This window comes from Rhodococcus sp. GXMU-t2271 (assembly GCF_041414735.1).
Taxonomy (GTDB): Bacteria; Actinomycetota; Actinomycetes; order Mycobacteriales; family Mycobacteriaceae; genus Rhodococcus; species Rhodococcus indonesiensis.
The window spans coordinates 56828-169597 of the sequence record NZ_JAUIZP010000016.1 but is presented as its reverse complement, the minus strand read 5'-3'; the positions used below and the strand labels follow the sequence as shown (position 1 = coordinate 169597).

The following is a 112770-nucleotide window of genomic DNA, read 5'->3' as shown; positions in this document are numbered from 1 at the left end:
GCAGATCACTCCCTACCCGCCGGGCATTCCCGCGGTCGTGCCGGGGGAGCGCCTCGACGACGCCGTCGTCGACTACCTGCGCAGCGGCGTGAACGCCGGGATGACGATTCCCGACGCGACCGACACCTCGCTCGAACAGTTCCGGGTGGTCGCCGAGAACTGACCGCCGCGCCACTACTGACCCGGCACCGCGGTGTCCTCGTGGGCGTGGATCGGGCCCGCGGTGCGGGCGAGGTGCTCGCCCCGGCCGCCCCACTTCAGCGCGATGATCTCCGCCGCGATCGACACCGCGGTCTCCTCCGGTGTGCGCGCCCCGAGATCCAGCCCGATGGGAGAGCACAGCCGCGCGAGCTCGTCGTCCGTCATCCCCGCTTCACGCAGGCGCGCCGACCGGTCCTCGTGCGTGCGCCGCGAGCCCATCGCGCCCACGTAGGCCAGGTCGAGCCGCAACGCGACCTCGAGCAGCGGCACGTCGAACTTCGGGTCGTGGGTGAGCACCGTGACCACGGTGCGCGAGTCCACGCGCCCCGCGGCCGCCTCGGCGGCGAGGTAGCGGTGCGGCCAGTCCACGACCACCTCGTCGGCGGCGGGGAACCGGGCGGCGGTGGTGAACACGCCCCGGGCGTCGCACACCGTCACGCGGTAGCCGAGGAACGAGCCGAGCTGCGCCATGGCGGCCGCGAAATCGATGGCGCCGAACACCAGCAACCGCGGCGGCGGCTGGAAGGAGTGGACGAACACCGACATGCCCTCGCCCCGGCGCTGCCCGTCGGGCCCGTAGTGCAGCGTCGCGGTCCGGCCCGCGGCGAGCAGACCCCGCGCGTCGTCGGCGACGGCGTCGTCCGCCCGCGCCGACCCCAGCGACCCGCGCGCGCGATCCGGCCACACCGCCAGGCGACGCCCCACCCATGCCGGATCGGGATGTTCGGTGACGGTGGCGACCGCGACGGCCTCCTCGGCCCGCATCGACGCGACGACTTCACCCAGCTCGGGAAACGCGGCGGCATCCACCCGTTCGACGAACACGTCGATGATGCCGCCGCACGTGAGGCCGACGGCGAACGCGTCGTCGTCGGACACGCCGTACCGCTGCAACACGGGCACACCGTCGTCGAGCACCTGCTGCCCGAGCTCGTACACGGCGCCTTCCACGCAACCGCCGGAGACGCTGCCGGTCACCGTGCCGTCCCCGGCGACGAGCATCGCGGCGCCCGGTGCGCGGGGCGCGGACCGGAACGTCGAGACCACGGTTCCGAGGGCGACGGTGTCACCGGCCCGGTAGCGACGTTCGAGTTCGTCGAGAACTTCACGCACGGTGGACCTCCTCGAGCAGTTCCTGCAGCGTCGCGAGGCTGTGCCCCGCGAGCAGACGGTCGAGATGCGGCAGGGCGGCCGCGATGCCGGACTGCACGGGCTCGTACCCGGCTGCCCCGGCGTGCGGATTGACCCACAGGACGGCGTGGGCGAGCCGGCGCAACTGGGCGAGCTGCTCGGCGAGCAGGGCCGGATCGCCGCGTTCCCACCCGTCCGAGAAGATCACCACGACGGCGCCGCGCGCGAGGCCGCGCCGGCCCCACCGGTCCAGGAAGGCCCGCAGGGTCTCGCCGAGCCGGGTGCCGCCCGCCCAGTCGGGGACCGCCCGGCCCGCCGCGGCGAGGGCGCGTTCCGGGTCGCGGGCCCGCAGCGCGCGCGAGAGCCGCGTGAGGCGGGTGCCGAGGGAGAACACCTCGGTGTGGGTGGGATCGGCGCGGGTCACCACGTGCGCGAACCGCAGCAGCGCATCCGCGTACGGGCTCATCGAGCCGGAGACGTCGAGCAGCAGCACCACCCGGCGCGCCCGGGTCGCCCTGCCGTGCCGGCTCGGCCGGACGGGTTCGCCTCCGGCCGCGAGCATCCGGCGCACCGTGCGGTGCGGGTCGATGCGGCCCCGGCGCGACGGGCGCAGCCGCATCGCCGGACGGGTGGGCGGCCGCGGATGCAGCGTCGCGATCAGCTCCGCCAAATGTGCCCGCTCGGCGTCGGTCAGTTCCGCGATGTCGCGCCGGCGGAGCACGTCGGTGTCGTCCGCCGCGACCCGCAGTTCGGGGCCGCCGCCGGCGGTCTCGTCGCCTCCCGAGGGCGTGAGGCCCGCGATGCGGGCCCGGCGCGGAGTGCGGGTGCGCGGCGACGTCACGTCGGGTGCCGTTCCGCCGAACCAGCTCTCGAACGCGAGGTCGTAGCGGGGGATGTCGTCGGGATCGTGGCACAGGGTGGCGCGCCCGGCCCAGTACACCTGACGGCGGTCGCCGAGGTCGATCTCGCGCAGGGCGCGCAGGTAGGCCACGGTGGCGTCCGAGGCGACGGACAGGCCGGCCGCGGCGAGGGCGCGGGTGAAGCCGGTGAGTCCGACGAGGGAACCCCCGGCGTCGGTGGTCGTCGTCATCGCGGCTGTCACCCCGTCAGGAGCCGGTCGAGCCCGGTGCGGACCACCCGGTCGAGGTCCTCCCGGTACTTCAGGACGGCACCGAGGGTCGCGGCTGCGGTCGTCGCGTCGAGCACGTCGCGGTCGAGTTCCCGCAGCGCTCGTGCCCAGTCCAGCGACTCCGCGACCCCGGGCGGTTTGAGCAGGTCCATCCCGCGCATGGCCTGCACGGCGTGGGCGACCTGCGCCGCGAGGTGTTCGTCGATGCCCGGGATGCGGCGGCGCAGGATCTCCACTTCCCGCGCGAGGTCGGGGTGTTCGAGCCAGTGGTACAGGCAGCGGCGTTTGAGGGCGTCGTGCACCTCGCGGGTGCGGTTCGAGGTGAGCACCACCAGCGGCGGCGTCTGCGCCCGCACCTGTCCGAGTTCGGGGATGGTGACGGCGTTCTCGTCGAGCACCTGCAGCAGGAAGGCTTCGAATTCGTCGTCGGCCCGGTCGATCTCGTCGACGAGCAGCACGCACGGCGCGTCGGTGAGCGCCTGCAGCAGGGGCCGCGCGAGCAGGAACCGCTCGGTGTACAGCGAGCGCTCCGCCTCCTCGGCCTCGAGACGGCCGCCGCTCGCGGCCTCGAGGGTGCGCAGGTGCAGCAGCTGCCGGGGAAAGTCCCAGTCGTAGAGGGCCTGGGACGCGTCGATGCCCTCGTGGCACTGCAACCGGATCAGCGGCAGGCCCAGCGCGTCGGCGAGGGCGACGGCCAGCGACGTCTTGCCGGTGCCGGGTTCCCCCTCGCAGAACAGCGGGCGGCCCATGCGCAGCGCCAGGAACGCCACCGTCGCGAGCCCGTCGTCGGCGAGGTACCCGGTCGTGTCCAGTGCCCGCGTCAGCTCCGCCGGTGAGCCGATCGCCGCCGTTGCCGTCATGGTGCGAGCCTATGGCAGCGCCGCTGCCGAGGTGCGTTTTCCGATCCCCGGGCACCGCGGGTGGGGACCGAGCGGCTCGGCAGCTCGGCGGTCAGGCGACGGCCACGACCTCGAGGCGCGGGGTGTCGTCCGTGCGGTGCCGGGCCAGGTCCGCGGCGCCGACGATCCCGGCGTCGGGGCCGAGTTCGGCCAGGCGCACCGGCGCGGCCGGGCGGTGCCCGCGTCCGGTCAGCCGCTGGGCGAACGTGGCGACGGCGGGGCCGCGCAGCAGCTCCCCGGCCTCGCACACTCCGCCGCCGAGGACGAAGACTTCCGGGTCGAGGAACGCCGCGAGGTCGGCCATGCCGTGCCCGAGCCACGTGCCGATCGTGCGGAAGCACTCGAGCGCGGCGGCGTCGCCCTCGCGGGCGGCGGTGGTGACGTGGTGCCCGGTGATCTGCTCGGCGCGCCCGCCGGCCAGCTCGAGCAGCCGGCCGGCGAGCGCGGGCGAGACGCTCGCGATCTCCTGGGCCTCCCGCACCAGGGCCCGCCCGCTGGCGTACCGCTCCCAGCAGCCGTGGTTCCCGCACCCGCAGCGCCGCCCGTGCGGTTCGACGTTGAGGTGGCCGAGTTCCGCGGCGAGCCCGGAGGATCCGCGGTGCAGGGCGCCGTCGATGATCAGCCCGCCGCCGATGCCCGTGCCGACGGTGAGCACGATCGCGGTGCGGGTGCCGCGGCCCGCGCCGAAGCGCGCCTCGCCCCAGGCGGCGGCGTTGGCGTCGTTCTCGACGACGGTCGGCAGCCCGCACGCGGCCTCGACGGCCGCCCCGAGCGGTTCGCCGCGCCACGCGAGGTTGGGGGCGAACAGTACGGTACGACGATCGGAGGCGACGAACCCGGCGGCGCCGATCCCCACCGCGCACACGTCGTGCGCGGCGCGGAGTTCGCGGACGACGTCGGCGACGACGTCCTCGGTGCGGGCGGGGTCGTCCGACGGCGTGGCGCGGCGGAGCCGGGCGTGCAGGGTGCCGTGTTCGTCGACCACGCCGGCGGCAACCTTGGTGCCGCCCACGTCGATTCCGATGGTCAGTGCCATGTCTGTTCTCTCCCTGACTTCAGTTGCCGGACGGGTTCAGGCGGCGTCCATGTCCTCAAGCTCGCGGCCCTTGGTCTCTTTCACCCAGCGCAGGACGAACAGCAGCGACAGCACCGCGCACACGGCGTAGAAGCCGTACGACATGCCCAGCGACAGTTCCTTCATGGCGGGGAAGGAGACGGTGATGACCCAGTTGGCCGCCCACTGCGCGCCGGCGGCGAGCGACAGTGCCGCCGCGCGGATCCGGTTGGGGAAGGCCTCGCCGAGCAGGACCCACACGACCGGTCCCCACGACATGCCGAAGGCGACGACGAACAGGTTCGCGGCGATCAGCGCGATCGGTCCCTGCAGTCCGGTCAGGTGCGGGGTGGTCACACCGTCGACGACGGTGGTCGAGGCGGTGGCGAAGACGACGGCCATCGTGGCGAGGGTGACGGCCATGCCCGCCGAGCCGATGATCAGGAGGGGCCGGCGTCCGACGCGGTCGACGAATGCGATGGCCACGAGGGTGGTGGCGATGTTGACGACCGAGGTGACGACGGTGATGACGAGGGAGCTGCTCTCGTCGAATCCCACTGCCTGCCAGAGGATGCTGGAGTAGTAGAAGATCACGTTGATACCGACGAACTGCTGGAACACCGACAGTCCGATGCCGATCCACACGATGGGCAGCAGGCCCAGCGCGGGTCCTCGCAGGTCGCGCAGCGACGGGGTGTGCTCGTGGCCGAGGGTGGCGCGGATCGATTCGATGCGCAGGTCGATTCCCTGCTCGCCGAGCAGCATGCCGAGGATGCCGCGGGCCTCGCCGATGCGGCCCTTCGCGACGAGATAGCGCGGCGACTCCGGGATGGTGAGGGTCAGGAATCCGTACACGAGGGCGGGGACGGCCATGGACAGGAACATCCAGCGCCACGCCTCGAGCCCGAACCACAGTTCCTCGCGGGAGCCGCCGGCGAGAGCGGCGAGTGCATAGTCGACGAGCAGGGCGGCGAAGATACCGACGACGATCGCGAGTTGCTGCAGCGATCCGAGGCGGCCACGTACCCGGGCGGGGGAGATCTCGGCGATGTAGGCGGGGGCGATGACGGAGGCGAGTCCGACGCCGACGCCGCCGACGATCCGGAACAGGACGAGAGTTTCGACGTTGAAGGCGAATCCGGTGCCGAACGCGCTGACCAGGAACATCGCGGCGGCGACCTGCATCGTGGTGAGGCGGCCGTAGCGGTCCGCGATGCGGCCGGCGAGGACGGCGCCGCCGGCCGCGCCGAGCAGGGCCGAGGCGACGGCGAAACCGAGGACGGCGGACGAGACGGCGAACCGGGATTCGATGGCCGAGACGGCGCCGTTGATGACGGCGCTGTCGAAGCCGAACAACAGACCGCCGAGCGCGGCGATGACGGCGATGCGGACCGGCACCGCGGCGCCGGCGGTGTCCGGCCCGGTGTCGGGGACGGTCGGGAGCGCGACGTGGTTGCTCATGGGACTCCTCGTAGGCGGCGGGAACCGGCCGCGGCGGTCCCGTTCCGGGAGGCGAGTGGCGGCGGTCACGCGAACTGTGTGCTGGACCACAGTAAGGCGAAGACGGCTCTGTCGTCAAGAAATGAACGAACAAATCCTTGTCGATGATCTTCTATGTTCGAATTTGAACTTAAGTAGTGACCTGGAGCGAGAAGAAATTGTCGGAGTCGATCATCAGTGCGGGTTGGCCGCCCGCAGGCCCAGGGCGACCGCCCCAAGCACCTGGGCGCGGGCCCCCAGGGCCGCGGTGCGCACCTGCACGGTGCGCGCGGCGCTGGGCACCGCATACCGCTCGATCGCGCGGCGCAGCGGCTCGAGCAGCAACTCTCCCGCCAGGGCGAGTTCGCCGCCGATCAGGATCAGCTGCGGATTGAGCAGGTTGCACAGGCCCGCCGCCGCGACCCCGACGTGACGGCCGGTGTCCGCGAGCACCCGGGCGCACCCGGCGTCGCCGGCCTCGGCGAGTGCCACCACGTCCGCGATCGTCAGGCCGGGTCCCCGGCTCGGCTCGAGCAGCCCGATCACCACATGCGAGGCCACCATCGTCTCGAGGCAGCCGCGGTTGCCGCACCGGCACACCTGGCCGAACTCGTCGAGGGAGGTGTGGCCGATCTCCCCGGCCGTGCCGGCGCGGCCACGGTAGAGCCGCCCGTCCAGGACCAGGCCGGCGCCGACGCCGTCGGACAGCTTGATGTAGGCCAGGTCGTCCATGCCGCGCCCGGCACCCCAGATGTGTTCGGCCAGTGCGCCGAGATTGGCGTCGTTGTCGACATGGACGGGAAGCGCGAGCCGCTCGGCGGCGAGGGCTTCCGGGTCGACGCCGACCCAGCCCGGCAGGATGGACGGCCCGCCGATACGGTGCGTGGCGGACTCGACCGGAGCGGGCAGGCCCATGCCGACGGCCGCCACGGCGTCGCGACCACACCCGAGTTCGACGAGAGCGTCGTCGAGAAGTGCTCCGGCTCTTTCTATTCCGTCCTCGGCGCGGTGCCCGGTTGCCAGCTCGACCCGCTTCTCGGCGAGGATCTCGTGTGACAGGTCTGCGACGGCGACGGTGAGATGCCGGTGCCCGAAGTCGATTCCGACGGCCAGGCCCGCCGACCGGGTGAGCTTGACTGCCCGGCCCCGCTGGCCCGGACGCTCCGCCGCGGCCACCTCCACCAGCCCGCCGGTGGTCAGTTCCCGAACCAGATTCGACACCGTCGCCGGGGCCAGACCGGTGCGCCGGGCGATCTCCGCCTGGGTTAGCTCCCCGCCCGACTGCAGAACCCGAACCACCCGTTGCTGATTGGCCGAACGCAGCGACGACTGCGAGCCGGGATGTTCGGTGTCCTCACGCATCCGCTCAGGGTACCGGCCCGCGACCGTCCGTTCGTTCCGGACGGCCGGGACCATCCGCGACCTGCGCGGTCGTCCGCACGCGTCGCGACGGTCGCGTACGACGATCGAGCCTGCGGATGCGGCGACGTCGAGGACTCGCCCCCGCCGCATCCGAGCGAGGCGGAGGCGAGTCCGGTCCGCCTACGCCTCGGCCTGGCGCAGTCTCGCGGTCACCTGCGCGAGGCGGGTGATCCGGGCCCAGTCCCGGGTCTGCACCGCATCGGCGGGGGTGAGCCACGAGCCCCCCACACAACCCACATTGGGCAGTGCGAGGTAGTCGGGGGCCGTCGCGACCGAGATTCCGCCGGTGGGGCAGAACCGGGCCGCAGGCACGGGGGAATGGACGGACGCGAGGAACCGGGTGCCGCCCGCGGCCTCCGCGGGGAAGAACTTCATCTCGCGGTAGCCGCGTTCGAGGAGCACCAGCACCTCCGAGACGGTCGCCGCTCCCGGCAGGTGCGGCAGTCCGGTGTCGGTCATGGCCTTCAGCAGCGACTCCGTCGCGCCCGGTGACACCAGGAAGCGCGCACCGGCCGCCGCTGCCTGCGCGGCCTGTCCGGGTTCGACGATCGTGCCGGCACCGACGGTGATGTCGGGGACCTCGTCGGCGATCCGCTCGATCGCCTCGAGGGCGCATGGGGTGCGCAGGGTCAGCTCGATCATCGGCACGCCACCGTCGGCGAGGGCACGGGCGATCGGGACTGCGTCCGCGGCATCGTCGATCACGACGACGGGCACGACAGGGGTCACGTCCAGCAGGCTCATCGGGGACTCCTTCACACGAATTCGGGTCGAAAGACGCTGGCGCCGTGGGTGGCCGGGCCCACGGTGGCCCGCAGGCCCGCGAACAGCTCCCGGCCCGTGCCGGTCCAGGCGTCGTCGGTGGGGGCGTGGCCGGTCGCCACGCGATCGGCGAGTGTGGCGTCGGACAGGTGCACGCGCAGCGAGCCGGCGACGGCGTCGACGGTGATCAGGTCGTCGTCGCGGACGCGGGCGAGCGGACCCCCGGCCGCGGCCTCGGGCGTGACGTGGATGGCGGCGGGCACCTTGCCGGACGCACCCGACATCCGGCCGTCGGTCACCAGCGCGACCCGGCGCCCGCGGTCCTGCAGCACCCCCAGCGCGGGGGTGAGCTTGTGCAACTCGGGCATCCCGTTCGCGCGCGGGCCCTGGTAGCGCAGCACGGCCACGACGTCGCGGTCGAGTTCGCCGGCTTCGAACGCCGTGAGGAAGTCCGCCTGGTCGTCGAACACCCGGGCCGGGGCGGTGACGACGTGGTGCTCGGGGGCGACCGCGGACACCTTGAGCACGGCCTCGCCGAGGTTGCCGTCGAGCACCTTGAGCCCGCCGTCGACGGCGAACGGCTCCGCGACGTCGCGCAGCACGGTGCGGTCCAGGCTCGCGGACGGCCCGGCCGCCCACCGCAGCTTTCCGTCCCGCAGCCGCGGCTCCTGCGTGTACCGGTGCAGACCGGGCCCGGCGACGGTGGTGACGTCGTCGTGCAGCAGGCCTGCCGAGAGCAGCTCCGAGACCACGACACCGAGCCCGCCGGCGGCGTGGAAGTGGTTCACGTCGGCCGCACCGTTGGGGTAGATCCGGGCGAGCAGCGGCACGACGGCCGACAGGTCCGCCAGGTCGCGCCACGTGAGGGTGATGCCGGCGGCCCGGGCGATCGCCACCAGGTGCATCGTGTGGTTGGTGGATCCGCCGGTCGCGAGCAGCGCGACGCAGCCGTTGACGACGGCCCGCTCGTCGACGACCTCACCGACCGGGGTGAAGTCGGAGCCGAGGGCGGTCAGGCCGGTGACGCGGCGCGCGGCCTCGGCGGTGAGCGCGTCCCGCAGTTCGGTGCCGGGGTTGACGAAGCTCGCGCCCGGCAGGTGCAGGCCCATCACCTCCATCAGCAGCTGATTGGAGTTGGCGGTGCCGAAGAACGTGCAGGTGCCGGCGCCGTGGTAGGACGCGGCCTCGGCCTCGAGCAGGTCTTCACGTCCGGCGCGGCCCTCCGCGTAGAGTTGCCGCACCCGGGCCTTCTCGCCGTTGGGCAGCCCCGACGTCATCGGCCCGGCCGGGACGAACACCGTAGGCAGGTGCCCGAAGCCGAGCGCGCCGATCAGCATGCCGGGGACGATCTTGTCGCAGACCCCGAGCATGAGGGCGCCGTCGAACATGTCGTGCGACAACGCGATTGCGGTGGACATCGCGATGACGTCGCGGCTGAACAGCGACAGCTGCATGCCGTCGCGGCCCTGGGTGATGCCGTCGCACATGGCCGGGACGCCTCCGGCGAACTGCGCGATGCCCCCGGCCTCGAGGACCGCGGCCTTCAGCCGTGCCGGGTAGTCCTCGAAAGGCCGATGCGCGGAGAGCATGTCGTTGTAGGAGGAGACGATCGCGATGTTCGGTTTCACCAGCCCGCGCAGCGCGGACTTGTCGGCAGGTTCGGCGGCGGCGAATCCGTGGGCCAGGTTGGCGCACGCGAGACGTCCGCGGGCCGGTCCCTTGTCGGCGGCGGCGCGCAGCCGCTCGAGGTAGGCGGCACGCTCGGCCCGGCTGCGCCGGACGATGCGGTCGGTGACCCGGTCCAGAACGGGATGGCTCATACGGAAGTTCCTTCGTACCAGGCGCGTCCGTCGCGCTCGATGAGGGTGGTCGCGTCGGTGGGGCCGGACGTCCCCGCCGGGTAGCGGCGCGGCATCCGGCCGGTGCGGTCCCAGGTCTGCAGGATCGGTTCGACCCACGCCCATGCGGTCTCGACCTCGTCGCGCCGCATGAACAGGGTCGGGTCGCCCCGCACCACGTCCATCAGCAGCCGCTCGTACGCGTCGGGGGAGGGCCGGTCGAACGCGTCGACGTAGTTCAGATCCAGGGACACCGGGCGCAGGCGGATCCCGCCGGGTCCGGGTTCCTTGGCGGTCATGTGCAGGCAGATGCCCTCGTCGGGCTGCAGCCGGATCACCAGGCGATTGGGTTCGGTGGCGCCTTCGGCGCGGGGGAACATCGGGTGCGGAACGTCCTTGAACTGCACCACGATCTCGGAGCTGCGCTTCTCGAGGCGCTTACCGGTGCGAAGGTAGAACGGCACGCCGGCCCAGCGCCAGTTGCGCACCTCCGCGCGCACCGCGACGAAGGTCTCGGTGCGGCTGTCCGGGTTCTCCACCTCGTCGCGATACCCGGGCACGGCACCGCCGTCGACGAGTCCCGGGCCGTACTGGCCGGTCACCGTGCATCTTTCGACGTCGTCGGCCGTCATCGGCCGCAGTGCCTGCAGCACCTTCAGTTTCTCGTCGCGCACCGTTTCGCGGTCGACGATCGTCGGCGGTTCCATCGCCACCAGGCACAACACCTGCAGCAGGTGGTTCTGCAGCATGTCGCGCAGCGCCCCGGAGGTGTCGTAGTAGCCGCCGCGGGTGCCCACGCCGAGGGATTCGGAGACGGTGATCTGGACGTGGTCGATCCACGTCGAGTTCCACAGCGGCTCCAGCAGGGTGTTGGCGAACCGGGTGACCAGCAGGTTCTGGACGCTCTCCTTGCCGAGGTAGTGGTCGATGCGGAAGATCTGCGACTCGTCGAACACCTCGCCGACCGCGTCGTTGATCGCGCGGGCGGAGGCGAGGTCGCGGCCGATGGGCTTCTCGAGCACCACCCGCGAGGTCGGTTCGACGAGACCGTGCCGGGCGAGGTGATGGGAGATCGGCCCGAACAGCGAAGGGGCGCAGGCGAGGTAGAACACGCGCACGGAGTCCGGGGTCAGGACGTCGTGCAGGGCGGACCAGTCGTCCCCGCCTGCGAAGTCGAGGCTCACGTAGTCGAGGCGGTCCAGGAACCGGGTGAGAGTGCCGGCGTCCAGCAGGGGAGCGGGCACGAAGCGCGCGAGCTCGCCGCGAATCTTGTCGCGGTAGCCGTCGGTGTCGAGGCCGGCGCGTGCGGCGCCGACGATCCGGCTGCCGGGTGGCAGCTGGCCGTCCCGATCGCGCAGGTAGAGGGCGGGCAGGAGCTTACGGACGGCGAGATCGCCGGTGCCGCCGAAGACGACGACGGTACAGGGGGCGGCGGGTGACATGGCTTGTCCTCCCGAATGAGGGGGTGAGGGCTGTCACTCGCAACCGTAGAGCATCTTCCGCACTGAAACAACAAACTTACGCATTTCTAAGAACAAAGTGCGCTGGGGTGTGGCGTCCTGCCGCAGCGCCGGGCGCTCTCGAGTGCGTTTCCTTGGTTCAATGGCGGTATGAGCCGATCCTCCAGCGCGCCCGCCACAGCGGGCAAGGTCTTCGCCCTCGTCCGTGCCGGCGCCGCGACCACCCGAAGCGAGATCGGGCACCACACCGGGCTCTCCCGCACCGCCGTCGCGGCCCGGGTCGCGGCGCTCCAGGACCTCGGCCTCGTCGTCGAAACGGAGGAGGGGCCCTCGACCGGGGGGCGCCCGCCCCTCACCCTCACCTTCGGGGCGGGGGCGGGCATCGTGCTCGTCGTCGCGATCGGCCGCAGTCGCACCCAGCTCGCCGTCTGCGATCTCGCCGGGGAACTGCTCCGTACCGAGGACCTCGAGCAGGAGATCGGGGCGAGCCCGGGTGAGCTGATGCCGAAGGTGGCCGCGCACCTCGCCGACCTGCGCGACGCGCTCGGTCCCGGCGCCCCCCGCACCGTCGGCATCGGGGTGAGCCTGCCGGGCACCGTGGACACGGTCCGCGGCTGCAGCCTGGATTCGCCGATGATGGCCGGCTGGGACGGTGTCGAGTTGCAGCCGTTCCTGGCGGACTTCGGCGGCGCACCGGTCTTCGTCGACAACGACGCGAACGTCATGGTGCTCGCCGAAAGACTGGGCGAACGAAGGCAGTTCGACGACATGCTCCTCATCAAGGCCTCCACGGGTCTCGGGGCGGGCATCGTGTCGGGCGGGGTGCTGCAGCGCGGCGCGGTGGGCGCGGCCGGCGAGATCGGGCACACCAAGACCGCTGCGGCGCAGGGCGTCCTGTGCCGCTGCGGCGACGTCGGCTGCGTCGAGGCGATCGCCGGGGGCTGGGCGCTGGTCCGTGACCTGCAGGAGCAGGGCCGGGACGTGACCCACATCCGCGACGTCGTGGCCCTCGCCGTCGGCGGAGATGCGGAGGCGCGCCGCATGATTCGCGACAGCGGCCGGCGGATCGGCGAGGTCATCGCCGGCGCCGTCAACCTCCTCGACCCGGCGGTGCTCGTCGTCGGCGGCGACATGGCCGAGGCCTACGACGTGTTCGTCGCCGGACTGCGCGAGACCCTCTATCGCGATGCGGTGTCCGTCGCCACCCGTGCCCTGCAGATCCTGCCGTGGTCGCACGGCGATCGCTCCGGGATGATCGGCTGTGCCTCCATGGCGCTGGACCAGGTACTCAGCGTGCGCGCCGTGGACCGGATGGTGGCCGAGCGGGGCCGGTGACCCGGTTACTCCGCCGGCTGGCGGCGGATGAAGTCGGCCATACCCGGGACGGTGAAGGCGATGCGACCGTGCTCCGGCGCCCAGATCAGGCCCTTGCGGATGGCCGAGCAGCCGTAGATCTGCCGCTTGCTGCGGGCAACGAGGAGTTCGAATACCCGATCTGCTCGTCACGGTCCTCGGGCGTTCTCGGACGCAGGCCGGAGCCGGGTTCGAACGGATTGAGCTCGAGGTCCACGAACCGGGTGCAGAGACGTATCGCGACTTATCGGAGTTTCGCCATAGTCGACCATAACCTGCCATAACTCGTCTTGCCCCGCGCCGCGGATCGCCCGGTGCTGTCGGTGGCATGCTCGGAATGAGTGACTGTGGGCCCCGGGTCTCGCAAGCCGGACACGGCGCGCACCGCACCTGCATCGAGAAGCGGATACGGATCGGTGGTCGGGCCGCCTGGCCCGGTGGCGCCCCGGATGAAAGTCCATACATCCGGTGTCGGAGACGCGTCGAGCAATCTGTGCAAAACCGCTCCGGCGCAGTTGCTTCGACGAGGAAGCAGGCACTCGCCGCGAATCGGGTGCTCCAGCGCCACCGTCGGATGATCTTGTTTCCGATGGCGTGCGAAAGCGGACGGCTCGGTAGTGTCCATGATTCAAGGGGCCAACGGTAGGTGGTGACCTGTTTGGCAGACCGACCGTATGCGTTCATCCTGCGTCGGACTCGCCAAGCGCTTGCTGCACTGTTGCCGAAGTTGCAGGATCGTGGCGGGGTCCATCGAGCGTGTCACGGGGGTATCCAGTAGGTGCAGGAGCCTGCGGTAGTACTCGGTGAGGTCGAGACCGAACGTCGGAAGGACGTGCTCGTCGCCGCCACCGTAGGGTGCCCACTCGACGGCGAAGTCGAGAAGCTCGGCCTGGTAGGGCATCATGGCGATATCCGTTCTGCTGTTCCTGGGATGGGGACGTGTGGGGAGCCGGTGCGTGCACCACCGAGCCGATGCCGGCGGTGACGACCAAGGCGATGGCAGCGAGCGAAGAGATGGTGAGGGTCTGTCCGAGCATGAACGTTCCGACGGCCGCTGCTGCCACCGGTTCGAGCGCGATGAGCACCGCGAACGTTCCCGCGGCCACGTGGCGTAGTGCGTACATCTCCAGCGAATAGGGAATGACCGAGGAGAGCACGGCCACGAGCACCCCGGTCACCCACACCCCGGCCTCGATGCCGCCTCCGACGGCGCTGACGCCGAACGGAAGTGTGACCACGGCGGCGACCGCGCTCGCTCCGGCAAGCCCCTCGCTGCTCGAGACGGTGGCAGCAACCTTCGAGCCGGACATGATGTAGCCCGCCCACGCGGCCCCCGAACCCAGCGCCCAGAGCACGGCAGCGACGTCCACCGCACCGGTGTGATGGTGAGCGGTCAGTAGTCCGATGCCGCCGACCGCGAGCACCACCCACAGGCGGTCACGCCATCGGCGTGCCAGTACCGCAGCGAGGGTGAGCGGCCCGAGGAACTGCAACGCCACCGCCGTGGCGAGGGGAAGGGCCGATATGGCTTGGTAGAAGGAGAAGTTCAACAGCCCTAGGGACACACCGAGGGCGAGAACACCGAGTCGCTGTCGGGCCGTCCATGTCCACGGTCGAGGCCGGACCACGACCAGCAGGATCACCGCGGCCGACGTCAAGCGCAGCATGCACGCTGCGGCCGGCCCGACCTGGGTGAACAGCGTGGTGGCTACGGCGGCGCCGATCTGGATCGAGATGATCGACCCCAGCACCGCACCGGCGGCGGCAGAGGGGCGGCGGTGTTCAGCCACCGCGGGCACCGCCGGTCACAGCAGGTTCTCCACGAACTGGGCGACCCCGTTGCCGAACGACCAGTCCTCCCTGGTGTTCTCGACCACCGAAATGATCAGGTCCGTCGGTGCCAATCCGGTCTCGGTCTGCAGCCGCTCGGCAAGGGCGCGGTACATTGTCTGCTTCTGGTCTCGGGTGCGGCCTTGCTGCACCACCTGCACAATCAGAATGTCGCCGGTGCGATCGAACCCGAGCCCGGTGTCCTCGGCGACGATGAGACCCGGCTTGTGCTCGGAGATCAGCTGGTACCGGTCACGCGGCGGGGCGGCGAAGTGCTCGAGCATGACGTCCTGGACAACGTCTGCGAGGCGCCGCAGTTGCTCCGGTGTGCGCCTGTTTTCGATGACATGGAGATGGACGAGAGGCATGGGCTTCCTTGCTCGGGTGTGGGTGGTCGCGACCGGCGGGTGGTGGTGCTAATTGTTTTCGGGGAAGCCGAGGTTGAGGCCGCCGTGGCTGGGGTCGAGCCACCGGCTGGTGATGGCCTTGGGGCGGGTGAAGAACTGCACTCCTTCGGTACCGTGCGCGTGGGTGTCCCCGAACAGCGAGTTCTTCCATCCGCCGAAGCTGTAGTAGGCCATGGGCACCGGGATGGGGACATTGATGCCGACCATGCCCACTTCGACTTCGTTCTGGAACCGGCGGGCTGCGCCGCCGTCGTTGGTGAAGATCGCGGTGCCGTTGCCGTAGGGGTTGGAGTTGATCAGCTCCAGCGCCTCGTCGTAGCTGTCGACTCGGATCACCGACAGCACGGGGCCGAAGATCTCGTCGGTGTACACGCTCATCTCGGTGCTTACTTGGTCGAGCAGCGTGGGGCCGAGCCAGAATCCGTCGGTGCCGCCGTTCGGTGTGACGGTGCGGCCGTCGACGACGACGGTCGCACCCGCGGCCTGGCCGGCGTCGACGTAGGAGGCGACCTTGTCGCGGTGCGCCTTGGTCACCAGTGGGCCCATGTCGCTGTCGCGCGTGCCGTCGCCGGTCACGAGTGTGGTGGTCCGCTCGGCGATCTTGGTGACCAGTTCGTCGGCGATGTCACCGACCGCGACGACCACGGAGATGGCCATGCACCGTTCTCCGGCGGAGCCGAAACCCGCATTGACCATGGCGTCGGCGGCCAGGTCGAGGTCGGCGTCGGGCAGGACCACGGCGTGGTTCTTCGCTCCGCCGAGCGCCTGGACGCGCTTGCCGTGTGCGGTGCCGGTGGCGTACACATACTGGGCGATCGGCGTGGAGCCGACGAACGAGATGCCCTTGATCGCCGGATGGGTCAGCAGTTCGTCGACGGCGATCTTGTCGCCCTGCAGGACGTTGAACACCCCCGCAGGCAGCCCGGCTTCGGCCCACAGATCGGCGAGCCATCCGGCGGCGGTGGGGTCCTTCTCCGACGGCTTGAGCACCACGGTGTTGCCCGCGGCGATCGCGATCGGGAAGAACCACATGGGCACCATCGCGGGAAAGTTGAACGGGGAGATGATAGCGACCGGCCCGAGCGGTTGGCGGAGGGAGAAGGCATCGACGTTGGTGGAGGCATTCTCGGTGAATCCGCCCTTGAGCAGGTGCGCGATACCGCAGGCGAACTCGACGACCTCCTGACCGCGAGTGACCTCTCCGAGGGCGTCGGAGAGCACCTTGCCGTGCTCGGCGGTGATGATCTGTGCCAGCTCACCCTTGCGGGCGTTGAGTAGTTCGCGAAACCGGAACAGGATCTGGGTCCGCTTGGTCAAGGAGGTGTCACGCCACGCGGGGAAGGCGGCGGTGGCGGCATCGATCACCGCACGGGCGTCTTCGACGTCGGCGAGCGCGAGCTGACCGGTGACTTCACCGGTGGCGGGGTTGGTCACCGGGGCGGTGCGGGTGCTGGTCCCGGGAAAAGTCTTGTTGTTGACCCAGTGGGCGATGGTCGCAGCCATGGGGAGTCCTTTCATCGGATCGTAAGTCGGGACAAATCAGAGGATCAGGGCAATCAGAAGATGGCGTAGGCCTTGCGGACGGTTTCGGTGACGTCCCAGCGCCCCGACCACCCCGGAGGAAGCACCACGAAGTCACCTGCGGTGATCTCGACTTTCGTGCCGGTCGCCTCGTCGGTCAGAGTCGCGCGCCCGGAGATGATGTAGCAGCTTTCGGTGTCGGGCCGGTCGATCACCGGCCAGCCACCGGGGCGGCATTCCCAGATCCCGATCTGCGCGTCGGTGCCGCCGTCGAGGGGCAGTGTGCTCAGCTGGGGGTCGCCGCTGTCGGCACCCGGACGCTGACCGGCCGGGGTCAACTCGCCGGTGACGCGGCTGCTCGGAACGTGGATCAGTGAGGACATGTCGCTTCTTCCTGGTCGAATGGCGGGGCGGTCAGTGGGCGCCGGTGAGTTTTTCCAGCAGCGCCGAGACCTTGGACGGTCTGCCGGTGATGCGTTCTTCGAGATCTGCGGTGGCGGCGGCGCGCAAACCGGCGTTGACGCCGAACCAGCGCAGCGGTTCGACTTCCCACTTGGGGGAGGTGTGGTTGACCACCGGGAGGGCATTGAGGTCGTCGGGTGCATCGAGGATGAGGTTGCGCAGGATCCGGCCGGCGAGGTTGCTGGTCGCAACGCCGTCGCCGACGTACGGGCCGGCCCAGGCGAGTTTGTCGGCGGGGCGGTAGCCCACCGAGGGGAACCAGTCCCGCGGCACGCCGAGCGGGCCACCCCAGCGGTGGGTGATGGGCACATCGCGCAGCGCTGGGAAGAACTCGTGCATCGTCGCGACGATCTTCTCGTGGATCTTCGGGTCGACGTCGAACGACGAGTCGACCTTGGAACCGAAGTGATACGGCGCGCCACGGCCCCCGAACACCAGCCGTCCGTCACTGGTGGGGTGGGCGTAGATCCGCAGGTTGCGCATGTCGTTGAACGCTGTGCGGCTGTCGAGGTGCAGTGAGGCGCGCAGCTCGTCGGGCAGCGGAGCGGTCGCCACTACGAGCGAGTACAGCGGCGCGACATTGCGGCGGTAGGCGGCGAACTCGGGGGTGAAGGCCTCGGTGGCGCGTACCACCACCGAGGCGGTGACCGTGCCGTGCGCGGTCCGCACCACCCCGGTGCCGATCTCGTCGACCGCGGTGTTCTCGTAGATGACCCCGCCGTGCTCTTCGACCCAGGCCGCCAAGCCGACCACCAGCTTGTCCGGTTGCAACAGGGCACAGTGCTCGGTGAAGATCGCCCCCCGCACCCCGTCGGCGTTGATCTTTGCGCACGCTTCGTCGGCGTCCAGAAACCGCCACTGGCCGTGGACCCCGAACTTCTCGGCACCGTCGACGGTGGCGCGGGCCCGGGCGAGTTGCGCCTCGCTGCGGGCGAGGGAGACAAAGCCGTCCCGGGCGTAGTCGCAGTCGATCCCTTCCGCCTCGACCACGTGCCCAATCTCGGTGACGGTGTCGTTCATGGCCGTCTGGAGGTCGAGGGCGGCGCGGTGGGAGTAGAGCTGTTCGACACGGGCGAGAGAGACCGGGAAGATCGACGACGCCCACCCCCCGTTGCGGCCGGACGCCCCGAATCCGGCGTACTCCCGTTCGAGCAGAACAACTTTGAGCGACGGATCGGCCTGCAGCAGGTAGTAGGCCGTCCACAGTCCGGTGAAACCGGCGCCGACGATGGCCACATCGGCAGTGAGGTTGCCCGGCAGGGCAGGACGGCGGGAGTCGTGGCGGCGGTCCTCCTGCCACAGGGGTGTACCCTCTGCGACACCTGCCGCCTCGTGCCCCGCTCGGGGACTACTGAGCACCATCTACATGCCTCCAGCTCGCTGATTTGTGGGTTGCTTCGAGTCTGGAGGCGGCGTGTGTTCCGGGACATACGCCGGACTCACAGAGATCCCCCACAGGGCTGTACATTTGTATGAGAGAGTGAGTCGTCGTGATTTCTGTCGATCAACTGGTGGCCGTCCCTTCCCTAGGGTTGAAGTACCTGGCCGGTGCCCATGGCGGTGGCCGGTTGGTGACCTGGGCCCACGCGTGCGACCTGCCCGATCCGTGGCTGTGGTTCGAGGCCGGGGATCTGGTCATGACCACAGGGGCCGGGCTTCCCGAAGACGAACGCGAGCAGGCACGCTGGATGGAGCAGCTGATCGACAGTCAGGTCAGCGCCTTGGTCGTGGCACCGCGGCCGGACGCGCCGGACATCACGCCCGCGCTGCTCGAGGTCGCCGAGCGTCGCGGGTTTCCGGTGCTCTCCGCCGGCTTCGATCTGCAGTTCGTCTGCTTGGCCCGGACGGTGATCGAAAGCGCCGTCGAGTCCGAGCGGCAACGCCTGGCCACCATCACGCGCCTGTACGACGTGTACTGGCAGGCCCTGCACGCCCGGGGCACATTCGCCGACCGGATTTCTACACTGGAAGGCACCACCGGCTGGGCCCTGCAAGTGCGGGATCAGGCCACCGGTGAGGTGCTGGTCAGCGGGCGGCTCGCCCGACACCGTCAGGCGACATCCCTTACGGCAGAGGGCGAAGCGGTTGAAATACCCATACCCGGAACCCGGGAGATCGTGCTGTCTGCCGCGGCCGGCAAATCCCCGGTCAACGACAGACCTCTGTTGCAGCACCTCGGCGGTCTGATCGCCCTCGAACTCGAACATGAGGCTGCTCAGAAGGACCGGCTCCGGGCCTCCGGAGCTGACCTATTGCTCGGGTTGCTCGACGAAACCGTCACCGTCGCCGCGGTGTGGCCCGAACTTCGGCATCGGGGAATGACGGGAGCTGTCGTCGTGGCGTGCTGGAGCACCCCGGATGCCAGCCCGCTGCGGCACGAGTCGATCCACCGGGACGTGAGTCTGCAGCAGTACGCACCACTGCTGGTGGCTCGCCCCGCAATGCTGATCGGGATCGTGCCGTGCGACCTCGACCTCCTGGCCGCGATCGGCACGAAGCTGGCGCAGCGCTGCGCGGTGGGCATCAGCGACAAGCTGAGCGCCAATTCGAGCGTGGTCGAGGCCGCCCGGCAAGCGCAGCTGGCGGTAGCGCGAGCCCACGAGCAGCATCGCACGGTGCAGGTCTACGGTGAGGACACCGACGACGGCGGGTTCCTGCCTCGCAGCGTGGAAGAAACCCGCCGTTTCGTGCGTGCGACGCTCGGACCGCTCCTCGCACACGACAAGCACAACGACAGTGACCTGGTGAATTCGGTTCGGGTGTTTCTCCGCCACGACGGCGCCTGGCAGCGTAGTGCCGACGAACTCAGCATCCACCGGCAGACGCTGGTGTACCGGCTGCGCCGGGTCGAACAACTCACCGGCCTGAAACCGACATCGACCGAAGGGTCGGCGATGCTGTGGCTAGCGCTCACCGCCGCCGAGCGGGCCAGCCTGGACCTCGATGAGCTGATCGACTGACCCGCGCGTGTAGGGGGTGGGCGCATCCGCCCACCCCCTACACGCGCGTTTCCTCGGCCGTGTATCAGGAGTTGAGGGTCTGAACCGGCATGCCGGCTCCAGCCTCGGTGTCCGGCAGCGACTCGGACCGCATTCCCGGCTTCCGTGTCTTCTTCCGGATCAGGTAGATCACAGTCAGCGCAACCCACACGGCAATGCCCTGCACAAGCTCGATCCGGTTGGCGTCGCGCAGCCCCATGCTCACCAGCACCGCCACGATCGCAACGGTGACCAGGATCGGCAGTACCGGGTACAGCCACATCCGGAACTGCAGGACGGTCGGTTCCTCCCTCTCCCAGCGCCGCCGCAACCGAAGCTCGGAAATGCAGATCATTAAGTACACGAACAAGAACACCGCTCCCGAGGCGTTGATCAGGAACAGGAACACCGTGTCCGGAAACAGTGCCGCGAGCACCACACAGCCGTAGCCGACAACCGTGCACGACAAGATGCCCTTGACCGGAACACCGCGCTTGTTGGTCGTGGTCATCCACGCCGGGGCGTCGCCACGCCCACCCATGACGAACAGCAACCGCGACGAGGTATACAACCCGGAGTTGAGGACCGAAAGCACCGCCACCAAGATCACCAGATTGAGCAGATCGGCCGCCCCGGGAATGCCGATCCGATCCAAGGCTGCGACGAACGGCGACTCGCCGGGCACGATCGAATCCCACGGCACGATTACCACGATGAGGAAGGTCGAGGTCACGAAGAAGGCGAGGATGCGGAAGACGACTGAGTTGACCGCTTTGCGGATCGCTCGGGCAGGTTCGGCTGACTCGGCGGCTGCGATGGTGACGACCTCGACACCGGTCATCGAGAAGATCACCACCACCACGCCGACGAACAACGTGGCCAGCCCACTCGGTAGCAACCCGCCATGCTCGGTGAAATTGGAGAAGTCCACGCTCGCTCCGGGCCACAATCCGAGTACGAACAACGTCGCCACCGTGATGAACGCAATGATGGCGACGACCTTGATTCCGGCGAACCAGTACTCCGCCTCACCGAATGCCCCCACCGAAAGCAGGTTGACGGCCGTCATGACGATCATCAGCGCGAGAGCGATCACCCACACTGGGATCGACGGGATCCACTTGTTGATCATCTGGCCGCCGACCACTGCTTCGAAGCCGACCACGATGACCCAGAAGTACCAGTACAGCCAGCCCGTGGAGAAGCCGGCCCACTCGCCCCAGGCCATCCGCGCATAGTCGGTGAACGACCCGGAACAGGGTTTGGCAGCGGCCATTTCACCGAGCATCCGCATGACGAGCAGAACGATCAGGCCAGTCAGCCCGTAGGTGACAAACGCGAGTGGCCCGGCCTGGCTGATGATCGCGCTCGAGCCGACGAACAACCCGGCACCGATGACACCGCCGAGGGACAGCATCGTCAGGTGCCGTTGTTTCAGTCCCGGTTTGAGTTGGTTTGCGCTTGGAACCGCGCCCATCGCATTTCCCTTCAGCAGGCGCCCGCATCCAGCTCAGACCACGGGCAGGTCGAATTTGTGACTGCAATCACTGTGCTGCGGTGGGCGCGGCACCACTATGCGCAGCTGTGACAACCTGCACCCCAGTCCTCATACAGATTTATGAACCTCTGGCTCATGCCGACCCGCAGTCCGGGGCGACCGGACGGAGAGCGGACCACCTCGGTGCCCGACGGATCGATGCTTATCCATCCCGCCGGAACTCACGAGCGTTGCTTCTCCCCAGGGCTCCCCGATCGGCGTCGACAGCGACAGCGACTGCGCCTCACCTCACTCGGAGCGAGCTCAGGAGGCCGCTACCCTCGGAAACTCACAGCCCGGCGACCCCGTTGCCGATCAGGATCAGGCCGAGGATCAGAAGAACCGCCGCCATGATCACCGTGTGTTGGCGGGTCATCCACTCGTCGGTGACCGCGAGCGCCCGGTCGGCACGGTCGGCGAACACGCCGCGCACCACGGGCGGGGCAGCCACCCCCAGACTGGCTACGACCGCGAAGACGATCAGCGCCACGATCTGTTCGGGAACGCGCGCAGTCGCGTCCGCGATCACCACCGCGCCGGCTGCGACCAGGGCGAGGTTCTTCGGATTCGCCGCCGCAAACAGGAACCCGAGAGCCAGAGCCCGTCGAGCGGTCATGGTCTGCGCGGCCGCCATCCATCCGGGCACGGTGGATTCCTCTCCCGGCTGCGGCCGCGAGTACCACTTCCGGACGGCCAGGAAGACCAGCACGACTCCCAGCACGAGTTTCGCAGCAGCGGCCCACCAGGTGGGCTCGTCGGACAGCATGATCACATCCGCCACCGCGACGACCACGGCGCCCACCACGAGCAGACCCGCGAACCAGCCGCCGACGAAGGCATAGGAGACGCGCAGCGGCCGCTTGGTGACCAAGAGCACCGACAGCATCACTATCGGCATCGCCGCCAGCAGCAGGCCGACCGCAATCGGCAGGGACTGCCCGATCGCACCTGCCATGAGCCACCCCTCGGATCGCCGATCATCGATCTCCGACGAAGAGTAGTCGCATCCCCGTCCGGTGGAGACGGACAAGGTCGCGCGGTCTCCTCCGGGCCGACACCCAGTCCTCCGCGACGCGGATCTTGTCCCCCTGTCTCTGCCACCCCGCCCGTCCCAGGCGTCCGAATCACCCGTTGGGGAACATGAAGCACACATACGGTCCGGTACACCCCGGTCGTGCCACCGACGGGACGTGCACGCTCGGCACCGCACACCGAACGGCCGGTGTCACGCAGGCCGGGTCGCGTCGCGGCGCCGGGCATCGAGCGGAACCACCGTGCCTCGGCAGGTGATCGGCTCATCCGCAGGCCGGGCCAGGGCGACGCGCAGCCGAGACAGTGCGCGGTGCTGTCCGAGCCGGACCGCGCCGGGCGTGATGTGCAGGACGGCGGCGGTTTCCGCCGTCGACATGCCGTGGACGACCCGCAGATGCAGGATGTCGCGTTGCCTGTCGGTCAGGACGTCCAGCAGCGCATCGATGCGACGCCGCTCGTAGTGGCGCCGTGCGTGGGTTTCGGGAGCCTCCGGTCCCCACGGTACGTCGGGAACGTCTCCGACCGGTGCTGCGTTCCGTGGATCCGACCGCACGGCATCAGGATTCCCGGGGTCGAGCGCAGCGGTGCGCTGCTCGATCCAGGGCCGCATCGTGTCCGCACTCGATCGTAGGGAGTCGGACGGAAGCCCGTCGTTCACAGGAGCTGTCATCGAGTCGTGCCTTTCCTTGCTGTGACATGACGCATCGCGTCCGTCCACGCACCCACACAACCGGACGTTCGCCCGGCGCCCATGGGAGTGCGCCGTGGATCTGCTGGGAACTGCGTCTGCGGCGAACCCGGCAGGCGTCGGAGACACCGGTCACCGGGGTGTCGATGTCACTGCGGTACCGGAGATCCGCCGCCGAGCCCGCAGGGGACCGTTTCGTCCTGTGTCAGCACGTCGAACACTCGGCTCTTCGCATTGTCGCGGGTGGTGACGACGACCTGGTCCCACGGGCTCCCGGCCGTGGCGTCGTCCTCGTCGGTGAGGTGCGATCGCAGAACGGTCCATCGATGCCAGTGCCGCGCGAACGACGACTCGTTCACAACGCGCCCGCGAGCGTGCTGCCCGGCTTGCGCGACATCGCGGGGTACGTCGAGGAAGACGAGCACCGGCGTCCAGCCTCGCCGCCGCGCCAGGCGAGCCGTCCAGTCGCGTCGGCGGCTGCGTGTGGCGGTGTCGTGAACGGCCACAGGCCCTTCGCTCCTGTGCGGTCCGGCCAGGAGAGTGCGCATCACGTCGAGGGTGTGCATGAGATGGACGAGTGGCCGATACCGGCGATACGGCAGGGCCGGCGGAAGCGCGGCGGCGAGGCCTTCGGCACGGCGTTCCGGATCGAGAACGGTCAGACCCGGGATGTCGTGCTCGATCCGGCGAAGCAGGGTGCTCTTACCCGCTCCGGGAATGCCACCGACCATCAGGAAGACGGCACCGGTGTCGCGCCCGGACGGATGTGCCAGGCGGGAGACCGTCGGAGCTGAAGCGGCTATGACGATTCCTTTCCCCGCGAACAGGTTCGCGATCGATTCTGCCGTCTCCAGAATGCCGGCACGGACTGGGTCACCGCTGAGACCTTCCTGAGGTCCGGCTGTGAAACCGGGCCGCACCGCGCGGCCCGCCTCTCATGCCTCGGCCGGTCCCCTGTCAGGCAGCTCAGCAGTCACGCAGCTCAGCAGTCACGCAGCTCAACTGTCACGCAGCTCCGCGAGCGCAGCGGTGCGCTGCTCGATCCAGGACCGCATCGAGTCCGCACTCGATCGGAGCGAATCGGCCGGGAGCCCGTCGCTCACCGGAACGGTCGCGACGAGGGTGTCGAGCATCTCGAGGGCGCGTCCGCTGCCGTACATCTGGTCGTACAGTTCCCGGTAGGCGTCCTCGTAGACGCCGGTGAAGGCATCGGATCCGAGAAACCGTGTCTTCAGCGCATTGCCGGACTGCATCCGGCCATCTCCCGGGGGCGCGGCTGCGTCCGAGGGCATCGCGCGCGGCTGAGCCACCGCGCCGACGCCGGCGGGTGGGGTACCGCGGCCGTCCTGCCCGGCGCCGCCCCTCGCTTCGGGGCCCATCGAGACGGTGTCGTGCGGGCCGGTCGTGGCGTCACCTTGCATGGCAAGGTTCAGGTCCCACGACACGACGGAGAGCCTGCCCGTCCCGAGGTCGTACCAGAGGTAGTAGTTCTGGCCCGGCCCGCTCATGTCGTCGCCGTTGACGAGCAGATTCTGTGTGGCGACGTACCGCGCGAACGAGTCCACGTCCACCCACTCCGACAAGTGTGCGTCGAACTCCTCGTCGCCCGCCGAATCCAGCCACTCCAGGAAGCGGACGATCGGCTGCAGGTTCCCCGTCCCGACCGCGTTGATCTGCTCGAACTGGTCGGCGTAGTCCGACTGGTCGTCGCCGACATACTCGAACCGCGACGACGCATCCGCCTTGTACAGATAGCCTTCGGAGTCGAACAGGGAGTTCGCATAGGTGTCGTCGGGATGTTCGAGCAGCAGGCGCGTGGTGGTGGCGCTGCCGTTGACCGAATAGACCGTGTACGCGTAACGCTGTGTCGGCTGCTCGGTCTCCGCGGTCAGCGACAAGGCCATCGCCTCGTTGAGCACGGGCGAACCGGGGCGCACCGAGATCTCGGTCATGCCCTGGTAGGCGCGGCCGTCGGCGTTCTCGTCGAAGCTGACGAGCAGCGGCAGCGACGTCGGATCGTCCGCGGTCCCCTGCGACATGCCGCCCGTGGCCGGCGGCTCGAATCCTTCGGGCAGCTCCAGCCCCGCCGGTGGTGCGACGCCCTGACCGCCGACGCGAGTATCGGTGCCGCGCAATCCCATCAGGGTGGAGTTGCCCTTCAATCGCACCGAGACGTCGGTGATCAGCGTGCCGTCGAGGGTGACGTCGGCGGTGACCCACTTCTTCTCGCCGGTGCTCTGGAAGGCGGTGATCATCTCGTCGTACTCCGCGTCGGTGATCTCGACCGAGAGTTCGTGCGGGACAGAGGCGTCGAACAGGTCCACCGTGCCGGTGATGTTGTCGGTGATCTCCGAGGCGATGATCGTCGGGTCGCCGGTGAGGTACGGCCGGATGCCGGTCGCCCCGAACACGGTCGCCAGGATCGTCACGAACGCGACGAACACCGCCAGAAGTTTCCAGTGCTGTCGTAACGACACCGGGATCCGGTGCCGGAGCCGTCGTCGCGGTGGCGGCTGTCCGCCGGTCGGCGTCCCGCCCATCAGATGTCCGTCTGGTCGTAGCCGGTCAGGACCGTCACCCGCTGACCGGTGTTGACCGCGCTCAGGGCCGAGATCAGCTCGTTCGGCTTCGCGTCCTTCTTCAGCTGCGCGGTGTAGTACAACTCGGTCAGCGCCCCGGAGCGGACGGATTCGGTGGAGACCAGCTCGAACTCGGTGCAGTACCGGACGAGCTCGTCTTCGACCATCGCGCTGTACTGCTGCTCCGGCGGTACCTGCACCTTGACGACCTGGCGCCGGACGTCGAGCTCGAACCAGTTGAACTTGCTCATGATCAGCAGCACCAGGCAGATCGCGATCGTCGCGGCGATCGCCAGCAGGTAGAAGCGGGTGCCGGTGGTCATGCCGACGGCCATCACCAGGAAGATGAAGCCCACATCGCGAGTCTCCTTGATGGCGTTGCGGAACCGAACCACCGACAGGGCGCCGACGAGTGTGAACGCGCGGGCGATGTTGGAGCCGACGACCAGCATGATCAGCGCGATCACCATGCCGACCAGTACCAGGGTCTGCACGTAGGACTGGCTGTAGGAGACGTTCTTGTGGGTGTGCCGGTAGACCCAGCCGATGATCGAGGCGAGGACGAACGACAGTGACAGCGACACGATGATGTCGAACGTGGTGAACGTCCCGCTGAGGTCTTGCAGGTCGAAATTCATGAGAGTCCTGGTTCGGTGTAGGGACGGGAACAGGGCGGCAGGTCAGGGCACCGTCGTCGTGGTTTCGAGGAGGCCGGTCGGCACACGGCCGTCGAAGCCTTGCGGCAGAACGAGTTCGGGAGCGCCGAACCGTGAGCGGGGCGCGAGACCGAACGCCTCGACGGACTGGCAGTACTTCGAGACGCGGACGACCGACATGTCCATGCGGGCAGTGAGATCGGTCGCCCAGTACGGAACGCGTTCGTTGGCCTTGAGTTCGACGATCGCGAGTTTCGGCGGCACGACGAACCGGTTCTGCGCTCCCGACGCGAAGCCGAAATCGCGGTCGCGGCCGTGCACCTTGTGGTCGATCGTCACTCGGAGGCCGAGGTCGGCCTCGCGGCCGACGAACGCCTCCCGCAGATATCCCGTGGTCACGATCGGTCGCAGGTCGAGATTGCCGATCAACGTCGTCACCTCGTGGACGAATGGACGCTGCGGGGGATCACAGCCGACCTCCTGCCGTCCGTCGAGCCAGCGCTGCGCCGTCCCGTACGGCATCGCGATGCGCCGCTTCTGGGTGACCCGGTTGACGCGCTGCTTGATCTCGATGTGCACCGGCGTGTCGTGGGTGCATTCGGAAGGGTTGCCGTACAGACGCATCCGCAGTTTTCGCCGGAATCTCAGGCCCTCGATCTTCTCCCAGTAGAACCGCAGGTCCGGCGTGTCGTAGTAGAGCGAGGTGACCGGGTACCCGCCGTGGGGAGAATACGGATCGGTGTCCATCCGTGCCGTGAGTTCCCGGCGCAGGTCGGGAACCTTCAGTTCGTCGACGAAGTACTTGATCTCGTAGCGGTTGAAGGCATGCAGGCTACCGGCGGTCTGCCGGTAGCCCGTCGGTGCGGTGGGAACGGCGTCAGTCGGGGGCATGTCCTGCGGGGTGGACGTGCGGAATCGGTCGAACATTCCCATGGAACCCGGCCTCTCGTCGAAGAACTGCGCTGCGGTGAACGCGATGCGAACGAGACCAGTACAGCCGGTGACTCTCGAGGGATCTTGGGACGTTCCTGGCAGTCTGCTGGCAACGTGCCGGGATCGGGACTCGTACCCGCGACACGAATCGACGAACGCACCGACGACCGCTGTCGCGTACGGCTGCGAAGTGCGCGGCCGTGCGGCACCGACGAAGGCCGTCCCGCGCGTCGTCAGGTTCCGGCGGGCCGGATCCCCAGGACGCGGTGCCACCAGCGTCGACGCGGCGGCTCGGCGGTGTACTCACGCAGCGCTGCGGCCGCCGCCGCAGCCCGCTCGGCCCGTTGCGACCGCAGCTCCGCCCGATCTGTGGCCCACTGCCGGACCACCTCCTCCGGGTCGACCCGGTGGATGGGAACCAGGGGACCGCTCGGTGCGCGCAGGCAGTCCACGATTCGCCGGTTCAGCTCCCGGACGATCTGCCGCACCGCCGGCTCGGTGGGCACGTCGCGCACGGTGTCGCGCAGCCGCTCGACCTCCCTGCGCAGCTGCAGCGGGGGTGGCAGCAGGGCCTCGGTCGACAGTCCTTCCCGGCGCAGGTAGTCCTTGACCCACCACAGCTCGTCGTCGCTGCGGTGCGGAATCGGCTTGCCCGCTCCGCGCAGGTTGTCGAAGTCGCCCCGCTCCTGCGCGACGCGGATCTGGCGTTCGATCCACGACTCGAAGGTGATGTCCGGCCGCTTGCGCTCGGTCATGGAGGCGATTGTCCTCCGCGAGGCGCCGGGTTTCACGCTCGGCGGGTCACCGGGACCGTTGCGGACACGCCGATCGGGTCGGGGACAGAGAGCGTCGAGAGCAGGCGCCAGCGGCCGCACGCGCAGCGCTGGTATCGCACGATGCCTTCGCTCGTCGGGTGGCGGGAGACCTCGGTCCAGTGGTGGCTGTGGGATGTCTGCATGCCACCCAGCGTGATGTAATGACATTGTGCATCTCAACCCTTACGGCGAGTACGCCGTGCGCCTCGCCGCGGATCTGGTGAACGACCCACCCGCGACCGTCGACGCGCTGGTGCGCCGCTGCCTCGAAGCGGGCCTGGTGATCGACTTTTCCGTCGGTGCCGGCGACCTGCGCGACGTCGAGGCGATGCTCGTGCGATGGTGTGGCGTCGTCGACGCGACCGGTGACGCCGAGCGTGCTGCGCTCGTCAACGAGATGCTGGCCGCCGCTTCGGCGTATCCGCGTATGACGAATCACGCGGGCGACGGTTGGCACCTGCACTACCGGGACGATCAGCATTCGCTCGCCGGGGTGCTCGAGGCGCTGATCTCTGTCGGTACGGCTCTGCACCTGGTGGGCCGGGGCATGCACCGACTCGGCCGCTGCGCCCTCGACGAGTGCGACGACGTCTACGCGGACACCTCCCGGAACGGGCGGCAGCGGTACTGTTCGCCGCGGTGCGCGAACCGCGACGCCGTGCGCCGGCACCGCGCCGTGCGCGCCGTCTGACCCGCGCCGTGCGCGCCGTCTGAACCGCGCCGTGCGCGCCGTCTGAACCGCGCCGTGCGCGCCGTCTGACCCGCGCCGTGCGCGCCGGGTGAGCCGGGCTCAGCGCGGCGCGGTGCCGACGACGACGGTCGCGAAGTCGTCGTCGCTGTGTACCACCTGAGGGGCCAGCCCGCTGCGGTCGAAGCACGCGGCGATCCCGTCGGCCTGCTGCTCGCTCGACTCGACCAGCAGATGCCCGCCCGGTGCGAGCCATCGCCCGGCCGCGGCCGCCACCCTGCGCAGCACGTCGAGTCCGTCGGCGCCCCCGTCGAGTGCGATGCGGGCTTCGTGCTCCCGGGCGTCGGCGGGCAGTAGCGCCAGGTCCGACGTCGGGACGTACGGCACGTTCGCGAGCAGAAGGTGGACGCGCCCGCGCAGCCCCGCGGGCAGCGGGCCGTAGAGGTCGCCCTCGTACACGTGACCGCCGAGCGCGGCGAGATTGCGGCGCGCGCACTGCACCGCCGCCGGATCGAGATCCGCCGCATGCAGTTCCACCTCGGCGACGGCCGCCGTCACGGCGGCGCCGAGCGCCCCGGACCCGCAGCACAGGTCGACGACGACGGCGCCGGGCACGGCGAGCGCGACGGCGCGGTCGACGAGGAACTCGCTGCGCCGGCGCGGGACGAAGACCCCGGGGGCCACGTGGATGCGCAGGCCGCGGAACTCGGTCCAGCCGAGAACGTGTTCGAGCGGTTCGCCGGCCGCACGCCGGCGAACCGAGTCGGCGAGGTCGCCGGGCGTCCGGGCGGCGTCGATCAGCAGCCGGGCCTCGTCCTCCGCGAACACGCACCCCGCGCGTCGCAGGGTGGCGGCGACGGCGGTGACGTCCGGCGGGGGCGGCATGCGGTGGTGCCCGGCGTCGGGTCTCAGTCGGCGAGATCCTTGTATTCGGGATGCTTGTCGATGAAGCCGTCGACGAACGGGCAGATCGCCACGACGCGCTTCCCGCGGGCGCGGACGTCGTCGAGCGCGAATCGCACGAGTGTGCTCGACAGGCCCCGGCCCGAGTAGGCGTTGTCGACCTCGGTGTGGTCGAACACGAGCTGGACGTCGCCGTCGGGGTGGTACTGGGTGTAGCCGACGACGTTGTCGCCGTCGCGCAGTTCGTAACGCTGTTGCTGCGGATTGTGGACGGCAACGACGGACGGTTCGCTCATGGCATTCCTCCGGCTGTTCAGGTGTTCTCGAGCAGGTGCGTGCGCATCGCGGTGTACGTGTCCCCGAAGCGGGTCACGTCCTGGGGACCGAGCAGGTCGAACACGTAGGAGCGTACGGCCTCGACGTGCCCGGGACTGGCCTGGGCCAGCTTCGTGGCGCCGGCGTCGGTGAGTTCGGCCAGCGTGCCGCGCTTGTCCTCGTCGCATTCGACGCGCCGGACCCAGCCGGCGTCGACGAGGCGGCTGATCGCGCGGGTGACGCCGCTGCGGGTCGTCACGACGGCGTCGGCGAGCGCGCGCATGCGCAGCCGCCGGCCGGGGGCCTCCGAAAGCGCGACCAGCAGTTCGTAGTCGGTGAGGGACATGCCGGAGTCCCGGGTGAGCTGCCGGTCCAGGGCATTCATCAGCAGACGGGTGCTGTCGAGGTAGGCGCGCCAGGTGCGCTGCTCGTCGTCGCTGAGCCACCGGGTCTTCGTCATCAGTCGAGGATAACCGGATGGTTGCTCAGGAAATCAGTTCGGCGTCACTCCTGCGGGGGACGGACCGGGTGCCGGCTGACGATGGAGACCCGGTTGAACGTGTTCATCGCCACGGCCACCCACGCGATCGCGGAGAGCTGGTCCTCGGTGAGGCGGGCGCGGGCGAAGGCGTAGTCCCGGTCCTGGGTACGACTGTCGGGCAGCTCGGTGATCGATTCGGCGAGGGTGAGGGCGGCCTGCTCCTGCTCGTTGAACAGGTCGGTGTCCCGCCAGGCCCGCAACACCGCCAGCCGCTGAGTGGTCTCGCCCTCGCGCAGGGCGTCCCGGACGTGCACGTCCAGGCAGTAGGCGCAGCCGTTGATCTGGGAGACGCGGATGTTCACCAGCTCCACGAGCCGACGCCCGAGTCCGGCGTCGGCCGTGGCCTGGCGTATCGCTTGGGCGACCGCGATCTGCGCCCGGTACACCGGGCGGGACTGCTTGTCGATCGCGACGCGCTTGTCGCTCACTCCGGCGGTGAGACGTGCACAGAGATGTAGAGGGGTTCGCCGAGCTGCTCGAGCAGGCCCAACTGGGTTTCCAGGTAGTCGATGTGCTCTTCCTCGTTCGCGAGGATCTCCTCGAAGATGCGGGCCGAGGTGATGTCGTGGACCGAACGCATGTACTCGGCGCCCTTGCGGAGCCGGTCGCGGGCCTCGATCTCGACCTGCAGGTCGGCCTCGAACATCTCCTTGACCGTCTCGCCGAGCCGCAGCGTGCCCAGGCGCTGGTAGTTGGGCAGGCCCTCGAGGAACAGGATCCGGTCGGTGAGGGTTTCGGCGTGCCGCATCTCCTCGAAGGATTCGGCGCGGGTGTGCGCGGCGAGCTTCGTCCAACCGTTGTTGTCCTGCATCTTCGAGTGCAGGAAGTACTGGTTGATCGCCGTGAGCTCGGCGGTGAGCTGCTCGTTGAGGTACTCGATGACCTTCTTGTCGCCCTTCATGGCGCCTCCCGGGGACCGAACGCGGATCGACCGCCGGGTATTGGGTCTAGACGGCGGTCTCGAGTTCGATCCTCTCATCCCGGTCGCGGGATGCGCGAACGATCGCCGAGATATTCCGGACGCAGCGTCCGCAGTCGGTGCCCGCGCGGCAGGCCGCCCCGATCTCGCGTGTGCAGCGCGCGCCGGCAGCGATGTGGGCCTCGATGTGCCGGTGCGAGAGAGCGTGGCAGCTGCAGACGATCATCGAGGCCCTCCTGGACGTACTACTTAGGTTCACCAAACCTTACCTCACTGAGGTGTGGCTTACCTGTGATGGTAGTCACAGTCCGGCGGTGGGCGCCCCGGGCAAGTGCCCAGTCCCGACCCAGGGCGCCCGGGCTCAGTGCTGCTGGGACTGCAGCTGCGACGCCACCACCTGGTTGATCCGCTGCAGACCACCGGGGGTCAGACCGGGCAGCTGCCCTTCGATCGTCCGGACGACCGCGCTGTCGTCGATCACCTTCTCGCTGGACTGGATGAGCACGGTCCCGGCGCCCGTGAAGTCGAACTGCCGTTCCTCCCCGGACTGCACGCCGAACATGCGCGCCCCGGCGGCCACGAAGCCGTTGACCCAGGCCTCGTCGTAGTGATGGCTCGGTGACGGGCAGTCGGCCCAGCCGACGAGCGCCTCGGGGTCGACCCGCAGGGGCGGCTCGGCGAACATCACCGGCCCGTTCGACGAGGCGAGGAACTTACCCGTCCCGATCAGGGTGAGAAAGCCCGGCACGATCGACTGGTTCAGCGACAATCCCGGCTCGAACGCGAGCAGGTTCGCGGCCCGGATGGTCAGATTCCCGTCGTCGAGGTCGTAGGAGTTGATGTCGTAGCCCCGGTCGCCGAGGATCAGCTTCCCGTACCCCTCGGCGACGACGTAGTCACCCATGTACAGCGGCGCCGAGAACTGATGCGCGACCATCTGCAGCAGCTGCCCCTGCAGTCCGTGCGTGAGCGAGGTGAACTGCACCTGCCCGTAGTAGGCGATCATCGCGCCCTTGGACAGGAACCACGGGCTCTGCAGGTCGATGCAGAAGGCGTAGTGATTGCCGGGCAGGTTGTCGCTGCCGACGAGATGAGAGGGATTGAGGACGACGCTCACAGTTTCTCCTCGGACGCTTGCACGTAGACGATGCCCTGACCGGTGCATTCGAGCTGAAGACCCTCGCCGCCGCTGCGGCCGGCGTTGCGCCAGCTCATGGCGGACTTCAGTTCCGTCCGCACCGGTCCGGACGCGGCGATGAACGACTGCGGGTCGACGACGACCGGGGCCGGACCGCCCACCTGCAGTTCGAGGAAGCCGCCGTGCCCGAGCAGCACCGCGGTGCCGCGCCCCGACAGCTGGGTGGTGAACATGCCGCTGCCGGTCACCATGCCCGTCGCGGCGTTGCGCAGCGCGCCGAGGAAACCGCCGCCCCCGCCGCCACCGCCCGCCGGCGGCGCCGACATCGACACCACCGAACTCTGCAGGCTCGCGGTGTAGCCGAGCAGCCGCGACGCCTCCACCCGCAGCTCACCGCCGGCGGACAGGTCCACCACGTGCACCTCGAGGCCGCGGAAGCCGTAGTGGACGACGCCGTTGCCCTGCGCGAGCATCGTGCGTTCGTGCTCGCCTTGCATCATCCGTCCCGCCATTCCGGCGATCCCGCCCATGCCCGGCATCCCGCCGGCGCCGGGCACCTGATGCGGAGCGAACTGCACCATGCCCGTATAGAACAGCATCGCCCCGCGGCGGGCGACGACCGGACCGGACTGGTTCAGATCGACCTTGACGACCTTGCCGTTGATCTTCGAGAACATGCTCTCCCTCACCGCTCCGCCGGCTGGATGGACACGACGCCCATGCCGTCCCACCGCAGCGAGAACGCCTCGCCGCTGCCCTGCCCGACGAACGTGCGCCACGAGACGTCGGTGACGAACGACTGGCTCAGCTGTCCCTTCGCGCACACGAACGCGTCCGGGTCGACGACGAGCGGATATTGCGGGGAGACCTCGAGGTGGATCAGTGGACCGCCGGCCGAGAGCAGCGCCACCTGCCCGCTGCCGGTTACCGTCGTGGTGAACAGGCCCTGGCCGCTCATGTTGCCGCGCACCCCGGCGAACGTGACGTTCGTGCCGAGGTTTCCGTTCAGGGCGAGCAGTTGCTCCGATTCGACCTGCAGTGTCTCGTTGTTCAACTCGAGCACCGTGACGTCCTGCCCCTGGTGGGCGAGATAGACCACGCCGTTGCCGCTGCACTCCATCAGCGACAGACCCTCCCCGGTGGCCCGCTGGCGCAGTCCGGCCAGCACGCCCTCGCCCCCGCCGAACCCGGCCGACTTGAACTGCACCTGGCCCTCGTACGCCACCATCGACCCCGACAGTGCCCGGACACTGGTGTTGTTCAGGTGCGCCTCTATGACCCGTTTCGATTTCTCGACCAGTCGCATGCGGGAAGACGATAGACGCTCGGCCGCCGGTTCGCCCTTCCGGCTCGGCGCCCGGTGGCGCGGACACTCCACAATGTATGCGTGCCCGATGCTCCCGACCGGTCCCTGCTCGGCCGTGCCTTCGCAGTGCTGGGCGCGTTCACCGCCGAGCGGCCGCGCCTGACCCAGTCGGAACTGAGCCGCCGGACCGGACTGCCCCTGCCGACGGTGTTCCGGTTGTGCGGTCAGCTCGTCGACGCCGGAGCGCTCGAGCGCCGGGCGGACGGCAGCTACCAGATCGGGGTGCGGGTGTGGGAACTCGGTGCCCTCGCGCCGCGGGCTCACGGTCTGCGCCAGGTGGCGATGCCCTATCTCGAGGACCTGTTCGACGCGACGCGGGAGAACGTGCAACTCGTCGTCCGCGAGGGGCTCGAGGCCCTGTACGTGGAGCGGCTCTCGGCGCGCGGTGCCGTGCCCGTCGTCGGCCGGGCCGGTGGCCGGCTGCCCCTGCACGCGTCGAGCGGTGGGTTGGTGCTGCTCGCCCACGGCGGGCCGGAGCTGCTGCAGGAGGTGCTCGATGCCGGACTCGAACGGTTCACCCCCGCCACGATCGTCGACGAGTCCCGGCTGCGGCGGGTGCTCGACGACATCCGTCGGACCGGTGTCGTGATCGCCCGTGAGTACCTGAACGTCGGCACGATGGCGATGGCGGCGCCCATCCGGGAACGCTCGGGCCGGGTCGTCGCCGCGGTGTCGGTGGTGGTGTCGGTCGAGGCGGATGCCGCGCCGCTGATCCCGGCGATGCGGGCCGCCGCCAGCGGCATCTCCCGCAGGCTGACCTGAAAGCCGTCTTTCGGTGAGTGAAAGCGGGGGGTGACGACGTGGTCCTTCCTCCCGGACAGTGAGGGGCATCACCGATCGTCCCCGTTTCCGAGGAGTCTTCCCATGAGCGAGTCCCGCACCCAGGTCGCGATCGTCGGCGCCGGCCCTGCCGGCCTGATGCTGTCGCACCTGCTGCATCTGCGCGGCATCGAGTCCGTCGTGCTCGAGGCGCGCTCCCGGGAGGACATCGAGGCCACCATCCGTGCGGGCGTGCTCGAGCAGAACACCGTCGACCTGATGGTCGAAACCGGGGTCGGCGACCGGCTGAAGGCCGAGGGGTACGAGCACCACGGCGTGGAGTTCCGTTTCGGCGGCCGAGGGCACCGCATCGCGTTCGACGAACTCGTCGGCCGTGCGGTCACCGTCTACCCGCAGCACGAGGTCAACAAGGACCTCATCGCGCGCCGCCTCGCCGACGGTGGCGACATCCGCTTCGGGGTCACCGACGTGCAGGTCCACGATCACCTCACCGATCGGCCCTACCTCACCTACACCGACCCGCAGGGCAACTCGCAGCGTCTCGATGCCCGGCTCGTCGCCGGATGCGACGGCTCGCGCACCAGCACCCGCGGTCTCATCCCCGAGCCGCAGATCCGCACCGACCACTTCCGTCAGTACCCGTTCGCGTGGCTCGGCATCCTCGCCGAGGCGCCGCGCTCCTCCGAGGAGCTGATCTACGCGCGGCACGAGCGTGGCTTCGCGCTCGTCTCGACCCGGACCGCCGACGTGCAGCGGCACTACCTGCAGGTCGATCCGGACGACGACATCGCGAACTGGTCCGACGACCGCATCTGGGGCGAACTGCACGCCCGGGTCGACGGGGAGGGTGCCGAGATCAAGGACGGCCGGATCTTCGAGAAGTCGATCCTGCAGTTCCGCAGCTTCGTGTGCGAACCCATGCAGCACGGCAACCTGTTCCTCGCCGGCGACGCCGCGCACACCGTCCCGCCCACCGGCGCCAAGGGCCTCAACCTCGCAGTCGCCGACGTCTTCGTGCTCGCCCGGTCGATGGACGAGTACCTCGCCCGCGGCGACCGCGCCCGGCTCGACGGCTACACCGAAGAGGTCCTCCCGCGCGTGTGGCGGGCCCAGCACTTCTCGTGGTGGATGTCGTCGATGCTGCACACCCACCCGGGCAACAGCCCGTTCGACAACAAGCGGCAGGACGCCGAGCTCGACGCGGTCACCCGCTCCGTCGCAGGACGCACCCTGATCGCCGAGCAGTACACCGGCTGGCCGCTGGTCTGAGACGCGGGAGTTCGCTGCGCGGTCCGCTCGGCGTCGGCCGACCGGTCGCGCCGAGCGGGCCGTGACTGCGGCATCGGCCGAGTAGCCCCGACGACAAGCTCCCGCTGGACGCGGCATCCGTCAGTACGACGCGCGGCCGCCACTCGCGTCGTACACGGCGCCGGTCGAGAAGCTCAGCGCGTCCGAGGACAGCCAGGCGACGAGTTCGGCGATCTCGTCGGGCCGGCCCATCCGGGCCATCGGCGTCAGGCTCTGCGACCGGGCCAGGATCGCCGGATCCGTTCCGGCGTTCATCGGGCTCTCCACCGCCGCGGGCGCAACCACGTTGGCAAGCACCCCGGTGGTCGCGATCTCCTTGCCGAGCGACTTCGTCAGCGCGATCACCGCGGCCTTGGACGCGGAGTAGGCGCTCTGGTTCGGGTTGCCGTCCTTGGCGGCGATGCTCGCCAGGTTCACCACCCGGCCCCAGCCGGCGTCGATCATGGCGGGCACGAAGGCGCGGCACATGAGGAACGTACCGTCGACGTTGATGCGGAACGTCCGCTGCCAGTCCGTCAGGGCGGTGTCGACGAGCGGGGCCGACGGACCCACCACGCCGGCGCTGTTGACGAGGATGTCGACCCGTCCCAGGCGTGCGCGCAGCCGGTCGACGGCCTGGGGATCGGTGACGTCGACGTGCTCGTCGGCACCGTCCGCGACGTCGGCGGTGACGACCCGGATGCGTTCGGCGGACAGCCGCCTCGCGCAGGCCGCACCGATTCCGCTCGCCCCGCCGGTGACGAGCGCGGTCGCGCCCGAGGGATAGGTCACCATGCGCTCGCTCCTCGCGGGTGTGCCGGTAGTAGTCTGAATCCATGTGCGAAATCGAAACAATCGACGACGCACCATGTATGGATCTGGATATACGGCTGTAGGCGCAGCCGTCAAGTCCCCGGAGGGATCGAGATGGAGATCCGCTGGCTTCAGGCCTTCGTCGCCGTCGCTGAGGAACTGCACTTCGGGCGGGCGGCCGCCCGCTTGCAGATGGCGCAGTCGCCGCTGAGCCAGACGGTGCGCAAGCTCGAGAAGGACCTCGGTGTGCCGTTGTTCGAACGCAATACGCGCAGCGTCGCTCTCGCGGCCGGGGGGCATGCCTTCCTGCCCCACGCCTACCACATTCTCGAAAGCGTCGAGACGGCACGACAGGCCACGCGCGCGTCCGCCGGCGGAGTGTACGGCCGCATCAAGATCGGGTTCACCGGTGTGCTGAACCATATTTCGCTCCCCCCGTTGACGCGGGCGCTGCGGCAGCGGTACCCGGACATCGAACTCGATCTCGTCGGCCGCATCATGACCCGTGAGGCTGTCACCCAACTGGAAAGCGGCGCATTGGATCTCGCGTTCGTCGGGCTGCCGGTCCAGTCCACGGCGGTGGCCACCCGGCTGATCCGCCGCGAGTCGTTCGGCGCCGTGCTGCCCTCCGACCACCCGCTCGCCGGGGAGGCGGAGATCGACCTGCACGACCTCGCGGACGACGGCTTCATCACCACGCCGTTGTCGGCGGGGTCGGCCCTGCAGGAGAGCGCCATGCGGGCCTGCCTCGACGCCGGATTCCGCCCGCGCGTGGTCCAGGAGATCACCGACCCGTACATGATCCTGGTGCTCGTCTCGGCCGGTGTGGGAGTGGCGCTGATGACGTCGAGCATCGCGACGATCACGCCGCCGGGCACGGTCTTCGTCCCTCTCGCCGACGAATCCGTCTACATGCACCACGGGATCGGCTGGTCACCGCGCCGCGTGTCCCCGGCGCTCGAAGTCGCCTTGCGGGTTGCCGAGGAGATCCTTCCCACCCCCGATTGAGACGACAATCGTCTTTATCTGAGACTTTTTCAGTGTTGGACGCTGCATAGTGCGGCGTGTCAGGCTCGTTCCGTTCCGGCGACTGTGAGGGCCATCACCGAAGGCCGACTCGGCGTCCGTCGGATCCTGGGACGAAAGGAACGCCATGGCGAACACACACGCTGCCGGCCCCGACGGACGACCGAACGAGAACGCCCGCCGGGCGGCCATCTCCGGTTTCCTGGGCAGCACCCTGGAGTACTACGACTTCTTCATCTACGGCTCTGCCGCAGCGCTCGTCTTCGGGAAGATCTTCTTCCCCGGCGACGGAGCGACGTCGACGCTGCTGTCGATCGGCACCCTCGGCGTCGCCTACATCGCCCGCCCGCTCGGCGCGGTGCTGTGGGGGCACTGGGGCGACAAGTTCGGCCGGCGCAACGCCCTGCTGGCCTGCCTGCTGCTGATGGGCATCGCCACGTTCGTGATCGGCTGCCTGCCCACCTACGAACAGATCGGCATCGCCGCACCGGTGATCTTGGTGCTGCTGCGCCTGCTGCAGGGCCTGTCGGCCGGCGGTGAATCCCCGGGCTCGTCGTCCCTGACACTCGAGCACGCCCCGGCGAACCGGCGCTCGTTCTTCACGTCGTTCACCATGAGTGGCATCATGTTCGGCATCGTCATCTCGAGCCTCGTGTTCATCCCGGTGGCGTCGCTTCCCGACGAGGCGCTCTACTCGTGGGGCTGGCGGGTGCCGTTCTGGCTCAGCATCGTCGTCACGGTGGTCGCGGTGTGGCTGCGCCGCAAGCTCGACGAACCCGAGGTGTTCGAGGAGCTCCAGGAGAACGGCGACACCGCCGCCCTCCCCGTCGTCGAGATGTTCCGGTCGCACTGGCGCACCGTCGTGCGGATCAGCCTCAGCGCCACGTTCGCCATGATCAACACGATCGTCAACGTCTTCGCGCTCGCCTACGCCGTGCAGGTCGAAGGCTTCGAGCGCTCCACGATGCTGTGGGCGATCGCCACCGCCAACTTCGTGGCGGTGCTCAGCCAGCCCGTCGCCGGGCTGCTCGCCGACCGGATCGGCCGCAAGCCGGTGTTCGTGTTCGGTGCCCTCGGCTCCGGCGCGATGGTGTTCGTCTTCTTCCACGCCATCGGAACCGGAAGCGCGCCATTGGTGTTCGCCTCGGGAATCGTCCTGATCGGTTTCTTCTACGCCATGCCGAACGGTGTCTACCCGGCCTACTTCCCGGAGCAGTTCCCGGCGCGGGTGCGCTACACCGGCATGGCCGTGAGCCTCATGCTGGGTCTGCTCGTCGCCGGATTCACCCCCGCCGTCGCGCAGCTGCTCTCGGCGGGCGACACCAGCAACTGGACCCCGGTCGCCTGGATGTGCCTGGGCTTCGCGGTGCTGTCGTCGATCGCCGCCCTCACCGGGCCGGAGACCTACCGCACCCGCACCGAGGACCTGGGCGAGCCTCGCCCGGCGTCAGTGGCGCGACCGGCGCAGGAACTCGTCCGCAGCGACGTCTGACCGGCCACCGAGCCCCGGCGCCCGAGGCGCCGGGGCCACGGCCCGTCCCATCCCGTAGGAGTAACCGTGACCCCGTCCACCGCCCGCCACCGCATCCGGCTCGTGGGGGCAGGCATCGCCTCGTCCCTGTCGCCGGCCCTCCACGCGCGCGAGGCCGCCGCACTCGGCCTGACCGACTACCGCTACGAACTGCTCGACCTCGAGGCGGAGAACGTACCCGCCGAACGCACCGGGGACCTGGTGCGCTCCGCCGTCGCCGACGGCTGCACCGGGCTGAACATCACCCACCCGTGCAAGCAGGTCGTCCTGCCGGTCCTCGACGATCTGTCCGACAACGCCCGTCTGCTCGGCGCGGTCAACACCGTCGTCGTCCGGAACGGGCGCCTGATCGGCCACAACACGGACCACAGTGGATTCCTCACGGCGCTGCGGCGCGGGTTGCCGGCCGCCGCGCTGGATGCGGTCGTGCTGGTCGGTGCGGGCGGCGCCGGCTCGGCCGTGGCGTACGCGCTCGCCGCCGCGGGTGTCGCGGACCTGCGGATCGCCGACGTCGACACCGTTCGCGCCGCGGACGTCTGCGCACGACTGTCGGCCGCCTTCCCCTCGACACGGGCCACGGCTCTGCCGGTGGAGGCGATCCCGGCCGCCCTGCGCACGTGCACCGGGGTGGTCAACGCCTCGCCGATCGGCATGGTCGGCCACTCGGGAACGCCGTTCGACGTCGCTGCCCTGCACCCCCGGCTGTGGGTCGCGGACATCGTCTACCGGCCGATCCGAACCGAACTGATCTCCGCCGCCGCGGTTCTCGGCTGTGACGTGCTCGACGGCGGACAGATGCTCGTCGCCCAGGCCGCCGACACGTTCGCGTTGCTCACCGGCATCGACCCCGACGCGGACCGCATGCGACGTCACCTCGACGAGCTGCTGTCGAACCAGGTCCTCGCCACGCACCAGGAGGCACGATGACCACCACCCCCGCGTTCGCGCGGCCCCTGGACATGGGTCCCGTCCGGTTGCGCAACCGCTTCGTGTCGGCGCCGATGGAACGCAACTACTGCGAACCCGACGGCTCGATGACCGACGCCTACATCGCCTATCTCGAACGACGTGCCGCCGGCGGTGCCGCGCTCGTCTTCACCGAGGCGAGCTATGTGCGGGCCGACGGCAAGGGCCGCATCCGGCAGATGGGGGTCGACGTCGACGACCGCATCCCCGGCATCGCCCGGCTCGCCGAGGCGGTGCACGCGCACGGCGCGCTGCTCGGGGTCGAGCTCAACCACGGTGGCCGCACCGCGCAGGGAGCGGTCAGCGGGTTCGTCCCGGTGGCCCCCACCCCGATCCCGTGCGCGGTGGTCGGCGGCGAGATGCCCGAGCAACTCGACGGCGACGACATCGAGCACATCGTCGAGTGTTTCGGTGAGGCCGCCGCGCGCTGCGCGGAGGCCGGCGTCGATGTGATCTCCCTGCACGGCGGCCACGGCTATCTCATCCACCAATTCCTCTCGCCCGCATACAACCACCGCGACGACGAGTGGGCCGACCCGGCACTGTTCCTCAACCGGGTCATCGATGCGGTCCGCGCCATGGCACCGGGTATCGCTCTGGGACTGCGCTTCTCGGCGTTCGAGGCGGTCGACGGCGGGCTCGATGCGCAGACGACCCGCGAGCGTATCGACGCGGTCGACACGCACCGCCTGGACTTCCTCGACGTCTCGGCGGGCAACTACGAGTCGGGGCAGTGGATCATCCAGCCGGGGGAATGGCAGCGCGGTCTGCTCGCCCCCTACGCCGAACCGTATGCCCGCGACTTCGCCATCCCGGTGGGCGTCGCCGGCCGGATCAACACCCCCGAGACGGCGGAACACATCATCGCCTCCGGCCGCGCCGATTTCGTGAGCCTGGCCCGGACGCTGCACGCCGACCCGGACTTCCCGAACCGGGCGCTGGACGGAGGCCGCTACCGGCCCTGCATCGCCTGCAACTTCTGCATCGACAACCTTGCCGCAGGGCCGATTCCGTGTTCGGTCAACCCCTGGGTCGGCCGCGAGCTCGAGCAGCCGACGAAACCGGCCGAGACCCCGGTGCGGGTCGCCGTCGTGGGCGGCGGCCCGGCCGGTACGGCGGCAGCGCGCGAGCTCGCCCTGGCGGGCCACAGCGTCGACCTCTACGACGAGCGCGACACCCTGGGCGGCGACTTCGCGCTGGCCTCCCGGCTGCACGAGTACCCGGAGTACCACCGGATCGTCGACTGGTACCGCGACGAACTGGCCGACCTCGATGTCACCTGCCACACCGGCACTCGGGTCGACGCCGCGACCCTGGCGCCGCTCGGCTTCGACGCGGTGGTGCTCGCCACCGGCGGACGCGGGCCCGCGATCGACATCCCCGGCGCCCACACCCGGTCGATCCGCGACGTGCGGGAGTTTCTCGCCTCCGGAGACCCTGCGCCCGAGGCGATCACGATCTTCGGTGCCGACCGGGAGGCCGCGGCCGTGGCCGACGATCTGCTCCGGCGCGGGACGACGGTCGTGCTGATCGGCCCCCAGGAGACGATCGCGCACGACGTCGGCCGCCGGGCGAAGATCGTCCTGTTGCCCCGGCTCGCGGCGAGCGAACGCCTCACCACACACCTGTCGTCGATCGTCACCCGGATCGAACCCGAGCACGTGGTCGTCTCGACGAACGGGCGCGAACGCACCGTCGCCGCACCCGGTGAGCTGCTCGTCTCGCACGGCATCGAGCCGCGCACCGACCTGCTGGCCGATCTGCGCCGGCTCGAGCCCCGCCTCGGCGTGCACTGCGTCGGCGACGCGAGCGGCGACGGCGGATCGATCCAGGCCGCGCTCGTCACCGCCGCCGACGTCGCCGTCCGGATCACCGAGGCCGCCGATTCGCGCGGGGGAGCCGACGCATGAGCGCGGAGACCACCGCACCCGCGCCCGATTCCGTCCGCACCGCACTGCCGCGCCTGGGCCTGGGCACCTGGCCGCTCGTCGGGCCCGACGCCACCCGCGCCGTGCTCACCGGCATCGAGGCCGGCTACCGGCTGATCGACACGGCCGCGATCTACGGGAACGAGGACGCCGTCGGTGCCGCCCTCGCCACCTGCGGCGTGCCCCGCGAGGACCTGTTCGTCACCACGAAACTCCGCGGCAGCGACCATGTGTCCGGGGACGTCCGCGGCGCCGTGGAGCGCAGCCTCGAGCGCCTGGGCCTCGAGCGGCTCGACCTGTTCCTGATCCACTGGCCGCTGCCGCGGTTCGACCGGTATGCCGCGGCGTTCGAGGCCATGCTCGAGTGCCGCGACGCCGGGCTCGTGCGCTACGTGGGGGTGTCCAACTTCCTCGGTCACCACCTGCGCAGGGTGGTGGCCGAGACCGGGGAGGCGCCCGCCGTCAACCAGATCCAGATGGACCCGTCGCTGGTCCGGCTGCCCGTCCGCCGCGCGAACGACGAACTCGGCGTGTTCACGCAGTCGTGGAGCCCGCTCGGCCGCGGCGAGGTGCTCGCGGCCCCCGCCGTCGCCTCGATCGCGGACCGCATCGGCTGCACCCGTGCGCAGGTCGTGCTGGCCTGGCACCTCGCGCAGGGCGTCGTGCCGGTCGCGCGGTCGGCGAATCCGACGCGTCAGGCCGAGAATCTGGGCGCCGTCGACGTGGCACTCACGGCAGCGGACGTCGCCGCGCTGAACCGGCTGGACCGCGGCGAAGCCGCAGCCCGGGACGTCGAACGAGAGGAGCACTTCTGATGGCCCTCCGCGCAGGCATCGTCGGATGCGGAAAGATCGCGGGCAACCACGCGCACGCGCTGCAGCAGGTGCCCGGCGTCGAGGTCGTCGCGTGCTGCGATCCCGACCTGGAGCGCGCCCGCGCCTTCGCCGCCCGGCACGGTATCGCTCACGCCGTCGGATCGGTGGACGAGCTGTTCGGGCTCGGCCTCGACGCCTGCACCGTGTGCACCCCGCACCCCGTGCACGAACAGATCGTCGTCGCCGCGGCCGAGGCCGGGATCCACGTGCTGTGCGAGAAGCCGATCGCGGTGGACGTGGCCGCGGCCGACCGGATGATCGCGGCCGCCGACCGCGCGGGCATCACCTTCGGGGTGTTGTTCCAGCGCCGATTCTGGCCCGCGGCCCGCCGCATCAAGGCGGCGATCGAGGACGGCCGTCTCGGCGTGCCCGTTCTCGGGGAGGTGTCGGTGCTCCTGCACCGCCCGTCCCGCTACTACTCGGCCGACGCGTGGCGCGGGCGGTGGGACACCGACGGCGGCGGCGTCCTGATGACGCAGGCCGTCCATCAGATCGACATGCTTCAGTGGTTCATGGGCGAACCGGTCCGCGTCGGCGGGTTCGTCGGCACCCGCTTCCACGGCGAGCACATCGAAACCGAGGACACGGCCTCGGCCGTCGTCTCGTTCGCCTCCGGCGGCACCGCGACGATCACCGCCACCACCGGCGCCGGCCACAACCTCGGCAACCGCGTCACGGTGATCGGCGCAACCGGGGCGATCGCGAGCGTCCTCGAGTTCCCGGAGGGGCGGGAGGGCGTCAACGAGCTGTGGACCGTGCCGGGCGAGGTGGAGCTGAGGTCTCCGTATTCGCCGGCTGTCGACGCCAACCTCGACGTCCGCGACATCAACGCCGGGCTCACCGACTTCCACACCCTGCAGGTCCAGGACTTCGCCGAGGCGGTGCTGACCGGGCGCCGGCCCGCGGTGACCGGCCGCGACGCCCGCGCCTCACTGGCCGTCGTCGCCGCGATCTACGAATCCTCCCGCACCGGCAGAGTCGTCGAACTCGCGCCCGCACCCACCCCCGTCCCGTCCGGCAAGGAGCCCCGATGAACCCCGCCACAGTGTCCGAATCCCTCACCTACGACGTCGTCGTCGTCGGATCCGGTGCCGGCGGGCTGTCCGCGGCCGTGGCCGCCGCCCACGGGGGCGCCTCCGTGCTCGTCGTCGAGAAGGCGGACGTGTGCGGCGGCGCCACCGCCTGGTCGGGTGGATGGATGTGGACACCGCGGAACCTGTTCGCCCACGCCGACGGTGTGCACGAGGACCGCGCGCAGCCGCGCCGCTACCTCGAACACCGGCTCGGGGACGAGTTCGATGCCGCCAAGGTGGATGCCTTCCTCGACGGCGCCCCCGAGATGGTCGAATTCTTCGAACGTCACACGGCGCTGCAGTTCGTCCCCGGTGCCGCCATCGCCGACATCCACGGTGACACGCCCGGCGCGGGCACGGGACACCGATCCGTCGCGCCGAAGCCGGTGAGCCTGCGCCGCCTCGGATCCGACGTCGCCGCGCTGCTGCGACGGCAGCTGTACGAGACCTCGTTCCTCGGCATGGGCATCATGGCCGGCCCGGACCTGCAGGCCTTCCTGCACTCGACCCGCTCCGGCCGCGCGTTCGTGCACTGTGCACGACGGGTCTCGACCCACATGCTCGACCTCGCCACCGAGCGCCGCGGCCAGCAACTGGTCAACGGCACCGCACTCGTGGGCCGGCTGCTGCGCTCCGCCCTCGACGCCGGCGTCGACATCCGGGTCGCCACCGCCGCCACCGCACTCGTCACCGACCCGTCCGGGCGCGTCACCGGAGTCCGGATCGACGGTCCCGGCGGTGCGCGTACCGTGTCCGCCCGCCGCGGTGTCGTCCTCGCCACCGGCGGGTTCACCCACGACATCGACCGGCGACGAGAGCTGTTCCCGCGGACTCCGACCGGACGCGAACACTGGACGCTCACCCCGCCGACGACGACCGGCGACGGCATCTCACTGGGCGAATCCGTCGGCGGCCGCCTCGACCGCTCCCTCGCGTCACCGGTGGCGTACTGTCCCGTCTCCTTGGTCCGCTACCGCAACGGCAAGCAGGGGGTGTTCCCGCACATCCTGGACCGCGGAAAGCCCGGCGTCATCGGGGTGCTCGCCGACGGGCGCCGCTTCGTCAACGAGGCGCTCGGCTACCACGACTACACCCTGGCCATGATCGAACAGGTGCCGGACGGCGAGGAGGTGTGCTCCTGGCTGATCGCCGACCAGCAGTACCTGCGGTACTTCCCGCTCGGCATGGCCAAGCCCTTCCCGATCCCCACCTGGCCCTACCTGCGATCCGGATACCTCTCGAAGGGGCGCACGATCCGCGACCTCGCGGAGAAGATCGGCGTCGACCCGGACGGGCTCGAGAAGACCGTCACCGCGTTCAACGAGAGCGCCCGAGTCGGGGAGGATCCCGAATTCGGCCGTGGCACCACACCGTTCAACGTCAAGTCCGGCGACGCGGACAACCCGTGGCCGAACCCGTCCCTCGCCCCGCTCGAACGCGGTCCCTTCTACGCCGTCAAGGTCGTCCCGGGCAGTTTCGGCACGTTCGCCGGCCTGGTCACCGACTCGTCGTCGCGGGTGCTGAACGGCGACGACCGGCCGATCGACGGGCTGTTCGCGGTCGGTGTCGACCAGTCCAGCGTGATGGGCGGCCACTACCCCTCCGGCGGAATCAATCTGGGCCCGGCAATGACCTTCGGGTACCTGACCGGACGCCGACTCGCCTCGACCACAGGAGCCACCCGATGAGCACCCCGCTCGGCCTCGCCGCCCTCACCGTCCTCGACACACCGCCGCTGCAGCACGTCGACCTCGCCGAGCGGCACGGCTTCGACACGATCGGACTGCGTCTGCTGCCCGCAGCGCCCGGCACCACCGCCTATCCACTGCACGAGGACGACGCCGCGCTGTCCGCACTCGTCCGGCGGCTGAACGATTCTCCGGTCGAGGTGTTCGATCTCGAGATCATCCGGATCGGACCGGATTTCGACGCGACGGCGTACGTGCCGCTGCTCGAGGCCGGGGCCCGGCTCGGGGCGAAGGCGGTGCTCGTCGGCGGCGACGACCGCGACCGTAGCCGTCTCACCGACTCGTACGCGCGGCTGGCGGAACTGTGCGCCTCCTACGGCATCGTCGCGAGCCTCGAATTCATGCCGTGGACCGCGGTTCCCGACGCGAAGACCGCGGTGGAGATCGTCGGGCAGGCCGACGGCCCGGCCCGCAGCGTCCTCGTCGACGCGCTGCACGTCGCGCGTTCGGCCACGTCCCTCGAGGACCTGGCCGCGATTCCGCGCGAGTGGCTGCACTATGCCCAGATGTGCGACGGCTCGGTTCCCGCCCCGCGTGACCACGCGGAGCTGATCCGGCACGCCCGCGAGGAACGCCTGGTGCCGGGGTCGGGGGGCATCGACCTGCCGGCGATCTGGTCCGCCCTCCCGGCGGGGCTGCCGGTGAGCATCGAGTTGCCGAACGAGCCGTTGCGCCGAGCGGTCGGCACGGACGTCTGGCTCGAGCAACTGATCACGGCGGCCAGGGCCGTACTGGGCCGGGTCCCGGCCGCCGCGACCGTCGAGTAGCTGAGCCGCACAGCAGAATTCGCTCGGTACATCGGAATCCGCCCACGCCGTGACGTGGGCGGATTCCGGTTCACCGCACGGATCCTGTGTGCGTGGGGTCAGAGACCGAGGTCCTTGGCGATGATCGTCTTCATGACCTCGCTGGTGCCGCCGTAGATGCGGCTGACGCGGGTGTCCGCGTAGAGCCGCGCGATCGGGTATTCGAGGACGTAGCCGTATCCGCCGTGCAGCTGCAGGCACTTGTCGATGATGCGGCCCGCGGCTTCGGTGCTGAACAGTTTGGCACGTGCCGCATCCGGCACGGTGAGCTCTCCGCGGTCGTGCAGCTCGAGGGCGTTGTCGACCATCAACTGCACGGCCTGCAACTCGGTGGAGCATTCGGCGAGCACGAACTTGGTGTTCTGGAACGCGGCGACCGGCTTGCCGAACACCTTGCGGTCCTTGGTGTATGCGAGTGCGTGCTGCAGGGCGGCGGCCGCGGTGGCGGATGCGCCGAATGCGATCGTCAGACGTTCCTGCGCGAGGTTGTGCGTCAGGTAGGAAAAGCCCTTGCCCTCCTCACCGAGCAGATCCTGCACCGGCACCCGGACGTCGGTGAACGACAGTTCCGCGGTGTCGGAGGTCTTGAGGCCGATCTTCTCGATCTTGCGGCCGACGGCGAACCCCTCGGTGGTGGTGTCGACGACGAGGATCGACAGCCCGGCCCGCCGGTTCTCCGGGTCGAACGGGGCCGTGCGGCACACCGTGAGGACGCGGTCGGCGAGCACACCGCCGGTGATGAACGTCTTCGCGCCGTTGACGACGTAGTGGCTGCCGTCCTCCGACAGCTTCGCCGTCGTCGAGATGTTCGCGAGGTCCGATCCCGTGCCGGGTTCGGTCATGGCGATCGCGAACATCAGATCGCCGGAACAGAATCCGGGCAGCCAGCGCTGCTTCTGCTCGTCCGTGCCGTACTCCATCAGGTACGGCAGGATCAGATTCGTGTGCACGGAGTAGGAGCCGAACGACGCGCCGGCTGCAGCGACCTCCTCGGCGACGACCGCGTTGAACTTGATCGACGACTCGCCACCACCGCCGTACTCCTCGGGTGCCTGGATACCGAGGATGCCGAGTTCGCCGAGGCGACGGTAGAAGTCACGCGGGGGATGGCCGTCGGCCTCCCACTCGTGTTGGACGGGGGCGACTTCCTTCGCGATGAAGTCGCGGACGGTCTTGCGGAACGCTTCGTGGTCTTCGTCGAACACCGTACGCTGCACGGTCGGTCTCCTCGGGTCTCGGATGAATCAGGACTACAGCTGAATCGGGACTACAACGCGTATTCGCGCAGCACGCCCTTGCTGATGATCGTCTTCTGGATCTCGCTGGTGCCCTCGCCGATGAGCAGGAACGGTGCCTCGCGCATGAGCCGTTCGATCTCGTACTCCTTGGAGTAGCCGTAGCCGCCGTGGATGCGGAAGCTGGCCTGGGTGACCTCCGAGCAGTACTCGCTGGTGAGATATTTCGCCATGCCCGCGGCGACGTCGTTGCGCTCGCCGGAGTCCTTGAGCCGCGCGGCGTTGACCATCATCAGGTGGGCGGCCTCGACCTTGGTGGCCATCTCGGCGAGGGAGAACGAGATCGCCTGGTGCGCGGCGATGGGCTTGCCGAACGTGGTGCGCTGCTGGGCGTAGCGGGCGGCGAGCTCGAACGCGCGGATCGCGACGCCGCAGGCGCGGGCGGAGACGTTGACGCGGCCGACCTCGACGCCGTCCATCATCTGGTAGAACCCCTTACCCGGGGCGCCGCCGAGGACGTCGGTGGCCTTCGCACGGTAGTTGTCGAAGATCAGCTCGGTGGTGTCGATCCCCTTGTAGCCCATCTTGTCGATCTTGCCCGGGATCGTGACGCCGGGGACGACCTCGCCGAAGCCGGCGGGCTTCTCGACGAGGAAGGTGGTGAGATTCTCGTGCGGCTTGGCGGCGCCTTCCTCGGTGCGCACCAGGGCGGCAACGAGGGTGGAGCTGCCGCCGTTGGTCAGCCACATCTTCTGGCCGTTGATCACGTAGTCGCCGTCGGCGTCGCGCTTGGCCTTGGTGCGGATCGCGGCGACGTCCGAGCCCAGTTCGGGTTCGGACATCGAGAACGCGCCGCGGGTCTCGCCGGTGGCCATCTTCGGCAGGTAGTAGTTCTTCTGCTCGACGGTGCCGTGCTGACGCAGCATGTAGGCGACGATGAAATGGGTGTTGATCACCCCGGACACGCTCATCCAGCCGCGGGCGAGTTCCTCGACGCACAGCGCGTAGGTGAGCAGGGATTCGCCGAGTCCGCCGTACTCCTCGGGGATCATCAGCCCGAACAGGCCCATCTCCCGCATCGCATCGACGATGTCCTGCGGGTAGGTGTCCGAGTGTTCGAGTTCCTGGGCGTTCGGGATGATCTCGCGGTCGACGAACTGCCGGACGGTGGCGAGGATCTCGGTCTGGAACTCGGTCAGGCCGAGGGTCTGGGCGAGGCGGGTCATACGGCGAGGTCCTTCTCGAGGGCGGGGAGGGTTCCGGCGGGCACCCGGATGGTCCCGTCGGTGGCGAGGCGATCGATCTCCTGGGGCGTCAGACCCAGGTGCTCGGCGAGAACGGCGGCGGTGTCGTCGCCGTTGGCGGGCGCCGGACGGGGCGCGGGGTGGTGGCCGTCGAACGACATCGGCAGGCTGGGGGCCAGGTGCCCGCCGACACGGGGCTGGTCGACGTACTGGAACATCGGGTTGGCGGTCACGCGAGGGTCTTTCGCGATCTCGGCGAAGGTGCGGTACCGCTCGTGCAGGATCGAGGTGCCCGCGAGGGCGGCCTCGACCTCGGCCGCGGTGTGCTCGCGGAACCACACGGCGAACAGCGCGTCGAGCACCTCGCGGTGCCGGTAGCGGTCGCCCTCGTCGCGGAAGTCGGCGCCCAGGGCGGATTCGAGCGCACCCACGGCGACGGTCGTGCCGGTCAGCTCGGTCAGGTCCCGGAAGTGTCGCGGGGTCAGCGCGACGACCATGAAGGCCACGCCGTCGCAGGTGGTGAAGTCGCGCCCGTAGGTGCCGTAGACCGAGTTGCCGATCCGGTCGCGCTCGGGCCCGCCGAGCTGGGCCTCGGCGAGATAGCCGAGGTTGCCGGCGGTGGCGAGGGCGACGTCCTCGAGCGGCAGCACGATCTTCGCGCCGGCGCCGGTGACCTCGCGGCGGTGCACCGCGGACGCCACCGACAGTGCGGCGTAGAGACCGCAGGCGAGGTCCCACGCCGGCAGCAGATGATTGACGGGACCGGCGTGCCCGACCGGTCCGGTCGCGAGCGGGAAGCCCGCGGCGGCGTTGACGGTGTAGTCGACGCCGGAGCCGCCGTCGGCCCGGCCGAGGACCTGCACGTGGATCAGGTCGGGACGGATCGCGGCGAGGCTGTCGTAGTCCAGCCAGTCCCGCCCGGCGGCGTTGGTGACGAGCACCCCGGCGTCGGTGATCAGATCCCGGATCAGAGTGTGCGCCTGGGGATCCCGGAAATCGGCGGCGAACGAACGCTTGCCCTTGTTCAGGCCCGCCCAGTAGATCGATTCGCCGTCGTCGGTGACCGGCCACCGGTGGTAGTCCGCGGCCCCGCCGATCGGATCGACGCGCACGACCTCGGCGCCGAGCTGCGCCAGCGTCATGCCGCACAGGGGAGCCGCGATGAAGCTCGAGACCTCGACGACCCGTACCCCGGCCAGGGGCGCGGTGGACGAGGGGAGCCCGTCGATGGAAGCAGTGGGGTTCATGTCGCCTGTCCTCATCCGCCCGGACGTCGGAGCCCGGAACGCGCCGACGAAGTTGTACGGCCAAATATGCAGCACCATCGGAACGTAGGACCAACACCGTTCGGCTATAGGTCGGTTAGCGGCCGTCAATGGCCCTGTTCGAATCGCTGAGAGTCCATAGGCAGCGGCAATCGGTCGATTCACCGACGGGACATTGCTTCAGTGACCTACACCACGTTGAATGGATCCCGAGCGCCTGATCGGTGCACATCTCTCGATCGACGACGCACCGTCCGATCGACACATCCCTTCGAGCCATTAAGGGGACACTCCGGTGACCACTGGCGAAATCTCGCACGACGCAGCGCACGGCGCCCCGCCGAAGGGGGCTACCTCACTCGTCAGCGGCAAGCAGGCGTGGGGCATGACCGGCCTCGTGATCTTCCTGTACGTCGTCAACTATGCCGACAAGGCGGTGCTGGGCATCATCGCGCAGCCGCTCGCTCGCGAGCTGGGACTGTCCTCCTCCCAGATCGGCCTGGTCGGATCCCTGTTCTTCGTGACCTTCACCCTCGGCGGTTTCCTCGCCGGCCCCCTGAACAAGTACCTCACCCTGCGGTGGGCGCTGCTGGCACTGGGCGCCGCCTGGTCGGTGGTCATGCTGCCGCTGGTCGTCTCGGCGAGCCTGGTGATGCTGATCGTCACCCGCATGCTGCTCGGCCTGGCCGAGGGCCCCAGCTCCGCCCTCATGCACACCGCCGCGTACTCCTGGCATCCCCCGGCCAAGCGCGGTCTGCCCGGCGCGTTCCTCGCCGGCTCGGCGTCGGTCGCGAAGATCGCTCTCGCCCCGATCCTCGCCTACATCACCGTCCAGTGGGGCTGGCGCGCCGCCCTGATCACCCTGTCGATCCTCGGTGCCGTGTGGATGGCGTCGTGGCTGACCGGCTGGAAGGAAGGCCCGTTCACCGCGACGGCCGTGACGAAGGGGACCGGCGCCGCCTCCACCGAGCCGTCGGTGCCGTGGAAGAAGATCTTCCTCACCCGCACGTTCCTCAGCTGCGTCGTCCTGATCATGGTCGTCTACGCGCTCACCACCGTCGTGCTGACCTGGCTGCCCTCCTACTTCGAGGTGGGGCTCGGCTACAGCGCCCTGCAGGCCGGTTCGATGTTCGCCCTGCCGTCGATCGTCGGCCTGTTCCTGATGGTCACGTCCGGCTCGGTCACCGACCGGCTCGCCCAGCGCGGCTACCGCTCCCGCGTCGTGCGGATCATCGTCCCGGGCATCGGTGTCCTGATCTGCGGCTCCGTCCTGGTGTTCCTGCCCAGCATCGGCACCCCGGGCCTGGCGGTCGCGGCCGTGTCCATCGGCTACGGCTTCGGTGCGATCGTCTTCCCCCTGATCAACGCCGCGATCTCGGAGCTGTGCCCGCCGCAGCAGACCGCCGGCACGATGGGCGTGTTCCTCGCGCTCATGGCCGTCGGCGGCCTGGTCGCCCCCTACGGCACCGGTGTGCTCGTCGACAACGCCGCCACCGCGGCCGAGGGCTACGCCACCGCCTTCCAGGTAATCGGTGCGCTGGGCATCGTCGCGGCGATCCTCGTCCTGATCTTCGCGAACCCGGAACGCGACCGCGCCATCATCCGGTCGGAGGCCACCGCGAAGGCATAGCTTCCGCCTAACGGAGCCATCCACCGAATGTCCTTTCCCCACCGGCCGGGTGCGTGATCGACTCGATATCGAGGGCCACCACCCGGCCGGTCGTCGTCTCCCGTTACTGCAAAGGATCCACCCATGCGCGATGCCGTGATCGTCGATGCCGTCCGCACCCCGATCGGACGCCGGGGCGGCGCCCTGTCCGAGATCCACCCCGTCAACCTGTCGGCGCATGTGCTGACGGCGCTGGCCGAGCGGGTCGGTTTCGATCCGGGCACCGTCGACGACGTGATCTTCGGTTGCGTCAGCCAGGTCGGCGAGCAGGCCGGCATCGTCTCCCGCTCGGCGGTGCTCGCCGCCGGCTGGCCCGTGACGGTTCCGGCCACCACGCTGACCCGGGCCTGTGGTTCGAGCCAGCAGGCGGTCTCGTTCGCCGCCGCCACGGTCCTGTCCGGTCAGAACGACGTGGTGATCGCCGGCGGCGTCGAGGTGATGAGCCGGGTGCCGATGGGCACGGCCGCGAAGAACGGCGAGCACTTCCCGAAGGAGGTGCTCGACCGGTTCGGCGTGGACGGCTTCAGCCAGGGCGTGGGCGCCGAGATGATGGCCGAGAAGTGGGGCCTGTCCCGCACCGTCCTCGACGAGTTCTCGCTGCGTTCGCACGAGCGCTCCGCCGCCGCGACCGACGCCGGAGCCTTCACCGGGCAGCTCGCGCCGATCGCCGGGCTGACCGCGGACGAAGGAATCCGCCGCGGCGGCAGTGTCGAATCGCTCGCCAAGCTCAAGACGGTCTTCAAGGAGGACGGCGTGATCCATGCCGGCAACTCCTCGCAGATCTCCGACGGCGCGGGAGCTCTGCTCGTCACCACCAGCGAGTACGCGGCCGCCCAGGGGTGGACGCCGATGGCGCGCATCCACACCGCCGTCGTCGCCGCCGACGACCCGGTCATCATGCTCACCGGGCCCATCCCCGCGACCCAGAAGGCGCTCGACCGCTCGGGCCTGTCGCTCGACGACATCGGTGCCTTCGAGATCAACGAGGCGTTCGCGCCGGTTCCGCTCGCGTGGCAGGCCGAGACCGGCGTCGACGACGCGCGCCTGAACCCCGTCGGCGGCGCCATCGCCGTGGGACACCCGCTCGGCGGATCCGGCGCGGTCCTCATGACTCGACTGGCACATCACATGCGCGACAACGGTATCCGGTACGGACTGCAGTCGATGTGCGAGGCCGGCGGCATGGCCAACGCCACCATTCTCGAACTGCTCTGACACGCACTTCACGCAAAGGAACGAAAGATATGGAACTGAAGGGTCTTTCCGTCGCGATCACCGGCGGCGCCTCCGGTCTCGGCCTGGCCACCGCTCGCCGCGTCCTCGACGCCGGCGGCACCGTCACCCTCATCGACCTGCCCGGCTCACCGGGGGCCGACGTCGCGAGCTCTCTCGGTGACGGCGCGACGTTCGCCGCGGCCGACGTCACCGACGCCGAACAGTTCGCCGCCGCCCTGGACGTCGCGCACGAGCGCGGCGGTCTGCGCGGGCTCGTGCACTGTGCCGGCGCCGGCCGCAGGATGCGGATCCTCGAGAAGGACGGCAAGGCCGGTTCGCTCGAGGACTTCGAGTTCGTGATCCGCCTCAATCTCATCGGGTCGTTCAACGCGCTGCGCCTCGGCGCCGAGCGCATGGCCGCGCTCGAACCGGTCGACGGCGAGCGCGGTGCCATCGTCATGACCGCCTCCGTCGCGGCGTTCGAGGGCCAGATCGGCCAGATCAACTACTCGGCGTCCAAGGCCGGCATCGTCGGCATGACCGTCGTCGCCGCCCGCGACCTGGCGAGCAAGAACATCCGGGTCAACACGATCGCGCCGGGCATCATGGACACCCCGCTGCTCGCCCGCCTGCGCGACGACGTGCGGGCCTCGCTCGAGAAGACCGTGCCGAATCCGGCGCGCCTGGGCCGCCCGGACGAGTTCGGCCGGCTGGCCACCAACATCCTCGAGAACGGCTACCTCAACGGTGAGACCATCCGCCTCGACGGTGCCATCCGCATGGCCCCGCGCTGAGGTGGCGACGATGAGCACCGACGTGCCAGCCCTGTCGCTGACCTACCCGGACGTGACGATGGGTGTGTGGGCGCCGAGCATGGCCGCCCTGTACGGCGACCGACCCGCCGTCGTCGACGGCGAGCGGACGTGCACGTACCGCGAGCTCGACGAGCGGTCCGCGCAGTTCGCCTCCGCGCTGACGGCGGCCGGTGTGGCTCCGCGCGACGTGGTGCTGATGCACGTGGGCAACTGCATCGAGTTCCTCGTCGCCTACTACGGCGCGCTACGCACCGGGGCCACCGTGACGCTGGTCAACCCGCTGCAACCGGAACCGGGTCTGCGCAAGCAGATCGAGGAGACCGGCGCCGTCGCGGCCGTCACCCAGACGCAGCAGTTGGGAGTGCTGCTCGGCGCCGCCGCGGGCACCACCGTCGCGACGATCGTGGTGGCATCCGACGACCCGGTGTCCGCACCGCCCACGTCCGCGGCCGTGGTGCGGTTCGACGACTTCCTCTCCGGACAGCCCACCGCGTTCACACCGGCACACGTCGCCGGAACGGACGTCGCGCATCTGGCCTACACGGGCGGCACCACCGGCATCTCCAAGGGTGTACGGGTGCTGCACCGCAACGTGGTCGCCAACGTGACCCAGATGTGCGGGTGGCGGGCCGCCCACCAGGTCGTCACCACCGGTGACGGGCTGGTCGCGCTGCGCCCGATCGAGGGGCTCGACGTGCACGGGGTGATCCCCGGCGAAGGCGCCACCGTCGTCGTGTCCCCGCTGTTCCACGCCCACGCGCTGCTCAACACGTCGTTCCTGCTGCTGTGCGGCCTCACCCAGGTGCTCGCGGGCCGATTCGACCCCGCGCGCATGCTCGAGCTCGTCGAGCGGCACCGCGTCAGCTACATCACCGGCAGCCCGGCCATGTGGCATGCACTGGCCACCCACCCGGACGTCGCACGCCGTGACACCACGTCGGTGCGGGTCGTGTCGTCGGGTGCGGCGCCGATCGATCACGTCACGCTCGAGGCGCTGGAGGTGGCGTTCCCGAACGCCCGTGTGGCCGAGGGGTACGGCCTGACCGAGGGCACGTGCGTGGTCACCGCCATGCCGCTGGTCGTCGGGTCGGCCTACCGTCTCGGCAGTGTGGGCCTGCCCCTCTTCGACACCGAGCTCGAGATCCGGGCACAGGGCGATCCGAGCGTCGTCCTCGGTGACGGCGAGCGCGGTGAGCTGTGGATCCGGGGGCCGCAGGTGACCGACGGCTATCTCGGCCATCCCGAGATCACGGCCCAGCAGTACGTGGACGGCTGGCTCGACACCGGCGACATCGCCTACCGCGACGCCGACGGCTACGTCTACATCTGCGATCGCGCCAAGGACATGCTGATCTACAAGGGCTACAACGTGTATCCGCGTGAGCTCGAGGAGATTCTGGTGTCCCATCCGGCGGTGTCGACGGCCGCGGTGGTCGGCCGGGAGGTCGGAAGCGTCGGCCAGGAACCGGTCGCCTTCGTGGTGCCGCTGCCGGGAACCGATCCCGACCCGGCCGAGCTGATGGCGTTCGTCGCCGAGCAGGTCCTGCCCTACAAGAAGATTCGCGAGATCGTCCTCGTGGACGCCCTGCCCACCTCCGCGGCGGGCAAGGTCCTCAAGACGGACCTGCGGACGCGCCTCGAGCAGTCCGCAGCCACGCGCTGACACGGCGAAACCGGGCACCGTTGCGGTGCCCGGCTTCGCCGTGGCCCGAGCGAATGTGCCATGCCGACGGTCCGGCGAGGTGAGCGAGACACTAGCTCGGCACGGTCGCGCGCGACGAAAGGGCGGTGCCGTCCACCGGCACCGCCCTTTCGTCGCGTTCCCGGGTCAGCCGCGCTGGGCCTGCTTGACGAGTCCGCCGCCGATGATCAGGCGCTGGATCTCGCTGGTGCCCTCGTACAGGCGCAGCAGCCGCACGTCCCGGTAGATCCGCTCGACCGGCACCTCCCGCATGTAGCCGGTGCCGCCGTGGATCTGCACCGCCAGATCGGCGACCTTGCCGACCATCTCCGTGCAGAACAGCTTCGCCGCCGACGGCGCGATCCGCCGGTCGGTGTCCTGCACCCACGCCCGCGCCGCCTCGCGCACCAGCGCCCGCCCGGCCATCACCCCGGTCTGCTGATCGGCGAGCATCGCCTGCACCAGCTGGAAGCTGCCGATCGCGGCACCGCCCTGCGTCGCGGTCGCCGCGTACGCCACCGACTCGTCCAGCGCGCGCTGGGCCTGCCCGACCGACAGGGCGGCGATGTGCACCCGCCCGCGGGCGAGCGAGGTCATCGCGGCCTTGTACCCGACGTCCTCGCTGCCGCCGACCAGCGCCGCGGCCGGCACCCGCACCTGGTCGAAGTGCACGTCCGCGGTCCAGGCCCCCTCCTGGCCCATCTTGGCGTCCTTCGCCGCCACCTGCACCCCGTCGGTGTCGGCCGGGACGAGGAACACCGCGATGCCGGTGCCGTCCGCGTCGGCGGGGCGGGTGCGGGCGAAGACGACGAACAGGTCGGCGAGCGGGGCGTTGGTGATGAAGCGTTTCTCGCCGGTGAGCACCCAGTCGTCGCCGTCGCGCACGGCCTTGGTGCGCAGCCCGGCCGGGTTCGAGCCGGCGCCGGGCTCGGTGAGGGCAAAGGACGCCACGACGTCACCCGAGGCGATGCCCTCGAGCCACTGCTTCTTCTGTTCGTCGGTGCCGAACCCGACGAGAACCTGCCCGGCGATGCCGTTGTTGGTGCCGAACATCGAACGCAGCGACAGCGTGGTGTACCCGAGTTCCATCGCCAGTTCGGCGTCCTGCATCAGGTTCAGGCCCAGACCGCCCCACTGCTGCGGGATGGCGTACCCGAACAGGCCCATCTCCTTGGCGGCATTGCGGATGTCGTCGGGGATCGCGTCGGTGTCGGCGATCTCTTGTTCGCGCGGCACGACCACGCCGCGCACGAATGCGCGGGTCTGGGCGAGGATTTCCTGGAAGTCGTCGTCGTCCACCTCGGTGGCCGGCATCGCAGTCGAGGTTGTCATGAAACCACCATCGGCTCCGGGAACTCCGGTGTCCAATACGAATCGCCCCATCGCCACATAGGCACTGTCGATGAACCGGGCGGGGTCGAATCACCGGTCCTCTCGCTATATTCGGAACATCAGCCGACGGGCGTCGCCCGCGACTTCGAATCATCGGTGCCTTCCCGCCGTCCCCGGACCGGGCGGGCTCGTGCGAAAGGAACCTCATGTCACTGCTGGAGAACCGAACCGCCGTCGTCACCGGAGGCGCTCAGGGCATCGGTTTCGCAATCGCACAGGAGTTCGTCGACGCCGGCGCCCGGGTGGTCCTCGGCGACCTCGATCTCGACGCCGCCACGGCCGCCGCCGAGAAGCTCGGTGGCCGCGACGTGGCCCGCGCGGTGCGGTGCGACGTCGTGAACGCGGACGAGTGGGACACGCTCCTCGCGGAGGCCGTCGACGGGTTCGGCTCGCTCGACGTCGTCGTCAACAACGCTGGCATCACCCGCGACGCGACGATGCGCACCATGACCGAGGAGGACTTCGATCTGGTGATCGCCGTGCACCTCAAGGGCACCTGGCACGGCACCCGCAAGGCGTCGGCGATCATGCGCGAGTCCAAGCGCGGCGCCATCGTCAACATCTCGTCGCTCTCCGGCAAGGTCGGGATGGTCGGTCAGACCAACTACTCGGCGGCGAAGGCAGGCATCGTCGGCCTGACCAAGGCGGCTGCGAAGGAGATGGCGCACCACGGCGTGCGCGTCAACGCGATCCAGCCGGGCCTGATCCGTTCCGCGATGACCGAGGCCATGCCGCAGAAGGCGTGGGATCAGAAGATGAGCGAGATCCCCATGGGCCGACCGGGCGAGGTGTCCGAGATCGCGTCCGTGGCGCTGTTCCTCGCCTCCGACATGTCCTCCTACATGACCGGCACGGTACTCGAGGTCACCGGCGGTCGATTCATGTGAGTTCCGGAACTCACCCCTCCCGAAAGGTCGTCATGCGCGAAGTCGTCATCTGCGAGCCGGTCCGCACCCCCATCGGTCGCTACGGCGGAATGTTCAAGTCCCTCAACGCCGTAGACCTCGGTGTCGCCGCGTTGAAGGGTCTGCTCGACCGCACCGGAGTCGCCCCCGACGCGATCGAGGACGTGATCCTCGGTCACTGCAACGGAAACAGCGAGGCCCCCGCCATCGGCCGCGTCGTCGCGCTCGACGCCGGCCTGCCGATCACGGTGCCCGGCATGCACATCGACCGTCGTTGCGGCTCCGGACTGCAGGCCGTCATCCAGGCCGCGCTGCAGGTGGGCAACGGTGACAACGACGTCGTCGTCGCCGGCGGCGCCGAGTCGATGAGCAACGCCTCGTTCTATTCCGTCGACATGCGCTGGGGCGGGGCCCGCACCGGGGTGCAGATGCACGACAGCCTGGTACGGGCCCGCGCCACCGCGGGCGGACGCCATTACCCGGTGCCCGGCGGCATGATCGAGACCGCCGAGAACCTGCGACGCGACTACGGCATCAGCCGGCTCGAGCAGGACGAACTCGCCGTGTCGTCCCATGCCCGCGCCGTCGCCGCGCAGAAGAACGGCATCCTCGCCGAGGAGATCGTGCCGGTCACCGTCACCACCCGCGCCGGCGACGAGGTCATCGACACCGACGAGCATCCCCGTCCGGACGTCACCGTCGAGTCGCTGGCGAAGCTGAAGCCGATCATGGGCAAGCAGGACCCCGAGGCGACGGTCACCGCCGGCAATGCCAGCGGCCAGAACGACGCCGCATCGATGTGCCTCGTCACGACCCCGGAGAAGGCCGCGGAGCTGGGGCTGACCCCGCTGGTGCGGGTCGTGTCCTGGGGGCTGGCCGGCGTGGCGCCGAAGGTCATGGGCATCGGCCCGGTTCCGGCCACGGAGAAGGCCCTCGCCAAGGCCGGCATCACCCTCGCGGACGTCGACGTGATCGAGCTCAACGAGGCCTTCGCGGCGCAGGCACTGGCGGTGACGCGCGAATGGAAATTCGGCGCAGCCGATTTCGAGCGCACCAACATCCACGGGTCCGGCATCTCGCTGGGGCACCCGGTCGGTGCGACCGGTGGTCGCATGCTGGCAACGCTCGCCCGCGAGCTGCACCGCCGCGACGGCCGCTACGCCCTCGAGACGATGTGCATCGGCGGCGGCCAGGGCCTGGCCGCGGTGTTCGAAAAGGCGTAGGCGGCGTAACCGCCGGTGTGTCCTTCGGGTTGTCAGGGCCGCCCGAAGGACACACCGGCGCGTCAGCGCCGACGCACCAGGTCGACGAACGCCTGACCCACCGCCGACAGGGATGCGGGGTCGAAGGCGAGGCCGTAGGCGCGCGCCAGCCGCGGCTCGCATGCGCGCACCACGACCCGGTCCCCGGCGGCCTCGGCCGGCACCCGGTCCACGATCGACCCGCCGAGTCCGGCCGCGACCATCGGCAGCCGGACCTCGCGCTGACCGACCAGGACGGAGATCTCCGGACGGGCGCCGGCCGCCCGCAGCGCCGATTCCACCGCGTCGACCATCGAGGCGCCGGTCGGCGCGAACACCATGGGAATGTCCGGTAGTTCGGACAGGTGGATCGGGCCGTCGGGCACCTCGAATCCCGGCGGAAACGCCAGCCAGTACTCCTGCTCGCCGAGTTCGATCACCTCGAGCCCGTCACCGCCCTCGAGCGGCAGGTGCGCGACGACGAATTCGCAGTGGCCGTCGCGAATCAACGACGCGACCTGCTCCTCGTCGCGCAGCGGCGACAGCCGCACCGCCACTTTCGGATACTCGCGCCGGAACCGGGCGATCAGCTCCACCAGCGGGCCGACGGACAGCGACGGGAACGCCATGATGTCGAGCCGGCCCGCCACCGCGCCGTCGGACGTGGTCAGCAACTCCTCGACGGCAGTCACGTCGCGCAGGATCTGCCGGCTGGGGCCGACGAGGCTGCGGCCGGCCGCGGTGAGGACCATACCGCGGCCGATGCGGTGGAACAGCTCGACGCCGAGTTCGCGTTCGAGGCTGCGCAGCGCCTGCGACACCGTCGGCTGTGCGACGCCGAGCGCGGCGGCGGCCCCGTTGATGCCGTTGTTCTCGACGACCGCGAGGAAGTACTCCACCTGCCGGAAATCCACAGTCCTACGCTCCCTGTCGCAGCGTCGAGGCGACCTCGAGGAACGCGGCTGCGGCCGGCGACGGCTCACCCGCACGCAGCACCAGCCCGACGGGCCGGGTCAGCGGCGGTTCCAGGGGCCGCACCGTCACCGTGGGCATCTGCTGTTCGGCCACCGGCCGGGGCACCACCGTGGCGCCGGTGCCCAGGCACACCAGCTCCCATGTCGCCGCCGGGTGGGCGCAGTCGACGACGACGTTGGCGGCGTTCTCGGCAAGCAACTCGCCGGCCTTCGCAGCGTTGGTGCGATCACCGACGTCGACGACGAGCGGCACGTCCCGCACACGGACGCGCGGGACCGGATCCGGCAGGCCGGCCGCGAGGTCGTGGTGGAGGGCGAGCACGAGTTCCTGTTCGAACAGCGGCACGGTGATCATGCCGGCGTGCTCGACGGACAGGTCGGTCACCCCGATCTCGGCTTCCCCGCGTCGCAGCGCAGTGTGCACGCCGCCCGGGCCGTCCGCGTCGACGATCCGCACCAGGATGTGCGGGTAGCGGTCACGGAAGCGGCGCGCGAGCTCGATCATCGGATCGAAGGAGAACGACGAGTACGTCACCACGTCGACGCGGCCCGAGACGAGTTCGCGTACCGCGGCCACCTTCGCCTTCGCCCGTTCGACGTCGGCGAGGATCCGGCGGGCCGCTACGTCGAGCCGGCGTCCGTCCTCGGTCAGTGTGAGCCGGCGTCCGGTGCGGTCGAACAGGGTTGTGCCGAGCCGACGTTCGAGGGTCCGGATGGCCTGCGACAGCGACGGCTGCGAAATGTAGAGGGACTGGGCGGCCTTCGTGATCCCACCTCGGTCGACGACCGCGACGAAGTAGGTGATGAGGTGAAGGTCCACTCGCTTATCGTACGGGGGTGGTCACGGCCGTCGCCCAGCGGTCCGGATCGGTGCCGCATCCGGTGACCACTCCCCGGTCGGCGAGAACCAGCAGGTGGGCGTCGGTCTCGCGCACCGCGAGCCGGCGCAGCCGCGGCGCCATCGTCTCGAAGGGCCGGGACCACGAGATCCGGGTGGAGACCTCCCATGCCGTGGAGCCGGGATGCCGGGCCACGACGTCGGCGATCTCGTCCAGGCGTTCCTCGTGGTGGCCGAGCAGTGCCTGCGCGCGGGAAGCGACACCGCGGAAACGGTATTCGTGCGCGGGGAAGACCTCACCGTCGGGCAGGCCGACGGTGGCGTGCAGCGACAGCAGGTAGCGGTGCAACGGATTCGGCAGCTCACCCGGGATGGTGGAGATGTTGGGGCTGATGCGGGGGAGCATGTGGTCGCCGCTGAACACCAGTTCGTGGGTGTCGTCGACGAAGCACAGGTGACCGGGGGTGTGGCCGGGCGTCCACACGGCGCGCAGATCCCAGCCGGGCAGGTCGAGGGGGGTGCCGTCGTCGAGCACGACGTCGAGTGATTCGCGCGGCCCGAAGCGGACCAGTTCCATGACCTCGCCCGAGCGGACTTCGTCGGGCGCTCCGAGCCGGGCCAGCTGCCGGGCCCACGACGCGGCGTACCCTTCCCGGTCCGTCGCGGTGTGGTGGCCGAGCAGCGACGCGTCGGCGGCGTGCATCGCCAGCGCGGCTCCGCTGACCTCGCGCAGCCGCGGTGCCAGGCCGAAATGGTCGGGGTGCAGGTGGGTGATCGCCGCGAACCGGACCTCGGTGATGTCGTGCCCGGTCTGCCGGATCCCGTCGACGAGGGCCTGCCAGGACTGTTCCGAGTCCCAGCCGACGTCGATCAGGGCCAGGCCGTCGGGCAGCGCCAACGCGTACACCAGCACGTAGCGCAGCGGATTGTTCGGCATGGGCACGGGAATCGACCACAGCCCGGGCCGGACCTGCTCGACCGGCGGCAGCTCGCCGCGCCGCCACGCCTCCTGCTGCACGACGCCGACGACCTCGACCGCGGTCACGAGACCTCCTCCGCGAGAGTGTCGCGCAACGTGCGCTTGAGGATCTTGCCACTGGCGTTGCGCGGCAGCTCACTGACGAAGTGGACGCGCTGCGGCTTCTTGTAGGACGCGAGCCGGCCGGTGGTGAACGCGACCAGTTCGTTCTCGTCCGGTGCGGCGGTACCGTCGGCCACCCGCACGACGGCGGTGACGGCCTCGCCCCACTTGCGGTCGGGCACTCCGATCACGGCGACCTCGGCGACGGCGGGATGCTCGGCGAGCACCGACTCCACCTCGATCGGGTAGACGTTCTCGCCGCCGGTGATGATCATGTCCTTCACCCGGTCGGTGACGAACAGATATCCGTCCTCGTCGAGGTGACCGGCGTCGCCGGTGCGCAGGAACCCGTCGTCGGTGAACAGCGCCGCGGTCTCCTCCGGGCGCCGCCAGTAGCCGGACGTGTTGTGGCGGGAGCGGCACACGATCTCGCCGGACTGTCCGACCGGCAGGTCCGCACCGGTCACGACGTCACGGATGGCGAGCTCCACGCCGGGCATCGGGCGGCCCGCCGAGCGCAGCAGGTAGGACCGCGGACCGGTCGGGTCGTGGTCCTCGACGCGCAGCGCGGTGACGGAGCCGCTCGTCTCCGTCATCCCGTAGCGCTGGACGAAGCCGCATCCGAGCGTGTGCACGGCGCGGCGCAGCATCGTCGGGGTGACCGGGGAGGCGCCGTAGAAGATCAACTGCAGGCTCGACAGGTCGAACGAGTCCAGCTCGGGCAGGTCGAGCAGCATCTGCACGGTCGCGGGCACCAGGAACGCGTGGGTGATGCCGTGCTGCTCGACGAGCGAGGCGACGGTGCGCGGATGGAACTCGCCGAGCAGGACGGCGTGCACCCCGGCGGACAGGCAGGTGCTCAGCCAGCCGGCGCCGGCGATGTGGAACAGCGGCATCGCGTTCAACGCCACCGAGTCGCTCTGCCAGTGGTAGATGCGCTGTCCCTCCGCGTCGTTGTGGAGGTTGCGGTGGGTGATGAGCACGCCCTTCGGCGTGCCGGTGGTGCCGGAGGTGTAGAGCTGCAACAGGACCGTGTCCGGGTCGTCGCCGCGGCCGGGGTCGTCGTCCGTGCCGCTGCCGCCGAGCCGTTGCCACGTCCAGGCTCCCGGCAGCAGATCGTCGCCGGGTTCGGCGTCGACGAGGACGACGGGCAGGCCGGGCAGTGCGGCACGGATCGCCTCGGCTGCCGCGGCGAACCCGGACTCGACGACGAGCACGTCGAGATCCGCGTCCTCGGCGATGCGGGCGGCCTCCGCCGGGGTGAGTCGCCAGTTGAGGGGGACGAACACCAGCCCCGCCTTGCCGCAGGCGACGAACGTCTCGGCGGCCTCGAGTCGCATGCGCAGCAGGGCCCCGATCCGCCCGCCACGCCGGGCCAGCCCGTTCAGGGCGGTCGCGACCCGGTTGGTGCGCCCGTCGAGCTCGGCGAAGGTGACGGTGGTGTCGCCGCAGGTCAGTGCGAGTGCGTCCGGCCGTTCCGCCGCGTGCTGCCGGACCCGCTGCGGAAGGTGCAGACCGCTCACATCACACTCCTCGTTCCGTTCGGCGAGCGCCTCGATGCCGGGCCCGCCGTGCCCGATCAGTCGATCACCGCCGCCTCGGCGGAACAAAGTCCAAGATCCACAGCGACCGATAGCGAGTGCCTATGTCGGGGTCGGCAGCGGGCGACTGTCCCTGCGCGCAGAAGTGCTTCTTGCGCGGGTACGGACGCGCGCAAGAAGCACAACCCCGCGCGGATGTCCGGTTCGACCCCGGGGCTCAGTGCCCCAGCGCCGTGCAGCTCCCCGTCAGGACACCAGGAACCGGCCGAGTTGCGGCGCGGCCTCACCGGGGTGCTTGGCCTGGATGCCCTCGCCGATGGCCTGGAGCTTCCAGTCCTGCCCCTGCCGGTACACCTTGGCCATGACCATGCCGGTGAACGGCATACCGCCCTGCAGGGTATAGCGGGCCAGCTCGGCGTTGTTGGTGCCGTCCACCAGCCGGCAGAAGGCGTTCGCGACCTGCTCGAAGGTGTGGCCCTTGTACGAGGTGACGATGAACATGACCGTCGTGATGTGGGCCGGCACCCGGGTGAGGTCGACGAGCACGACCTCGTCGTCGCCGGCGCCCTCGCCGGTGAGGTTGTCGCCCTGGTGCTGGATCGAGCCGTCCTTCGACCGCAGCTGTCCGTAGTACGCGACGTCGACGAGGTTCTGGTCGGCGAACAGCACGGCCGACGCGTCGAGGTCGATGTCGGCGGCGCGATTGCCGAACAGGCCCCGCTTCGCGACCGGATCCCAGCCCAGCCCCATGCGCAGGTGGGTCAGGGCCACGCCGCCCTCCTTGCGGAGGGTGACCTTCTGGCCCTTGACGAGGCTGACGGGACGGCTCTTGGTGAGGCTGACCTCGGGCTGGGCGTCCTGCGCCGGCTGCGGCGCGGAGGCCTGCACGTACGGCTGCGGCGGAGCCGGCTGCGGGTAGGGCTGCTGGGCGGAAGCCGGCGGGGTGGAGTAGGCCGGCGGGACGGGCGGCGCGGCCGGAGGTGCGGGCTGAGCCGGTTGCGGGGCAGCGGCCGGCGCGTCGTCGACGCTCACGCCGTGATCGGTCACGAGCGCGGCGAATCCGCCCGCGTAGCCCTGGCCGACGGCCCGGACCTTCCAGGTGCCCTGCCGCCGGTACAGCTCGAGGGCGATCACGATCGACTCGCTGCTCAGTCCGTCGATTCGGTACTCGAAGAGGACGTTGCCGGCGGTGTCGGAGACCCGCGCGGTCGGCGGGGCGAAACGGCCGAAGCTGCTCGACGCGTCGTCGAGGGTGATGACCGCGCGCACCTGGTCGATGTCCGCCGGCACCTGGTTCAGCGACACGGCCAGTGAGGCGGCCTGCCCCGGTGCGCCGGGCACGAGCCGCACGCCCGGCCCGGTGGGCTGGTTGAAGAAGACGAAGTCGGCGTCGGAGCGCACCTTGCCGTCGGACTTGACCAGCAGCGCGGACAGGTCGGCCGGGGTGGTCAGCTCGAGGGAGACGACGACGTCGGTGGCGGTGAGGGGGCCGTTCTGACCCTTGGCGAGAGATACGGGCACGGGTGGGGTCCTCACTGTTACTGGAAACTCTGTCTCGGGGATGGTCGAGCGTCACTGCCACTGTACGAAGCCGTCTCGATCCGGGCGGATCGGGCGAACCAGGCGAGGATCTCCTCGCCGGCCCGGATCCCCGCCTGCCGGGTCACCGCGACCGTCGGGTGCCGCCAGTCCAGCGCCTCGAGTTCGCCGTGGCGCGGCCGGATCGCGGCATCGGCGGCGGTCAGCATCTCGGCATCGAGCGCGCCGTCCCCGGCGGCCAGTACGACGGCGTCCGGAACGAGCGTGCCGTCGTCGACCAGACGTCGGCGGACCTCGGCGACCGCGCGGCTCTTGCACACCGCCGACGGCATCGTGTACAGCTTGCGGCCCTGCTGGGAGGCGTTCCATCCGCGGCACCGGCACCAGTGGTCCCATTCGTCGAGGAAGCCGACGGGCTGCGCGGCGACGTCGATCACGAGATAGCAGAACAGCTCGTCGGCGACCCGGAACTTGTGCACCCAGTCGTCGGAGATGCGGCGGCGCAGTTCGGCGGTGACCTCGTCGAGTCCGGCGCCCTCGGTGCGCACGGCCGTGTCCACCGTCCGTCGCCACCCGGCGTCCGGCACCCCGTCGGCGAGGATCATGCCGCCGTTGCTGGCGATCGCGTACCGCCATGGCGCCCCGGGCAGGTCGATGCGCCGGAACTGCTCCGGGGTGCGCGTGGTGGTCGGCACCACCACCGCCGCCGCGGTGAGGTCGCGCAGGCGCTGCGCGGATGTGACGGTCACGTACGACAAGGGTGCGCTGTCGTAGTGCTCGACGCACACCAGATCGCCGTCCGGGACCGGTGATTCGCCCATCGCGGCGCGTGAGTAGATCATCGTGCGGTCGAGGTCGGTGGCGACGAGGGTGGTGGTCACGGCAGATCCTTGATCAGGCCCATGCACGAATACGCCAGGTCGGGAACCACGTCCACCGGCACGTCGCGGGCGGCGGCGAGCATCCGGATGTGCGCGTGCTCCTCGGCGTCGGCCTCGCGGACCAGCACCCGCCACGGCACGCGCCGCAGCAGCACCCGGGTGGTCTCGCCGACACCGGGTTTGACGTAGTTGACAGTGGAGATGCCGTACTCGGCCCGCACCTTCTCCACCGACTCCCAGCCCGCCCACGTGGGGGTGCGATCGGAGTCCAGGATGTTCCCGGCGGCGGTGACCGCGGCCTCCCGGTCGCCGAACTCGGCCGCCACGGTGTCGAGGAGGACCGCCGAGACGTCCTCGCCGGCAAGTTCGGCGTAGAACTTGGCGCCGTGGAACTCGCCCGGGCCGATCAGGGTTTCGTTGAGGACGGTGCGTGAAACCAGTCCGGATACAGTGGAATTCAGGCACGCCGAGGCGATGAGGAAGTCGTCGCGGGTGCCGTAGGTCCGCACGCAGTACCCGGGATCGGCGAGCACGGCGAGGTCGTCGGAAAGCTCCGGGCCGCCCGCGGCCCGGTACTCGGCCAGGGCCGCCGTGAGTTCGCGGGCGATGGCGCCCTTGCCGGTCCAGCCGTCGACGAACACCACCGAGGCCGGATCGTGTCGTGTCGTCACGTGGTCGAGGGCGGCGAAGTCGATACCACGGCCCCGCACGATCGACACCGCATAGTGCGGCAGGTTCAGCCCGTGGTGCCGCTGCGCCCAGCGACGGATCAGGATCCCGACGGGAGTGCCTGCGCGGGCCAGCGATACGAGCGTCAGGTCCCGGCCCCGTTCGGCGAGCAGCAGTTCGGTGACGGTACCGACGGCGTGGGCGAGGCGCCCCGCCGTCGCGGCGAGCACCTTGTCGAACAGTTCGCGGTAGGCGGCATCGGGTTGGTACTCGATCGGCAGCGACTCGGCGTAGTGGGCGAGGCCCGCCTGGATGCGGCGCTCGCGTTCGGCGACTTCGGCCTCGAGCGCGACGTGCGAGAGGTCCTTGAGGAGCCAACTCACCTCGTCCGCGGCGTAGGAGCCGAAGCCGGGCCCGGTCAACGGGGTCGTCATCGTCCCTCCCGGTCTGCGCGCAGCACGGCGGGATCGGTGGCGGGCACGACGGCCACGACCACGTCCTCCCCGGCGGCTGTCAGCACGTCGAGCAGGCCCCCGTCGGCACGCAGACGGTCGGTGTCGGCGGGAGCGTCCACCACGAGCAGCAGCTGTGCGCGTTCCCCCTCCGGCCACCGCGCGTTGTAGAGGTAGCGCGGAACGTCGTCCGGTTCGGGTGCGGTGAAGGTGAATCCGCGGCGCAGGGGGTAGCCGGGTACGTCCCGGACGTATGCGGGGGAGCGGGTGGTGGTCTGGAATCGTGTGGTGACGCCCCTGCGGGCGAGCGCGTCGGCGAGGCGCAGCGGCAGGTACATCAGCTCCTCGTGGCCCACGACGACGACCGGCCTCCCCGGCGACAAGGCGGCGGTCACGGCGTCGGTGGCGCGCTCGATCGCGGTGTCGAAGGCCGCGGTGTCGGTGCGCAGGAACCCGTGCCGACCGCCGTCGGGCACGACCGCCGGCCACGGCAGCGTGACGAATGTGTACGTTCCACGTTCCGGCGCAACCGGATTCAGGTCCGGGTCCGGTAGCGCGCCCACCCGCTCGGTGAGTCCGTCGGGGAGGACGGTGTGCCCCGTCGCAAGGCTCACGTGGTCGATGCGGACACCGAGCCCGGTGGCCGCTTCGGCGACGGCGCGACGGTGTTCGGCGGTGCGCATGTCCACCAGCGATGCGACGACGTACCGGGCGCGGGGACTGTGCCGGTGCAGGGACCGGATGGCGTCGACCGCGGTTGCCCCGGTGGAGATCTCGTCGTCCACCAGGATCAGCGGCGCGTCGTTCGCGAACAGCTCCGGCGACGTCGGCTGGAGCAGGTGCGACGTGGCGTGCGAGTGGCCCTCCTCGAATCCGGCGAAGGTGCCGGCGCCGGGCACGTCGCGCCGGGTGGAGTGCAGGTAGCAGCGTGCCCGCAGCCGGCTCGCCACGCAATGGCCCAGTCCCGTTGCGGTTTCGGCGAAACCGAGGACCACCGCATCGGACGCGGCGGGACCCAGCAGGTCCGCGACGAGATCGCCGAGCCGGTCGCCCGCGCCGATCACCGCGTCCGGTTCGGTGGGGATGTGCTTGCCGAGGACCGTGGAGACCAGCAGGTGCGCGCGACGGGGATTGCGGCGCAGTCCCGGCACGACGAGCTCCGGCACGGTGTAACCGGTGGCCGACGCCAGGTGCTGCAGCTCGAGCCCGAATCGTTCCGTCGCCCAGGGCGATCGCACTCCGGTGATCACCGGTCCACCAGTGCCGTCAGCAGGTCCACGAAAGTCACTCCCTTGTTGGTGACGCCGAACACCGACGCGCGCAGCAACGTCTGCTCCGCCCAGGTGCGGTGCGGGCGCCGCTCGTTCATCTTGTTGCGGTATCCGGAGGCCTGTACGCCGCCCGCATCACCGCCGAGGATGTCGACCGCGTCGTGGTACTCCTCGTGCGTCACGGCGGACAGCGCGTGCACGGCAGCCACGTGCGAGGGGTGGATCACGGTCTTGCCCTGGATGCCGTTCGCCCGGTCCAGGGCAATCTCCCGCAGCAGGCCGTCGAGGTCTCGGCTGACGAGCTGCTGCCGGAACAGCACCGCGTCGTGCTCGGCGAACGGGGTGGCCCGCAGCATCGGCCGGAACATGCGCTCGTGGTCGGCGAAGTACTCCCAGACCGGACCGGTGATGACGAATCCGGTGCCGTCGGTGCGGCCCAGGTAGTTGACGACGTCCGCGATGACGTCGACCACGACCCGCACGTCGTAGATGGTCAGGTCGCGGTCGCGGCGGATGCCGAAGGTGGCGCACATGTCGGTGGCGCCGATCCGCACGGCCAGCACGCGGTCGCGGTGCCCGGCCAGGAGCGCGGCGATCTGCTGGAGCTCGCCGTCGCGGGTCTGCCGGTGCACCAGCTCGGCGGATTCGAGCACCGGCATCGCGTACAGGTGCTTGCCGAGGCGCTCGGACGCCGCAGCCACGGCGTCGAGGAACGCCGGCCCCGAGGCCGCGGTGAACTTGGGCAGGACGAAGCCGGTCAGCGCGGCGACGCCCGGGCCCAGCGTCTCGGCGATGCGGTCGACACCGTCGGGGGTGCGCACCCGCACGAACAGCAGCATCGTCGAGGCGGCGGTGCCGGCGAGTGCGTCGAGGGTGGCGACCGCGTTGCGCAGGCCGTCCTCGACCTCGTGGTCGGCGACGGCGTCCTCGAGGTCGATCACCATCGAGGCGACGCCCTCCCCGCTGCGGCGCGCGATCGTGGCGGCGAGATCCGTGCGGGTGGCGGGCACGTACAGGGTCGCCCCGAGCGCGACGGCGAGCCGCTCACGCTCGTCGGCATCGGAGAACGGTCGCGGCAAATGCAGGAACAAGGTGTCCCGGGCCGCGTCGTCGAGGTGGTGGAAATGATGCATCGTGCGCATGTCGGTGAAGGATCCCCCACTCATACCTCGTCCGTTCGTCCTCTCATTCGTTGCACCACACCGGCGATGAAGCGCGAAACGGCGTCGAGCTCCCGAACGTACGCCCAGTAGTCGGGGTGTACTCCGGTGAGCGAACCGACTGCCCTGTCGATCCGATCGAGCTGCGCGTCGAGCACCGAGCCCCATTCTGCGGTCAACCCCCTTTGGACCGCGAGTTGTTGCGCGTCGCGCAGACGGAACCGTACCTGCTCCATCTTCGCGGCCGGATCACGGCGGACCTCGCGGAGGACCGACAGCCGGTCGGTGACGGCGTCGACGTACCGCTCGGCCTGGGTGAGGGATGCCCGGGCCGCCGCGGTCAGTTCGAGCGCCTGTTCGGGCCGGTTCGCGGCCGATGCCGTTCGCGCAGCGGACACGTCGGCGTCGGCCCGATCGAGGAACTCGCGGGCGGCGCGTTCGTTGCCGGCCAGGTCGGCGGAGCTGGCGGCGTTGAACTCGCGCAGCAGCGCCGAGAACGCCGGCGCCAGGCTCTCGGCACGGGTGCGCACCGCCGACAACCGGGTTGTGACCGATGCCACAGCCTTCCGGGCGGACTCGGCTCGGTCCGGTGCCTGCGCGAGGGCGCGGCGCAGGGCCGTCGCCGCCTCCTCTGTCCGGCGTGCCGCTGTTCGGACCGCTCCGGTTCCCCCGGCCGCATCGAGCGCCCGGATCTCCGCGTCGAGTGTGTCCGCCGCGGCCCGCACGGACGGGTAGTCGGCGTAGGCCGCCTGCTCGGGCGCGGTCACCAGTGCCGCCGCGGCCTGCGCCTCGGTACGGACCTGCCGGGCGAGCTGCGGGACGGTCCGGGCCACCGCGACCGAGTGCTCGAGGTGCGCACGGTGGCGCTCGTAGAACTGGTCGAGGGTGCGGGTGGCGAGACCGATCTGCTGCAGGGCCTGTTCGTAGGCCGGGGCGGGAGCGAGCGGATCGGACGGTTCGGTGCGGGAGAGGTTCAGGTACGTCTCGGCCGCGCGGTAGCACTCTTCACGGACGGGTTCCCACTCCCGCCGCAGGCCGCGCTGCGGGGTGAGTTCGTGCGAGGCCGTGACCCCGGCCTCGGCGACGGACTGGCGCCGGTCCATGTCGAGGAACGCGGCGACCATCGCGTCGTAGGCGCGCAGCGCCACCGGATCGTCGGTGCTCCCACCCCCGAAGAGGCGGCGCGTCCATCGGCTCGCCACGCCCCGAATGGTACTGGTCCGCGCCCTTCCGCCCCGTGTGCGTGCGGAGCGCGGGGGCGTGGGCCCGGAACAGCTATTAGGGTGGTGGGACACGCGCAAATCGGGCGTGCCCGCCCGGGCACCTCGTCCGGACCGACAGATCGAAAGGACCCCGCATGGGCGTCAGCTTGACCAAGGGCGGCAATGTTTCCCTCACCAAGGAAGCGCCGAACCTCACCGCCGTGGCCGTCGGCCTCGGCTGGGACATCCGCACCACCACCGGTGCCGACTTCGACCTCGACGCCAGCGCGATCGCGACCGGCGGTGACAAGAAGGTCGTGTCGGACCAGCACTTCGTCTTCTTCAACAACCTCAAGTCCCCCGACGGCTCGATCGAGCACATCGGCGACAACCGCACCGGTGAGGGCGAGGGCGACGACGAGGTCATCAACGTCGACCTGAGCGCCGTGCCGGCGAACATCGAGAGCATCTTCTTCCCGGTCTCGATCTACGACGCCGACTCCCGCAGCCAGTCGTTCGGTCAGGTCCGCAACGCCTACATCCGCGTCGTCGACCGTGCCAACGGCAACGAACTCGCCCGCTACGACCTCTCGGAGGACGCGTCCACCGAGACCGCCATGGTCTTCGGGGAGCTGTACCGGCACGGTGCGGAGTGGAAGTTCCGCGCCATCGGGCAGGGCTACGCGTCCGGCCTCGCGGGCATCGCCCGCGACTACGGTGTCAACGTCTGACGTCGACCCGGACCCCGGAACCGGCCCCCGGCTTCGTCGCCGGGGGCCGCTTTCCTTGATTCACCGATAGTTTGCTGCAGTAACCACCCTGCACCGCCCGATCCAGACAGAAAGGCCACGCTTCGTGGTTCTGCGCATTTTCGGCATATCGTTCGCCGTCACCGTCGTGTCCCTGGTGGTCGCCTTCCTCTACGGCGGACCCCAGGCGCTGTTCCTCGCCACCATCCTCGGCATCCTCGAGGTCTCGCTCTCGTTCGACAACGCGGTCATCAACGCCACCGTGCTGCAGCGGATGAGCGAGTTCTGGCAGAAGATCTTCCTCACCATCGGCATCCTCATCGCCGTGTTCGGCATGCGGTTGATCTTCCCGCTGCTCATCGTGTGGGTCGCCTCCGGCCTCGGTCCCGTCGAGGCACTCGACCTCGCCCTGAACCCACCGCCCAACGATGCCGCCTACTTCCCCGACGGCAGCCCCAGCTACGAGACCATCATCACCGACGCCCACCCGCAGATCGCCGGCTTCGGTGGCATGTTCCTGCTGATGCTGTTCCTGAACTTCGTCTTCGAGGAACGCGAGATCAAGTGGCTCGCGTGGCTCGAGCGTCCGCTCGCGCGGGCCGGCAAGCTCGACCAGCTCGAGGTCGTCGTCGCGTCGGTGCTGCTCGTGCTGACCGCCACGATCCTCGCCCCCGAGGACAAGGTCTCCACGGTGATGATCGCCGGCGTACTCGGCATGATCACCTACATCGCCGTCAACGGCCTCGGCGAGATGTTCCACATCCCCGAGGAGGGTGAGGAAGAAACCGCCGGCGGGCCCAGCCAGCTGGCCAAGGCCACCGGCAAGGCCGGCTTCTTCCTGTTCCTCTACCTCGAGGTGCTCGACGCGTCGTTCTCCTTCGACGGCGTGATCGGCGCATTCGCGATCACCTCCGATCCGATCATCATCGCGCTGGGCCTCGGTTTCATCGGCGCGATGTTCGTCCGCTCGATCACGGTGTTCCTCGTCCGCAAGGGCACCCTGTCGGAGTACCGCTACCTCGAGCACGGCGCGCACTGGGCGATCGGTGCGCTCGCGTTCATCCTGCTGTACTCGATCGGCCATCACGTGAACGAGATCATCACGGGTCTGGTGGGGGTCGCGCTCATCGGCGCCGCGTTCGCCAGCAGCATCCGGCGCAATCGTCAGGAGATGAAGGCGCCGGTCGCCGCCTGACCGCACGACATCGATGGGAACCTGCGATCGGTTCGAGCGATCGCAGGTTCCCATCTTCGTATCCAGGGAAAGGTTCCATCCATGGCAATCGACTACACCCGGCCCCCGAAGAACCCCGGCGACGACAAGGGCGGAGTCGGCCTGAGCAAGATCAGTCTCACCAAGGCTGCTCCGACGGTCGATCTCGCCAAGTCCGGCAGCGGAATCACCCTGGTGAACCTGAACTGGTCACAGGCCGGCTCCCCGACCCCACCGAAAAAGGGATTCCTCGCCAAGCTCACCGGCGGCGCGGCGGCCCGCGGCGTCGACCTCGACCTCGGCTGTCTCTACGAGCTCGCCGACGGCTCCAAGGGTGTCGTTCAGGCACTCGGCAACAGCTTCGGTGCGCTGCAGAAACCTCCGTTCGTCGCGCTGGACGGCGACGACCGGACCGGCGCCGTCTCCGCCGGTGAGACCATGCGAATCGACCTGGGACAACCCGAGCGATTCCGCCGGATCCTGATCTTCGCGATGATCTACGAGGGCGCCCCTAACTGGGCTGCCGTGGACGGCGTCGTCACCCTCACCCCGCCCTCCGGGCCGCAGATCGAGGTGCGCCTCGACTCGCCGAACAACGGCGCACGGATCTGTGCCATCGCGATGCTGCAGAACACCGGCCGCGAGATCAGCGTCTCGCGGCTCGTCGAATACGTCGACGGCAGCCAGTCCGACCTCGACCGTGCCTACGGCTGGGGCATGAACTGGGCGCCGGGCCGGAAGTAGCCACGCCTGCGCACCCCGGCGTCCGCACCGATACGGGATCCTCACCGTGTCGATGACAACTCGCGCAGCAGCGTCTCGGCGTCGGCGAACGCCCCGGCCCGCCGCACGACGGTGGGCGGCGCCGGGGGATGCCCGCCCCACCCGTGGAACAGCGTGCTCAGGCTCAGGACGATCCGCTCCGGATGGATCCAGTCGTCCCACCGGACGAATTCGGGATCGCGCACCAACTGCCGGGCCGCCTCGAGCGGCCCGGCGCCGCGCGCGTACTGTTCCCGGCCGGCCTGCTCGAGCCACACCCAGTAGGCGCGCAACTCGCGGATCTCGTCCGGTCCGCACAGCGGCCCGTGGCCCGGCACGTAGACGTCGGCGTCCAGGGCCAGCAGCCGATCGATCGCGGCGATCCAGTTCTCCAGCGGTCCGTGCCACAGAATCGGCGTCGAGCCGATGAACAGCAGGTCACCGGCGAAGACCACGCCGGCGTCCGGCACGTGCACGATCGCGTCTCCGGCGGTGTGGCACGGCCCGAGACGCTCCAGCATCACCGGACGTTGTCCCACCTCGAGCCGCAGATCGGTGTCGAAGGTGTGGTCGGGCAGCCGGGGCGACCGCCACGGCAGGTGGGCGCCGCCCGGCACCCGGCGCATGTAGGCGGCCGCGGCGCCGATCCGGCCGGGCACCGCGCCCAGCCACCGGCCCGCCGTCGCCAGCGCCGCCACCGCGGCCGGCGGCAGATCCTCGCGCATGCCGCGCAGCGCGGCCGCACTGGTCGTGATGCGGGTCGTCGCGGGCAGCGTGTCGTTGCCCCACCAGTGGTCGCCGTCGGAGTGGGTGTTGACGGCCTCGGTGATCGGTGCCCGCGCCACCAGCGGCTGCTGCGCCTCCGCGATCCGGCGTGCCAGGCGGGTGTCCCAGGCAGTGTCCACGACCAGTGACGCCGTGCCCGCATCGACGACGAGACCGGTGTTCGCCTCGCCCCAGCCGCCCGGTGCCCGCACGAACGCCCACACCCCGTCGCCGATCTGCGTCGATCCGCCGTCGCCCACGATTCGCCCCCTGTCCACGGTGGCGGAGAGTCTAATAGCAGGCGCCGGACCGGAGGTTTGCTCCCCGACGGGCCCGGGAACGCGGTACGGGTCGCACCGGCGACGGCACGAGCGAGGGGATTCTCATGGGCACGACAGTTGCGGTCACCGGACCCACCGGCGAGATCGGCAGAGCCGCGGTCGCGGCCCTCGAACAGGACCCGCGCATCGACCGGATCCTCGGCATGGCACGAAGCCCGTTCGACCCCGCCGCGCAGGGGTGGACCAAGACCGAGTACCGGCAGGGAGACATCCTCGACCGTGGCGCCGTCGACGCCCTGGTCGCGGAGGCCGACGTCGTCGTGCACCTGGCGTTCGTCATCATGGGTTCGCGGGCCGAGAGCCACCGGATCAACATCGCGGGCACCCGCAACGTCTTCGAGGCGACGGTCGCCGCGGCCCGGCCGCGACGCCTCGTGTACACCTCGTCCGTCGCTGCATACGGCTACCACCCGGACAATCCGACCCCGATCACCGAGGACGTGCCCACCCGCGGCTCGCACGAGCACTACTACTCGGAGCAGAAGGCCGAACTCGAGCGCGTCCTCGACGAGGTCACCCGCGGATCGGATCTCGAGGTGTTCGTGCTGCGGCCGTGCATCGTCGCGGGACCGAACGCGACCGCCCTGGCCGACGCCATGCCGTGGCGGCAGATCGCCGAGCACCTGCCCGGAGCCGTGCGGAAGGCCGCGGGTGCCCTGCCGCTGCCACCGCCGCTGTTCCCGGACCCGGGTCACCCGCTCCAGCTCGTGCACCACGACGACGTGGCGAGTGCCGTGGGCGCGGCGGTGACGTCCGACGGGCCGCCCGGCGCGTACAACATCGCCGGTGACGGGGTGGTCTCGCTGTCGGACGTGGCGACCGCGCTCGGTGCCCAGCCGGTCCGCGTCCCCGCCGCGGTCGCGACGGCGGCGTCGGCCGTGGTGGCGCGAATGCCGTTCCTGCCCTCGCTCGTCGAGTGGATCCACACCGGCCGCACGTCCGTCGTGATGGACACGACGAAGGCCCGGACACAGCTCGGCTGGCAGCCGCGCTACACGAGCGCCCAGACCCTGGAGGCGCTGGCGCAGGCGGTGCGTGAAGTCCGGTAGCGGGGTTCAGCGTCGCGCGGCCGCATGCGCGGCCATTCGGACCGGGGCGTTGACGGTGCCGTGACCCCGGTAGCCGCCGCGCCGCTGCACCAGCTCGAAGAACACCCGCGCGCTGACGACCCTGGTGAACACCTGGAACAGTTCGCCACCGTCCTCGTCCCGGTCGTAGAGCACGTTGTACTCCCGAAGGGCGGCAAGCAGTTCCGGATCCGGAGCGAGCCGCGCATCCAGATCGTCGTAGTAGTTGGCGGGGATCTCCAGCACCGGCGCGCCCGAATCATGCAGATTGCGTGCCGCTTCCACCGCATCGTCGACCCCGAACGCGATGTGCTGAGGGTGCCGCACCCCCGGCGCCCACTCCCCGCGCCGCAGCACGGGCGCGATGAGGCCGACCTCGAAACCGTCCGCGGCCAGGACACGGCTGCGCACCAGACCGAACGGCCCGGCGTATTCGGCCGCCTCGGCATCGTTCAGGCCCAGCACCGAGCGGTAGAACAGGGTGGCTTCGTCGAAGCGGTCGTAGGCCTGGGTCAGTGCGACGTACTCGGTGCATCGCACGCCCACCGTCCTGGCCGGCGACGTGCCGGTGGGGCGGAAGTCGTTGCGCCAGTCGGCGGTACCGTCTGCTTCCGCCGAGAGGAACAGGGCGGTGCCGTCCGGGGAGACCACCGCGGACAACGGTGCCTCACCCGGCCCGACGACCCGCGCCAGCTGAGGTGCCAGCAGCTCGTGGGCGTGCCGGGAGACGGCGCCGACATCCGCGACCTCGATCCCGAGGGCGGTGACGGCGGCGCCGTCGGCCGCACTGTGGGCCGGGTTCGAGGTGTTCACCAGCACGCGCGCGTCCTCCTGTTCCCACAGCTCCACCGGCTTGCTGTGGTGCTGTCCCGAGTGCGTGAAGCCGAGCGCGGCGAGAGCCTCACGGACCGGTTCCGCGGCGGTGGGCGGGGTTCCGATCTCCGTGAACGCGTGCCCGCGCACCTGCACCGGTTCGGGGTCACCGTCGAGGCGCAATTCCAGATCGAGCAGCGAACGCATCGCGTCGATCGCCGTCGGCACCGGGGCCGACTGGCGGAACACGTCGTTGAACACCTCGAGCGAGAGCGGGCCGGTGTAGCCGGCGTCGAGGACGTGGGCGACGAGTCCGACGAGATCGAACTCGCCCTCGCCCGGGAACACCCGGTAGTGGCGGCTCCACTGCAGGACGTTCATGTCCATCTCCGGTGCGTCGGAGAGCTGCAGGAAGAAGATCTTCTCGCCCGGGATGTCCGCGATCCCGGCAACGTCCTTGGTGCGGGAGAAGATGTGGAAGCTGTCGAGACACAGGCCGAGGGCCGGATGATCGGCCCGGCGCACGATCTCCCACGAGCGCTGCCAGGTGTTCACGTGGCGGCCCCACGCCAGGGCCTCGAAGGCGATCCGCATGCCGCGCTGCGCCGCCGCATCCGCCAGCTCCCGCAGTTGCGCGGCGGCGAGGTCGACATCGTCGACGGTGTGCGGCGAGACCGACGAGCACACCAGCACGAGGTCGGTGCCGAGTTGTTCCATCACGTCGAACTTGTGCCGCGCGCGGCGCATGTTGCGGGCGTGGATGTCGGCCGGGACGGCCTCGAAGTCGCGGAACGGTTGATACAGCGGAATGCTCAGCCCGAGTTCGGCGCAGCGCTCGCGCACTGCCGCGGGCGTGAGCGGGGAGCCGATCAGGTCAGGTTCGAACAGTTCGATGCCGTCGAAGCCGGCGTGGGCGGCGGCGACGAGCTTGTCCTCGAGGGTGCCGGACAGGCACACCGTGGCAATTGCCTTGGCGCGCTTGGTTCCGGGTCGGGAGTGGGTCATGGTCGGGTTCCTCCACAGCGGCCGCCTGTGCGGGCGGGCGCGGAATCGGGGACCGATGCGCCGGGGCGGGTTCGCCCCGGCGGTATCGGCACGGACGGCTCGCTGCGGGTCACGCGCGCGAGAGGACCGGTGACGGCGCCGGTTACGCCTGGGTCGTGCGCTGGGCGACGAGCGCGCGCAGTGCCCATTCGTAGCCGGCGACGCCGAGGCCCACGATGATCCCGGAGGCGACCGGGGAGATGTAGGAGTGGTGGCGGAACTCCTCGCGGGCATGGACGTTGGAGATGTGCACCTCGATGAGCGGCACGTGCGCGCCCTTGATCGCGTCGTGCAGGGCCACCGAGGTGTGCGTGTAGGCACCCGCGTTGAACACCACGCCCAGGGATTCCCCGCGGGCGACCGCGGCGCCGGCGTCGTGGAGGGCGTCGATCAGGACGCCTTCGTGGTTGGACTGCCGGAAGTCGATGTCGACGCCCAGTTCCTTGCCGACGTTGCGGCACAGGGTCTCCACGTCCTCGAGGGTCTGCGCGCCGTACACACCGGGCTCACGGGTGCCGAGCAGGTTGAGGTTGGGGCCGTTGAGTACGAGCACCGAGGTCATGAACGAATCTCCTTCGCTTTCTGCGTGTTCCGGAACAACGCCCCGGAACGGTCTGTCAGCCGACGGGCAGGTCGGCGGTCACGGTGCTCGAACGCACGACGAGGTGGGTGGCGAGTTCCACGGGTCCGGCGTCCGGTGCGGTCTTTCCGTCGAGGACGTCGCACAGCAGATCGATTGCCGTCACGCCGGCGTCGTCGAATGCCAGATGCACGGTGGTCAGCGGCGGCGAGGTCATCTCGCAGAGCCACGAGTCGTCGAATCCGACGACCGAGTAGTCGCGGCCCGCACGCAGTCCGTGCTCGGCGAAGCCCTGCATGAGGCCCACGGCGGCCTGGTCGTTGTACGCGACGACGGCCGTCGTGCCGGTCCGGACCAGTTCGTCCGCCGCGTTCCGGCCCGCGACGACGAAGTCGGGTTCGAGGGGACCGAGCACCGTGCCGGTGATGCCCCGGGCGGCGCAGGCCGTGGTGAAGGCGGTGAGGCGCCGCCGTTGGGCGAGCCAGTAGTCGGGACCGCCGAGGTACGTGACGGCGGTGTGCCCGGCGTCGGCGAGGTGGTCCACCGCCTGGGACATGCCGTCGTCGGAGGTCAGCAGCACGGCGGGCAGCTCCCCGCAGGTGTGGTTGACCAGCACGACGGGGGTGACCCGTGCGAGATCCTCGAGGTCGGTGTCGGACATGCGCGGGGCGATGAGCACCAGTCCGTCGACCTGCCGGGCGATCGCCCGGACGAGGTCGAGCTCGTCGGCGGACCGTCCTTCGCCCGCCGCGACGAAGAGGGAGTAGCCGCGCTCGCGCGCCCGGTCCTGCGCGGTTTCGACGGCGGGACCGAACACAGGATTGCGGATGTCGGGGACGAGGAAGCCCAGGTTGTGAGTGCGACCGAGGGCGAGCGAGCGGGCGGTGGGGTTCGGAGTGAAGGACAGCGCCTCCGCGGCGGTGAAGACTTTCGCGCGGGTGTCGGGACTGACCGCTTCCGGCCGGGAGAACACGCGGGAGACCGTGGCGGTCGAGACGCCGGCGCGCGCCGCGACCTCACGAAGCGTCGCCATGGATTCTCCTCGGGGGTGGGGTCCACCCACTGTGCAAGCGGTTACATCGTTTTGTCAAGCATGCCGGCGCGACCGTCGACTGCGGTTACTCGTCGGCCGGGACACGAGGCGGGAGCCGGCGCAGCACCTCCACGACGCGGCGGACGGCGGGTGCAGCGCCGTCGCGCCGCCAGGCCAGGGCGATCGGCAGAACCGGAGAGTGGTCGAGCGGCACGTACCGGACGCCGTCGACCGTGATGTGCATGGTCGAGGCGACGACCACCGCGATGCCCACTCCTGCTCCGACGAGGGCGAGCAGGCTGTAGGGATCCGGTGCTTCGCGCGCGATCGTCGGGGTGAAGCCCGCGCCGCTGCACATCACGAGCATGGTGTCGCGCACGATGGAGCCGTGTGCCGCGGGGTAGACCACGAATCGCTTGTCGGCGAGTTCGGCGGCGGCGACCGAGTTGCGGGCAGCGAGCGGGTGACCGGCCGGGACCGCGACGAGGAGCGACTCGTGGCGCACCGTCTCGGTTGCGACGTCGTCGGGGACCGGCAGGCCGACGATGCCCATGTCGAGCAGGCCCCGCGAGACGAGGTCGACCACTTCCCCCGAATAGGTCTGGGGGCGAAGGTCCAGTTCGATGCCGGGGTGATGATCTGCCAGGGCGCGGGTCAGTTCGGACAGGACCGTGTAACCGCTCGCCCCGCCGAATCCGACACTGAGGATTCCGGTCTCGCCGGCGGCGGTTGCGCGCACGACGTTACGGGCGACGTCGGCCTGTGCGGCGATCACCCGGGCGGGGGCCAGCAGTGCGGTACCTGCCGCGGTGAGGCGGACGGACCGGGTGGTGCGGGCGAACAATTCGGCGCCGAGCTCACGCTCGAGGGAGCGGATCATCTGGCTGAGCGGCGACTGGGCGATGTGCAGCCGTTCCGCCGCGCGCCCGAAGTGAAGCTCCTCCGCCACCGCGAGGAATGCCTGCAGTTGCCGAAGCTCCACGATCGCCCTCGCAATTCTGTGTGAGAACCACACAATCGTTCTCGATTAGGTCTTGGACATTACATGGATGCGTGGGAGAGGGTGATGTACGCCTCATTCAGCAGCGGGTACGCCCGCGTGACAGTCCCCGGAGTGCACCGTGAATCCACAGCCAGAGCACGCCGCGCCCGCCCCCGGACCACAGCCTTCGCCACCGGTCCACGACTCCACGGCGGCCCGGCGCGCCGGTGTCACCGCCTTCGTCGGCACCACCATCGAATGGTTCGACTTCTACATCTACGGCACCGCCTCGGCGCTCGTGCTGGGAAGTCTGTTCTTCCCCGACGTCTCTCCCGCGCTCGGCACGCTGGCCGCGTTCGCGACGTTCGCGGTCGGGTTCGTCGCACGTCCGCTCGGCGGTGTCGTCTTCGGTCACTTCGGCGATCGGTTCGGCCGCAAGAACGCCGTGATCGTCACTCTCGCGATCATGGGCACCGGCACCGTCGGTGTGGGTCTGCTGCCCACGTACGACCAGATCGGAGTCTGGGCGCCGGTCCTCCTCGTCCTCCTGCGAGTGCTGCAGGGCATCGCGATGGGTGGGGAATGGGGCGGGGCCGTCCTGATCGCGACCGAATTCGCCCCGCCCCGGCGGAAGGTCCTCTACGGCGCCTTCGCGCAGCAGGGCTCACCGGTCGGCAACCTCCTCGCGACCGTCGCCTTCCTCGGACTGACCGCGATGTCCGACGCGGCCTTCGAGGGCTGGGGATGGCGTATCCCGTTCCTGGCGTCCGCAGGCCTCGTGATCGTCGCGCTCTACATCCGGCTCCGGATCCAGGAGACCCCGGAGATGCAGGCGGCGGCGTCCCGGCAGCACACGCGCCTTCCCCTCGTGGAAGTGCTCCGCTCACATCCCGTCCCACTGTTCCTCGGCATCGGCGCAGTAGTGGCCGGTGTCGCGATCACCTACGTCAAGACGACCTTCGCGCTGTCGTGGGCGACGACGGACCTCGGGTTCGAACGTAGCGACTTCCTGCTCGTCATCACAGTGGCGCTCGTCGCGCAGGTGATCGTGCAACCGTTCGGTGCCGTCCTTGCGACCAGGATGGACGTGCGCCGGGCCGTGTGGTGGATGCTCGCACCCGAATTGCTCGTCCTGCCCTTGATGTTCGTGCTGATCCGCACCGGATCACTCGGGTGGGCGATCGTCGGAATGGTCGTCGCGACCGCTCCGCACGCGATGTACTACTCGGCACTCGCCGGAATCCTCGCGCAGGTGTTCCCCACCCACGTCCGTTACACCGGAATCTCCCTCTCGTACCAGATGTCGACGGCGATCTTTGCCGGTACGGCGCCGATGGTCAGCCAGTTCCTGCTCAACCGCAGCGGTTCGATCTGGCCGGTCGTCGGACTCGGACTCGGATACGTCCTGCTCTCGCTCGTCTGCATGACGGCACTGCTGCGCCGGTCACCGAGGACCGAGACCGCCGATCCTGCCCCGGCCCGGACCGCCGCTGCCACGCACTGAAGTCCGAAAGGAAGAGACGAATGAACTACGCACACACCGATCCGGCATTGCGGGCGGTGGTCGACCGGTGGATCGCCGAGGCCGACCGCAACCTCACCGACGGTCTCCTCGATCGCCTGGGGGAGGACGCAGCGCAGCGGCTCGAGGGCCTCGCGGCCACGGCGAACGCCCACCCTCCCGTCCTGCGGCAGTACGACCGGGACGGACAGCGCGTCGACACCATCGACTACCACCCCGCATATCTCGAGCTGTGCCGCGCGGCGTACTCGGAATACGGTCTCTCCGCCTTGTCGCATCGCCCGCTGCACGGTTGGACGGACGTGCCGCCCCATCTCGTCAAGTACCTCGCGTCGTACCTGTTCGTGCAGGCAGAGTTCGGGCTCGCCTGCCCCGTGTCGATGACCGACGCCGCCGCACGCACCCTACGCATGTTCGGCGACCCCGCCACCTTCGGCCCGTGGATCGACGGACTGACCTCGACCGACCCGGCCACCGCACTCACCGGTGCGATGTTCATGACCGAGACGCAGGCGGGAACCGACATCGCCCGGACCGAGACCCGCGCCGAATTCGACGGCACGGCATGGCGGCTGACCGGGCGCAAGTGGTTCGCCTCGAACCCGGACGCCGACGTCGTCATCACCCTCGCCCGATTCCCCGGCGGCGCCGAAGGATCGACACGTGGGGTGGGAATGTTCATGCTGCCCAAGCATCTTCCCGACGGAACCCGGAACTCCCATACGATCGACCGACTCAAGGACAAGCTCGGCACCCGTTCGATGCCCAGCGGCGAGGTCACGCTGCACGGCGCGTACGCGCTGCAGGTCGGCGAGCTCGAGCGCGGGTTCCTGCAGATGACGGAGATGCTCAACACCTCACGGCTGTCGAACGCGATGCGCTCGAGCGCCCTGATGCGGCGGGCCGTGCGGGACGCCGTCGCCCACACCCGGGATCGTGTCGTCTTCGGCAAGCCGCTGTTCGAGCAGCCGCTCATGCGTGCCACCCTGCTGCCGTTGCTGCTCGACGCGGAGGGCGCGCTCGCGCTCGTCGCCTACAGCGGGGTGTGCCTCGATCGCGCCGACCGCGGTGACGACGAGGCGCGCAGCATCGTCCGGATCCTCACCCCGGTCGCGAAGCACTACGTGTGCAAGCGGGCGCGGGCGGTGACCGGCGAAGCGATGGAGGTGCGCGGCGGCTGCGGGTACATCGAGGACTGGGCGTTCGCGCGGCTCGTCCGCGACTCGCACCTGGGGTCGATATGGGAAGGGTCGAGCAACGTCATCGCCCTCGACGTGCTGCGATCCATGCGCAAGAGCGGCGCGCACCGGACTCTGACGGCGGCGATGCGCGCGATGCTCGACGCCGCGGCACCGGGCTGCGCGCCGGCGGTCGCGGAGCTGCGCGAGCGCTGGGATGCGCTCGAGGCCCGCGGCGAGGATCTGCTCGCCGGCGACGACGTCCGCGCCCAGACCCGCTGCGCGGCATACACCGACGACCTCGCGCGCACCGTGACGGCCACGCTGCTCGTCGACCTCGCCTCGCACCGCCTCGAGCACGGCCCCGAACATCGGTCGCTGCTCGTCGCCCACGCGTACCTCGACGGCCTCACCGGGGTGCCGAACGCCGTCGCCCTCGAACATCTCGACGCCGTCGCCGACGGTACCGACATCGACCCGCCCGTCGCGCACGCTGCGGCGCCGGCACTGACAGGAGCGCGACCATGACCGAGAACCCCGCCATCGGCCCGGCCCCGCTCGCCGGCGTCAAGGTGCTCGACCTCTCGAAGATCCTCGCCGGTCCGTACGCGACCATGTCGTTCGCCGACCTCGGCGCCGACGTCACGAAGGTCGAGCATCCCGACGGCGGCGATCCCACGCGGGTGTGGGGACCGCCGTTCGTGGGCGACGACGCGACCTACTACCTCGCCGTCAACCGCGGCAAGAAGTCCGTGACGATCGATCTGAAGTCCGACGAGGGGCAGCGGATCGTGCACCGCATGCTCGAGGACGCCGACGTCCTCGTCGAGAACTTCAAACCGGGCAGCGGCCTGCAACGGATCTTCGACTACCGTGCGCTCTCGGAGCAGTACCCCCACCTCGTCGTCCTGCACATCTCGGCATTCGGCGAGGAGGGTCCACTGCGCGACCAACCCGGATACGACATGGTCGCGCAGGCCGCCGGCGGGCTGATGTCCCTGACCGGGGAACCGGGTGGCGCACCGATGAAGGCCGGATACGCGATGGGAGACCTCGGTGCCGCCCTGTTCGGTGTCATCGGGGTACTCGCGGCCCTCGTCGAGCGCAACCGCACCGGCCGCGGGCAGTACGTCACGACCTCCCTGTTCGAATGCCAACTGGCCATGCACGTCAACTGGGCGACCAACTACTTCGCCACGAGGCAGCGGCCCCGCGCGCTCGGCTCCGCCCACCCGAATCTCGCTCCCTACCAGGCATATCCGGCGCGCGACGGCTACTTCGTGGTGGCGGTAGGCAACGACACGTTGTGGCAGCACCTGTGCGAGGCCCTGGAGCGTCCGGACCTCGCGGCCGACCCGCGGTTTCTTCGCAACCGCAACCGGATCGAACACCGTGAGGCCCTCGAGGAGGTCCTCACCGAGGCGTTCGGGTCGAACACCGTCGAGCACTGGTGCCGGCTGCTCGAGACGCACGCCGTGCCGGTCTCGCCGATTCGCCACCTCGACGAGATCTACCAGGACCCGCACACCGCGGCGATCGGCATGATCGGCACCGTCGACCACGAATCTGGGCCGCTCGAACAGATCGCGTTCCCGGTCAATTTCGGGGGTGCGCGGCCCCCGCTGAGGTCGGCACCGCCCGCCCACGGACAGCACACGGACGAGGTACTGACGAAGTACCGAGAGGTGCCGGCGGTGCGGTGATGAGGCCGGTCCGCCGGCGGCACCGTGGCAGCCGGTCCCACCCGCAGGCGTGCGACCTGGGCCCCTGGCAGCCGCGACGGGCAGAGCACAACCGTTCCAGCACGAGAACTTCGGAGAAGACATGACCCACCCCCAGCCGCTGTCCCAGCTCTTCGCGCTCGACGCCCTGCTCGAGCCGGAGGAGATCGCCATCCGCGACACCGTCCGCAAGTTCGGCAACGAGCGCATCCGCCCGCACGTGGCCGGGTGGTTCGAGGACGCGAAGCTCCCGGCCCGCGAGCTCGCCGAGGAACTCGGGCAGCTCGGCGTGCTGGGCATGCACCTCGACGGCTACGGCTGCGCCGGGATGAGCGCCACCGCCTACGGCCTGGCCTGCCTCGAACTCGAGGCCGTCGACTCCGGCATCCGCAGCCTGGTCTCCGTGCAGGGCTCGCTGGCGATGTTCTCCATCCACCACTGGGGCAGCGAGGAACACAAGCAGCAGTGGCTGCCCCGCATGGCCGCCGGCGAGGCCATCGGCTGCTTCGGCCTGACCGAACCGGACTTCGGGTCCAACCCCGCCGGGATGCGCACCCACGCCAAACGCGACGGCGACGACTGGATTCTCCACGGCACCAAGATGTGGATCACCAACGGCTCGATCGCCGACGTCGCCGTCGTGTGGGCGCAGACCGACCTCGACGACGGCGCCCGCGGCATCCGCGGCTTCGTCGTCCCCACCGACACCGCCGGCTTCTCCGCCCCGCAGATCCACGCCAAGCTGTCGCTGCGCGCCTCGGTCACCTCCGAACTCGTCCTCGACGGCGTGCGCCTGCCCGCCTCGGCGATGCTGCCGAAGGCGCAGGGGCTGCGCGGGCCGCTCACCGCGCTCGGCGAGGCCCGGTTCGGCATCGTGTTCGGGGCGATCGGCGCGGCCCGCGACTGCCTCGAGACCGCGATCGACTACGCGCAGTCCCGGGAGGTGTTCGACAAGCCGCTCGCCGGCTACCAGCTCACCCAGGCCAAGCTCGCCGACATGGCGCTCGAGGTCGGCAAGGGGCATCTGCTGGCCTACCACCTCGGCCGCATCAAGGACCGCGGCGAGATCACCCCCGCGCAGGTCAGCGTCGGCAAGCTCAACAACGTCCGGGAGGCCATCGCGATCGCCCGCCAGTGCCGCACCGTCCTCGGTGCCAACGGCATCACGGGCGAGTACCCGGTCCTGCGGCACGCCAACAACCTCGAATCGGTGCTGACCTACGAGGGCACCTCCGAGGTGCACCAGCTGACCATCGGCCAGGCCCTGACCGGCGAGGCCGCCTTCCGGTGACCTGCGTCGTCGCGGGACCACCGGCTGAACGATGATGAGCAGATGATCGAGACACCTGTGATCGTGGGCATCGTGTCCATCTGCATCGGATTCGTGCTCTTCGTGCTCGCCGCGAGCGGAACCCGCGGCGGATGGAACCGGAAGCTGACGATCACGCTGTTCGTCCTGTCGGTCCTGTTCCTGACCCTCGTCCCGGTGACCGGCGCGGTCTTCTTCGCCACCTGATCGCTATCGAGGACCGAAGTCGTCCGCAATCCTCCCTACTGTCGTCGTAGCAGGAGAATCGACCTCACGAAGGGCGGACACCAGATGACCGAGCGGACCGGGGAACGCGCCGACATCCTCGACATCCTGGCAGAACAGCGGAAGACGTTTCTGATCACCCTCCGCAACCTCGACGACGAGCAGGCCCGCACCCGCAGCACCGTCAGCGAGTTGACCCTGGGTGGGTTGCTCAGGCACGTCGCGACCACCGAACAGCACTGGATCGACACCATCCGCACGCTCGACGACACCGCCGAGTTCGACCTGGAGTCCGCGATGGAGCAGTACTTCATGCGCGACGACGACACCGTCGCCGGACTGCTCGAACGGTACGAGGCGATCGCAAAGGAGACGGAGACGTTCGTCGCCGGCCTCGAGGACCTCGACCTGCAGGTGCCGCTGCCGACCGCACCGTGGGCCCCGGAGCGACAGTGGTGGAGCGCCCGGAAGGTGCTGCTGCACATCATCCGGGAGACCGCCCACCACAGCGGCCACGCCGACATCATCCGCGAATCCCTCGACGGCGCGAACACCACCAGGCAGCAGGGCGCCGACGCGGGGATGACCTTCGATTAGCCGGGTCGTCGCGCGCCGCGGTGCTTCCTGCGCGCGTTCTCACGCGCGCAGGAAGCACTTTCGGGCGCGGGGTCGCCGCCGAATCGCGGCGATCGGCGACACGCGGTCGGATGTCCTTGGTGCTCGCGGTTTCCGGGAGCAGTATCGGCCCATGTCGGCACTCTGGGACGAAGACGGCCGCGTCGCCTGGGAACTGCACGCGTCCGGGTGGGACTGGGAACAGATCGGTCGTGAACTCGCGTGCCCCGAGCACATCGCCCGTGAAATGTGCGAGAGACACGGCGCCGTGCTCGCGGAGCAGGCGCAGCAGGACCATCCGACGCTGTTCGACCTGCCCTGACATGACGGGCACCCGCACTCGCATCTGCCGAGTGCGGGTGCCCGTGATCGTCAGTGGGCGGTCGCGACCTCCGCCCCGATGCCGGTCTCGGCGCGCACGAGCATCTCCGCGAACTTCTCGTCCTCGTGTGCGGTGCGCCCGCGCCGCTTCTCACCGATCAGCGAACCGGCGACACACGCGGCCAGGCCGAGCGGCATGGTGACGATCACCGGCAGTTGGATCGTCAGGGGTGCCGGCCCGCTGCCGAGCCACAGCGCCTCGGTGAACATGAGGCTGACGACGGTCGAGATCAGGCCGGTGAGGATTCCCCACACGGCGCCGGTGCTGTTGAAGCGCCGCCAGTTCAGGCTGAGCACCAGCGACGGCAGGTGGGCGCTGCCGGCCACCATGAACGCCATGCCCATGAAGTAGGTGATGTTGGTGTCGTCGCCGATCAGCATGGTCAGCCCGATCGCGAGGGCACTGAATGCGACGGCACCGAACCGGGCGACGCGGGCCTGCGCATTCTCCTCGCGGGTGCGGGCCGCGACGTCGAGTTCGTCCACCGGCGGCGTGCGGGTCAGCGCCGGCCAGATGTCGCGGGCGAAGGTGCCCGCGGCGGAGATCACCACGCCGGCGACGACGGCGACGATGCTCGCGAAGGCCACCGCCGCGACCATCGCGAGGGCGATCGAGCCGCCGATCGTGCCCACGCCCCCACCGAGTTCGGTGACGAGCACGGGCGCCGCGAGGTTGCCCCCGGCACCGATGCGATCGGCGCCCCCGTCGCCCAGCAGTGCGGCGGCGCCGAAGCCCATCACGATGACGATCAGGTAGAACATGCTGCACAGCGCGACGGTCCAGCCCAGCGAGCGTCGTGCGGTGCTCGCCTCGGGGACGGTGAAGAAGCGGATCAGGATGTGCGCCATGCCCGCGGTGCCGAGCGCGAACGCCAGCGAGTACGAGACGAGGTTCAGCGCGCTGGTCTGCCCGAAGATCAGGCCGGGGGACAGGACGGCCTCGCCCGCGACCGCGTGATCGGTCGCGGTGTCGAGGACCTTCGGGAAGCTGAACCCGAACTGCGCGAGGATGCCCAGGCCGACGACGATCGCGAGGACCGACAGGATCGTGGACTTGATGACCTGCACCCAGGTGGTGGCGAGCATGCCGCCGACGAAGACGTAGATGCCCATGAGGGTGCCGGCGACGATGACGGACAGCCAGAACGGGATACCGGAGACCGACTCGAGCAGCACCCCGGCCGCGACGAGTTGCGCGAGCAACACGAAGGTGCCGGTGGCGATGGTGCTCAGCGCCACGACGACTCGCACACTGCGTGCCTCGGTGCGGAACACGAGCACATCGGCGAGGGTGTACTTGCCCACGTTGCGCATCTTCTCCGCGAGCAGGAACAGCACGGGCAGGAACGAGATCACCGAGGTGCAGAGGATGACCGCACCGTCGACACCCTTGTAGAAGATCAGGCCGGTGGTGCCGAGGAAGCTTCCGGCCGAGATGAATTCACCGGCGATCGCGAAACCGTTCTGCCAGCTCGAGATCGAGCGGCCGGCGGCGAAGAATCCGTCGGCGCTGCGGGCCCGCCGGGACACGGCGAACGTGACCCACAGGGTCAGCGAGATCACCGCCGCGCAGATCGCGATGGCGAGGTAGTCGGCGTCGCCGGTCATGCCGCACGCTCCTGGTTCTCGAGGACGGCCGCGACGGCCGCGTCGGCGGCGGGCTGGATGTAGGTGCGGGTGAGCCGGAAGTAGGCGTAGACGAGGACCCACGTCCCGGCGAACTGGGAGAACACGACCCACAGCGAGAGGGGGACTCCGAGCAGTTCGGTCTCGCCGAGGAAGTGGGGGAAGTAGGCGAAGCCGACGAGGAAGGACGCGAAGAGGGCGATGGCGAGGCCGCCGAGGGAGTTGGTGACGGTGCGCCGACGGCGGCGCAGTTCGACGACCTCGGGCAGGGCGAGCATCGCGCTCCAGGTCGGTTGCGTGCGCAGTTCGGTCACGGTCGCACCGCCGCACGCCGCGCCGTCTCGAGCGCGAACAGGTTCTCGTCCCAGCCCTGTTCGAGGGGGCCGAAGAAGTGGAAGCGGACCTGCTTGACGCGGTAGCGCCAGCGGCCGTCGACCTTGACCACCTCGTCGGTGTAGCGCCCGGCGGCGATCGCGGGGGTGCCGTCGGTGACGCAGGGCTGCCACAGGAACGACCGCACGGTGGCGCGGTCGCCGTCGAGGTCGATTTCCATGTTCGTGATGAAGTGCCAGAACGTCGTGAGTCCGCCGGCGGCGAGGCCGGCGAAGAACTCGCGCATCTCGGCCTTGCCGCGGGGACGGGACAGGCCGTCGAACTCGCCGTCGTCGGTGAACAGGTCCATCAGGGCGTCCCAGTCGCCGTCGTCGAGATGGCGACAGTAGCGGGCGTCGAGCGAGCGGATCGCCTCGAGGTCCTCGAGGCGGGCGATCCGCTCGGCGAGCGTGATGTCGGGGAGGGTGGTCACAGCGCGTCCTTCGATGAAGTGGTTAACGCATGTTCATGTGAGGTGGACCATAAATGGAGCGCAATGGCAGCGTCAAGACGGACTTCTTGCTGGTCCCGACCCGGGCCTCTACCCTGCACCTCATGAACACTCGATCGGGCACGGCCCTGGTGGGCGTCCGCGACCGGATCCTCGACGCGGCGCTCGACGAGTTCTTCGCGGCCGGTTTCCACGGCGCGACGATGCGTACGATCGCCAATCGTGCTGGTTGCAGCGCCGCCAACGTCTACAACCACTTCGAGAACAAGTCGGAACTGCTCGTCGAGATCCTCCGCGCGGCCAGCGACGAGCAGTTCACCGCCACGCGTACCGCCCTGCGCAAGGCCGGTCCCGATCCCGCCGAGCAATGGCGCACGGCCGTGGTGGCGCATGCGCTGTTCACCGCCCGCAACCCGCGCGAGTGCCTGGTGGCGAACACCGAGCTGCGGTACCTGGGGGAGGTGGACCGCAAGCGGGTCGTGGGCTCGCGCGACGCCCAGGAGCAGCTGTTCGTCGACATTGCGGAAAAAGGCGTTGAACTGGGCATATTCGAGGTCCCGCACGTGCACCAGGCGGTGACCGCCGTCCTGACGATGTGTGCCGGGATCCCGCTGTGGTTCCGGCCCGACGGACCGCTGAGCGCTACCGAGGTGGCCGGCGACTACGGCCGCTACGCCCTCAATCTGCTCGGCTACCGCCCGTCCTGAACCGGCCGTTGACGTGTGGGCGGCGTCATGCTCTACTGGGTGAACAAGCGTTAATGACCAGATACTGGTTCATCGAGGGAGTCCCCAATGACCCACCGGCCGTCGCAGCCGCGCACCGACACCCCGCGGTACCTCACCGAAGAGCGCCTCGCCATCCGCGACCTCGCCCGCGACTTCGCCATGACGAAGGTGCTGCCCGTCGCCAACGAACTCGACCCGGTCCAGGGCACCATCCCCGACTCGCTGAAGAAGGAGATGGCCGAGATCGGGTTCTTCGGCATCATGATCCCCGAGGAGCACGGCGGCCTCGGCCTCGGCGTGTTCGAGTACTGCCTGGTGGCCGAGGAACTGTCCCGGGCCTGGATGAGCGTGTCGGGGCTGCTCGCCCGCGGTAACGGCATGGGCGGCGGCTTCACCCCCGCGCAGGAGGCCGCCCTGCTGCCGAAGGTGGCCCGCGGCGAATACCTCGGCGCGTACGCACTGTCCGAGGCGGAGGCCGGCTCCGACGTCGCCAACATCTCCTGCCGGGCCGTCCGCGACGGCGACGAATGGGTCGTCAACGGCACGAAGATGTGGTGTACCTACGCCGACGAGGCCGACTACCTCGTGCTGTTCGCCCGCACCGATCCGCGCAAGGATCCGGCCAAGCCGCACCGGGGAATCAGCGCGTTCCTCGTCGAGAAGCAGCGCGGCGTCTTCCCGGAGGGGATCTCGGGCACCAAGGTCCGCAAGATCGGCTACTTCGGCTGGAGCACTTGGGAACTGTCGTTCGACAACTTCCGCATCCCCGCCGACAAGATGCTCGGCGAGGAAGGAAAGGGCTTCTACCTCGCCGTCTCCGGGCTCGAGGTCGGCCGGGCCCACACCGCCGCCCGCGCGATCGGCCTTGCCCGCGCAGCCCTCGAGGACTCGATCGCCTACGTGCACACCCGGCGCCAGTTCGGCCGTCCCATCGGCGACTTCCAGCACCTGCGGTTCAAGATCGCGAAGATGGCAGCCGACATCGAGGCGGCGCGCCAGCTCATGTACTCCGTCGCCACCGACATCGACACCGGACGCCGCTGCTCGCTCGAGGCGTCGATGTGCAAGCTCGTCGCCACAGAGATGGCCGAGCAGGTCACCAGCGAGGCGGTGCAGATCCACGGCGGCGCCGGCTACACCACGGACTTCCAGGTCGAACGACATTGGCGCGACGCCCGCCTGACGAAGATCTTCGAAGGCACCAGCGAGATCCAGATGCGCATCATCTCCGACGAGCTGCTCGGAAGGCCGGAAACCGCATGAGCACCATCGTGACCACCTCGCACACCGTCCGCGTCGGCGATCGCGCCGCCAGCCCCGTCCGGATGGCCTCCGAGCTGCTTTGCGAGTCCGGAATCGTCCTTCCCACCGGCACGTTCGCCCTCGGCACCGTGGCCGCCGAGCTGCTCACCGCGCGCGTGCCGGCCGCGCACCGCACGGGGTTGCGCTGGACGGCGATCGCACCGGTCACGGCGGTGGACCGGATCCGGTCGGAGGCCGTCGTCACCCGCGTCGCGGGCACCACCGCCGAGCGGTTCGTCCGCGTGCTCGACGCCACCGGCGCCGTCCGCGAGGAGGGGACCGAGACCTGGCAGCTCGACTCGCCCGCCGCGACCGCCACCGAACTCGAGTTCTGCACCCCCGCGTGGGGAGAGTTGTTGCGCGACAGCCTCACCGAGGATCCGGCCTTCGCGTCGTCGCTGGCCACCTGGGACGGCACCGTCGGCCTGCGCAGCGGCGACCGCGAGGTGCACCTGCGGATCTACCGTGGCCGAATCGTCGACGTCACCCGCCGCACCCCGCACGGAGCCACCTTCACGTTCGTCGCACCGGACCACCTGTGGGCCGACCTGATCCTCGGTGAGCGCGACGACTTCATGCGCCGCGCGATCGGTGGCGAATTCTCCGCCACCGGAGACGGATACGAGTACCTCCGGCTCACCAAGCCGCTGAACCTGATCATCGGCCACGCCCGTGCCGTCGCGAGAAAGGCCCGCTCATGATCGAGGCCCGCTACCTGGACATCGACGGAGCCCTCGGATTCGTCGAAATCGTCACCCCCCACGGGACTCCCGCCGCCGACCCGCTGCCCACCGTGCTGTGCCTCCACACCGCCGGCCAGAGCGGGGTGCAGTGGCGGCACGTCGCCCGTGACCTCGCCGTCCGCGGCTACCGCGTCCTCGTACCCGACCTGCCCGGCCACGGCCGCTCCGAACCGGCCCCGGCCGGACCGGTCACCAGCCTCACCACCTACGGCGACTGGCTCGGCGCCCTCCTCGACGCGCTCGACGTGCACCGGCCGTACGTGCTCGGCTGCTCCATCGGCGGCAAGCTGACCCTCGAACTCGCCACCCGGCCGGACCGGCCGCTCGCCGGCGCCGTCGCGATGGAGGCCGAGGCCGCTCCGGGCCGGGTCAACGTCGCCGGCTTGCGGCGCGAACTCGAGGACGTCGCCGGGCCGTCGCGTGCCGAACGCACCTACCTCGGCACCCTCGCCTCCGTCGGGCGTTCGGTATCCGCCGACACGGCGCACCGGATCGCCCTCATGCACAAGCGGGAGGACCCGGAGATCTCCTCGTCCGACCTCATCGGCTGGGGCACCCACGACGTCCGCGACCGCCTGTCGCAGTTGACCTGCCCCCTGCACCTCGTCGTCGGATCGGACGACCCGTGGCTCGAGGCGGACGCCGTCGCGGACCTCGCCGAACGGATCAACGAGATCTCTCCCGGACGCGCCCGGTTCACCCGGCTCGAGGGCATCGGTCACTACCCGATGGAGGAGGTCGACGACTTCGCCGGCCTCGCCGATTCGTGGCTGACCGACCTGCGAGCCGCCACCGCGGAGGTGCTGTCGTGACCGCCACGACCACCGCGGGGCTCACCACCTTCCTCGACGACCTCGTCGCCGCAGATCCGGACGCCGTGGCCACCTACGACGCCGCCGACGGCCGGCTGCTGCCCTGCAGCCGGGCCGAGCTGCGCCGCCGCGCACAGGCACTGCGGTCCGAACTCGAGGCCGTCGGCGTCGAACGCGGCCGGTGCGTCGCCGTCCTGCTCCCCAACTGGTCCGACGCGCTCGTCTGGCAGTTCGCGGCCGCCGCGCTCGGTGCCCACGTCATCGGGGTCAACACCCGCTACAACACCGGGGAGGTGGCCCACATCCTCACGGCCGCGCGGCCCGCGGTCGTCGCTGTCGCGGCGGGCTTCCACGGGCTCGACCTGTTCGGCACCCTGCGCGACGCGGCGGGCACCGCGACGGTGCCGCCCCCCGCGGTCGCCGTCGTGGGCGGCCCCGGCACCGACGCCGGCGATCCCACGGGGTTCGATCTCGGCGCGGGCTGCTGGTGGGCGGGCAGCGGCGACACCCGGGGGGTGCGCGCGCCGGACACCCCGGACACCGCCCTATCCACCCCAGCCGGGGCGGAGGACGATCCGGCGGATCCGCTGGCCGTCGCGTTCACCACCTCCGGCTCCACCGGCACCCCGAAGCTCGCGGCGCACCGGGACTCCGCGGTGGTGCGGCATGCCCGCGCGGACGCCGCGGTCATGCGGGTCGTCCCCGGCGACGTCGCGCTGTGCGTGCTGCCGGTGTCCGGCGTGTTCGGCTACAGCACCGCGATGGCCGCCCTCGCCGGGGGCGCCACGCTCCTCATGGAACCGGTCTTCGACGCGGCGGCGACGCTGCGCCGCATGGAGCACCTGCACGTCACGCACGTGGTGGGCGGGGACGACCTGTTCGGGCGCCTGTACGACACGTGGCGCGGCGAGGTGCGCGCCGACCTGTCCGCGCTGAAGTGGCTCGGCATCGCCGACTTCCTCGGCCGTTCCCACGAGATCGCCCGCTGGGCCCGTGACGAGTTCGCCGCCCACACCTCGGGGGTGTTCGGCTCGTCCGAGGTGTTCGCGCTGACCCTGCTCTGGTCGGACGACGACCCGGAGGCGGTGCGCTGGAACGGCGGCGGCCGGCCGGTCGATCCGGCGATCCGGGTGCGTATCGCCGACCCGCTCGACGACCGGGTGCTTCCGGACGGCGAGCAGGGCGAGCTGCAACTGCGTGGCCCCAACGTCGTCGACGCGTACCTCGGCAACCCGGACGCCGCCGCGCGCGCGTTCACCGCCGACGGCTGGTTCCGCAGCGGCGATCTCGCCGTCGCGACCGGCGACGGAGGCTACACCTACGTGTGCCGGATGGGAGACGTGCTGCGGCTGCGGGGATTTCTCGTGGACCCCGCCGAGATCGAACACCGGCTGGCCGAGCACCCCGGGGTGCGGACGGCCAAGGTCGTCGGCATCACCGGCGACGGCGGCTACACCCGAGCCGTGGGCTTCGTCGTCCCCACCGGCGACGACCCGACCGACTTCGATGCGGCGTCGCTGAAGGCCTGGTGTGCCGAGACGCTTGCCGCGTTCAAGGTGCCCACGGCGATTCACGTCATCGAGGCGATGCCCACGACGGTGGGCGGCAACGGCACCAAGATCCGTGCCGTGGAACTGCGCGAGTGGGCGCAGGACTGGACCGACCGGGAAAGGGACTTCCGACATGACCACAACTGATGCGACCGCCGGCGACGTGGTGATCTGCGAGCCCCTGCGCACGCCCGTCGGCCGGTACGGCGGGGTGTTCGTCGACGTCCCCGCCACCGACCTCGCCGCCCGGGTGATCTCGGAGCTGCTGTCCCGCACCGGGATCGACCCGGAGTCGGTGGACGACGTGATCTTCGGCCAGTGCTACCCCAACGGGGAGGCCCCCGCGATCGGCCGCGTCGCCGCGCTCGACGCGGGCCTGCCGGTGACGGTGCCGGGCCTGCAACTCGACCGGCGGTGTGGCTCCGGGCTGCAGGCCGTGCTCGACGCCGCGATGCGCGTGCAGACGGGCGTGGCCGACGTCGTGATCGCCGGCGGCGTCGAATCCATGAGCCGCGCCGAGTACTACACCGAATCGATGCGGTGGGGCGCCAAGGGCGCGCCGGCCGCGCTGCACGACCGGCTCGCCCGTGGCCGCGTCACCGCCGGTGGGCGCAACCATCCCGTCCCGGGCGGGATGCTCGAGACCGCGGAGAACCTGCGCCGCAAGTACGGGATCGGTCGTCGCGAACAGGACGAGCTGGCGGTCGAGTCGCACCGGCGTGCGGTGGCGGCGATCGATTCCGGGGTGTTCGCGGAGGAGATCGTGCCGGTGTCGGTGCCTCAGCGCAGGGGCGACGACCGCGTCGTCGACCGGGACGAGCACCCGCGGGCCGACACCACCGTCGACACCCTCGCGAAGCTGCGGCCGATCATGGCGGCACAGGACCCGGAGGCGACGGTGACCGCCGGCAACGCCAGCGGTCAGAACGACGGTGCCGCAGCATGTCTCGTCACGACCCGCGCCCACGCGGAGCGGCTCGGTCTGCGACCGCTGGGCCGGCTGGTCACGTGGGCGGTGGCCGGCGTCGCCCCGGCGGAGATGGGCATCGGACCGGTGCCCTCGACGGAGAAGGCTTTGAAGCGGGCCGGTCTCACGCTCGCCGACATCGACCTCGTCGAACTCAACGAGGCGTTCGCCGCCCAGGCGCTCGCGGTGACCCGCGAGTGGGGCTTCACGGCAGCCGATTTCGAGCGGACCAACGTCAACGGCTCGGGGATCTCGCTCGGTCACCCGGTGGGGGCGACCGGCGTGCGCATCCTCGCCACGCTGCTGCGCGAACTCGACCGCCGCGGAGTACGATACGGCCTCGAGACGATGTGCATCGGCGGTGGGCAAGGGTTGACGGCGATCTTCGAGCGGGTCGCATGACGACCCGGCCGCTCGACGGGGTCCGCGTCGTCGACCTGTCCAGCTTCGTCGCCGGCCCGACCGCCGGGCGCATCCTCGCCGAACTCGGCGCGGACGTGATCCGCGTGGACCCGATCGGCGGCGCGGTCGACGGTGGTCGCTGGCCCCTCGCGGAGTCGGGAGCCAGCCTGTACTGGACGGGCCTGAACCAGGCCAAGCGGTCCGTCGCGGTGGATCTGCGCAGCGACGACGGCCGCGCCGTCGTCACCGACCTGATCGCCGAGGCGGGCATCGTGCTCGAGAACGCGGCTCGCGCGTCCTGGCTCGCACACGACGTGCTCACCGCGCGCCGGCCCGACCTGATCCACCTGCACATCGCCGGCAACGCCGACGGCTCGCCCGCCGTGGACTACACCGTCAACGCCGCGGTCGGCCTGCCCCTGATGACCGGACCCGTCGATGGGACCGTCCCGGTGAACCACGTGCTACCGGCCTGGGACCTGCTCACCGGGGTGCATGCGGCCCTGGGCATCGTCGCCGCGCTGCGGCGGCGCGACCGCACGGGCGAGGGCGCCTACCTCGAACTCGCCCTCGAGGACGTCGCCGTGTCCGCGGTCGCGAGCATGGGCTGGCTGGCCGAGGCGGAGGACCGCGGGGCCGGCCGGGAGCGGCAGGGCAACGCGCTCTACGGCAGCTACGGGTCGGATTTCGCCACCGCCGACGGCCGTGCCGTGATGGTCGTCGGCCTCACCGCCGCCCAGTGGCGGGGGCTCGTCGAGGTCACCGGCACCGCCGAGGTGTTCGCGGCGCTCGAGCGGCATCGCGGGCTCCGATTCGCCGACGAGGGCGACCGCTACGCCGCGCGGGACGAGATCACCGCGATCCTGCGTCCGTGGTTCGCGGCGCGCACGCTCGCCGAGATCGAGAAGGAACTGTCCGGCAGCCGGGTGCTGTGGGCGCCGTACCGGACCATGGACGAGGTGGCCGCCCGCGAGTATGCCGTCATCGAGCGCGTCGAACAGCCCGGCGTCGGTGCGGTACCGACGGCGCGCTCCCCGTTGCGCTGGGACGGGACGTACACCGGGGCGCGCCCGGCGCCGAGCCACGGCCAGCACACCCGCGAGGTGCTCGCGGAACTCGGGCTGGGAGCCGGCAGCATCGACGCGCTCCTGGATGCCCAGGCGGGGACGCCGGCGCCGTCGGCCCGGCCCGACGGGGCGTAGCACCACGCCCGCGAACACGGTGTCATTTCTCCTCGGCGAAGCCCCCGAAGAACAGCGCGACGAGCAGGTCGGTGAACTCGTCCGTCGTGTAGTCGTCGCGTCCCGGCCAGTGCATGCTCGCCCACAGCGTGTCCCGCACGGTGCGGTAGAAGACCTCGGCGGGAATGTCGGAGCGGAAGCTGCCGTCGGCGACGCCGGCGGCGAGGGCGGTGAGCCAGTAGTCGCGCACCGTGCGTGACGGCGCGTCGACGACGTCGAGCAGGCCGTTGTCGCGCAGGTACTGCCGGTTCTGCTGGTAGATCGCGGTCGGGTGGGGATGTTCCTCGATCACGGCGAGAGTTTGCCGAATCAGGCCGCGCACCGTCTCGCGGGCACTCGTCGATGTCTCCACCACGCGCCGGAAGCGCTGGTCGATGTCGGCCATGAAGCCGCTGAGGATCTCGGCGACGATCGCATTCTTCGATGTGAAGAAGTGGTACAGGCTGCCGGAGAACACTCCCGCGCGTTCGCCGATGTCGCGGACCGTGGTGGGGGCGATCCCCTTGGTTGCGAAGAGTTCGGCCGCGAGCCGCATGATCTCGTCGCGTCGGTCCGACGTCATGGCCACTTCTCCTTCCGTTTCGCCCGTTCGGTTCGAGTTTTCTGCCGTCCGTTCCAACTGAGTGGGAACGGGCAGTTCCGGCGGGGCACCCGCGCCTACCGTACTGCACCAAGCGCTTGCTCAAGAAAGGTGGTGCGGACGTGCCGACGCTGGAACAGGAGTTGGAACGGGAGTTCGAACAGTACGTCGGGCGGGAGGCCGAGCCCGCCCGGGTGGCCCGGTACGCCGTCGACGAGGCGATGATCCGGAACTGGGCCGAGGCCCACGACGACTACAACCCCGTCTACGTCGACCGGGACGCGGCCCGCGCCACCGGACGACCGGGCGTGGTGTGCCCGCCCGCGATGATCTCGACGTGGGTGATGGCCGGCTACCGGCGCTGGCGTGAGGTGCAGCGGCTGCGCGCCGAAGGGCGGACCGAGGACTTCGCCTACTCCGAACTGATGACACTGCTGGACCGGCACGGCTTCACCTCCGTGGTCGCCACCAATGTCGAGCAGGACTACCACCGCGAACTCGTCCCGGGCGACCACGTCACCGCGCACTTCACCATCGAGTCGATCTCCCCGGTCAAACGCACCGGCCTGGGCCGCGGCTGCTTCGTCACCCTGCACAAGCGCTACGAGAACCAGCACGGCGAACTGCTCGTCGAGGAGCGATTCCGGTTGCTCCGCTTCGACCCGAACACCACCGAGGAGGCGTGATGACGGCCGTTCCCAGGCTGACTGTCACCCAGGACAACGAATTCTGGTTCGCCGCCGCCCGCGAGGGCCGGCTCGAGATCCAGCGCTGCAGCGACTGCGGCGCACTCCGGCATCCGCCGGGACCGGCGTGCCCGAAATGCCGTTCCTTCAAGTGGGACACCGTCGAGTCGTCGCGGCGGGGCACCCTGCACAGCTGGACCGTGATCCACCACCCGAAGGACCCGTCCTTCGACTATCCCCTCGCGGTCGGGCTGATCGACCTCGAGGAGGGCATCCGGATCGTCGCCGACATCGCTGGGGTCGAGCACGACCGGCTGCGGATCGGCATGGAGCTCGAGGTCGGCTTCGCCGAGCACGCACACGGCGAGATCCTGCCGCAGCTGCGCCTGCCGGGCGGAGGTGCCGCATGAGCCTGCCGGCCGTGTCCGTCGGCACCGAACTGCCGGTACTGGACCTACCGCTCGATCGCAGCACCATCGTCGCCACCGCGATCGCCTCCCAGGATTTCGAGGACGTGCACCACGATCCGGGCGCAGCCGAAAAGCGCGGCACGCCCGACATCTTCATGAGCATCAACTCGACGAACGGATTCGTCGACCGGTACATCACCGACTGGGCCGGGCCGACCGCCCGCATCCGCCGCGTCGCACTGCGGCTGGGCGTCCCCAACTTTCCCGGCGACACCATGCGTCTGACCGGGACGGTGACCCGCGTCGACGCCGGTGCCGTCACCGTCGAGGTGCTCGGCCGCAACGCCCGAGGAACGCACGTGACCGCCGAGGTCACCGTCGCACCGTACGAAGGACAGACACGATGAGCGGCAGGACAATTCCCGGCGGGGGCTTCGCCCGCAAGGCAGCGATCGCCGGTATCGGCGCCACCGAGTTCTCCAAGAACTCCGGGCGCAGCGAATGGCAGCTGGCCTGCGAGAGCGTGCTCGCCGCACTCGAGGACGCGCAGATCGGCGTCGAGGAGGTGGACGGCTTCGCGCTGTTCACGATGGAGACCAACCCGGAGATCGCGGTCGCACGCGCACTCGGCATCCCCGAATTGAAGTTCTTCAGCCGCATCCCGCACGGTGGCGGTGGCGCGTGCGCACCCGTGCAGCAGGCCGCGCTCGCCGTCGCGAGCGGCGTCGCCGACGTCGTGGTCGTCTACCGGGCCTTCAACGAACGCTCCGGCACCCGGTTCGGCGCCGGGCCGCCGCCGTTCGCCTACACGGCCAACACCGACCAGGAATACCGCAACTGGATCAACCCCTACGGGCTGCTCACTCCCGCCCAGCAGGAGGCGTTCCTCGCCCGGCGCTACATGCACAAGTACGGTGCGACCAGCGCCGACTTCGGCCGCATCTCCGTGCTCTCGCGCAAGCATGCCGCCGTCAACCCCAGGGCCTGGTTCTACGAGCGGCCCATCACCCTCGACGACCACCAGAACTCCCGGATGATCGCCGATCCGTTGCGGCTCCTCGACTGCTGCCAGGAGAGCGACGGCGGTCAGGCCCTGGTCATCGTCAGCACCGAGCGGGCCCGCGACCTGCCGCACCCGCCGGCCGTCGTCTCCGCCGCCGCGCAAGGCGTCGGACCCCAGCAGATCTCCATGAGCAGCTACTACCGCGAGGACATCGACGAGATGCCCGAGGTCGAGCTGGTGGCACGGCAGCTGTGGGATCAGGCCGGTATCGATCCGGACGACATCGACGCCGCGATCCTCTACGACGCGTTCACTCCGATGGTGTTGCTGCAACTCGAGGAGTACGGGTTCTGCGGCCGCGGCGAGGCCAAGGACTTCATCGCGGACGGCAACCTCGAACTCGGCGGCCGCCTGCCCGTCAACACCCACGGCGGCCAACTCGGCGAGGGATACATCCACGGCGTCAACGGAATCGCCGAGGGCGTGCGCCTGATCCGCGGCACGTCGGTGAACCAGCCCGGCAAGGACGTGGCGAACGTCCTGGTCACGGGCGGCTCCCCGGTGCCGCACAGCGCACTCGTGCTCTCCACCGACAACTGACCGACCACCCATTCAGAGGAAGTCCGAACATGACCGAACGCATCACCTATGCCCGCGCCACCCACGGCGAGGACGAAATCCGAGCGGTGGTCGACGTCCTGCGCAGCGGCCATCAGGGGCTGCGCATCGGCAAGAACGTCTTCGAGCTCGAACGCCGCATCCCCGAACTGTCCGGGAAGCAGTACGGCGTGATGTGCAACTCCGGATCCTCCGGCCTGTACCTCGCCGTCGAGCTGCTCGACCTGCCGAAGGGCAGCGAGGTCATCACCTCGCCGCTGACCTTCTCCACCGACGTCGCGCCCCTCGTGCGTGCCGGCCTGACACCGGTCTTCGTCGACGTCGAACCGGACACGTTCAATGTCGACGTCGCCAAGATCGAGGCGATGGTCACCGACCGCACCAGCGCCGTGCTCATCCCGAACCTCGCCGGCAACTGCCCCGACTGGGACGCGATCCGGGCCGTCGCCGACCGGCACGGCCTGAAGGTCGTCGAGGACACCTGCGACACCCTCGGCGCACGGCTGCACGGCACCCCCACCGGTGCGCGCGCCGACCTGAGCGTCACCAGTGTCTCCATGGCCCACATCATCACGTGTGCCGGCACCGGCGGCATGGTCATGATGGACGACGAACAGACCCGTGATCGTGCACTTCTGCTGCGCCGCTGGGGACGTCGCTCCGAGCCGAACCTGTTCGGCAACGGCGGTGGCCGTGTCTTCCGGGAGGACCTGGACGGGGTCGACTACGACAACGACTTCATCTTCGATCTGCTGCCGTGGAACTTCGAACCGTCCGAACTCGGCGCCGCCTACGGCGTCGTGCAGCTGAACAAGCTCGCGCAGAACTACGAGCGGCGCCGCAAGACCTTCGCGGAATTCACCGCCGCATACGGTGCCTACCCCGAATTCTTCCGCACGCCGGTCGAAACCGACGGTCTCGACACCGCCTGGCTGTGCTATCCCGTCACGGTCACCGCCGACGCCCCGTTCTCCCGCAGCGACCTGCAGGAGTTCGTCGAAGCGCAGGGCATCGACACGCGAACCGTGTGGAGCGGCAACATCACCCGCCATCCCATGATGGCCGGCGTCGAGCACCGCGTGCCGGACGAAGGCCTGCCCGAGGCCGATGCGGTGTTCGAGCGCGGCATGACGCTCGGCATGAGCCACGGGCTGTCCGACGAGGAAGTCACCCGCGTGACCGACGCGATCCACGCGTTCGCCGCGAAGTGGCGGTGATCGCCGTGTCGTCCCGCTTCACCGGCCGCAGCTCCGACGGTCTCGGCCTCGTCGACGAATTCGGGCTCGGCAACCGACAGTGGACCCGACCGGAGGTACCCGCATGAAACCCGTGATCGTCGACGCCGCACGCACTCCCTTCGGCAAGCGCGACGGCTGGATCTCCGGCCTGCACGCCGCCGAGCTGCTCGGTCTCGCGCAACGCGGCGTGCTCGACCGGCTCGGCCTCGACGCCGCCCTCGTCGAGCAGGCCGTCGGCGGGTGTGTCACCCCGATCGGCGAGCAGTTCGGCAACATCACCCGCACCGCGTGGATGCATGCCGGTCTGCCCTCCCACACCGGGACCACCACCATCGACGCCCAGTGCGGCACCGCGCTGCAGGCGGTGCATCTCGTCGCCGGGCAGATCGCGCTCGGCACCCTCGAGGTCGGCCTGGCGTGCGGCGTGGAACTGATGTCGCGCGTCCCGCTCACCTACAAGGTCGGCACCGGCGCCGGCACCCCGCGACCGGCGTCGTGGTCGGTGGACACCCCCGACCAGTACACCGCGGCCGACCGCATCGCCCGGCACCGCGGCTTCTCCCGTGAGGACCTCGACGCGTTCGGACTGCGGTCGCAGCAGCGGGCGCGCGCGGCCTGGGACGCCGGGTGGTTCGACCGGCAGATCATCCCCGTCGCCGTCCCGGGCGACGACGGCGGCACCACCGTCACCCGGGACCAGGGACTGCGCGAGACCAGCCCGGAGGCGCTCGCGCGGTTGCGTCCCACGATCGAGGGCGGCCTGCACACCGCCGGCACCTCGTCGCAGGTGTCCGACGGGGCGAGCGCCGCAATCCTGATGTCCGAGGACAGGGCACGAGAACTCGGCGCGGCACCGCGGGCCCGGCTGCTCGCGCAGTGCGTCATCGGCGGCGACACCGAGTTCATGCTCGACGGTCCGGTGGCCGCGGCGCAGACGTTGTTCGACCGCACCGGGATGACGGTCGCCGACGTGGACGTGTTCGAGGTCAACGAAGCCTTCGCGGCCGTGCCGATGTCGTTCGCCGAGGTGCTCGAGGTCGACCCGGACGTGCTCAACGTCGGCGGCGGTGCCATCGCCCTCGGTCACCCGGCCGGCGCGACGGGAATCCGGCTGCTGGCCACCGCAATCGACGAGCTCGAACGGCGGGACCGGCAGGTCGCGATGATCGCCATCTGCGCGTCCGCCGCCACCACGTGCATGATCCTGGAACGGATGTAGGTCATGGCCATTGCACTCGACGCCGACCACCGCGACCTCGCCGACGCCGTCGCGGGGCTCGCCCGTCGGCACGCCCCGATCGAGCGCACCCGCGCCGCGTTCGCCGACCTGGCGGCCGGCAAGCGGCCGGAGCTCTGGGATGCGTGCGTCGCGCAGGGTCTGCACGCCCTGCACCTGCCCGAGGAGCACGGCGGCGGTGGGGCGGGACTGCCGGAACTCGCGGTCGTGGCCGAGCAGTTCGGCCGCGCCCTCGTTCCCGGCCCGTGGGTTCCGACCGTGCTGGCCGGGGCGTTGGTCGCCACCCTCCCGCCCGAGGGCCTCGTCGCGGACCTGCTGCGGCGGTTCGCCGAGGGCGCGACCGGCGCCGCCGTCACCACCCCCGGCCTCGTCGCGACCGCGTCGGGACAGGGATGGACGGTCACCGGTGTCTCCGAGCCGGTACTCGGGTTGCCGGGCGCCGACGAGGTGATCGTGCGTGCCACCGCCGACGGCGCGCCCGTGTGGTTCCGGCTCCCACCCACCGCCGGGGAGGTCGAGACCGCCGACGGCGTGGACCTCACCCGATCGGTGGGACGACTGCGACTGTCCGCAGCGGCGATCACACCCGAGCACCTGCTCCCGGCGATCGCCGACGACGACGTGCAGCTGATCGTCAACACCGTGCTCGGCGCCGAGGCCGTCGGAATCGCGGCGTGGGCGCTGGACACCGCCGTCGACCACATCCGTAACCGTCACCAGTTCGGCCGACCCGTGGGCAGCTTCCAGGCCGTGCAGCACAAGGCCGCGATGATGCTGGTGCGCAGCGAGATCGCCCGCGCGGCGGCGTGGGACGCCGCCCGGTCGGTCGGGCAGGACCGGGAGCAGCAGCGTCTCGCGGCAGCGCAGGCGGGGCTGACGGCCGTCCCGGCGGCCGTGGACGTGGCGCTCGAATGCGTCACCCTGCTCGGCGGTATCGGATTCACCTGGGAACACGACGCGCACCTGTACTGGCGACGGGCACTGTCGATCGCCTCCGTCGCCGGCCCGGAGGACGTCTGGGCACGCCGGCTCGGTGAGCTCGCGCTGTCCGGCGAGCGCGACTACTCCTTCGTCGAAGCCGATGCGCTACCGGAGCTGCGTGCGCAGGTCGGTGCCGTCCTCGACAAAGTACTGGCACTGCCGGACGACGCGGTGCGCAGCGACGGCTGGGCGCCGGCACGCGGCGGGGCACGTCGCGCCCGGCTCGCCGAGGCCGGACTCGTCGCGCCGCACTATCCCCGGCCCTGCGGCCTCGCGGCCGGACCGCAGGAACAGGCCGTGATCGCAGACGAATTCGCGCGCCGCGGCCTCGAACTGCCGACCACTGTCATCGGCGAGTGGGCCCTGCCCACCCTGTTGCGGCACGGCACCGAGGACCAGCAGCGGCGGTTCGTCACCCCCACCCTGCGCGGCGAGATCGTCTGGTGCCAGCTGTTCAGCGAGCCGGGCGCCGGCTCGGACCTCGCCGGGCTGTCCACCCGCGCCCGCAAGGTGGCCGGTGGCTGGGTCCTCACCGGGCAGAAGGTGTGGAATTCGATGGCGCACGAGGCGGATTGGGGCATCTGCCTGGCCCGCACCGATCCCGATGCGCCCAAGCACGAGGGCATCTCGTACTTCCTCGTCGACATGCGCAGCGACGGGCTCGACGTGCGACCGCTGCGGCAGGCGACCGGGCGGGCGGAGTTCAACGAGGTGTTCTTCGACGACGTCTTCGTCCCCGACGACTGCCTGGTCTCGGAACCGGGGCAGGGCTGGCGCCTCGCGGTGACCACCCTCGCCAACGAACGGCTCAGCATGGGCGCACAGCTCGCGCACGGTGCGGCCGCACGGGTGCGCGACGTCGTCGAGTCGGGCCGCTACGCCGCCGCCCGCGACGACGCACTGCGCGTCCTCGGCCGCAACACCGGCCGCGAGATGGCCCTGTCGGCGATGAACCTGCGCAGCGTGCTGCGCCGGTTGTCCGGTCTCGACGCCGGGGCGGAGATCAGCGTGCAGAAGGTCTTCAGTGCCCTCGCCCAACGCGACGGCTCGCGCGGGCTGGTCTCGCTGCTCGGTCCGCTCGGCGCCGCCGACGACGACGGACACATGCTCGACCACCTCGGTCTGCCCGCGGTGCTCTTCGGCGGCGGCACGATCGAGATCCAGCTGAACGTGATCGCCCGTCGCGTGCTGGGACTGCCGCGCTGACACCGACCACACCACATCCACCTGGAGGGGCTATGCACCCGGAACTGTCCGACGATTCACGTCGGCTCCGCACCGAACTACGCAACTACTTCGCCGAGATCATCGACGACGACGACCGGCGCGCCCTCGTCGACCAGACCGAGGGCGGACCCGTGTTCGACCGCATCCTGCGACGGATGGGCCGCGACGGGTGGCTCGGTCTCGGCTGGCCCACCGAATACGGCGGGCGGGGAGAGGATCCCGAGGCCCTGTACGTGTTCTACGACGAGGTGATCCGCGCCGGCGCACCGCTGTCGCTGGTCACGCTCAACACCGTCGCGCCGGCGCTGATGAAGCACGGGACCCAGGCGCAGAAGGACTTCTTCCTGCCGCCGATCCTGGCCGGTGAACTCATCTTCGCCATCGGCTACACCGAACCGAACGCGGGCACCGACCTCGCCTCGCTGCAGACCCGCGCCCGCATCGAGGGCGACGAACTGGTCATCAACGGCAACAAGATCTTCACCAGCGCCGGCGTCTACGCGGACTGGATCTGGCTGGCCGTCCGCACCGACCCGGACGCGCCGCGGCACCAGGGCATCTCGGTGGTGCTGGTACCGACGTCGGCGCCCGGGTTCTCGGTGACCGAGATCCACACCGTCGGTGGCATCAGCACCTCCGCCACCTACTACGACGACGTCCGCGTGCCGCTGACCAACGTCGTGGGCGAGCTGAACCAGGGCTGGGGCCTGATCACCAACCAACTCAACCACGAGCGGGTCGCGCTCGCGGCCCGCGGTGGCATCGCGAACGAGCTGTACGACGCCGTGCTCGCCTGGGCGCAGTCCGAGCCCCTGGGCGCCGGGACCGTCTACGACCTGCCCTGGGTGCGCACGAATCTGGCGGAGACGTACGCACTGCTCAGCGCCGCCGATCTCGTCAACCTCCGGCTCGTCGCGGACGTCGCCGCGAACACGCTCGGCGGCGGAGACTCCGCCGCTGCCAAGATCTTCGGGACGGAGGCGGTCGTCACCGCCTACGGCAAGATGCAGGAGATCCTCGGCGTCCGTGGCCTGCTGCGGCCCGGCAGCCCCGGAGCCGTCGTCGAGGGACGCGTCGAAACCCTGGCGCGCAGAGCCCAGAACAACACCTTCGGCGGCGGCACCAACGAAGTGATGCGCGAGATCGTCGCCGCCAAGTGCCTCGGCATGACGCTCGCCGCCCGTCGCCGCACCGACGCCCCCACCAGCACGAGGAGCTGACATGGATTTCGAACTCGACGAGGACCTGACGAGTGTGCAGGACCTGGCGTCCCAGCTCTTCCGGCAGCTCGCGCCGGTCGAGCGGGTCGTCGAGGTGGAGAAGAACGAGGGCGGCTTCGACGCGAAGCTGTGGAGCGCCCTGGCCGACGCCGGTCTGCTCGGCATCGCGGTGCCGGAGGAGTCCGGTGGCGCCGGGATGGGTCTGCTCGGCCTGATCACCGTGCTCGAGCAGCAGGGCCGGCACGTGGCGCCGGTGCCGCTGTGGTCGGTGACGGCGGCCGCGTCGGCGATCGTCCGGTTCGGCACGGCCGAGCAGGTCGAACGGCTGGTGCCCGGCATCGTGGACGGCTCCCGACCGATCGTCGCCGCGTTCGACGCACCCTACGGTGAACTCACCTCGTTGTCGGCCGTGAGCAAGGGCGACGACCTGGTCGTCAGCGGAACCGTCGCCGGCGTGCCCGCCGCGGCCGTGGCCGCCGCCACGACCGTTCCGGTCCGGTGCGACGACGGATCGCTCGCCGTCGCAGTGATACCGACCGGGGCGGACGGCGTCACGGTGGAACCGGTCGCCGCCACCGACCGCGGCAGCTTCGCCAACCTCCGGTTCGACGACGTCGTCGTGCCCGCGGCCGATCGTCTGCCGGGCGACGGCGTGGAGACGGTCGCCTGGGTGCGCCGCCGGATCCAGCTCGCGCTCGCCGCGGTGCAGCTGGGCGTGTGCACGCAGGCGCTGCAGACGACGGCCGAATACACCTCGCAGCGAGTCCAGTTCGGTCGGCCGCTGTCGACCAATCAGGCCGTGGCGGTGCGCGCCGCCGACGCCTACCTCGACACCGAGGCGATCCGGCTCACCACCCGGCGGGTGGCGTGGCTGCTCGACGCCGGACGGGAGCAGGAGGCCGAATCCGCGGTCCTCGTCGCCAAATGGTGGGCGTCGCGAGGCGGTCTGCGGGTGGTGCACGCGACGCAGCACCTGCACGGCGGTATCGGAGCGGACGTGGACTACCCGATCCACCGCTACTTCCTGTGGGGACGGCAGCTGTGCTTCAGCCTCGGCGGTGCGGACGCCACCGCGGCCGAGCTGGGCGACGTCCTCGGGTCTGCACCCAGGATCGGGGCACCCGCATGACGCATCCCGGGCGCCCGGCACTCGTCACCGACGCCGGCATCGGCTCGGCGCTCACGCGCCGGATCGCCGGAGAGGACTCCCGATGACCCGCACCATCGATGTGCCCGCGGACCTGCGGGAGGCGTCCGCGGAACTCGTTGCCGCGACCCGCGCGCTGATGCTGGCCGCGGCGACCACGACGGCGGACGCCGACACCGTCCGCGCCGCCCGCGCAACGATCGCCGAACTGGCCGAGACCCTCGGCGTGCGACCGCGCTCGCGGGTGCTGCGTCCCCCGTTCGACGGTCCGTCGCGGTCCCGGGACACGGGTGGGCGCGAGCCGTGGGCGCTGTTCACCCACAACCCGATGGGCATTCCGCTCGAGATCCACTTCGGCGCGGACGAGGCGCGGGCCCGGCTGGTCGCGAACGCCCTGCACGAGGGTCCGCCCGACAGCGTGCACGGCGGGTTCAGCGCTCACCTGCTGGACTGCATGCTCGGCACCCTCATGCAGGCCCGGGGCAGCCGTTCGCTGACGGCGTCGCTCGACCTGCGCTACCTGCGCCGCACGCCGCTCGACGAGCCGCTGGATCTGTATTCGCGGATCGTCGAGACCGAGGGCCGGAAGACCGTCGCCGAGGGCTGGATCGAATGCCGCGGTGAGCGCACGGTCGAGGCGCGGGGAGTGTTCGTCCGCGTCGAGGAATGACCGGTTCCGTCGACCGAACAGTTTGCAGGAAAAGTGAATTCGCGGCGCGCCGGACGACGTCCGGCGCGCCGTCGCGTTCTAGTTCGCGACACCCACACGCGTTCGGTGCGCCAGGCGGGTCCGCGCGGTGGAACCGGAGCGGCCGGGGGTGAGCATCCGCGAGGTGCGGCGTGCGGCGGCCCAGACCATCGGTGCGATGTGGGCGAGTTCGACCGTTCCGCGGCACGCCACCGAGATCGCACCCACGACGCCGTCGGGGCCGACGACCGGTGCGGCGACCGCGCTGATGGACATGGGGCACGAGTGGCCGGGCACGAACGCGAGGCCCTGCCGCTGGCGCACCCGGTTCAGACGGTCGTGCAGTGCCGCCAGATCGGCGCGGGACCGGACGTGCGGCCCGGCCGTCATGAGAGCGTCGACCCGCTCCGGCTCGAGGCCGGCGAGCAGTGCCCGTCCACTGACGGTGCTCTCGGCCGGAAGCCGGGCCGCGACCTGGGAAGGGATGCCCGCGCTGGCCGCGCCCCCGATCCGGTCGAGAAAGTACACGGACGAGCCTTCCAGCACCGTCAGGTGCGCGACCCCGCCGGTGCCGATCTGCAGGTCGTTGAGCATCCCCGCGGCCGCGGCGCGCAGCTGTGAGTAGTCCCGGGGCCGGGCCATCGTCTGCATCCGCAGCCCGGGTCCGTATCCGCGGGAGTCGTGTTCGACCCAGTGGAGGTCGACGAGCTGGGTCAGCAAGCGGAAGACGGTCGAGCGGGGCAGTCCGGTGGCGGCCGTGATCTCCTCGAGGAACATCCGGTCGGGACCGGATGTGAACACGTCGAGGATCTGGGTGAACCGCTCCGCCACGCTGGGGCGCTGCTCACGCGGCATGTCCGACACCGGAATCGAGTCACTACGCATCACAGTCAAGGTCTGACCTCCTTCGGCTCACGTTACCTAGCACTTGCTTGGTGCGCTACGCGGGCCGGCGCGGCGGCGCCGCCGGATGACGATCGGTGCCGTCACGAGAGCTTGGTACGCACGCCGGTGGTGTCCAGGGCTGCGACGCTGCGGGCGGAGAACGTCCGGTCGGCGGGGCGATCGGCGAAGTACCCGGAGACCTGCGCGTCGAGTTCGTCGAGGGTGAAGACCCCGGAGCCGGCGGTGAATCGATTCTCCACCGTCGGGGGAGCCATCAGCGCCACTATGTCGCCGTAGACGACGAAGACCTGACCGTTCACGCGGCTCGCCGCCGGACACGCCAGGTAGGCCACGAAGGTCGCCACCCGCTCGGGGGCCAGGATGTCGACGGCCGATCCGGACGGGTCTTCGTCGAAGACGTGCGCGGTCATCTCCGTGCGCGCCCTCGGCGCGATCGCGTTGGCGGTCACCCCGTACCGGGAAAGTCCGTGCGCGGCTGCCAGGGTGAGAGCGACGATTCCGGACTTGGCGGCGGCGTAGTTCGATTGCCCCGCCCCGCCGAAGAGGAACGCCTCCGAGGTGGTGTTGATCAGCCGCCCGTACACCGGGGCGCCCGACGATTTCGACTCCGTACGCCAGTATCTCGCCGCCGCGGTGGTCAGCGCCGCGTGCCCCTTCAGATGCACGCGGATCACCTCGTCCCACTTCTCCTCGGTCATGTTGACCAGCATCGCGTCGCGGATGATGCCCGCGTTGTTCACCACGACGTCGAGGCTGCCGAACTGTTCGACAGCCGCGTCGACGAGGCGGTCGCCGATCGACCAGGCCCCGACGTCACCTTCGACGGCGATCGCCCTGCCGCCGCGCGCCTCGATCTCGGCGGCGACGGTGTGTGCAGCAGCTCCGATGTCGTTGACGACGACGGCTGCGCCCCGTTCGGCGAGTGCGTGCGCCTCGGCCCGGCCCAGGCCGGACCCGGCTCCCGTCACCACGGCCGTGCGGCCGGTCAGGTCGGTGTCGCTCACAACGTCTCCTCGTTTCGATGGATGCCGGTCCCACGGGCCGGCGCGACGGGTCCGCGCAGGTGCGGACTGTTCCTGCAGCGTGGTCCACCCCGCGGCGACCGATCCTGTCGCTCGGTCAGCAGAATAGAATCAGATTCTTTTTCTGTCGAGGAAGGGATGGGTCCCGCCTCGCCGACCCAGAAGTGGTTCAGCTGCATATTCCATGTATACGACGACGAATAAAAGAACGTGATTCTATTCCGCTGACCGGGACATGGGGCGGGATCGTGCTCGCTCTTCCGACGCTCCCCACGGGTGCTCGACGCCGCTACGGCGACCGATCGGCCCGCCCTCTGTGACCCTGTCGTCGCTGCCGCGGGGCCGCGCTAGTCTGCGCAGGTGAGTTCCGCAGCCGCCGGTGTCCCCATGAGCCCGGACGACATGACCCCCGCACAACTGCGGCGACGCAGCCGGATCACCGAGACCGTCGTCGAGATGCTCGAGGAGACGAGTCCCGACAGCATCCAGATGCGGGACGTGGCCGAGCGTTCCGGGGTGGCGCTCGGCACCCTGTACCGATACTTCCCGGCCAAGCCGCAACTGCTCGCCGCCGCGATGGCGGCCTGGAACGACCGCCTGTCGCAGCGGCTCGCCGCCGAGCGCCGGCGCCGCCCCGACCGCGACGCCCGGGCGGGGGATGTGGTGGAGCGCGTCGTCCGGTTGTACGTGCGGCAGATGAAGGCGTTCCAACGGGGCCCGTACTTCGCCCGCCTGGAGGTCGAGCTGCAGACCTGCAGGGATCCGTTCGTGGTGGAGACACTGGTCGAGCGGTCTGCGGTCAACCGCTCGGCCGTCCTCGAAGCGATGGAGGGAATTCCGGCCGAGCGGGCACGGCTGGCCTCGCTGGCGATCGGCAGCACCATGCTCAATTCGCTGGTCCTGTGGACGACGGATCGCATCAGATTCGCCGAGGCGCTGCGCAACGTCGAGGACGTGTGCCGGCTGGTACTGAGCGATCGTCCCGCCTCGAGCTGAAGGCTGCCCACCGAGGGCGACGGATCACGTTGCGATGCACAGTCTCACGCGTCCGGGCCTGATTGCCTCCGTACCTTCGTCGGGTCTCCGTCACCGCGTGTCTCCGCGGCCGGGGTGCGCCGGTGCTGCATCAGGTGTTCCCCGGCGAAGAGGGCGAAACCCGCAGTGGGGAAGACCGCTCCGAGGACGCACACCGCGAGCCATCCGCCGGTGAGGTAGGCGGCCGTGGACAGCGCGCTGCAGAGGGCGCCGGCCAGGAAGTAGGACGTCATGTACGCGGTGTTGAGGCGGCTGCGGGCGTCGGGCCGCAACGGCTGGATCAGGCTCTGGTTGCTGATGTGCGTTCCCTGGATACCCAGGTCCAGCAGGGCGACGCCCACCGCGAGTGCCGGCACGTGGTGTTCGCCGAAGCGAGGAACACGAAGCTGACCGCGGTGACCGCGACGAACAGCCCCGTCTGCCGGCGGGCGTAGCCGCGGTCGGCGAAGATGCCGGCCGTCCGTGCTGCCAGCGCGCCGGCGACCCCGACGAGGGTGAAGATCCCGATGCGGGCCTCGGACCACCCGTACCCCGGCCCGGCGAGCAGGAAGCCGACGCTGGTCCAGAACACTCCGAACGAGGCGTAGGTCAGGGCACCGTAGGCGATCCGGCTGCGCAGTACCGGTTCGTCGCGGATCAAGTGCACCACCGAGGCGAGCACCGTGCGGTAGCCGGCGGTGGTCGCCGGGGGCAGGACCGGAAGGGTCCGCACCAGCAGCACGGTGCAGAGCATCAGCACCGCGGCCAGCACGAACACCGCTCGCCACCCGGCGATCTCGGCCACCAGGCCCGCCACGACGCGGGAGAGGAGAATGCCGAGCAGCAGGCCGGTCATCACGTTTCCGATCACACGTCCGCGTTCGTCGTCCCGGGCCAGAGATGCGGCGAACGGGACGAGGATCTGGCCGACGACCGATCCGGTGCTGACGAGCACGGCCGTGACTGCGAGGATCTGCCAGCTCGGTGCCCAGGCCATGACCAGCAGGCCGGCGGCGGTGAGCACGAGCATGCGTCGCAGCAGCCGCCGCCGTTCGACCATGTCGCCCAGCGGCACCAGCAGCGCCAGACCGACGGCGTACCCGATCTGGCCCGCGGTGACCACCCATCCGACCTGTGTGGTGGAGGCGTCGAGGCTGTCG

General features: G+C 70.1%; 108 protein-coding genes and 2 pseudogenes (2 of these 110 only partly in view). 49 read left to right on the top strand and 61 right to left on the bottom strand.

All coding sequences use genetic code 11. The features are described 5' to 3' along the window. Positions 1 to 163: pseudogene (locus tag QYS60_RS06310) on the top strand (aminotransferase class I/II-fold pyridoxal phosphate-dependent enzyme); it begins 1303 nt to the left of the window's first position. Positions 164 to 174: 11 nt separating this feature from the next. Here QYS60_RS06310 and QYS60_RS06305 read toward each other — a convergent pair. From QYS60_RS06305 to zwf, 9 genes are all read right to left on the bottom strand, one after another. Further along, complete coding sequence (locus tag QYS60_RS06305) at positions 175 to 1314, bottom strand: XdhC/CoxI family protein (protein WP_203011241.1); 1140 nt, start codon at positions 1312 to 1314, stop codon at positions 175 to 177. Further along, on the bottom strand, positions 1307 to 2422 hold the full coding sequence (locus tag QYS60_RS06300; RefSeq protein WP_289379414.1) for a VWA domain-containing protein: 1116 nt from the start codon (positions 2420 to 2422) through the stop codon (positions 1307 to 1309). The genes QYS60_RS06305 and QYS60_RS06300 overlap by 8 nt, the downstream gene beginning before the upstream one ends. 8 nt (positions 2423 to 2430) lie before the next feature. Then, entirely contained in the window at positions 2431 to 3321 is an 891-nt protein-coding gene (locus tag QYS60_RS06295) for a MoxR family ATPase (protein ID WP_003938702.1), read from the bottom strand. 91 nt (positions 3322 to 3412) lie between these two features. Then, the gene (locus QYS60_RS06290) at positions 3413 to 4396 is read right to left on the bottom strand and encodes an ROK family glucokinase (protein ID WP_289379413.1); all 984 of its coding nucleotides are present in this window, start codon (positions 4394 to 4396) and stop codon (positions 3413 to 3415) included. Positions 4397 to 4432: 36 nt separating this feature from the next. Beyond that, positions 4433 to 5875 (bottom strand): sugar porter family MFS transporter, encoded by a 1443-nt coding sequence (locus tag QYS60_RS06285; RefSeq protein WP_289379412.1) that lies wholly within the window; start codon positions 5873 to 5875, stop codon positions 4433 to 4435. A 213-nt stretch (positions 5876 to 6088) separates the two neighbouring features. Further along, the gene (locus tag QYS60_RS06280) at positions 6089 to 7255 is read right to left on the bottom strand and encodes an ROK family transcriptional regulator (RefSeq protein WP_040783968.1); all 1167 of its coding nucleotides are present in this window, start codon (positions 7253 to 7255) and stop codon (positions 6089 to 6091) included. A gap of 180 nt (positions 7256 to 7435) precedes the next feature. Then, positions 7436 to 8059 (bottom strand): bifunctional 4-hydroxy-2-oxoglutarate aldolase/2-dehydro-3-deoxy-phosphogluconate aldolase, encoded by a 624-nt coding sequence (eda, locus tag QYS60_RS06275; protein ID WP_054373554.1) that lies wholly within the window; start codon positions 8057 to 8059, stop codon positions 7436 to 7438. An 11-nt stretch (positions 8060 to 8070) separates the two neighbouring features. Further along, positions 8071 to 9897 carry a phosphogluconate dehydratase gene (gene edd, locus QYS60_RS06270; RefSeq protein ID WP_289379411.1) on the bottom strand — a complete coding sequence of 609 codons (1827 nt, stop codon included), beginning with the start codon at positions 9895 to 9897 and terminating at the stop codon, positions 8071 to 8073. Next, complete coding sequence (gene zwf / locus QYS60_RS06265) at positions 9894 to 11357, bottom strand: glucose-6-phosphate dehydrogenase (RefSeq protein ID WP_371382679.1); 1464 nt, start codon at positions 11355 to 11357, stop codon at positions 9894 to 9896. Before zwf ends, edd begins: the two co-directional genes overlap by 4 nt. Positions 11358 to 11525: 168 nt before the next feature. Here zwf and QYS60_RS06260 point away from each other — a divergent pair, with 168 nt between their 5' ends. Continuing rightward, positions 11526 to 12710 carry an ROK family protein gene (locus QYS60_RS06260; protein ID WP_371382678.1) on the top strand — a complete coding sequence of 395 codons (1185 nt, stop codon included), beginning with the start codon at positions 11526 to 11528 and terminating at the stop codon, positions 12708 to 12710. A gap of 646 nt (positions 12711 to 13356) precedes the next feature. On the opposite strand, the gene QYS60_RS06255 is transcribed toward QYS60_RS06260, so the two are convergent. The 6 genes and pseudogenes from QYS60_RS06255 to QYS60_RS06230 all read right to left on the bottom strand — a co-directional run bounded on the left by QYS60_RS06255 (position 13357) and on the right by QYS60_RS06230 (position 18310). Beyond that, entirely contained in the window at positions 13357 to 13629 is a 273-nt protein-coding gene (locus tag QYS60_RS06255; RefSeq protein WP_289379885.1) for a DUF3263 domain-containing protein, read from the bottom strand. A gap of 58 nt (positions 13630 to 13687) precedes the next feature. Next, positions 13688 to 14518 (bottom strand): annotated as a pseudogene (locus QYS60_RS06250) (DMT family transporter); the annotation flags it as partial. 15 nt (positions 14519 to 14533) lie between these two features. Further along, complete coding sequence (locus tag QYS60_RS06245) at positions 14534 to 14926, bottom strand: tautomerase family protein (protein WP_289379838.1); 393 nt, start codon at positions 14924 to 14926, stop codon at positions 14534 to 14536. Between the two features lie 48 nt (positions 14927 to 14974). Continuing rightward, complete coding sequence (locus QYS60_RS06240) at positions 14975 to 16468, bottom strand: CoA-acylating methylmalonate-semialdehyde dehydrogenase (RefSeq protein ID WP_371382677.1); 1494 nt, start codon at positions 16466 to 16468, stop codon at positions 14975 to 14977. A 53-nt stretch (positions 16469 to 16521) separates the two neighbouring features. Then, on the bottom strand, positions 16522 to 16869 hold the full coding sequence (locus tag QYS60_RS06235; protein ID WP_289379842.1) for a cupin domain-containing protein: 348 nt from the start codon (positions 16867 to 16869) through the stop codon (positions 16522 to 16524). Between the two features lie 31 nt (positions 16870 to 16900). Continuing rightward, positions 16901 to 18310, bottom strand: coding sequence for an FAD-binding oxidoreductase (locus QYS60_RS06230; protein ID WP_289379844.1), 1410 nt, complete (start codon positions 18308 to 18310; stop codon positions 16901 to 16903). 128 nt (positions 18311 to 18438) lie between these two features. On the opposite strand from QYS60_RS06230, the gene QYS60_RS06225 reads away from it, so the two are divergent. Beyond that, the gene (locus QYS60_RS06225) at positions 18439 to 19908 is read left to right on the top strand and encodes a PucR family transcriptional regulator (RefSeq protein ID WP_289379845.1); all 1470 of its coding nucleotides are present in this window, start codon (positions 18439 to 18441) and stop codon (positions 19906 to 19908) included. Positions 19909 to 19972: 64 nt separating this feature from the next. Here QYS60_RS06225 and QYS60_RS06220 read toward each other — a convergent pair whose 3' ends face one another. The 9 genes from QYS60_RS06220 to QYS60_RS06180 form a co-directional block, all read right to left on the bottom strand. After that, a complete protein-coding gene (locus QYS60_RS06220; protein WP_289379846.1) occupies positions 19973 to 21403 on the bottom strand; it encodes an amino acid permease in 1431 nt (476 codons plus the stop codon). Positions 21404 to 21752: 349 nt separating this feature from the next. After that, a complete protein-coding gene (locus QYS60_RS06215) occupies positions 21753 to 22418 on the bottom strand; it encodes a GAP family protein (RefSeq protein ID WP_371382676.1) in 666 nt (221 codons plus the stop codon). 270 nt (positions 22419 to 22688) lie between these two features. Then, positions 22689 to 23165, bottom strand: a complete 477-nt coding sequence (locus QYS60_RS06210; RefSeq protein ID WP_308072115.1) for a sigma-70 family RNA polymerase sigma factor — start codon at positions 23163 to 23165, stop codon at positions 22689 to 22691. A gap of 167 nt (positions 23166 to 23332) precedes the next feature. Continuing rightward, positions 23333 to 23914: an AAA family ATPase gene (locus tag QYS60_RS06205; protein WP_308072114.1), complete on the bottom strand. Its 582-nt coding sequence runs from the start codon at positions 23912 to 23914 to the stop codon at positions 23333 to 23335. Positions 23915 to 24181: 267 nt separating this feature from the next. After that, positions 24182 to 25627, bottom strand: coding sequence for a CotH kinase family protein (locus tag QYS60_RS06200; protein WP_371382688.1), 1446 nt, complete (start codon positions 25625 to 25627; stop codon positions 24182 to 24184). Positions 25628 to 25722: 95 nt separating this feature from the next. After that, positions 25723 to 26400, bottom strand: coding sequence for a DUF4956 domain-containing protein (locus QYS60_RS06195; RefSeq protein WP_371382675.1), 678 nt, complete (start codon positions 26398 to 26400; stop codon positions 25723 to 25725). A 42-nt stretch (positions 26401 to 26442) separates the two neighbouring features. Further along, the gene (locus tag QYS60_RS06190; RefSeq protein WP_371382674.1) at positions 26443 to 27351 is read right to left on the bottom strand and encodes a polyphosphate polymerase domain-containing protein; all 909 of its coding nucleotides are present in this window, start codon (positions 27349 to 27351) and stop codon (positions 26443 to 26445) included. Between the two features lie 233 nt (positions 27352 to 27584). Next, positions 27585 to 28106, bottom strand: coding sequence for a DUF1992 domain-containing protein (locus QYS60_RS06185; RefSeq protein ID WP_371382673.1), 522 nt, complete (start codon positions 28104 to 28106; stop codon positions 27585 to 27587). A 32-nt stretch (positions 28107 to 28138) separates the two neighbouring features. Further along, positions 28139 to 28309 (bottom strand): hypothetical protein, encoded by a 171-nt coding sequence (locus QYS60_RS06180; RefSeq protein WP_191902546.1) that lies wholly within the window; start codon positions 28307 to 28309, stop codon positions 28139 to 28141. 26 nt (positions 28310 to 28335) lie between these two features. Here QYS60_RS06180 and QYS60_RS06175 point away from each other — a divergent pair, with 26 nt between their 5' ends. Continuing rightward, complete coding sequence (locus tag QYS60_RS06175) at positions 28336 to 28857, top strand: CGNR zinc finger domain-containing protein (protein WP_371382672.1); 522 nt, start codon at positions 28336 to 28338, stop codon at positions 28855 to 28857. A 99-nt stretch (positions 28858 to 28956) separates the two neighbouring features. On the opposite strand, the gene QYS60_RS06170 is transcribed toward QYS60_RS06175, so the two are convergent. The 9 genes from QYS60_RS06170 to QYS60_RS06130 all read right to left on the bottom strand — a co-directional run bounded on the left by QYS60_RS06170 (position 28957) and on the right by QYS60_RS06130 (position 33976). Beyond that, positions 28957 to 29739, bottom strand: coding sequence for a putative protein N(5)-glutamine methyltransferase (locus tag QYS60_RS06170; RefSeq protein WP_371382671.1), 783 nt, complete (start codon positions 29737 to 29739; stop codon positions 28957 to 28959). A 23-nt stretch (positions 29740 to 29762) separates the two neighbouring features. After that, the gene (locus tag QYS60_RS06165; RefSeq protein ID WP_003938720.1) at positions 29763 to 30053 is read right to left on the bottom strand and encodes a GNAT family N-acetyltransferase; all 291 of its coding nucleotides are present in this window, start codon (positions 30051 to 30053) and stop codon (positions 29763 to 29765) included. Positions 30054 to 30070: 17 nt separating this feature from the next. Beyond that, a complete protein-coding gene (locus tag QYS60_RS06160; protein WP_054373541.1) occupies positions 30071 to 30532 on the bottom strand; it encodes a MarR family winged helix-turn-helix transcriptional regulator in 462 nt (153 codons plus the stop codon). A gap of 44 nt (positions 30533 to 30576) precedes the next feature. Beyond that, a complete protein-coding gene (locus tag QYS60_RS06155; RefSeq protein WP_371382669.1) occupies positions 30577 to 31041 on the bottom strand; it encodes a carboxymuconolactone decarboxylase family protein in 465 nt (154 codons plus the stop codon). Further along, entirely contained in the window at positions 31038 to 31514 is a 477-nt protein-coding gene (gene bfr / locus QYS60_RS06150; protein WP_003938723.1) for a bacterioferritin, read from the bottom strand. Before bfr ends, QYS60_RS06155 begins: the two co-directional genes overlap by 4 nt. A gap of 46 nt (positions 31515 to 31560) precedes the next feature. Then, positions 31561 to 31758, bottom strand: a complete 198-nt coding sequence (locus tag QYS60_RS06145; RefSeq protein ID WP_003938724.1) for a bacterioferritin-associated ferredoxin — start codon at positions 31756 to 31758, stop codon at positions 31561 to 31563. Between the two features lie 135 nt (positions 31759 to 31893). Further along, positions 31894 to 32697 carry an AIM24 family protein gene (locus QYS60_RS06140; RefSeq protein ID WP_371382668.1) on the bottom strand — a complete coding sequence of 268 codons (804 nt, stop codon included), beginning with the start codon at positions 32695 to 32697 and terminating at the stop codon, positions 31894 to 31896. Beyond that, a complete protein-coding gene (locus QYS60_RS06135) occupies positions 32646 to 33347 on the bottom strand; it encodes an AIM24 family protein (protein WP_371382667.1) in 702 nt (233 codons plus the stop codon). The genes QYS60_RS06140 and QYS60_RS06135 overlap by 52 nt, the downstream gene beginning before the upstream one ends. Before the next feature lie 8 nt (positions 33348 to 33355). Next, positions 33356 to 33976: an AIM24 family protein gene (locus QYS60_RS06130; RefSeq protein ID WP_003938727.1), complete on the bottom strand. Its 621-nt coding sequence runs from the start codon at positions 33974 to 33976 to the stop codon at positions 33356 to 33358. Positions 33977 to 34057: 81 nt separating this feature from the next. On the opposite strand from QYS60_RS06130, the gene QYS60_RS06125 reads away from it, so the two are divergent. Both QYS60_RS06125 and QYS60_RS06120 read left to right on the top strand, forming a co-directional pair. Then, entirely contained in the window at positions 34058 to 34798 is a 741-nt protein-coding gene (locus QYS60_RS06125) for an IclR family transcriptional regulator (RefSeq protein ID WP_119700171.1), read from the top strand. A gap of 102 nt (positions 34799 to 34900) precedes the next feature. Next, positions 34901 to 36085, top strand: coding sequence for a 4-hydroxybenzoate 3-monooxygenase (locus QYS60_RS06120; RefSeq protein ID WP_371382666.1), 1185 nt, complete (start codon positions 34901 to 34903; stop codon positions 36083 to 36085). A 120-nt stretch (positions 36086 to 36205) separates the two neighbouring features. On the opposite strand, the gene QYS60_RS06115 is transcribed toward QYS60_RS06120, so the two are convergent. Beyond that, positions 36206 to 36898: an SDR family NAD(P)-dependent oxidoreductase gene (locus QYS60_RS06115; protein ID WP_371382665.1), complete on the bottom strand. Its 693-nt coding sequence runs from the start codon at positions 36896 to 36898 to the stop codon at positions 36206 to 36208. A 132-nt stretch (positions 36899 to 37030) separates the two neighbouring features. On the opposite strand from QYS60_RS06115, the gene QYS60_RS06110 reads away from it, so the two are divergent. The 8 genes from QYS60_RS06110 (at position 37031) to QYS60_RS06075 (ending at position 46830) form a co-directional block, all read left to right on the top strand. Beyond that, positions 37031 to 37924 (top strand): LysR family transcriptional regulator, encoded by an 894-nt coding sequence (locus QYS60_RS06110; protein WP_017680127.1) that lies wholly within the window; start codon positions 37031 to 37033, stop codon positions 37922 to 37924. Between the two features lie 145 nt (positions 37925 to 38069). Beyond that, on the top strand, positions 38070 to 39434 hold the full coding sequence (locus QYS60_RS06105) for an MFS transporter (RefSeq protein WP_040269953.1): 1365 nt from the start codon (positions 38070 to 38072) through the stop codon (positions 39432 to 39434). 66 nt (positions 39435 to 39500) lie between these two features. Next, positions 39501 to 40400 (top strand): shikimate dehydrogenase, encoded by a 900-nt coding sequence (locus QYS60_RS06100; RefSeq protein WP_371382664.1) that lies wholly within the window; start codon positions 39501 to 39503, stop codon positions 40398 to 40400. Continuing rightward, positions 40397 to 42349: an FAD-dependent oxidoreductase gene (locus tag QYS60_RS06095; RefSeq protein WP_371382663.1), complete on the top strand. Its 1953-nt coding sequence runs from the start codon at positions 40397 to 40399 to the stop codon at positions 42347 to 42349. The genes QYS60_RS06100 and QYS60_RS06095 overlap by 4 nt, the downstream gene beginning before the upstream one ends. After that, positions 42346 to 43182, top strand: a complete 837-nt coding sequence (locus QYS60_RS06090; RefSeq protein WP_371382662.1) for an aldo/keto reductase — start codon at positions 42346 to 42348, stop codon at positions 43180 to 43182. The genes QYS60_RS06095 and QYS60_RS06090 overlap by 4 nt, the downstream gene beginning before the upstream one ends. Next, complete coding sequence (locus tag QYS60_RS06085) at positions 43182 to 44276, top strand: Gfo/Idh/MocA family oxidoreductase (RefSeq protein ID WP_308072106.1); 1095 nt, start codon at positions 43182 to 43184, stop codon at positions 44274 to 44276. The genes QYS60_RS06090 and QYS60_RS06085 overlap by 1 nt, the downstream gene beginning before the upstream one ends. Further along, positions 44273 to 46003 carry an FAD-dependent oxidoreductase gene (locus QYS60_RS06080; protein ID WP_289377993.1) on the top strand — a complete coding sequence of 577 codons (1731 nt, stop codon included), beginning with the start codon at positions 44273 to 44275 and terminating at the stop codon, positions 46001 to 46003. Before QYS60_RS06085 ends, QYS60_RS06080 begins: the two co-directional genes overlap by 4 nt. Further along, positions 46000 to 46830 carry a sugar phosphate isomerase/epimerase gene (locus QYS60_RS06075; protein WP_289377994.1) on the top strand — a complete coding sequence of 277 codons (831 nt, stop codon included), beginning with the start codon at positions 46000 to 46002 and terminating at the stop codon, positions 46828 to 46830. Before QYS60_RS06080 ends, QYS60_RS06075 begins: the two co-directional genes overlap by 4 nt. 98 nt (positions 46831 to 46928) lie before the next feature. Here QYS60_RS06075 and QYS60_RS06070 read toward each other — a convergent pair whose 3' ends face one another. The 3 genes from QYS60_RS06070 to QYS60_RS06060 are packed head-to-tail and all read right to left on the bottom strand — an operon-like array spanning position 46929 to position 50595. Next, on the bottom strand, positions 46929 to 48086 hold the full coding sequence (locus tag QYS60_RS06070; protein ID WP_289377995.1) for an acyl-CoA dehydrogenase family protein: 1158 nt from the start codon (positions 48084 to 48086) through the stop codon (positions 46929 to 46931). 50 nt (positions 48087 to 48136) lie between these two features. Next, positions 48137 to 49330, bottom strand: coding sequence for an acyl-CoA dehydrogenase family protein (locus QYS60_RS06065; RefSeq protein ID WP_371382661.1), 1194 nt, complete (start codon positions 49328 to 49330; stop codon positions 48137 to 48139). After that, positions 49327 to 50595, bottom strand: coding sequence for a CoA transferase (locus tag QYS60_RS06060; protein ID WP_289377997.1), 1269 nt, complete (start codon positions 50593 to 50595; stop codon positions 49327 to 49329). Before QYS60_RS06060 ends, QYS60_RS06065 begins: the two co-directional genes overlap by 4 nt. A 313-nt stretch (positions 50596 to 50908) precedes the next feature. Between QYS60_RS06060 and QYS60_RS06055 the strand changes: the two genes are divergently transcribed. The 4 genes from QYS60_RS06055 to QYS60_RS06040 all read left to right on the top strand — a co-directional run bounded on the left by QYS60_RS06055 (position 50909) and on the right by QYS60_RS06040 (position 55975). Beyond that, positions 50909 to 52243, top strand: a complete 1335-nt coding sequence (locus tag QYS60_RS06055) for an MFS transporter (protein WP_371382660.1) — start codon at positions 50909 to 50911, stop codon at positions 52241 to 52243. Positions 52244 to 52366: 123 nt separating this feature from the next. Continuing rightward, complete coding sequence (locus QYS60_RS06050) at positions 52367 to 53497, top strand: thiolase family protein (protein WP_003938571.1); 1131 nt, start codon at positions 52367 to 52369, stop codon at positions 53495 to 53497. Between the two features lie 29 nt (positions 53498 to 53526). Further along, positions 53527 to 54291: an SDR family NAD(P)-dependent oxidoreductase gene (locus QYS60_RS06045; RefSeq protein WP_048771361.1), complete on the top strand. Its 765-nt coding sequence runs from the start codon at positions 53527 to 53529 to the stop codon at positions 54289 to 54291. A gap of 10 nt (positions 54292 to 54301) precedes the next feature. Continuing rightward, positions 54302 to 55975, top strand: a complete 1674-nt coding sequence (locus QYS60_RS06040) for a class I adenylate-forming enzyme family protein (RefSeq protein ID WP_371382659.1) — start codon at positions 54302 to 54304, stop codon at positions 55973 to 55975. Positions 55976 to 56140: 165 nt separating this feature from the next. On the opposite strand, the gene QYS60_RS06035 is transcribed toward QYS60_RS06040, so the two are convergent. Then, positions 56141 to 57325 (bottom strand): acyl-CoA dehydrogenase family protein, encoded by a 1185-nt coding sequence (locus QYS60_RS06035; protein WP_371382658.1) that lies wholly within the window; start codon positions 57323 to 57325, stop codon positions 56141 to 56143. A 206-nt stretch (positions 57326 to 57531) separates the two neighbouring features. Here QYS60_RS06035 and fabG point away from each other — a divergent pair, with 206 nt between their 5' ends. Together fabG and QYS60_RS06025 are read left to right on the top strand one after the other, a co-directional pair. Continuing rightward, positions 57532 to 58272, top strand: a complete 741-nt coding sequence (gene fabG, locus QYS60_RS06030) for a 3-oxoacyl-ACP reductase FabG (protein WP_003938575.1) — start codon at positions 57532 to 57534, stop codon at positions 58270 to 58272. A gap of 32 nt (positions 58273 to 58304) precedes the next feature. Next, on the top strand, positions 58305 to 59513 hold the full coding sequence (locus QYS60_RS06025) for an acetyl-CoA C-acetyltransferase (protein WP_371382657.1): 1209 nt from the start codon (positions 58305 to 58307) through the stop codon (positions 59511 to 59513). A 62-nt stretch (positions 59514 to 59575) separates the two neighbouring features. Here QYS60_RS06025 and QYS60_RS06020 read toward each other — a convergent pair whose 3' ends face one another. The 10 genes from QYS60_RS06020 to QYS60_RS05975 form a co-directional block, all read right to left on the bottom strand. Continuing rightward, on the bottom strand, positions 59576 to 60445 hold the full coding sequence (locus tag QYS60_RS06020) for a LysR family transcriptional regulator (protein ID WP_054372650.1): 870 nt from the start codon (positions 60443 to 60445) through the stop codon (positions 59576 to 59578). Between the two features lie 4 nt (positions 60446 to 60449). Beyond that, entirely contained in the window at positions 60450 to 61325 is an 876-nt protein-coding gene (locus tag QYS60_RS06015; RefSeq protein WP_003938578.1) for a LysR family transcriptional regulator, read from the bottom strand. Between the two features lie 4 nt (positions 61326 to 61329). Beyond that, the gene (locus QYS60_RS06010) at positions 61330 to 62388 is read right to left on the bottom strand and encodes an MBL fold metallo-hydrolase (protein WP_371382656.1); all 1059 of its coding nucleotides are present in this window, start codon (positions 62386 to 62388) and stop codon (positions 61330 to 61332) included. Next, complete coding sequence (locus tag QYS60_RS06005) at positions 62385 to 63947, bottom strand: long-chain-fatty-acid--CoA ligase (protein WP_371382655.1); 1563 nt, start codon at positions 63945 to 63947, stop codon at positions 62385 to 62387. Before QYS60_RS06005 ends, QYS60_RS06010 begins: the two co-directional genes overlap by 4 nt. Positions 63948 to 64211: 264 nt before the next feature. After that, positions 64212 to 65486 carry a TerD family protein gene (locus QYS60_RS06000; protein ID WP_371382654.1) on the bottom strand — a complete coding sequence of 425 codons (1275 nt, stop codon included), beginning with the start codon at positions 65484 to 65486 and terminating at the stop codon, positions 64212 to 64214. Positions 65487 to 65503: 17 nt separating this feature from the next. Beyond that, on the bottom strand, positions 65504 to 66346 hold the full coding sequence (locus QYS60_RS05995) for an HAD family hydrolase (protein ID WP_371382687.1): 843 nt from the start codon (positions 66344 to 66346) through the stop codon (positions 65504 to 65506). Positions 66347 to 66381: 35 nt separating this feature from the next. Beyond that, positions 66382 to 67488: a cysteine protease StiP family protein gene (locus tag QYS60_RS05990; protein ID WP_371382653.1), complete on the bottom strand. Its 1107-nt coding sequence runs from the start codon at positions 67486 to 67488 to the stop codon at positions 66382 to 66384. Then, positions 67485 to 68756 carry a phosphoribosyltransferase family protein gene (locus tag QYS60_RS05985; RefSeq protein WP_289378006.1) on the bottom strand — a complete coding sequence of 424 codons (1272 nt, stop codon included), beginning with the start codon at positions 68754 to 68756 and terminating at the stop codon, positions 67485 to 67487. Before QYS60_RS05985 ends, QYS60_RS05990 begins: the two co-directional genes overlap by 4 nt. Next, a complete protein-coding gene (locus QYS60_RS05980) occupies positions 68753 to 69943 on the bottom strand; it encodes an HpcH/HpaI aldolase/citrate lyase family protein (RefSeq protein WP_371382652.1) in 1191 nt (396 codons plus the stop codon). The genes QYS60_RS05985 and QYS60_RS05980 overlap by 4 nt, the downstream gene beginning before the upstream one ends. Beyond that, entirely contained in the window at positions 69940 to 71061 is a 1122-nt protein-coding gene (locus QYS60_RS05975; RefSeq protein WP_289378034.1) for a hypothetical protein, read from the bottom strand. The genes QYS60_RS05980 and QYS60_RS05975 overlap by 4 nt, the downstream gene beginning before the upstream one ends. A 233-nt stretch (positions 71062 to 71294) precedes the next feature. Between QYS60_RS05975 and QYS60_RS05970 the strand changes: the two genes are divergently transcribed. From QYS60_RS05970 to QYS60_RS05960, 3 genes are all read left to right on the top strand, one after another. Next, positions 71295 to 71870, top strand: a complete 576-nt coding sequence (locus tag QYS60_RS05970; protein WP_003938785.1) for a TerD family protein — start codon at positions 71295 to 71297, stop codon at positions 71868 to 71870. Positions 71871 to 71994: 124 nt separating this feature from the next. After that, positions 71995 to 73083 carry a DUF475 domain-containing protein gene (locus tag QYS60_RS05965; RefSeq protein WP_371382651.1) on the top strand — a complete coding sequence of 363 codons (1089 nt, stop codon included), beginning with the start codon at positions 71995 to 71997 and terminating at the stop codon, positions 73081 to 73083. An 81-nt stretch (positions 73084 to 73164) separates the two neighbouring features. Further along, complete coding sequence (locus tag QYS60_RS05960; protein WP_054372643.1) at positions 73165 to 73845, top strand: Tellurium resistance; 681 nt, start codon at positions 73165 to 73167, stop codon at positions 73843 to 73845. A 41-nt stretch (positions 73846 to 73886) separates the two neighbouring features. Here the strand turns inward: QYS60_RS05960 and QYS60_RS05955 are convergent, their stop codons facing one another. Then, positions 73887 to 74888 carry an MBL fold metallo-hydrolase gene (locus QYS60_RS05955; protein ID WP_371382686.1) on the bottom strand — a complete coding sequence of 334 codons (1002 nt, stop codon included), beginning with the start codon at positions 74886 to 74888 and terminating at the stop codon, positions 73887 to 73889. A 125-nt stretch (positions 74889 to 75013) separates the two neighbouring features. Here QYS60_RS05955 and QYS60_RS05950 point away from each other — a divergent pair, with 125 nt between their 5' ends. Beyond that, positions 75014 to 76018: an NAD-dependent epimerase/dehydratase family protein gene (locus QYS60_RS05950; protein WP_289378009.1), complete on the top strand. Its 1005-nt coding sequence runs from the start codon at positions 75014 to 75016 to the stop codon at positions 76016 to 76018. 6 nt (positions 76019 to 76024) lie between these two features. On the opposite strand, the gene QYS60_RS05945 is transcribed toward QYS60_RS05950, so the two are convergent. From QYS60_RS05945 to QYS60_RS05930, 4 genes are all read right to left on the bottom strand, one after another. After that, positions 76025 to 77854, bottom strand: a complete 1830-nt coding sequence (locus tag QYS60_RS05945) for a TIM barrel protein (protein ID WP_371382650.1) — start codon at positions 77852 to 77854, stop codon at positions 76025 to 76027. A gap of 142 nt (positions 77855 to 77996) precedes the next feature. Then, positions 77997 to 78455 (bottom strand): type II 3-dehydroquinate dehydratase, encoded by a 459-nt coding sequence (aroQ, locus tag QYS60_RS05940; RefSeq protein ID WP_003938779.1) that lies wholly within the window; start codon positions 78453 to 78455, stop codon positions 77997 to 77999. Positions 78456 to 78510: 55 nt separating this feature from the next. After that, the gene (locus tag QYS60_RS05935; RefSeq protein ID WP_289378011.1) at positions 78511 to 79506 is read right to left on the bottom strand and encodes a LacI family DNA-binding transcriptional regulator; all 996 of its coding nucleotides are present in this window, start codon (positions 79504 to 79506) and stop codon (positions 78511 to 78513) included. An 85-nt stretch (positions 79507 to 79591) separates the two neighbouring features. Next, positions 79592 to 80488 (bottom strand): LysR substrate-binding domain-containing protein, encoded by an 897-nt coding sequence (locus QYS60_RS05930; protein WP_371382649.1) that lies wholly within the window; start codon positions 80486 to 80488, stop codon positions 79592 to 79594. Positions 80489 to 80627: 139 nt separating this feature from the next. On the opposite strand from QYS60_RS05930, the gene QYS60_RS05925 reads away from it, so the two are divergent. The 7 genes from QYS60_RS05925 (at position 80628) to QYS60_RS05895 (ending at position 87380) form a co-directional block, all read left to right on the top strand. After that, entirely contained in the window at positions 80628 to 81992 is a 1365-nt protein-coding gene (locus QYS60_RS05925) for an MFS transporter (RefSeq protein ID WP_289378013.1), read from the top strand. 20 nt (positions 81993 to 82012) lie between these two features. Further along, complete coding sequence (locus tag QYS60_RS05920) at positions 82013 to 83716, top strand: acyl-CoA dehydrogenase family protein (protein WP_289378014.1); 1704 nt, start codon at positions 82013 to 82015, stop codon at positions 83714 to 83716. Further along, positions 83713 to 84891, top strand: a complete 1179-nt coding sequence (locus tag QYS60_RS05915) for a CaiB/BaiF CoA-transferase family protein (RefSeq protein ID WP_289378015.1) — start codon at positions 83713 to 83715, stop codon at positions 84889 to 84891. The genes QYS60_RS05920 and QYS60_RS05915 overlap by 4 nt, the downstream gene beginning before the upstream one ends. Before the next feature lie 121 nt (positions 84892 to 85012). After that, complete coding sequence (locus QYS60_RS05910; RefSeq protein ID WP_371382648.1) at positions 85013 to 86200, top strand: acyl-CoA dehydrogenase family protein; 1188 nt, start codon at positions 85013 to 85015, stop codon at positions 86198 to 86200. A 42-nt stretch (positions 86201 to 86242) separates the two neighbouring features. After that, positions 86243 to 86425, top strand: a complete 183-nt coding sequence (locus QYS60_RS05905) for a hypothetical protein (RefSeq protein ID WP_003938777.1) — start codon at positions 86243 to 86245, stop codon at positions 86423 to 86425. An 84-nt stretch (positions 86426 to 86509) separates the two neighbouring features. Continuing rightward, on the top strand, positions 86510 to 87040 hold the full coding sequence (locus QYS60_RS05900) for a DinB family protein (protein WP_054372637.1): 531 nt from the start codon (positions 86510 to 86512) through the stop codon (positions 87038 to 87040). 151 nt (positions 87041 to 87191) lie between these two features. Further along, positions 87192 to 87380: a hypothetical protein gene (locus QYS60_RS05895; RefSeq protein WP_003938775.1), complete on the top strand. Its 189-nt coding sequence runs from the start codon at positions 87192 to 87194 to the stop codon at positions 87378 to 87380. 50 nt (positions 87381 to 87430) lie between these two features. Here the strand turns inward: QYS60_RS05895 and QYS60_RS05890 are convergent, their stop codons facing one another. The 3 genes from QYS60_RS05890 to QYS60_RS05880 are packed head-to-tail and all read right to left on the bottom strand — an operon-like array spanning position 87431 to position 89870. After that, on the bottom strand, positions 87431 to 89047 hold the full coding sequence (locus tag QYS60_RS05890) for a cation acetate symporter (protein WP_289378016.1): 1617 nt from the start codon (positions 89045 to 89047) through the stop codon (positions 87431 to 87433). After that, positions 89044 to 89379 carry a DUF485 domain-containing protein gene (locus QYS60_RS05885; RefSeq protein ID WP_003938773.1) on the bottom strand — a complete coding sequence of 112 codons (336 nt, stop codon included), beginning with the start codon at positions 89377 to 89379 and terminating at the stop codon, positions 89044 to 89046. Before QYS60_RS05885 ends, QYS60_RS05890 begins: the two co-directional genes overlap by 4 nt. Beyond that, a complete protein-coding gene (locus QYS60_RS05880; RefSeq protein ID WP_003938772.1) occupies positions 89376 to 89870 on the bottom strand; it encodes a nuclear transport factor 2 family protein in 495 nt (164 codons plus the stop codon). The genes QYS60_RS05885 and QYS60_RS05880 overlap by 4 nt, the downstream gene beginning before the upstream one ends. Positions 89871 to 89992: 122 nt before the next feature. On the opposite strand from QYS60_RS05880, the gene QYS60_RS05875 reads away from it, so the two are divergent. From QYS60_RS05875 to QYS60_RS05845, 7 genes are all read left to right on the top strand, one after another. Continuing rightward, entirely contained in the window at positions 89993 to 90595 is a 603-nt protein-coding gene (locus QYS60_RS05875) for a TetR/AcrR family transcriptional regulator (RefSeq protein WP_040784002.1), read from the top strand. 87 nt (positions 90596 to 90682) lie between these two features. Then, the gene (locus QYS60_RS05870) at positions 90683 to 91879 is read left to right on the top strand and encodes an acyl-CoA dehydrogenase family protein (RefSeq protein WP_003938770.1); all 1197 of its coding nucleotides are present in this window, start codon (positions 90683 to 90685) and stop codon (positions 91877 to 91879) included. Beyond that, on the top strand, positions 91876 to 92619 hold the full coding sequence (locus tag QYS60_RS05865; protein ID WP_289378017.1) for a hypothetical protein: 744 nt from the start codon (positions 91876 to 91878) through the stop codon (positions 92617 to 92619). Before QYS60_RS05870 ends, QYS60_RS05865 begins: the two co-directional genes overlap by 4 nt. Further along, positions 92616 to 93473 carry an alpha/beta fold hydrolase gene (locus tag QYS60_RS05860; RefSeq protein ID WP_371382647.1) on the top strand — a complete coding sequence of 286 codons (858 nt, stop codon included), beginning with the start codon at positions 92616 to 92618 and terminating at the stop codon, positions 93471 to 93473. Before QYS60_RS05865 ends, QYS60_RS05860 begins: the two co-directional genes overlap by 4 nt. Beyond that, positions 93470 to 95170 carry an AMP-binding protein gene (locus tag QYS60_RS05855; RefSeq protein WP_289378018.1) on the top strand — a complete coding sequence of 567 codons (1701 nt, stop codon included), beginning with the start codon at positions 93470 to 93472 and terminating at the stop codon, positions 95168 to 95170. Before QYS60_RS05860 ends, QYS60_RS05855 begins: the two co-directional genes overlap by 4 nt. Then, positions 95157 to 96392, top strand: coding sequence for an acetyl-CoA C-acetyltransferase (locus QYS60_RS05850; protein WP_371382646.1), 1236 nt, complete (start codon positions 95157 to 95159; stop codon positions 96390 to 96392). The genes QYS60_RS05855 and QYS60_RS05850 overlap by 14 nt, the downstream gene beginning before the upstream one ends. Continuing rightward, complete coding sequence (locus QYS60_RS05845; protein WP_289378019.1) at positions 96389 to 97594, top strand: CoA transferase; 1206 nt, start codon at positions 96389 to 96391, stop codon at positions 97592 to 97594. Before QYS60_RS05850 ends, QYS60_RS05845 begins: the two co-directional genes overlap by 4 nt. A 22-nt stretch (positions 97595 to 97616) precedes the next feature. Here the strand turns inward: QYS60_RS05845 and QYS60_RS05840 are convergent, their stop codons facing one another. Then, positions 97617 to 98195, bottom strand: coding sequence for a TetR/AcrR family transcriptional regulator (locus QYS60_RS05840; protein WP_054372629.1), 579 nt, complete (start codon positions 98193 to 98195; stop codon positions 97617 to 97619). A gap of 140 nt (positions 98196 to 98335) precedes the next feature. On the opposite strand from QYS60_RS05840, the gene QYS60_RS05835 reads away from it, so the two are divergent. The 10 genes from QYS60_RS05835 to QYS60_RS05790 all read left to right on the top strand — a co-directional run bounded on the left by QYS60_RS05835 (position 98336) and on the right by QYS60_RS05790 (position 108650). Continuing rightward, entirely contained in the window at positions 98336 to 98899 is a 564-nt protein-coding gene (locus tag QYS60_RS05835; RefSeq protein WP_003938763.1) for a MaoC family dehydratase N-terminal domain-containing protein, read from the top strand. Then, on the top strand, positions 98899 to 99309 hold the full coding sequence (locus tag QYS60_RS05830) for a Zn-ribbon domain-containing OB-fold protein (RefSeq protein WP_003938762.1): 411 nt from the start codon (positions 98899 to 98901) through the stop codon (positions 99307 to 99309). Before QYS60_RS05835 ends, QYS60_RS05830 begins: the two co-directional genes overlap by 1 nt. Next, a complete protein-coding gene (locus tag QYS60_RS05825) occupies positions 99306 to 99716 on the top strand; it encodes a MaoC/PaaZ C-terminal domain-containing protein (RefSeq protein WP_003938761.1) in 411 nt (136 codons plus the stop codon). The genes QYS60_RS05830 and QYS60_RS05825 overlap by 4 nt, the downstream gene beginning before the upstream one ends. Next, entirely contained in the window at positions 99713 to 100912 is a 1200-nt protein-coding gene (locus QYS60_RS05820; protein WP_054372627.1) for a lipid-transfer protein, read from the top strand. The genes QYS60_RS05825 and QYS60_RS05820 overlap by 4 nt, the downstream gene beginning before the upstream one ends. 29 nt (positions 100913 to 100941) lie before the next feature. Next, positions 100942 to 102147, top strand: coding sequence for a DegT/DnrJ/EryC1/StrS family aminotransferase (locus QYS60_RS05815; RefSeq protein ID WP_371382645.1), 1206 nt, complete (start codon positions 100942 to 100944; stop codon positions 102145 to 102147). 103 nt (positions 102148 to 102250) lie between these two features. Beyond that, entirely contained in the window at positions 102251 to 103387 is a 1137-nt protein-coding gene (locus tag QYS60_RS05810; RefSeq protein WP_371382644.1) for a steroid 3-ketoacyl-CoA thiolase, read from the top strand. A gap of 3 nt (positions 103388 to 103390) precedes the next feature. Then, positions 103391 to 105592, top strand: coding sequence for an acyl-CoA dehydrogenase (locus QYS60_RS05805; RefSeq protein ID WP_371382643.1), 2202 nt, complete (start codon positions 103391 to 103393; stop codon positions 105590 to 105592). Between the two features lie 32 nt (positions 105593 to 105624). After that, on the top strand, positions 105625 to 106833 hold the full coding sequence (locus QYS60_RS05800; protein ID WP_003938756.1) for an acyl-CoA dehydrogenase family protein: 1209 nt from the start codon (positions 105625 to 105627) through the stop codon (positions 106831 to 106833). Between the two features lies 1 nt (position 106834). Further along, entirely contained in the window at positions 106835 to 107962 is a 1128-nt protein-coding gene (locus QYS60_RS05795; RefSeq protein WP_371382642.1) for an acyl-CoA dehydrogenase family protein, read from the top strand. An 82-nt stretch (positions 107963 to 108044) separates the two neighbouring features. Then, positions 108045 to 108650 (top strand): PaaI family thioesterase, encoded by a 606-nt coding sequence (locus tag QYS60_RS05790; protein ID WP_054372621.1) that lies wholly within the window; start codon positions 108045 to 108047, stop codon positions 108648 to 108650. 78 nt (positions 108651 to 108728) lie between these two features. Here QYS60_RS05790 and QYS60_RS05785 read toward each other — a convergent pair whose 3' ends face one another. Both QYS60_RS05785 and QYS60_RS05780 read right to left on the bottom strand, forming a co-directional pair. Beyond that, complete coding sequence (locus QYS60_RS05785) at positions 108729 to 109553, bottom strand: IclR family transcriptional regulator (RefSeq protein WP_371382685.1); 825 nt, start codon at positions 109551 to 109553, stop codon at positions 108729 to 108731. Between the two features lie 101 nt (positions 109554 to 109654). After that, positions 109655 to 110578: an SDR family NAD(P)-dependent oxidoreductase gene (locus QYS60_RS05780; protein ID WP_371382641.1), complete on the bottom strand. Its 924-nt coding sequence runs from the start codon at positions 110576 to 110578 to the stop codon at positions 109655 to 109657. Between the two features lie 420 nt (positions 110579 to 110998). On the opposite strand from QYS60_RS05780, the gene QYS60_RS05775 reads away from it, so the two are divergent. Next, complete coding sequence (locus tag QYS60_RS05775) at positions 110999 to 111592, top strand: TetR family transcriptional regulator (protein ID WP_371382684.1); 594 nt, start codon at positions 110999 to 111001, stop codon at positions 111590 to 111592. Between the two features lie 44 nt (positions 111593 to 111636). Here QYS60_RS05775 and QYS60_RS05770 read toward each other — a convergent pair whose 3' ends face one another. Then, positions 111637 to 111987, bottom strand: a complete 351-nt coding sequence (locus QYS60_RS05770) for a hypothetical protein (RefSeq protein WP_371382640.1) — start codon at positions 111985 to 111987, stop codon at positions 111637 to 111639. Then, positions 111912 to 112770 carry the 3' portion of an MFS transporter gene (locus tag QYS60_RS05765; RefSeq protein WP_371382639.1) on the bottom strand. The gene runs 143 nt beyond the window's last position, so the window shows 859 of its 1002 coding nt (coding positions 144–1002); its start codon lies off the right edge, out of view; the stop codon is at positions 111912 to 111914. The genes QYS60_RS05770 and QYS60_RS05765 overlap by 76 nt, the downstream gene beginning before the upstream one ends.

What these genes read in the sequence shown, in the direction of transcription:
- QYS60_RS06060 (WP_289377997.1), bottom strand. Translation starts at nt 50,595, where the DNA reads ATGAACCCCACTGCTTCCATCGACGGGCTCCCCTCGTCCACCGCGCCC.
- QYS60_RS05830 (WP_003938762.1), top strand. Translation starts at nt 98,899, where the DNA reads ATGACGGCCGTTCCCAGGCTGACTGTCACCCAGGACAACGAATTCTGG.
- QYS60_RS06285 (WP_289379412.1), bottom strand. Translation starts at nt 5,875, where the DNA reads ATGAGCAACCACGTCGCGCTCCCGACCGTCCCCGACACCGGGCCGGAC.
- QYS60_RS05935 (WP_289378011.1), bottom strand. Translation starts at nt 79,506, where the DNA reads ATGGCGACGCTTCGTGAGGTCGCGGCGCGCGCCGGCGTCTCGACCGCC.
- QYS60_RS05790 (WP_054372621.1), top strand. Translation starts at nt 108,045, where the DNA reads ATGACCCGCACCATCGATGTGCCCGCGGACCTGCGGGAGGCGTCCGCG.
- QYS60_RS06220 (WP_289379846.1), bottom strand. Translation starts at nt 21,403, where the DNA reads ATGGGCGCGGTTCCAAGCGCAAACCAACTCAAACCGGGACTGAAACAA.
- aroQ (WP_003938779.1), bottom strand. Translation starts at nt 78,455, where the DNA reads ATGACCTCGGTGCTCGTACTCAACGGCCCCAACCTCAACCTGCTCGGC.
- QYS60_RS06170 (WP_371382671.1), bottom strand. Translation starts at nt 29,739, where the DNA reads ATGCCGCCCCCGCCGGACGTCACCGCCGTCGCCGCCACCCTGCGACGC.
- QYS60_RS06255 (WP_289379885.1), bottom strand. Translation starts at nt 13,629, where the DNA reads ATGCCCTACCAGGCCGAGCTTCTCGACTTCGCCGTCGAGTGGGCACCC.
- QYS60_RS05900 (WP_054372637.1), top strand. Translation starts at nt 86,510, where the DNA reads ATGACCGAGCGGACCGGGGAACGCGCCGACATCCTCGACATCCTGGCA.
- QYS60_RS05905 (WP_003938777.1), top strand. Translation starts at nt 86,243, where the DNA reads ATGATCGAGACACCTGTGATCGTGGGCATCGTGTCCATCTGCATCGGA.
- QYS60_RS05920 (WP_289378014.1), top strand. Translation starts at nt 82,013, where the DNA reads ATGAACTACGCACACACCGATCCGGCATTGCGGGCGGTGGTCGACCGG.
- QYS60_RS06135 (WP_371382667.1), bottom strand. Translation starts at nt 33,347, where the DNA reads ATGTTCTCGAAGATCAACGGCAAGGTCGTCAAGGTCGATCTGAACCAG.
- QYS60_RS06145 (WP_003938724.1), bottom strand. Translation starts at nt 31,758, where the DNA reads ATGATCGTCTGCAGCTGCCACGCTCTCTCGCACCGGCACATCGAGGCC.
- QYS60_RS05895 (WP_003938775.1), top strand. Translation starts at nt 87,192, where the DNA reads ATGTCGGCACTCTGGGACGAAGACGGCCGCGTCGCCTGGGAACTGCAC.
- QYS60_RS05970 (WP_003938785.1), top strand. Translation starts at nt 71,295, where the DNA reads ATGGGCGTCAGCTTGACCAAGGGCGGCAATGTTTCCCTCACCAAGGAA.
- QYS60_RS06065 (WP_371382661.1), bottom strand. Translation starts at nt 49,330, where the DNA reads ATGACCCGCCTCGCCCAGACCCTCGGCCTGACCGAGTTCCAGACCGAG.
- QYS60_RS06185 (WP_371382673.1), bottom strand. Translation starts at nt 28,106, where the DNA reads ATGACCGAGCGCAAGCGGCCGGACATCACCTTCGAGTCGTGGATCGAA.
- QYS60_RS06205 (WP_308072114.1), bottom strand. Translation starts at nt 23,914, where the DNA reads ATGGTCGGTGGCATTCCCGGAGCGGGTAAGAGCACCCTGCTTCGCCGG.
- QYS60_RS06085 (WP_308072106.1), top strand. Translation starts at nt 43,182, where the DNA reads ATGGCCCTCCGCGCAGGCATCGTCGGATGCGGAAAGATCGCGGGCAAC.
- QYS60_RS05950 (WP_289378009.1), top strand. Translation starts at nt 75,014, where the DNA reads ATGGGCACGACAGTTGCGGTCACCGGACCCACCGGCGAGATCGGCAGA.
- QYS60_RS06190 (WP_371382674.1), bottom strand. Translation starts at nt 27,351, where the DNA reads ATGGGAATGTTCGACCGATTCCGCACGTCCACCCCGCAGGACATGCCC.
- QYS60_RS06130 (WP_003938727.1), bottom strand. Translation starts at nt 33,976, where the DNA reads ATGCGACTGGTCGAGAAATCGAAACGGGTCATAGAGGCGCACCTGAAC.
- QYS60_RS06180 (WP_191902546.1), bottom strand. Translation starts at nt 28,309, where the DNA reads ATGCAGACATCCCACAGCCACCACTGGACCGAGGTCTCCCGCCACCCG.
- QYS60_RS06090 (WP_371382662.1), top strand. Translation starts at nt 42,346, where the DNA reads ATGAGCGCGGAGACCACCGCACCCGCGCCCGATTCCGTCCGCACCGCA.
- QYS60_RS06240 (WP_371382677.1), bottom strand. Translation starts at nt 16,468, where the DNA reads ATGGCTGCGACCATCGCCCACTGGGTCAACAACAAGACTTTTCCCGGG.
- fabG (WP_003938575.1), top strand. Translation starts at nt 57,532, where the DNA reads ATGTCACTGCTGGAGAACCGAACCGCCGTCGTCACCGGAGGCGCTCAG.
- QYS60_RS05775 (WP_371382684.1), top strand. Translation starts at nt 110,999, where the DNA reads ATGACCCCCGCACAACTGCGGCGACGCAGCCGGATCACCGAGACCGTC.
- QYS60_RS05810 (WP_371382644.1), top strand. Translation starts at nt 102,251, where the DNA reads ATGAAACCCGTGATCGTCGACGCCGCACGCACTCCCTTCGGCAAGCGC.
- QYS60_RS05840 (WP_054372629.1), bottom strand. Translation starts at nt 98,195, where the DNA reads ATGACGTCGGACCGACGCGACGAGATCATGCGGCTCGCGGCCGAACTC.
- QYS60_RS05785 (WP_371382685.1), bottom strand. Translation starts at nt 109,553, where the DNA reads ATGCGTAGTGACTCGATTCCGGTGTCGGACATGCCGCGTGAGCAGCGC.
- QYS60_RS05890 (WP_289378016.1), bottom strand. Translation starts at nt 89,047, where the DNA reads ATGACCGGCGACGCCGACTACCTCGCCATCGCGATCTGCGCGGCGGTG.
- QYS60_RS06230 (WP_289379844.1), bottom strand. Translation starts at nt 18,310, where the DNA reads ATGGTGCTCAGTAGTCCCCGAGCGGGGCACGAGGCGGCAGGTGTCGCA.
- QYS60_RS05850 (WP_371382646.1), top strand. Translation starts at nt 95,157, where the DNA reads ATGACCACAACTGATGCGACCGCCGGCGACGTGGTGATCTGCGAGCCC.
- QYS60_RS06045 (WP_048771361.1), top strand. Translation starts at nt 53,527, where the DNA reads ATGGAACTGAAGGGTCTTTCCGTCGCGATCACCGGCGGCGCCTCCGGT.
- QYS60_RS06050 (WP_003938571.1), top strand. Translation starts at nt 52,367, where the DNA reads ATGCGCGATGCCGTGATCGTCGATGCCGTCCGCACCCCGATCGGACGC.
- QYS60_RS05945 (WP_371382650.1), bottom strand. Translation starts at nt 77,854, where the DNA reads ATGACCCACTCCCGACCCGGAACCAAGCGCGCCAAGGCAATTGCCACG.
- QYS60_RS06195 (WP_371382675.1), bottom strand. Translation starts at nt 26,400, where the DNA reads ATGAATTTCGACCTGCAAGACCTCAGCGGGACGTTCACCACGTTCGAC.
- QYS60_RS06035 (WP_371382658.1), bottom strand. Translation starts at nt 57,325, where the DNA reads ATGACAACCTCGACTGCGATGCCGGCCACCGAGGTGGACGACGACGAC.
- QYS60_RS05795 (WP_371382642.1), top strand. Translation starts at nt 106,835, where the DNA reads ATGGATTTCGAACTCGACGAGGACCTGACGAGTGTGCAGGACCTGGCG.
- QYS60_RS05860 (WP_371382647.1), top strand. Translation starts at nt 92,616, where the DNA reads ATGATCGAGGCCCGCTACCTGGACATCGACGGAGCCCTCGGATTCGTC.
- QYS60_RS06260 (WP_371382678.1), top strand. Translation starts at nt 11,526, where the DNA reads ATGAGCCGATCCTCCAGCGCGCCCGCCACAGCGGGCAAGGTCTTCGCC.
- QYS60_RS06210 (WP_308072115.1), bottom strand. Translation starts at nt 23,165, where the DNA reads ATGACAGCTCCTGTGAACGACGGGCTTCCGTCCGACTCCCTACGATCG.
- QYS60_RS06290 (WP_289379413.1), bottom strand. Translation starts at nt 4,396, where the DNA reads ATGGCACTGACCATCGGAATCGACGTGGGCGGCACCAAGGTTGCCGCC.
- QYS60_RS05820 (WP_054372627.1), top strand. Translation starts at nt 99,713, where the DNA reads ATGAGCGGCAGGACAATTCCCGGCGGGGGCTTCGCCCGCAAGGCAGCG.
- QYS60_RS06080 (WP_289377993.1), top strand. Translation starts at nt 44,273, where the DNA reads ATGAACCCCGCCACAGTGTCCGAATCCCTCACCTACGACGTCGTCGTC.
- QYS60_RS05995 (WP_371382687.1), bottom strand. Translation starts at nt 66,346, where the DNA reads ATGATCTACTCACGCGCCGCGATGGGCGAATCACCGGTCCCGGACGGC.
- QYS60_RS06095 (WP_371382663.1), top strand. Translation starts at nt 40,397, where the DNA reads ATGACCACCACCCCCGCGTTCGCGCGGCCCCTGGACATGGGTCCCGTC.
- QYS60_RS05875 (WP_040784002.1), top strand. Translation starts at nt 89,993, where the DNA reads ATGAACACTCGATCGGGCACGGCCCTGGTGGGCGTCCGCGACCGGATC.
- QYS60_RS06120 (WP_371382666.1), top strand. Translation starts at nt 34,901, where the DNA reads ATGAGCGAGTCCCGCACCCAGGTCGCGATCGTCGGCGCCGGCCCTGCC.
- QYS60_RS06280 (WP_040783968.1), bottom strand. Translation starts at nt 7,255, where the DNA reads ATGCGTGAGGACACCGAACATCCCGGCTCGCAGTCGTCGCTGCGTTCG.
- QYS60_RS06075 (WP_289377994.1), top strand. Translation starts at nt 46,000, where the DNA reads ATGAGCACCCCGCTCGGCCTCGCCGCCCTCACCGTCCTCGACACACCG.
- QYS60_RS05865 (WP_289378017.1), top strand. Translation starts at nt 91,876, where the DNA reads ATGAGCACCATCGTGACCACCTCGCACACCGTCCGCGTCGGCGATCGC.
- zwf (WP_371382679.1), bottom strand. Translation starts at nt 11,357, where the DNA reads ATGTCACCCGCCGCCCCCTGTACCGTCGTCGTCTTCGGCGGCACCGGC.
- QYS60_RS05870 (WP_003938770.1), top strand. Translation starts at nt 90,683, where the DNA reads ATGACCCACCGGCCGTCGCAGCCGCGCACCGACACCCCGCGGTACCTC.
- QYS60_RS06040 (WP_371382659.1), top strand. Translation starts at nt 54,302, where the DNA reads ATGAGCACCGACGTGCCAGCCCTGTCGCTGACCTACCCGGACGTGACG.
- QYS60_RS05800 (WP_003938756.1), top strand. Translation starts at nt 105,625, where the DNA reads ATGCACCCGGAACTGTCCGACGATTCACGTCGGCTCCGCACCGAACTA.
- QYS60_RS06110 (WP_017680127.1), top strand. Translation starts at nt 37,031, where the DNA reads ATGGAGATCCGCTGGCTTCAGGCCTTCGTCGCCGTCGCTGAGGAACTG.
- QYS60_RS06105 (WP_040269953.1), top strand. Translation starts at nt 38,070, where the DNA reads ATGGCGAACACACACGCTGCCGGCCCCGACGGACGACCGAACGAGAAC.
- QYS60_RS06245 (WP_289379838.1), bottom strand. Translation starts at nt 14,926, where the DNA reads ATGCCTCTCGTCCATCTCCATGTCATCGAAAACAGGCGCACACCGGAG.
- QYS60_RS05805 (WP_371382643.1), top strand. Translation starts at nt 103,391, where the DNA reads ATGGCCATTGCACTCGACGCCGACCACCGCGACCTCGCCGACGCCGTC.
- QYS60_RS05825 (WP_003938761.1), top strand. Translation starts at nt 99,306, where the DNA reads ATGAGCCTGCCGGCCGTGTCCGTCGGCACCGAACTGCCGGTACTGGAC.
- QYS60_RS06160 (WP_054373541.1), bottom strand. Translation starts at nt 30,532, where the DNA reads ATGACGAAGACCCGGTGGCTCAGCGACGACGAGCAGCGCACCTGGCGC.
- QYS60_RS06235 (WP_289379842.1), bottom strand. Translation starts at nt 16,869, where the DNA reads ATGTCCTCACTGATCCACGTTCCGAGCAGCCGCGTCACCGGCGAGTTG.
- QYS60_RS06140 (WP_371382668.1), bottom strand. Translation starts at nt 32,697, where the DNA reads ATGCACCGGTCAGGGCATCGTCTACGTGCAAGCGTCCGAGGAGAAACT.
- QYS60_RS06295 (WP_003938702.1), bottom strand. Translation starts at nt 3,321, where the DNA reads ATGACGGCAACGGCGGCGATCGGCTCACCGGCGGAGCTGACGCGGGCA.
- QYS60_RS05915 (WP_289378015.1), top strand. Translation starts at nt 83,713, where the DNA reads ATGACCGAGAACCCCGCCATCGGCCCGGCCCCGCTCGCCGGCGTCAAG.
- QYS60_RS06165 (WP_003938720.1), bottom strand. Translation starts at nt 30,053, where the DNA reads ATGAGCGAACCGTCCGTCGTTGCCGTCCACAATCCGCAGCAACAGCGT.
- QYS60_RS06115 (WP_371382665.1), bottom strand. Translation starts at nt 36,898, where the DNA reads ATGGTGACCTATCCCTCGGGCGCGACCGCGCTCGTCACCGGCGGGGCG.
- eda (WP_054373554.1), bottom strand. Translation starts at nt 8,059, where the DNA reads ATGAGCCTGCTGGACGTGACCCCTGTCGTGCCCGTCGTCGTGATCGAC.
- QYS60_RS05910 (WP_371382648.1), top strand. Translation starts at nt 85,013, where the DNA reads ATGACCCACCCCCAGCCGCTGTCCCAGCTCTTCGCGCTCGACGCCCTG.
- QYS60_RS05975 (WP_289378034.1), bottom strand. Translation starts at nt 71,061, where the DNA reads ATGGTCGCCGCGTTCCTCGACATGGACCGGCGCCAGTCCGTCGCCGAG.
- QYS60_RS05815 (WP_371382645.1), top strand. Translation starts at nt 100,942, where the DNA reads ATGACCGAACGCATCACCTATGCCCGCGCCACCCACGGCGAGGACGAA.
- QYS60_RS05845 (WP_289378019.1), top strand. Translation starts at nt 96,389, where the DNA reads ATGACGACCCGGCCGCTCGACGGGGTCCGCGTCGTCGACCTGTCCAGC.
- QYS60_RS06215 (WP_371382676.1), bottom strand. Translation starts at nt 22,418, where the DNA reads ATGGCAGGTGCGATCGGGCAGTCCCTGCCGATTGCGGTCGGCCTGCTG.
- edd (WP_289379411.1), bottom strand. Translation starts at nt 9,897, where the DNA reads ATGAGCCATCCCGTTCTGGACCGGGTCACCGACCGCATCGTCCGGCGC.
- QYS60_RS06025 (WP_371382657.1), top strand. Translation starts at nt 58,305, where the DNA reads ATGCGCGAAGTCGTCATCTGCGAGCCGGTCCGCACCCCCATCGGTCGC.
- QYS60_RS06300 (WP_289379414.1), bottom strand. Translation starts at nt 2,422, where the DNA reads ATGACGACGACCACCGACGCCGGGGGTTCCCTCGTCGGACTCACCGGC.
- QYS60_RS05960 (WP_054372643.1), top strand. Translation starts at nt 73,165, where the DNA reads ATGGCAATCGACTACACCCGGCCCCCGAAGAACCCCGGCGACGACAAG.
- bfr (WP_003938723.1), bottom strand. Translation starts at nt 31,514, where the DNA reads ATGAAGGGCGACAAGAAGGTCATCGAGTACCTCAACGAGCAGCTCACC.
- QYS60_RS05980 (WP_371382652.1), bottom strand. Translation starts at nt 69,943, where the DNA reads ATGAGTGGGGGATCCTTCACCGACATGCGCACGATGCATCATTTCCAC.
- QYS60_RS05990 (WP_371382653.1), bottom strand. Translation starts at nt 67,488, where the DNA reads ATGACGACCCCGTTGACCGGGCCCGGCTTCGGCTCCTACGCCGCGGAC.